This is a genomic window from Burkholderia thailandensis E264 (assembly GCF_000012365.1).
Lineage (GTDB): Bacteria > Pseudomonadota > Gammaproteobacteria > Burkholderiales > Burkholderiaceae > Burkholderia > Burkholderia thailandensis.
In genome coordinates this window covers 3,080,683-3,196,025 of the sequence record NC_007651.1, presented here as the reverse complement: position 1 = coordinate 3,196,025, position 115,343 = coordinate 3,080,683, and the positions used below count along the sequence as shown (strand labels likewise).

90 protein-coding genes, 2 tRNA genes and 4 pseudogenes (2 of these 96 only partly in view) are annotated in these 115,343 nt (G+C 62.5%); 66 read left to right on the top strand and 30 right to left on the bottom strand.

All coding sequences use genetic code 11. The annotated features are described in order from the left end of the window. The 3 genes from carB to BTH_RS26375 form a co-directional block, all read left to right on the top strand. A protein-coding gene (gene carB / locus BTH_RS26385; RefSeq protein WP_009891914.1) for a carbamoyl-phosphate synthase large subunit crosses the window boundary here: on the top strand, positions 1-2,837 show its 3' portion. Its footprint begins 418 nt before the window's first position; only the last 2,837 of its 3,255 coding nucleotides appear in the window; its start codon lies off the left edge, out of view; its stop codon occupies positions 2,835-2,837. A gap of 118 nt (positions 2,838-2,955) precedes the next feature. Continuing rightward, positions 2,956-3,432 carry a transcription elongation factor GreA gene (gene greA / locus BTH_RS26380; RefSeq protein ID WP_009891912.1) on the top strand — a complete coding sequence of 159 codons (477 nt, stop codon included), beginning with the start codon at positions 2,956-2,958 and terminating at the stop codon, positions 3,430-3,432. Further along, positions 3,432-3,935 (top strand): DUF4149 domain-containing protein, encoded by a 504-nt coding sequence (locus tag BTH_RS26375; protein ID WP_009891911.1) that lies wholly within the window; start codon positions 3,432-3,434, stop codon positions 3,933-3,935. The genes greA and BTH_RS26375 overlap by 1 nt, the downstream gene beginning before the upstream one ends. 80 nt (positions 3,936-4,015) lie before the next feature. On the opposite strand, the gene BTH_RS26370 is transcribed toward BTH_RS26375, so the two are convergent. Beyond that, positions 4,016-4,561, bottom strand: coding sequence for a YhbY family RNA-binding protein (locus BTH_RS26370; protein ID WP_009891910.1), 546 nt, complete (start codon positions 4,559-4,561; stop codon positions 4,016-4,018). A gap of 193 nt (positions 4,562-4,754) precedes the next feature. Between BTH_RS26370 and BTH_RS26365 the strand changes: the two genes are divergently transcribed. The 11 genes from BTH_RS26365 to phoR all read left to right on the top strand — a co-directional run bounded on the left by BTH_RS26365 (position 4,755) and on the right by phoR (position 16,995). Then, a complete protein-coding gene (locus BTH_RS26365; RefSeq protein ID WP_009891909.1) occupies positions 4,755-5,417 on the top strand; it encodes an RlmE family RNA methyltransferase in 663 nt (220 codons plus the stop codon). A 167-nt stretch (positions 5,418-5,584) separates the two neighbouring features. Beyond that, positions 5,585-7,471 carry an ATP-dependent zinc metalloprotease FtsH gene (gene ftsH, locus BTH_RS26360; RefSeq protein ID WP_009891908.1) on the top strand — a complete coding sequence of 629 codons (1,887 nt, stop codon included), beginning with the start codon at positions 5,585-5,587 and terminating at the stop codon, positions 7,469-7,471. Between the two features lie 112 nt (positions 7,472-7,583). Continuing rightward, positions 7,584-8,474 carry a dihydropteroate synthase gene (folP, locus tag BTH_RS26355; RefSeq protein ID WP_009891907.1) on the top strand — a complete coding sequence of 297 codons (891 nt, stop codon included), beginning with the start codon at positions 7,584-7,586 and terminating at the stop codon, positions 8,472-8,474. A 25-nt stretch (positions 8,475-8,499) separates the two neighbouring features. After that, positions 8,500-9,858, top strand: a complete 1,359-nt coding sequence (gene glmM, locus BTH_RS26350; protein WP_009891906.1) for a phosphoglucosamine mutase — start codon at positions 8,500-8,502, stop codon at positions 9,856-9,858. A 426-nt stretch (positions 9,859-10,284) separates the two neighbouring features. Further along, on the top strand, positions 10,285-11,313 hold the full coding sequence (gene pstS / locus BTH_RS26345; RefSeq protein ID WP_009891905.1) for a phosphate ABC transporter substrate-binding protein PstS: 1,029 nt from the start codon (positions 10,285-10,287) through the stop codon (positions 11,311-11,313). Positions 11,314-11,419: 106 nt separating this feature from the next. Continuing rightward, entirely contained in the window at positions 11,420-12,406 is a 987-nt protein-coding gene (pstC, locus tag BTH_RS26340) for a phosphate ABC transporter permease PstC (RefSeq protein ID WP_011402485.1), read from the top strand. Beyond that, on the top strand, positions 12,403-13,296 hold the full coding sequence (gene pstA / locus BTH_RS26335) for a phosphate ABC transporter permease PstA (RefSeq protein ID WP_009891903.1): 894 nt from the start codon (positions 12,403-12,405) through the stop codon (positions 13,294-13,296). The genes pstC and pstA overlap by 4 nt, the downstream gene beginning before the upstream one ends. A gap of 15 nt (positions 13,297-13,311) precedes the next feature. Next, positions 13,312-14,160: a phosphate ABC transporter ATP-binding protein PstB gene (gene pstB / locus BTH_RS26330; protein ID WP_009891901.1), complete on the top strand. Its 849-nt coding sequence runs from the start codon at positions 13,312-13,314 to the stop codon at positions 14,158-14,160. A gap of 20 nt (positions 14,161-14,180) precedes the next feature. Further along, the gene (gene phoU, locus BTH_RS26325; protein ID WP_009891899.1) at positions 14,181-14,885 is read left to right on the top strand and encodes a phosphate signaling complex protein PhoU; all 705 of its coding nucleotides are present in this window, start codon (positions 14,181-14,183) and stop codon (positions 14,883-14,885) included. A 28-nt stretch (positions 14,886-14,913) separates the two neighbouring features. Continuing rightward, complete coding sequence (gene phoB / locus BTH_RS26320) at positions 14,914-15,615, top strand: phosphate regulon transcriptional regulator PhoB (RefSeq protein WP_004192125.1); 702 nt, start codon at positions 14,914-14,916, stop codon at positions 15,613-15,615. A gap of 69 nt (positions 15,616-15,684) precedes the next feature. Further along, positions 15,685-16,995, top strand: coding sequence for a phosphate regulon sensor histidine kinase PhoR (gene phoR, locus BTH_RS26315; RefSeq protein WP_009891892.1), 1,311 nt, complete (start codon positions 15,685-15,687; stop codon positions 16,993-16,995). Between the two features lie 107 nt (positions 16,996-17,102). On the opposite strand, the gene ppk1 is transcribed toward phoR, so the two are convergent. Then, positions 17,103-19,163, bottom strand: a complete 2,061-nt coding sequence (gene ppk1 / locus BTH_RS26310) for a polyphosphate kinase 1 (RefSeq protein WP_009891890.1) — start codon at positions 19,161-19,163, stop codon at positions 17,103-17,105. A 275-nt stretch (positions 19,164-19,438) separates the two neighbouring features. Between ppk1 and ppx the strand changes: the two genes are divergently transcribed. After that, entirely contained in the window at positions 19,439-20,953 is a 1,515-nt protein-coding gene (gene ppx / locus BTH_RS26305; protein WP_009891888.1) for an exopolyphosphatase, read from the top strand. 286 nt (positions 20,954-21,239) lie between these two features. Here ppx and BTH_RS26300 read toward each other — a convergent pair whose 3' ends face one another. Beyond that, the gene (locus tag BTH_RS26300) at positions 21,240-21,683 is read right to left on the bottom strand and encodes a hypothetical protein (protein ID WP_009891886.1); all 444 of its coding nucleotides are present in this window, start codon (positions 21,681-21,683) and stop codon (positions 21,240-21,242) included. Positions 21,684-22,355: 672 nt separating this feature from the next. Here BTH_RS26300 and BTH_RS26295 point away from each other — a divergent pair. Both BTH_RS26295 and BTH_RS26290 read left to right on the top strand, forming a co-directional pair. Continuing rightward, entirely contained in the window at positions 22,356-23,429 is a 1,074-nt protein-coding gene (locus tag BTH_RS26295) for a phosphatase PAP2 family protein (protein ID WP_011402481.1), read from the top strand. Between the two features lie 126 nt (positions 23,430-23,555). After that, entirely contained in the window at positions 23,556-24,125 is a 570-nt protein-coding gene (locus BTH_RS26290) for a hypothetical protein (RefSeq protein WP_009891882.1), read from the top strand. Positions 24,126-24,481: 356 nt separating this feature from the next. Here the strand turns inward: BTH_RS26290 and BTH_RS35785 are convergent. Next, a pseudogene (locus BTH_RS35785) lies at positions 24,482-24,740 on the bottom strand (hypothetical protein). Between the two features lie 243 nt (positions 24,741-24,983). After that, positions 24,984-25,060: transfer RNA gene (locus BTH_RS26285), tRNA-Pro, on the bottom strand. A 164-nt stretch (positions 25,061-25,224) separates the two neighbouring features. Here BTH_RS26285 and sixA point away from each other — a divergent pair. Both sixA and BTH_RS26275 read left to right on the top strand, forming a co-directional pair. Then, positions 25,225-25,683, top strand: a complete 459-nt coding sequence (gene sixA / locus BTH_RS26280) for a phosphohistidine phosphatase SixA (protein ID WP_009891880.1) — start codon at positions 25,225-25,227, stop codon at positions 25,681-25,683. 151 nt (positions 25,684-25,834) lie between these two features. Beyond that, a complete protein-coding gene (locus BTH_RS26275) occupies positions 25,835-26,653 on the top strand; it encodes a GNAT family N-acetyltransferase (RefSeq protein WP_009891874.1) in 819 nt (272 codons plus the stop codon). 338 nt (positions 26,654-26,991) lie between these two features. Here the strand turns inward: BTH_RS26275 and BTH_RS26270 are convergent, their stop codons facing one another. Then, the gene (locus BTH_RS26270; protein WP_004191316.1) at positions 26,992-27,162 is read right to left on the bottom strand and encodes a hypothetical protein; all 171 of its coding nucleotides are present in this window, start codon (positions 27,160-27,162) and stop codon (positions 26,992-26,994) included. 168 nt (positions 27,163-27,330) lie between these two features. Between BTH_RS26270 and BTH_RS26265 the strand changes: the two genes are divergently transcribed. Continuing rightward, complete coding sequence (locus BTH_RS26265) at positions 27,331-27,519, top strand: hypothetical protein (protein ID WP_009891870.1); 189 nt, start codon at positions 27,331-27,333, stop codon at positions 27,517-27,519. 224 nt (positions 27,520-27,743) lie between these two features. Here BTH_RS26265 and BTH_RS26260 read toward each other — a convergent pair whose 3' ends face one another. The 5 genes from BTH_RS26260 to BTH_RS26240 all read right to left on the bottom strand — a co-directional run bounded on the left by BTH_RS26260 (position 27,744) and on the right by BTH_RS26240 (position 33,529). Continuing rightward, positions 27,744-29,135: an MATE family efflux transporter gene (locus BTH_RS26260; RefSeq protein WP_009891868.1), complete on the bottom strand. Its 1,392-nt coding sequence runs from the start codon at positions 29,133-29,135 to the stop codon at positions 27,744-27,746. 7 nt (positions 29,136-29,142) lie between these two features. After that, entirely contained in the window at positions 29,143-29,460 is a 318-nt protein-coding gene (locus BTH_RS26255; RefSeq protein ID WP_009891867.1) for a DUF2288 domain-containing protein, read from the bottom strand. Between the two features lie 265 nt (positions 29,461-29,725). Then, the gene (locus BTH_RS26250; RefSeq protein WP_009891866.1) at positions 29,726-31,351 is read right to left on the bottom strand and encodes an acyl-CoA synthetase; all 1,626 of its coding nucleotides are present in this window, start codon (positions 31,349-31,351) and stop codon (positions 29,726-29,728) included. Between the two features lie 348 nt (positions 31,352-31,699). Next, positions 31,700-32,401 carry a peptidoglycan DD-metalloendopeptidase family protein gene (locus BTH_RS26245; protein WP_009891864.1) on the bottom strand — a complete coding sequence of 234 codons (702 nt, stop codon included), beginning with the start codon at positions 32,399-32,401 and terminating at the stop codon, positions 31,700-31,702. A 219-nt stretch (positions 32,402-32,620) separates the two neighbouring features. Then, positions 32,621-33,529, bottom strand: a complete 909-nt coding sequence (locus BTH_RS26240) for an aldose 1-epimerase (RefSeq protein WP_009891863.1) — start codon at positions 33,527-33,529, stop codon at positions 32,621-32,623. A gap of 211 nt (positions 33,530-33,740) precedes the next feature. Here BTH_RS26240 and BTH_RS35385 point away from each other — a divergent pair, with 211 nt between their 5' ends. The 5 genes from BTH_RS35385 to BTH_RS26220 all read left to right on the top strand — a co-directional run bounded on the left by BTH_RS35385 (position 33,741) and on the right by BTH_RS26220 (position 37,319). After that, the gene (locus tag BTH_RS35385; RefSeq protein ID WP_080511537.1) at positions 33,741-33,866 is read left to right on the top strand and encodes a UDP pyrophosphate phosphatase; all 126 of its coding nucleotides are present in this window, start codon (positions 33,741-33,743) and stop codon (positions 33,864-33,866) included. A 245-nt stretch (positions 33,867-34,111) separates the two neighbouring features. Continuing rightward, entirely contained in the window at positions 34,112-34,942 is an 831-nt protein-coding gene (locus BTH_RS26230; RefSeq protein ID WP_009905986.1) for an undecaprenyl-diphosphate phosphatase, read from the top strand. Between the two features lie 170 nt (positions 34,943-35,112). Next, positions 35,113-35,189: transfer RNA gene (locus BTH_RS26225), tRNA-Arg, on the top strand. A 343-nt stretch (positions 35,190-35,532) separates the two neighbouring features. Next, a complete protein-coding gene (locus BTH_RS34035) occupies positions 35,533-36,036 on the top strand; it encodes a hypothetical protein (protein WP_127446439.1) in 504 nt (167 codons plus the stop codon). 23 nt (positions 36,037-36,059) lie between these two features. Next, complete coding sequence (locus BTH_RS26220; protein WP_009891862.1) at positions 36,060-37,319, top strand: IS256 family transposase; 1,260 nt, start codon at positions 36,060-36,062, stop codon at positions 37,317-37,319. Between the two features lie 13 nt (positions 37,320-37,332). On the opposite strand, the gene BTH_RS26215 is transcribed toward BTH_RS26220, so the two are convergent. Together BTH_RS26215 and BTH_RS26210 are read right to left on the bottom strand one after the other, a co-directional pair. Continuing rightward, positions 37,333-37,797: a ParB N-terminal domain-containing protein gene (locus BTH_RS26215; RefSeq protein WP_045592491.1), complete on the bottom strand. Its 465-nt coding sequence runs from the start codon at positions 37,795-37,797 to the stop codon at positions 37,333-37,335. Next, the gene (locus BTH_RS26210) at positions 37,775-39,361 is read right to left on the bottom strand and encodes a recombinase family protein (RefSeq protein ID WP_011402474.1); all 1,587 of its coding nucleotides are present in this window, start codon (positions 39,359-39,361) and stop codon (positions 37,775-37,777) included. The genes BTH_RS26215 and BTH_RS26210 overlap by 23 nt, the downstream gene beginning before the upstream one ends. Positions 39,362-39,670: 309 nt before the next feature. Here BTH_RS26210 and BTH_RS26200 point away from each other — a divergent pair. The 11 genes from BTH_RS26200 (at position 39,671) to tnpC (ending at position 54,063) form a co-directional block, all read left to right on the top strand. Beyond that, positions 39,671-40,881, top strand: a protein-coding gene (locus BTH_RS26200; protein WP_085952878.1) for an IS3-like element ISButh2 family transposase whose coding sequence is annotated in 2 segments (ribosomal slippage) — positions 39,671-39,986 and positions 39,986-40,881 — 1,212 coding nt in all. Because the reading frame shifts where the segments join, the coding sequence is not laid out codon by codon here. A gap of 59 nt (positions 40,882-40,940) precedes the next feature. Continuing rightward, positions 40,941-41,156 carry a hypothetical protein gene (locus BTH_RS34830; protein ID WP_193759247.1) on the top strand — a complete coding sequence of 72 codons (216 nt, stop codon included), beginning with the start codon at positions 40,941-40,943 and terminating at the stop codon, positions 41,154-41,156. A gap of 552 nt (positions 41,157-41,708) precedes the next feature. Next, on the top strand, positions 41,709-43,265 hold the full coding sequence (locus BTH_RS26195) for a type I restriction-modification system subunit M (protein WP_009891859.1): 1,557 nt from the start codon (positions 41,709-41,711) through the stop codon (positions 43,263-43,265). Continuing rightward, a complete protein-coding gene (locus tag BTH_RS26190) occupies positions 43,255-44,547 on the top strand; it encodes a restriction endonuclease subunit S (protein ID WP_025404080.1) in 1,293 nt (430 codons plus the stop codon). The genes BTH_RS26195 and BTH_RS26190 overlap by 11 nt, the downstream gene beginning before the upstream one ends. 53 nt (positions 44,548-44,600) lie before the next feature. Beyond that, positions 44,601-45,290, top strand: a complete 690-nt coding sequence (locus BTH_RS26185; protein ID WP_227739558.1) for an abortive infection family protein — start codon at positions 44,601-44,603, stop codon at positions 45,288-45,290. Continuing rightward, entirely contained in the window at positions 45,290-48,445 is a 3,156-nt protein-coding gene (locus tag BTH_RS26180; RefSeq protein WP_009891856.1) for a type I restriction endonuclease subunit R, read from the top strand. Before BTH_RS26185 ends, BTH_RS26180 begins: the two co-directional genes overlap by 1 nt. 155 nt (positions 48,446-48,600) lie before the next feature. After that, positions 48,601-50,583: an ATP-binding protein gene (locus BTH_RS26175; RefSeq protein WP_009891853.1), complete on the top strand. Its 1,983-nt coding sequence runs from the start codon at positions 48,601-48,603 to the stop codon at positions 50,581-50,583. Between the two features lie 132 nt (positions 50,584-50,715). Further along, positions 50,716-51,351, top strand: a complete 636-nt coding sequence (locus BTH_RS26170; protein ID WP_011402471.1) for a GIY-YIG nuclease family protein — start codon at positions 50,716-50,718, stop codon at positions 51,349-51,351. A 359-nt stretch (positions 51,352-51,710) separates the two neighbouring features. Next, positions 51,711-52,118, top strand: coding sequence for an IS66-like element accessory protein TnpA (gene tnpA / locus BTH_RS26165; RefSeq protein ID WP_009888727.1), 408 nt, complete (start codon positions 51,711-51,713; stop codon positions 52,116-52,118). Continuing rightward, complete coding sequence (gene tnpB, locus BTH_RS26160) at positions 52,115-52,462, top strand: IS66 family insertion sequence element accessory protein TnpB (protein WP_011402470.1); 348 nt, start codon at positions 52,115-52,117, stop codon at positions 52,460-52,462. The genes tnpA and tnpB overlap by 4 nt, the downstream gene beginning before the upstream one ends. A 29-nt stretch (positions 52,463-52,491) precedes the next feature. Beyond that, positions 52,492-54,063, top strand: a complete 1,572-nt coding sequence (tnpC, locus tag BTH_RS26155) for an IS66 family transposase (protein ID WP_009889500.1) — start codon at positions 52,492-52,494, stop codon at positions 54,061-54,063. A 39-nt stretch (positions 54,064-54,102) separates the two neighbouring features. Here tnpC and BTH_RS26150 read toward each other — a convergent pair whose 3' ends face one another. Next, entirely contained in the window at positions 54,103-54,939 is an 837-nt protein-coding gene (locus BTH_RS26150; protein WP_009891850.1) for a toxin-antitoxin system YwqK family antitoxin, read from the bottom strand. Between the two features lie 129 nt (positions 54,940-55,068). Between BTH_RS26150 and BTH_RS26145 the strand changes: the two genes are divergently transcribed. Continuing rightward, on the top strand, positions 55,069-55,416 hold the full coding sequence (locus BTH_RS26145) for a helix-turn-helix domain-containing protein (RefSeq protein ID WP_011402469.1): 348 nt from the start codon (positions 55,069-55,071) through the stop codon (positions 55,414-55,416). Between the two features lie 78 nt (positions 55,417-55,494). Here the strand turns inward: BTH_RS26145 and BTH_RS26140 are convergent, their stop codons facing one another. Continuing rightward, on the bottom strand, positions 55,495-56,286 hold the full coding sequence (locus BTH_RS26140) for a methyltransferase domain-containing protein (RefSeq protein ID WP_227739559.1): 792 nt from the start codon (positions 56,284-56,286) through the stop codon (positions 55,495-55,497). Between the two features lie 9 nt (positions 56,287-56,295). Further along, positions 56,296-56,694 (bottom strand): hypothetical protein, encoded by a 399-nt coding sequence (locus BTH_RS26135; protein ID WP_009891844.1) that lies wholly within the window; start codon positions 56,692-56,694, stop codon positions 56,296-56,298. A 65-nt stretch (positions 56,695-56,759) separates the two neighbouring features. Between BTH_RS26135 and BTH_RS26130 the strand changes: the two genes are divergently transcribed. Then, positions 56,760-57,017 (top strand): helix-turn-helix domain-containing protein, encoded by a 258-nt coding sequence (locus BTH_RS26130; RefSeq protein ID WP_009891843.1) that lies wholly within the window; start codon positions 56,760-56,762, stop codon positions 57,015-57,017. 3 nt (positions 57,018-57,020) lie between these two features. Here the strand turns inward: BTH_RS26130 and BTH_RS26125 are convergent, their stop codons facing one another. The 9 genes from BTH_RS26125 to BTH_RS35375 form a co-directional block, all read right to left on the bottom strand. After that, positions 57,021-57,320, bottom strand: a complete 300-nt coding sequence (locus BTH_RS26125) for a hypothetical protein (protein ID WP_009891839.1) — start codon at positions 57,318-57,320, stop codon at positions 57,021-57,023. 101 nt (positions 57,321-57,421) lie between these two features. Beyond that, positions 57,422-58,231 carry a DUF4942 domain-containing protein gene (locus tag BTH_RS26120; RefSeq protein ID WP_009891835.1) on the bottom strand — a complete coding sequence of 270 codons (810 nt, stop codon included), beginning with the start codon at positions 58,229-58,231 and terminating at the stop codon, positions 57,422-57,424. Between the two features lie 55 nt (positions 58,232-58,286). Next, positions 58,287-59,372: a hypothetical protein gene (locus tag BTH_RS26115; protein ID WP_009891833.1), complete on the bottom strand. Its 1,086-nt coding sequence runs from the start codon at positions 59,370-59,372 to the stop codon at positions 58,287-58,289. Then, on the bottom strand, positions 59,369-60,283 hold the full coding sequence (locus tag BTH_RS26110) for a hypothetical protein (protein WP_009891830.1): 915 nt from the start codon (positions 60,281-60,283) through the stop codon (positions 59,369-59,371). The genes BTH_RS26115 and BTH_RS26110 overlap by 4 nt, the downstream gene beginning before the upstream one ends. Before the next feature lie 68 nt (positions 60,284-60,351). Next, positions 60,352-60,567 carry a hypothetical protein gene (locus BTH_RS26105; protein ID WP_009891828.1) on the bottom strand — a complete coding sequence of 72 codons (216 nt, stop codon included), beginning with the start codon at positions 60,565-60,567 and terminating at the stop codon, positions 60,352-60,354. Positions 60,568-60,578: 11 nt separating this feature from the next. Then, entirely contained in the window at positions 60,579-61,574 is a 996-nt protein-coding gene (locus tag BTH_RS26100) for a YqaJ viral recombinase family protein (RefSeq protein WP_011402467.1), read from the bottom strand. 69 nt (positions 61,575-61,643) lie between these two features. Beyond that, entirely contained in the window at positions 61,644-61,844 is a 201-nt protein-coding gene (locus BTH_RS26095) for a hypothetical protein (RefSeq protein WP_009891822.1), read from the bottom strand. Then, positions 61,841-62,809 carry a DUF932 domain-containing protein gene (locus tag BTH_RS26090; RefSeq protein WP_009891820.1) on the bottom strand — a complete coding sequence of 323 codons (969 nt, stop codon included), beginning with the start codon at positions 62,807-62,809 and terminating at the stop codon, positions 61,841-61,843. Before BTH_RS26090 ends, BTH_RS26095 begins: the two co-directional genes overlap by 4 nt. Positions 62,810-62,912: 103 nt before the next feature. Beyond that, complete coding sequence (locus tag BTH_RS35375; protein WP_227739560.1) at positions 62,913-63,653, bottom strand: hypothetical protein; 741 nt, start codon at positions 63,651-63,653, stop codon at positions 62,913-62,915. 414 nt (positions 63,654-64,067) lie between these two features. On the opposite strand from BTH_RS35375, the gene bcpA reads away from it, so the two are divergent. The 7 genes from bcpA (at position 64,068) to BTH_RS26060 (ending at position 81,669) form a co-directional block, all read left to right on the top strand. Further along, positions 64,068-73,511 (top strand): contact-dependent inhibition toxin BcpA, encoded by a 9,444-nt coding sequence (gene bcpA, locus BTH_RS26080; RefSeq protein ID WP_011402465.1) that lies wholly within the window; start codon positions 64,068-64,070, stop codon positions 73,509-73,511. Beyond that, the gene (gene bcpI, locus BTH_RS34685) at positions 73,508-74,320 is read left to right on the top strand and encodes a contact-dependent inhibition immunity protein BcpI (protein WP_011402464.1); all 813 of its coding nucleotides are present in this window, start codon (positions 73,508-73,510) and stop codon (positions 74,318-74,320) included. The genes bcpA and bcpI overlap by 4 nt, the downstream gene beginning before the upstream one ends. A gap of 27 nt (positions 74,321-74,347) precedes the next feature. Further along, positions 74,348-74,572: a CDI system lipoprotein BcpO gene (gene bcpO / locus BTH_RS32280; RefSeq protein ID WP_165981570.1), complete on the top strand. Its 225-nt coding sequence runs from the start codon at positions 74,348-74,350 to the stop codon at positions 74,570-74,572. Between the two features lie 24 nt (positions 74,573-74,596). Beyond that, positions 74,597-76,333, top strand: coding sequence for a ShlB/FhaC/HecB family hemolysin secretion/activation protein (locus BTH_RS26075; RefSeq protein ID WP_011402463.1), 1,737 nt, complete (start codon positions 74,597-74,599; stop codon positions 76,331-76,333). Positions 76,334-76,757: 424 nt separating this feature from the next. Then, positions 76,758-79,112 (top strand): AAA family ATPase, encoded by a 2,355-nt coding sequence (locus BTH_RS26070; protein WP_009891812.1) that lies wholly within the window; start codon positions 76,758-76,760, stop codon positions 79,110-79,112. Beyond that, positions 79,109-81,028 carry a UvrD-helicase domain-containing protein gene (locus tag BTH_RS26065; RefSeq protein ID WP_009891810.1) on the top strand — a complete coding sequence of 640 codons (1,920 nt, stop codon included), beginning with the start codon at positions 79,109-79,111 and terminating at the stop codon, positions 81,026-81,028. The genes BTH_RS26070 and BTH_RS26065 overlap by 4 nt, the downstream gene beginning before the upstream one ends. Positions 81,029-81,060: 32 nt before the next feature. Further along, a complete protein-coding gene (locus tag BTH_RS26060) occupies positions 81,061-81,669 on the top strand; it encodes a GNAT family N-acetyltransferase (protein WP_227739561.1) in 609 nt (202 codons plus the stop codon). A gap of 274 nt (positions 81,670-81,943) precedes the next feature. Here BTH_RS26060 and BTH_RS32275 read toward each other — a convergent pair whose 3' ends face one another. Next, positions 81,944-83,383, bottom strand: coding sequence for a tyrosine-type recombinase/integrase (locus tag BTH_RS32275; RefSeq protein ID WP_009891805.1), 1,440 nt, complete (start codon positions 83,381-83,383; stop codon positions 81,944-81,946). 1,043 nt (positions 83,384-84,426) lie between these two features. Between BTH_RS32275 and BTH_RS26050 the strand changes: the two genes are divergently transcribed. The 3 genes from BTH_RS26050 to BTH_RS32270 all read left to right on the top strand — a co-directional run bounded on the left by BTH_RS26050 (position 84,427) and on the right by BTH_RS32270 (position 87,403). Beyond that, positions 84,427-85,332 carry a LysR substrate-binding domain-containing protein gene (locus tag BTH_RS26050; RefSeq protein ID WP_011402462.1) on the top strand — a complete coding sequence of 302 codons (906 nt, stop codon included), beginning with the start codon at positions 84,427-84,429 and terminating at the stop codon, positions 85,330-85,332. Positions 85,333-85,464: 132 nt separating this feature from the next. Then, a complete protein-coding gene (locus BTH_RS26045; protein WP_009891801.1) occupies positions 85,465-86,751 on the top strand; it encodes an MFS transporter in 1,287 nt (428 codons plus the stop codon). A 316-nt stretch (positions 86,752-87,067) separates the two neighbouring features. Beyond that, entirely contained in the window at positions 87,068-87,403 is a 336-nt protein-coding gene (locus tag BTH_RS32270; RefSeq protein ID WP_009891799.1) for an H-NS family nucleoid-associated regulatory protein, read from the top strand. A gap of 303 nt (positions 87,404-87,706) precedes the next feature. On the opposite strand, the gene BTH_RS26040 is transcribed toward BTH_RS32270, so the two are convergent. Both BTH_RS26040 and BTH_RS26035 read right to left on the bottom strand, forming a co-directional pair. Beyond that, positions 87,707-89,185 carry an extracellular catalytic domain type 1 short-chain-length polyhydroxyalkanoate depolymerase gene (locus BTH_RS26040; protein WP_009891798.1) on the bottom strand — a complete coding sequence of 493 codons (1,479 nt, stop codon included), beginning with the start codon at positions 89,183-89,185 and terminating at the stop codon, positions 87,707-87,709. Positions 89,186-89,946: 761 nt separating this feature from the next. Continuing rightward, on the bottom strand, positions 89,947-90,165 hold the full coding sequence (locus BTH_RS26035) for a hypothetical protein (RefSeq protein WP_009910381.1): 219 nt from the start codon (positions 90,163-90,165) through the stop codon (positions 89,947-89,949). 141 nt (positions 90,166-90,306) lie between these two features. On the opposite strand from BTH_RS26035, the gene BTH_RS35920 reads away from it, so the two are divergent. The 3 genes and pseudogenes from BTH_RS35920 to tssF all read left to right on the top strand — a co-directional run bounded on the left by BTH_RS35920 (position 90,307) and on the right by tssF (position 93,508). Beyond that, positions 90,307-90,567, top strand: a complete 261-nt coding sequence (locus BTH_RS35920) for a hypothetical protein (RefSeq protein WP_025369439.1) — start codon at positions 90,307-90,309, stop codon at positions 90,565-90,567. A 197-nt stretch (positions 90,568-90,764) separates the two neighbouring features. Continuing rightward, positions 90,765-90,956 (top strand): annotated as a pseudogene (locus tag BTH_RS35915) (transposase); the annotation flags it as partial. Positions 90,957-91,657: 701 nt separating this feature from the next. After that, the gene (gene tssF, locus BTH_RS26025) at positions 91,658-93,508 is read left to right on the top strand and encodes a type VI secretion system baseplate subunit TssF (protein WP_009891794.1); all 1,851 of its coding nucleotides are present in this window, start codon (positions 91,658-91,660) and stop codon (positions 93,506-93,508) included. A gap of 28 nt (positions 93,509-93,536) precedes the next feature. On the opposite strand, the gene BTH_RS26020 is transcribed toward tssF, so the two are convergent. Next, entirely contained in the window at positions 93,537-94,964 is a 1,428-nt protein-coding gene (locus BTH_RS26020; protein ID WP_009891792.1) for a hypothetical protein, read from the bottom strand. A gap of 23 nt (positions 94,965-94,987) precedes the next feature. Then, on the bottom strand, positions 94,988-95,254 hold the full coding sequence (locus BTH_RS26015) for a PAAR domain-containing protein (protein WP_009891791.1): 267 nt from the start codon (positions 95,252-95,254) through the stop codon (positions 94,988-94,990). Positions 95,255-95,779: 525 nt separating this feature from the next. On the opposite strand from BTH_RS26015, the gene BTH_RS26010 reads away from it, so the two are divergent. The 15 genes and pseudogenes from BTH_RS26010 to BTH_RS25945 form a co-directional block, all read left to right on the top strand. Next, positions 95,780-98,578: a type VI secretion system Vgr family protein gene (locus BTH_RS26010; protein ID WP_009891789.1), complete on the top strand. Its 2,799-nt coding sequence runs from the start codon at positions 95,780-95,782 to the stop codon at positions 98,576-98,578. Between the two features lie 2 nt (positions 98,579-98,580). Further along, positions 98,581-99,414 (top strand): DUF4123 domain-containing protein, encoded by an 834-nt coding sequence (locus BTH_RS26005; RefSeq protein WP_009891787.1) that lies wholly within the window; start codon positions 98,581-98,583, stop codon positions 99,412-99,414. A gap of 136 nt (positions 99,415-99,550) precedes the next feature. After that, positions 99,551-100,108, top strand: coding sequence for a DUF3304 domain-containing protein (locus BTH_RS26000; RefSeq protein WP_025404082.1), 558 nt, complete (start codon positions 99,551-99,553; stop codon positions 100,106-100,108). A gap of 17 nt (positions 100,109-100,125) precedes the next feature. After that, positions 100,126-100,704, top strand: a complete 579-nt coding sequence (locus BTH_RS25995) for a DUF3304 domain-containing protein (protein WP_009909777.1) — start codon at positions 100,126-100,128, stop codon at positions 100,702-100,704. Beyond that, entirely contained in the window at positions 100,701-103,109 is a 2,409-nt protein-coding gene (locus BTH_RS25990) for a T6SS phospholipase effector Tle1-like catalytic domain-containing protein (protein ID WP_011402457.1), read from the top strand. The genes BTH_RS25995 and BTH_RS25990 overlap by 4 nt, the downstream gene beginning before the upstream one ends. Positions 103,110-103,236: 127 nt before the next feature. Next, positions 103,237-103,794, top strand: coding sequence for a DUF3304 domain-containing protein (locus BTH_RS25985; RefSeq protein ID WP_025404083.1), 558 nt, complete (start codon positions 103,237-103,239; stop codon positions 103,792-103,794). Then, positions 103,791-104,390, top strand: a complete 600-nt coding sequence (locus BTH_RS32265; RefSeq protein ID WP_011402455.1) for a DUF3304 domain-containing protein — start codon at positions 103,791-103,793, stop codon at positions 104,388-104,390. Before BTH_RS25985 ends, BTH_RS32265 begins: the two co-directional genes overlap by 4 nt. After that, a complete protein-coding gene (locus BTH_RS32260) occupies positions 104,387-106,789 on the top strand; it encodes a T6SS phospholipase effector Tle1-like catalytic domain-containing protein (RefSeq protein ID WP_011402454.1) in 2,403 nt (800 codons plus the stop codon). Before BTH_RS32265 ends, BTH_RS32260 begins: the two co-directional genes overlap by 4 nt. Before the next feature lie 108 nt (positions 106,790-106,897). Next, complete coding sequence (locus BTH_RS25975) at positions 106,898-110,233, top strand: type VI secretion system Vgr family protein (RefSeq protein ID WP_009891777.1); 3,336 nt, start codon at positions 106,898-106,900, stop codon at positions 110,231-110,233. After that, positions 110,211-110,702, top strand: a complete 492-nt coding sequence (locus BTH_RS35370) for a hypothetical protein (RefSeq protein ID WP_009909766.1) — start codon at positions 110,211-110,213, stop codon at positions 110,700-110,702. Before BTH_RS25975 ends, BTH_RS35370 begins: the two co-directional genes overlap by 23 nt. Positions 110,703-110,706: 4 nt before the next feature. Continuing rightward, positions 110,707-110,893: pseudogene (locus tag BTH_RS35780) on the top strand (hypothetical protein); the annotation flags it as partial. 376 nt (positions 110,894-111,269) lie between these two features. Continuing rightward, a pseudogene (locus BTH_RS25960) lies at positions 111,270-111,517 on the top strand (paar motif family protein). A 17-nt stretch (positions 111,518-111,534) separates the two neighbouring features. After that, positions 111,535-111,840, top strand: a complete 306-nt coding sequence (locus BTH_RS25955) for a hypothetical protein (RefSeq protein WP_011402452.1) — start codon at positions 111,535-111,537, stop codon at positions 111,838-111,840. Between the two features lie 12 nt (positions 111,841-111,852). Further along, on the top strand, positions 111,853-114,681 hold the full coding sequence (locus tag BTH_RS25950) for a type VI secretion system Vgr family protein (protein ID WP_009891770.1): 2,829 nt from the start codon (positions 111,853-111,855) through the stop codon (positions 114,679-114,681). 3 nt (positions 114,682-114,684) lie between these two features. Then, positions 114,685-115,343, top strand: partial view of a hypothetical protein gene (locus BTH_RS25945; protein ID WP_009891763.1) — the 5' portion only. It continues 358 nt past the right edge of the window; 659 of the gene's 1,017 nt are visible here — the first part of the coding sequence; it begins with the start codon at positions 114,685-114,687; its stop codon lies beyond the right edge, outside the window.

The following is a 115,343-nucleotide window of genomic DNA, read 5'->3' as shown; positions in this document are numbered from 1 at the left end:
GTCTCGGTTCCGCGAAGTCGGGCATCGCGCATTCGTTGGAAGAGGCGCACAAGGTGCACGGCGAGATCATGGCGGCCACGGGCGGCAGCGGCTACCCGGTCGTGATCCGTCCGTCGTTCACGCTCGGCGGCTCGGGCGGCGGCATCGCGTACAACCGCGAGGAATTCGAGGAGATCTGCAAGCGCGGCCTCGACCTGTCGCCGACGCGCGAGCTGCTGATCGAGGAATCGCTGCTCGGCTGGAAGGAGTACGAGATGGAAGTCGTGCGCGACCGCGCCGACAACTGCATCATCGTCTGCTCGATCGAGAACCTCGACCCGATGGGCGTGCACACGGGCGACTCGATCACGGTCGCCCCGGCGCAGACGCTCACCGACAAGGAATACCAGATCCTGCGTAACGCGTCGCTCGCGGTGCTGCGCGAGATCGGCGTCGACACGGGCGGCTCGAACGTGCAGTTCTCGATCAACCCGAAGGACGGCCGCATGGTCGTGATCGAGATGAACCCGCGCGTGTCGCGTTCGTCGGCGCTCGCGTCGAAGGCGACGGGCTTTCCGATCGCGAAGGTCGCGGCGAAGCTCGCGGTCGGCTACACGCTCGACGAGCTGAAGAACGAGATCACGGGCGGTGCGACGCCCGCGTCGTTCGAGCCGACGATCGATTACGTCGTCACGAAGATCCCGCGCTTCGCGTTCGAGAAGTTCCGCGAGGCCGATTCGCGGCTGACGACGCAGATGAAGTCGGTCGGCGAAGTGATGGCGATCGGCCGGACGTTCCAGGAGTCGTTCCAGAAGGCGCTGCGGGGCCTCGAAGTCGGCGTCGACGGTCTCGACGAGAAGACGACGAGCCGCGACGAGATCGTCCGCGAGATCGGCGAGCCGGGCCCGGACCGGATCTGGTACGTTGGCGACGCGTTTCGCATCGGCATGTCGCGCGAGCAGATCTTTGAGGAAACCGCGATCGATCCGTGGTTCCTCGCGCAGATCGAGCAGATCGTGCTGAAGGAGAAGGCGCTCGCCGGCCGCACGCTCGCGAGCTTGACGAAGGACGAGCTGCATTATCTGAAGCAGAGCGGCTTCTCCGACCGGCGCCTCGCGAAGCTGCTCGGCGCGACGCCCGCCGACGTGCGCGCGCGCCGCCTCGCGCTGAACGTGCGCCCGGTCTACAAGCGCGTCGATACCTGCGCGGCCGAGTTTGCGACGAAGACGGCCTACATGTACTCGACTTACGAGGACGAGTGTGAGGCGCAGCCGACGACGAACAAGAAGATCATGGTGCTCGGCGGGGGGCCGAACCGGATCGGCCAGGGCATCGAGTTCGATTACTGCTGCGTGCACGCCGCGCTCGCGATGCGCGAGGACGGCTACGAGACGATCATGGTCAACTGCAACCCGGAAACGGTGTCGACCGACTATGACACGTCCGATCGCCTGTACTTCGAGCCGCTCACGCTCGAGGACGTGCTTGAGATCGTCGACAAGGAGAAGCCCGTCGGCGTGATCGTCCAGTACGGCGGCCAGACGCCGCTGAAGCTCGCGCTCGATCTCGAGGCGCACGGCGTGCCGATCATCGGCACGTCGCCGGACATGATCGACGCGGCCGAAGATCGCGAGCGCTTCCAGAAGCTCTTGCAGGATCTCGGCCTGCGCCAGCCGCCGAACCGCACCGCGCGCGCCGAGGACGAAGCGCTCGCGCTCGCCGACGAGATCGGCTATCCGCTCGTCGTGCGTCCGTCGTACGTGCTGGGCGGCCGCGCGATGGAGATCGTCCACGAGCCGCGCGACCTTGAGCGCTACATGCGCGAGGCGGTGAAGGTGTCGAACGATTCGCCGGTGCTGCTCGACCGCTTCCTGAACGACGCGATCGAATGCGATGTCGACTGCATCTGCGACGGCGACGCCGTGTTTATCGGCGGCGTGATGGAGCACATCGAGCAGGCGGGCGTTCACTCGGGCGACTCGGCATGCTCGCTGCCGCCGTACTCGCTGTCGAAGGAGACGGTTGCCGAGTTGAAGCGCCAGACGGGCGCGATGGCGAAGGCGCTGAACGTGGTCGGCCTGATGAACGTGCAGTTCGCGATCCAGCAGGTGCCGCAGCAGGACGGCTCGAAGGAAGACGTCATCTACGTGCTCGAAGTGAACCCGCGTGCGTCGCGCACGGTGCCGTACGTGTCGAAGGCGACGAGCCTGCCGCTCGCGAAGATCGCCGCACGCGCGATGGTCGGCCAGACGCTCGCGCAGCAGGGCGTGACGAAGGAAGTCGAGCCGCCGTACTTCAGCGTGAAGGAAGCGGTGTTCCCGTTCATCAAGTTCCCGACCGTCGACCCGGTGCTCGGGCCCGAGATGCGTTCGACGGGCGAGGTGATGGGCGTCGGCCGGACCTTCGGCGAGGCGCTCTTCAAGTCGCAGCTCGCGGCCGGCTCTCGCCTGCCGGAGTCGGGCACGGTGCTGCTCACGGTGATGGACGCGGACAAGCCGAAGGCCGTCGAGGTCGCGAAGATGTTGCACGATCTCGGCTATCCGCTCGTCGCGACGCGCGGCACGGCCGCCGCGATCGAGGCGGCGGGCGTGCCGGTGAAGGTCGTGAACAAGGTGAAGGACGGCCGTCCGCACATCGTCGACATGATCAAGAACGGCGAGATCGCGCTCGTGTTCACGACGGTCGACGAGACGCGCGCGGCGATCGCCGATTCGCGTTCGATCCGGATGAGCGCGCAGGCGCACAAGGTCACGTATTACACGACGATGTCCGGCGCACGCGCGGCGGTGGAGGGGCTTCGGTACCTGAAGGACTTGGAAGTCTATGATTTACAAGGTCTGCACGCTCGCCTAAACTAAGCCTCCAGTTACCTGTCCAAGCAACACGTGCCGCGATTAAGCGGCGTTTCCGATGTTTCGGAAATGCGCTTAATCGCGGTGATTTTTTTTATGGCCGTTTTTAGCTATTGAGTCGTTTATGAGCACCATTCCGTTGACGAAGCGTGGCGCAGATCAACTGCGCGATGAACTGCAGCGCCTGAAATCCGTCGAGCGGCCGGCCGTCATCAACGCGATCGCCGAAGCGCGCGCGCAGGGCGACTTGTCCGAGAACGCCGAATACGACGCCGCGAAGGAAAAGCAGGGTTTTATCGAGGGCCGCATCGCGGAAATCGAATCGAAGCTGTCGGCCGCGCAGATCATCGATCCGACGGCAGTCGACGCCGACGGCCGCGTGGTGTTCGCCGCGACGGTCGAGCTCGAGGATCTCGAGACGGGCGACACGGTGAAGTACCAGATCGTCGGCGACGACGAAGCCGATCTCGATCACGGTCTGATTTCGGTCAGCTCGCCGATCGCGCGCGCGCTGATCGGCAAGTCCGAAGGCGACGTCGCGGCGGTTCAGGCGCCCAGCGGCGTGCGCGAGTACGAGATCATTTCGGTGCTGTACATCTGATGGCCGGTTCCGCGGCGCCGCACCGGCTGTTTCGCCTGTTGGCGACGGTTTGGGTCGGCAGCCTGCTGACGATCGGCTACGCGGTCGCGCCGGTGCTGTTCGCGACGCTCGAGCGTGCGACGGCGGGCTCCGTCGCCGCGCGCCTGTTCGGCATCGAGGCGACGATCGGCGCGGTGTGCGGCGTGCTGCTGATCGGCCTGTCGAATCTGCTCGTGCGGCGCGGCCATGACGCGTACCGGCGGCTGCGCTGGCTGCTCGCGGCGATGCTCGGCTGCGTGCTCGTCGGTTACTTCGCGTTGCAGCCGTTCATGAACGCGTTGCGGGTCGCGGCGCTCGAGGCGGGAGCGGACGTCGGCCATTCCGCGTATGCGGGGCGCTTCGCGTTGCTGCACGGCATATCGAGTTTCTTCTATCTCGTCGAGAGCCTGGTCGGCATCGCGCTGATCTGGCAGCTGCCGGGAGACGGCGGCGCGAACCCGCTCGACGGCGAGCGGCGCGCCTGAGCCTGTGCACGCGGCCGGCGCGCCTCGTGCGCGGGCCCGTCGACCGGCCGATCAGGCCGTGCGACGCGTCCGATAAGCGATTACTTCTCGTTCTGGTGCTGACGCTTCGCGCTCGACTGGCGTTTCTTCGCGCGCTTCACGTTGCCGCCCGCCGTCACGCGCTCGTTGCCGAGCACGCGCACTTTCTGCGGCTTCGGGCGGCGCACGGCGGGCGCGTTCGGCGATTGTTTGACCACCTTGACGACGCGCGGCGCACGGCCTTTCGCGACCTCGGGTTGCGCGGCGCCCGCGCGGGCCGCTTCGCGCGCGCTGGGCACGCCGCGGCGGCCGCGCTGCGGCGCCGCTTCGGCCTGCTCGGGCTTCCAGATCACGAGCAGCTTGCCGATGTGCTGGATCGGCGCCGCGTTCAGGCGGTCGCAGATTTCGTCATAGATCGCGACGCGCTCGTCGCGCTCGTCGCCGAACACGCGAATCTTGATCAGTTGGTGCGCGGCGAGGTGAACCTCGATCTCGGCGAGCACGGCGTCGGTCAGCCCTTCGGCGCCGATCAGCACGACGGGCTTGAGCGCATGGGCTTCGGAACGCAGCGCGGAGCGCTCGGCGGGGGAAAGCGAAAGGGCGGGCATCGGAATGAGGAATTCGAATCAAATTGACGGCGGGCAAGCCGGGACGAGCGACGAAGCTTTTCCGCGGCGGCGCGCCGAAACCACGTAAAATCGCGGCTTGGGCCCGTCGGGGCCGTAAGCCGCGCCAATAAGACCCGCATTATCCGCCAAAAGCGCGGCTTCACGAAGCAATCGGCAGCAATCTCTTCATCGCATGGCAAAGAACCGCTTTAACCAATCCTGGTTGCACGACCACATCAACGACCCGTACGTCAAAATGGCGCAGCGGGAAGGGTATCGCGCGCGCGCCGCGTACAAGCTGAAGGAAATCGACGAGCAGGACAAGCTGATCCGTCCGGGCCAGGTGATCGTCGATCTGGGCGCGGCGCCGGGGAGCTGGAGCCAGTACGCGCGCAACAAGCTCGCGCAGGGCCGGCGGCGCGACGCGGTGCGCGAAGGCGGCATCGACGGCACGATCATCGCGCTCGACATGTTGCCGATGGAGCCCATCGCCGACGTCCATTTCATCCAGGGTGACTTCCGCGAGGAGACGGTGCTGCACCAATTGGAGGAGGTCCTCGCCGGGCGCTCGGTCGACCTTGTAATTTCCGACATGGCCCCCAACCTGTCCGGCGTGGCGGTCGCGGACGCGGCGCGGATCGAGCATGTCTGCGATCTGGCGCTCGAATTCGCGCAAAATCATCTGAAACCGGATGGCGCTCTTTTGGTGAAGTGCTTCCACGGCAGCGGCTACAGCCAGATTGTCGAGAAATTCAAGCACCAATTTAAAACGGTGGCGCCGCGCAAGCCAAAAGCTTCCCGCGACAAATCGTCCGAAACATTTATTTTGGGTCGGCATCTGAAGCTGCCGCGCTGAAGGTGGCATCGCGCGGCAGGATGCGCCGGAGCCCTTGCCAGCCGTGCCGCGCGCCTATCGGCGCGGTAGCGAATCCTTATGGCGAGGGGCTGCGGACTGGATTAGAATGCCTGAGGAGCGCCGCAAGGCAAATGTAGGCGCTCGTCTATGAGTGAAGGAGTGGTGCTTTGAACAACAATATGTTTTCGAAGGCAGCAGTGTGGCTGGTGATCGCACTGGTGCTGTTTACGGTGTTCAAGCAGTTCGACAAGCCCCGCGTCCAGGAAGGCGTCTCCTATTCGCAGTTCATGGATGACGCGAAGAACGGCAAGATCAAGAACGTCGTCGTGCAGGGGCGCAACCTCACCGTCACTCCCGCGGATGGTCAGAAGTATCAGATCGTGTCGCCGGGCGACATCTGGATGGTCGGCGATCTGATGAAGTACGGCGTGCAGGTCAGCGGCAAGGCCGACGACGAGCCGAACGCGCTCGTCTCCGCGCTCTACTATCTCGGTCCCACGCTGCTCATCATCGTGTTCTGGTTCTACATGATGAGACAGATGCAGGGGGGCGGTAAGGGCGGCGCATTCTCGTTCGGCAAATCCCGCGCGCGGCTGATCGACGAGAACAACAACGCGGTCAACTTCTCCGACGTCGCCGGTTGCGACGAAGCGAAGGAGGAAGTGTCCGAGCTCGTCGATTTCCTCCGCGATCCGCAGAAATTCCAGAAGCTCGGCGGCCGCATTCCGCGCGGCGTGCTGCTCGTCGGGCCCCCGGGCACCGGTAAGACGCTCCTCGCGCGCGCGATCGCAGGCGAGGCGAAGGTGCCGTTCTTCAGCATTTCCGGCTCGGACTTCGTCGAAATGTTCGTCGGCGTCGGCGCGGCCCGCGTGCGCGACATGTTCGAGCAGGCGAAAAAGCATGCGCCTTGCATCGTGTTCATCGACGAAATCGACGCGGTCGGCCGTCATCGCGGCGCCGGCATGGGCGGCGGCAACGACGAGCGCGAGCAGACGCTGAACCAGATGCTCGTCGAGATGGACGGCTTCGAGGCGAATTCGGGCGTGATCGTGATCGCCGCGACGAACCGCTCCGACGTGCTCGACAAGGCGCTCCTGCGCCCCGGCCGTTTCGACCGTCAGGTCTACGTCGGCCTGCCGGACATCCGCGGCCGCGAGCAGATCATGCGCGTGCACCTGCGCAAGGTGCCGATCGCGAACGACGTCGATGCGGCGGTCATCGCGCGCGGCACGCCGGGCTTCTCGGGCGCCGATCTCGCGAACCTCGTCAACGAGGCGGCGCTCTTCGCCGCGCGCCGCGGCAAGCGGATCGTCGAGATGCAGGACTTCGAGGACGCGAAGGACAAGATCTTCATGGGGCCGGAGCGCAAGTCGGCGGTGATTCGCGAGGAAGCGAAGCGCGCGACCGCTTACCACGAGTCGGGGCACGCGGTGATCGCGAAGCTGCTGCCGAAGGCCGATCCGGTTCACAAGGTGACGATCATCCCGCGCGGCCGCGCTCTCGGCGTGACGTGGCAGTTGCCCGAGCACGACAACGAGACGTATTCGAAGGACTACCTGCTCGACCGCCTCGCGATTCTGTTCGGCGGCCGGGTGGCCGAAGAGCTGTTCCTGAATCTCGTGAGCACCGGCGCGTCGGACGACTTCAACAAGGCGACGCAGACCGCGCGCGCGATGGTGGCTCGCTTCGGGATGACCGATGCGCTCGGGCCGATGGTGTACGTCGACGACGAGAACGACGGCGGACCGTTCGGGCGCGGGTTCACGCGCACGATCTCGGAGGCGACGCAGCAGAAGGTCGACGCGGAAATCCGCCGCGTGCTCGACGAGCAATACGGACTTGCTCGCCGTCTGCTCGAAGAGAACCGCGACAAGGTCGAGGCGATGACGGCCGCGCTGATGGAATGGGAAACGATCGACGCCGATCAGATCAACGACATCATGGAAGGGCGTCCGCCGCGTTCGCCGAAGAGCGCGCCGCCGGCCGGCGATCCTTCGTCGGGCGGTTCGTCCGGCGCCGAAGTCAAGCCGGGCAACGCCACCGCGCCGGCATAAACGATTGCGGCTTTCGTTCACGGGCTGGTGTGGCTGTCACACCGGCCCGTTTTGCTTTCTTGTCAGACGCTTTTCATCGCTTCCCATCGCGTTCGATCCGACGCTTCAGCTCGTGTCCAGTCCCGATCCCGTTTTTTCCATTCCCGAACCGCTGCAGTGCGGCCGCTTCACGCTGACCTTCGAGCGGCCCCTCGTGATGGGCATCCTCAACGTCACCCCCGATTCGTTTTCGGACGGCGGACGTTACGTCGCCCGAGACGCCGCGCTCGCGCAGGCGGAGCGGATGCTTGCCGAGGGCGCCGACATCATCGACATCGGCGGCGAATCGACGCGTCCCGGCGCGCCGCCCGTGCCGCTCGACGAGGAACTCGAGCGGGTGATTCCGCTCGTCGAAGCGCTGCGCGGCATGAGCGTGCCGCTGTCGATCGACACGTACAAGCCCGCCGTGATGCGCGCGTCGCTCGCGGCCGGCGCCGATCTGATCAACGACATCTGGGGCCTGCGGCAGCCGGGCGCGATCGACGCGGTGCGCGACAGCGCGTGCGGCCTCTGCGTGATGCACATGCTCGGCGAGCCGCGGACGATGCAGGTGCACGAGCCCGACTATCGCGACGTGGTCGCCGACGTGCGCGCGTTTCTCGCCGAGCGCGTCGACGCGCTCGTGCAGGCCGGCATCGATGCCCGGCGTATCAGCGTCGATCCGGGGTTCGGTTTCGGCAAGGCGGTGATAGAACACAACTATGCGCTGCTCGCTCATTTGCCACGGACGGCGCCCGCGCGGCCCGGCGGACGGGCGTATCCGATTCTCGCCGGCATGTCGCGCAAGTCGATGCTGGGCGCGCTGATCGGCAAGCCCGCGCCCGAGCGCGTCGCGGCGAGCGTCGCCGCGGCGGTTTGCGCGCTCGAGCGGGGCGCGGCGATCGTGCGCGTGCATGACGTCGCCGCGACCGTCGACGCACTGAAAGTATGGAGCGCCGTGCGCGATGCCGCGCGGCGAGCATAAGTCGAAACCAGGAGGAAGGTTCTACATGGGACGTCGTTATTTCGGCACGGACGGCATTCGCGGCAAGGTCGGCGACGCGCCGATCACCCCCGATTTCGTGTTGCGGCTCGGTTACGCGGCGGGCAAGGTGCTCGCGAGCGCGCCTGGCCGCGCGGCGTCGGGCGCGCGGCCGACGGTGCTGATCGGCAAGGACACGCGCGTGTCGGGCTACATGCTCGAAGCCGCACTTGAAGCAGGTTTTTCCGCGGCGGGCGTCGACGTGATGCTCGCGGGCCCGATGCCGACGCCGGGCGTCGCGTATCTGACGCGCGCGCTGCGGCTGTCGGCGGGCGTCGTGATCAGCGCGTCGCACAATCCGTATCACGACAACGGCATCAAGTTCTTCTCGGCCGACGGCAACAAACTGCCGGACGAAACCGAAGCCGAGATCGAGGCGTGGCTCGACAAGTCGCTCGATTGCGCGCCGTCGGATGGGCTCGGTAAGGCGCGGCGTCTCGACGACGCGGCCGGCCGCTACATCGAGTTCTGCAAGAGCACGTTCCCGGCTGCGTTCGACCTGCGCGGGATGAAGCTTGTCGTCGATTGCGCGCACGGCGCCGCGTATCAGGTCGCGCCGCATGTATTTCACGAACTTGGCGCGGATGTGATCCCGATCGGCGTGGCGCCGAACGGCTTCAACATCAACGACGGCGTCGGCGCGACGGCGCCCGACGCGCTGATGCGCGCGGTGCGCGCGAACCATGCCGATCTGGGCATTGCCCTCGACGGCGATGCGGATCGCCTGCTCGTCGTCGACCATACTGGGCGGCTGTATAACGGCGATGAGTTGCTGTACGTGCTCGTCAAGGATCGCATTGCAACTAACGGCCAGGTTGAGGGGGCGGTGGGCACGCTGATGACGAATCTCGCCGTCGAAGTCGCGCTGAAAGACGCGGGCGTGCAGTTCGTGCGGGCGGCGGTTGGCGATCGCTACGTGCTCGAGCAGTTGCGCGAGCGCGGCTGGCAACTCGGCGCCGAGGGCTCGGGCCACATTCTGTCGCTCGATCGGCATTCGACGGGCGACGGGATCGTCTCGGCGCTGCTCGTGCTCGCCGCGCTCAAGCGCAGCGGCAAGACGCTCGCGCAGATGCTCGAAGGCGTCACGCTGTTCCCGCAGAAGCTGATCAACGTGCGGATGAAGCCTGGCGCCGACTGGAAGGGCAGTGATGCGATCCGCCGCGCGATCGGTTCGGCCGAGCAGGCGCTTGCCGGCAGCGGCCGCGTGCTGATCCGCGCGTCGGGGACGGAACCCGTGTTGCGGGTGATGGTCGAGGCGCGGCACGCGGCGGATGCGAACCATCATGCGGAGGCGATTGCCGACGCGGTCAAGCAGGCGACGGCGTAAGCGCGGCGCGCTCGCGCCGAGCCCGAATCGGCCGGACAGGCCGGGTCGGAGTCGGCGTCGGACTCATCCCGCCCTCATATCGCGGGGCCGCCGATCCGTCCCGGATCGCGGCCCTGCGGCAATCTCGCGCCGCGTCCGAAATTTGTCGGACTAAATAGAAAGACACAAAATCAGGCGGGCGCCGGTCGCGGCGACGCGGCCCGTCCGCGGCCGCTCGCCAACTTCGGCTTTTCCTTCGCGTGAATTTTTTCCTACGCTCTACAGGCGGGCCGCTCGAACCCGCCGGCAGCCGCGACAGACGGCGCTGTCGCCTTTCAATCGGGTCATGCTGCTGTCATACAAGGTTCATTGACTGTCACATTACTGTCATGAGTAGCCCCTAATCTTCGCGGTGCCGTAGTCATCCGCTCACACACTGGAGGTCTCATGAAATTGATGCAAACCGCGTTCGCCGGTCTCGCCGGCGCGCTTTTCGCGGTCGCCGCACACGCCGACATCACCGGCGCGGGCAGCACCTTCGCCATGCCGATTTACACGAAATGGGCAGCCGACTATCAGCAGTCGGGCGGCGCGAAGGTCAACTATCAGGGCATCGGCTCGTCGGGCGGCCTGAAGCAGATCATCGCGAAGACGGTCGATTTCGCCGGCTCGGATGCGCCTCTGAAGGATGACGAACTCGCGAAGGAAGGCCTGTTCCAGTTCCCGACGGTGGTGGGCGGCGTCGTGCCCGTCGTCAACGTCCCGGGCGTGAAGGCGGGCGAACTGACGCTGTCGGGCGAGGTCCTCGGCGACATCTATCTCGGCAAGATCAAGAAGTGGAACGATCCGGCGATCGCCGCGCTGAACCCGAAGGTCAAGCTGCCGGATACGGACATCGCGGTCGTGCGCCGCGCGGACGGCTCGGGCACGAGCTTCATCTGGACGAACTACCTGTCGAAGGTCAACAACGAGTGGAAGTCGAAGGTCGGCGAAGGCACGACCGTCAACTGGCCGACGGGCACGGGCGGCAAGGGCAACGACGGCGTCGCGGCCTTCGTGCAGCGCCTGCCGGGCGCGATCGGCTACGTCGAGTGGGCGTACGCGAAGAAGAACAACATGATCTACACCGCGCTGAAGAACTCGACGGGCGCCGTGGTCGAGCCGAAGACCGAGACGTTCAAGGCCGCCGCCGCCGGCGCGAACTGGTCGAAGTCGTTCTACCAGATCCTGACGAACCAGCCGGGCAAGGAAGCGTGGCCGGTCGTCGGCGCGACGTTCGTGCTGCTGCACGCGAAGCAGGACAAGCCGGCGCAAGGCACGGCAACGCTGAAGTTCTTCGACTGGGCGTTCAAGAACGGCGCGAAGGCGGCGGACGATCTGGATTACATCTCGCTGCCGGCATCGGTCGAGACGGAAATCCGCAACCAGTGGAAGGTGAAGGTGACGGACGCGGCCGGCAAGGCGGTCGCGGAGTAAGCTTGACGGTAACGTCATAGCGGTTCGCCGCCCGGCCGCACGGCAGGGCGGCGTGTGCGGTACAGGCGGGCGGCGCAAGCCGTCCGTCATTGAAAAACAGGCTCCCATGTCTGACATCCCTTTCGCGTCGACACGATCCGGCGACCAGCCGCCCATGCGCGCGCCGAGCCGTTACGGCGACATCGTGTTCGGCGGCCTCACGCGCCTTGCGGCCATCGTGACGCTACTCCTCCTCGGTGGCATCATCGTGTCGCTCGTCATCGCGTCGATGCCGACCATCGAAAAGTTCGGCCTCTCGTTCCTGTGGCACGCCGAATGGGATCCCAACTCCGATTCGTATGGCGCGCTCGTGCCGATCTACGGGACCATCGTCACGTCGATCATCGCGCTCGTCATCGCGGTGCCCGTGAGCTTTGGCATCGCGCTCTTTCTCACCGAGCTGTCGCCTGTCTGGCTGCGCCGGCCGCTTGGCATCGCGATCGAGCTGCTCGCCGCGATCCCGTCGATCGTCTACGGGATGTGGGGGCTTCTCGTGTTCGCGCCGATCTTCGCGACGTACTTCCAGAAGCCCATCGGCGCGCTGCTGGGACCGATTCCGGTCATCGGCGCGCTGTTCCAGGGGCCGCCGATCGGCATCGGCATCCTGTCCGCCGGCGTGATTCTCGCGATCATGATCATCCCGTACATCGCATCGGTGATGCGTGACGTGTTCGAGGTGACGCCCGTGCTGCTGAAGGAATCCGCATACGGCATCGGCTGCACCACGTGGGAAGTGATGTGGAAGATCGTGCTGCCCTACACGAAGACGGGCGTGATCGGCGGCGTGATGCTCGGCCTCGGCCGCGCGCTCGGCGAGACGATGGCCGTCACGTTCGTGATCGGCAATACGAACCTGCTCGACAACGTGTCGCTGTACTCGCCCGGCAACAGCATCACGTCGGCGCTCGCGAACGAATTCGCGGAAGCGGCGCCCGGGCTGCATACGTCGGCGCTGATGGAGCTCGGCCTCATCCTGTTCGTGATCACGTTCATCGTGCTCGCGATCTCGAAGCTGATGCTGCAGCGCCTCGAACGCGGGGAGGGCCGCAAATGAGCGCGCCGATCGTCAACATGCCGGGTCCGGACGGAGCGGTGCTCGACGCGATGCGCGCGCGCTTGCAGCGCCGCCGCAAGGTGACCAACGTGATCGCGCTGACCGCGTCGCTCGCCGCGATGGCGTTCGGCCTGCTCTGGCTCGTCTGGATTCTCTACACGACGCTGCATCTCGGGATCGGCGGGCTGTCGCTCACGCTCTTCACCGAATCGACGCCGCCGCCGGACACGGCGGGCGGCGGGCTCGCGAACGCGATCGTCGGCAGCCTGCTGCTTGTCGCGCTCGCGACGTTCATCGGCACGCCGATCGGCATTCTCGCGGGCGTCTACCTCGCCGAGTACGGCCAGAAGAGCTGGCTCGCGAGCGTGATGCGCTTCATCAACGACATCCTGCTGTCCGCGCCGTCGATCGTCGTCGGTCTGTTCGTGTACGCGCTCGTCGTCGCGAAATCCGGCCACTTCAGCGGCTGGGCCGGCGTGATCGCGCTCGCGCTGTTGCAGATCCCGATCGTGATCCGCACGACCGAGAACATGCTGAAGCTCGTGCCGAATGCGCTGCGCGAGGCCGCGTTCGCGCTCGGCACGCCGAAGTGGCGGATGATCCTGAAGATCACGCTGCGCGCGTCGGTGGGCGGGATCGTCACGGGCGTGCTGCTCGCGGTCGCGCGGATCGCGGGCGAAACCGCGCCGCTGCTCTTCACCGCGCTGTCGAACCAGTTTTTCTCGGTCGACATGAGCCAGCCGATGGCGAACCTGCCCGTCACGATCTTCAAGTTCGCGATGAGCCCGTTCGCGCAATGGCAGTCGCTCGCGTGGGCGGGCGTGTTTCTGATTACGCTCGGGGTGCTGGGACTCAATATCCTCGCGCGCTCGGTCTTCTCGAAAAAGTAACGGCGGAGCAATCCGATGAACATGGCAGAAAGCCACCTCGATCCTTCGAAACTCGCCACGGGGCCGGCCGGCGCCGGCGCGGCGACGGGGCAGCGTCCGCTCGCGCCGCTGAACGCGAAGATCGAAGTCAAGAACCTGAATTTCTTCTACAACCAGTTTCACGCGCTGAAGAACATCAACCTGAGCATTCCCGAAGGGAAGGTGACGGCGTTCATCGGCCCGTCGGGCTGCGGCAAGTCCACGCTTTTGCGCACGTTCAACAAGATGTACGCGCTCTACCCGGAGCAGCGCGCGGAAGGCGAGATCGTGATGGACGGCGAGAACCTGCTGCAGTCGAAGCTCGACATCTCGCTCTTGCGCGCGCGCATCGGCATGGTATTCCAGAAGCCGACGCCGTTCCCGATGTCGATCTACGACAACATCGCGTTCGGCGTGAAGATGTTCGAGCGGCTCACGCGCTCGGAGATGGACGACCGCGTCGAATGGGCGCTCACGAAGGCGGCGCTCTGGAACGAAGTGAAGGACAAGCTGAGCCAGAGCGGCTATGGCCTGTCGGGCGGGCAGCAGCAGCGCCTTTGCATCGCGCGCGGCATCGCGATCCGGCCTGAAGTGCTGCTCCTCGACGAGCCGTGCTCGGCGCTCGATCCGATCTCGACGGGCCGCATCGAAGAGCTGATCGCGGAGTTGAAGAGCGACTACACGGTCGTCATCGTCACGCACAACATGCAGCAGGCGGCGCGCTGCTCGGACTACACCGCGTACATGTATCTCGGTGAGCTGATCGAGTTCGGCGAAACGGAGAAGATCTTCATCAAGCCGGCGCGCAAGGAAACGGAAGATTACATCACGGGCCGCTTCGGCTGACCGGATGACGGAGGGCAACAATGTCGGATAAACATCTGTCGAGCCAGTTCGACGCCGATCTCAACGCGGTGTCGTCGAAGGTGCTCGAAATGGGCGGCCTCGTCGAGGCGCAGATCACCGAAGCGATGCACGCGCTGAACGAGTTCGACCGTGCCGCGGCCGAGCGCGTGATCGAAGCGGAGGATCGCCTCAATCACATGGAAGTCGAGATCGACGAGGAGTGCGGCAACATCATCGCGCGCCGGCAGCCGGCCGCGCGCGACCTGCGCCTGCTGATGTCGATCTCGAAGACGATCACGAACCTCGAGCGCGCGGGCGACGAGGCCGAGAAGATCGCGAAGCGCGTGCGCCGTCTCGTCGACGAGCCGGCCGCGCGCGGCGTGAACATCGCCGAGATCAAGGTGTCGGGCGACATGGCGGTCACGATCCTGCGCCGCGCGCTCGATGCGTTCGCGCGCCTCGACACGGTCGCCGCCGCGCAGATCGTCAAGGACGACAAGGAGATCGACCAGGAATTCCGGGCGTTCGTGCGCAAGCTCGTGTCGTACATGCAGGAAGATCCGCGAACGATTTCGGTCGGCCTCGATTATCTGTTCATCGCGAAGGCGATCGAGCGGATCGGCGATCACGCGAAGAACATCGCCGAATTCATCATTTACATCGTGAAGGGCACCGACGTGCGGCACCAGCCGCGCGACATGCTCGATCGCGAAGCCAACAGCTAACTGCCGACAAGGACGGAACGAGGTGCCGATGCCCAGCAACATTCTCGTCATCGAAGATGAACCCGCGATTTCCGAATTGATTTCGGTGAACCTTCAGCATGCGGGGCATTGTCCGATTCGCGCATACAACGCGGAGCAGGCGCAGAGCCTGATCAGCGACGTGCTGCCCGATCTGGTGCTGCTCGACTGGATGTTGCCGGGCAAGTCGGGCATCGCGTTCGCGCGCGACCTGCGCAACAACGAGCGCACGAAGCACATCCCGATCATCATGCTGACCGCGCGCGGCGACGAGCAGGACAAGGTGCTCGGCCTCGAGATCGGCGCGGACGACTACGTGACGAAGCCGTTCTCGCCGAAGGAGCTGATGGCGCGGATCAAGGCGGTGTTGCGCCGGCGCGCGCCGCAGCTGACGGAGGACGTCGTGTCGATCAACGGGCTGCGGCTCGACCCGGCGACGCATCGCGTCGCGGCGCAATCCGACGGCAGCGAGATCAAGCTCGATCTCGGTCCGACCGAGTTTCGCCTGCTGCATTTCTTCATGACCCATCCGGAGCGCGTCCACAGCCGCACGCAACTGCTCGACCAGGTCTGGGGCGATCACGTGTTCGTCGAGGAGCGCACGGTCGACGTGCACATCAAGCGGCTGCGCGCCGCGCTCAAGCCCGCCGGCTGCGATGCTATGATCGAAACCGTGCGCGGCAGCGGCTACCGGCTCGCGAAACACGCGTAACGGTTGCGCGGCGCGAAGGGTCAGCGCCGCCGCGTGACATCGTTTTCCTCTTTCGTCGGGCGCCGAATCATGAACATCATCTGGGCGCGCTTTCTGGTGTCGCTCGTCCTGCTCGCGCTCGTGAGCGGAATCATCGGCGCAATCGCGGGCCCAGTGCCGGGCCTCGTCTTCGCGCTCGCGATGCTCGTCGTGCAGGGTTTCGTCAGCACCTTCCACACGCAGCGCCTCTGGCGCCTGCTCGATGCGCCCGTCTACGGCGAAGTGCCGAGCGCGCCGGGCATCTGGGGCGAGATCTACTACCGGCTGCACAAGCTCGCGAAGCAGTGGCACGCGCAGGTTCGGCAGGTCGAGCAGCAGCATTCGCGTTTCATTCAGGCGATCCAGGCGTCGCCGAACGGCGTCGCGATGCTCGACGACCGCGATCAGATCGAGTGGTGCAACGCGATCGCGGAAGTGCACTTCGGGCTCGACGCGAAGCGCGACCTGCGCCAGCACATCACGCATCTCGTGCGCCATCCGGATTTCGTCCGCTACCTGAACGGCCAGCATTACGACGAGACGCTCGTGATGCGCGGCATGGGCGGCAACCGGCAGAACGTGCTCGCCGTGCAGGTGTTTCCGTACGGGGAGAATCGCAAGCTGCTGCTCACGCAGGACATCACCGAGCTCGAGCGCACCGATGCGATGCGGCGCGACTTCGTCGCGAACGTCTCGCATGAGCTGAAGACGCCGCTCACCGTGCTGTCGGGCTTTCTCGAGACGATGCGCGAGCTGCCGCTGTCGGACGACGAGCGCGCTCGCTATCTCGAGCTGATGGAGCAGCAGGCGTCGCGGATGCGGCACATCGTCACCGATCTGCTCGTGCTCGCGAAGCTCGAAGGCGAGAGCAAGCCGCCCGCCGATCGGGCGGTCGACATGCGCACGGTGCTCGATCATCTGAAGGACGATGCGCAGACGCTGTCGAACGGCCATCACGAGATCACGTTCAAGGTTGACGAGACGCTCGCGGTGACGGGCGCGCAGACCGAGATTTTCAGCGCGCTCGGCAACCTCGTGACGAATGCGATCCGCTATACGCCTGACGGCGGGACGATTCGCGTCGAATGGCGGCGCGACGGCGCGCAGGCTGTGTTTTCGGTCACCGACAGCGGCCTCGGCATCCCGGCCGCCGATCTGCCGCGGCTCACCGAGCGTTTCTATCGCGTCGATCGCAGCCGCTCGCGCGACACGGGCGGCACGGGGCTCGGGCTCGCGATCGTCAAGCACGTGCTGCAACGGCACGACGCGCAACTGTCGATCCAGAGCGAGGAAGGGCGAGGCAGCACGTTCAGCGCGCGCTTTCCCGCGCATCGGACGATCAGCCGGCGACACGCGGCGTGATGTGAGGCGCGCGCGGCGCCGGGGATCGCCGCGCTTCTCCGTCGAGGTTTTTCGATTCGGCGGCGCACGCGCGTCGCGTTGCCGCGTCGAACGGGCGCCGCCGTCCGTCAGCAGAATTTCGCGAGGAGCCCGAGCTGCGCGTTGCGCGGCGCCTTGCCCGCGCGGCGTCGGCGATAGTGGCCGTCGCTCTGCATGAGCCACGCGGATTGATTGTCCCCGAGGAACACCGACAACCCTTCGGCGATCACGCGGCGCTTGAGCTTGCGATCGCGCACCGGGAACGCGACCTCGACGCGCCGGAACAGATTGCGATCCATCCAGTCGGCGCTCGACAGATAAACACGCTCTTCGCCGTCCGCGTGGAAGTAATAGATCCGGTGGTGCTCGAGAAAGCGCCCGACGATCGAACGCACCGTGATGTTCTCCGACAGCCCCGGTACGCCGGGTTGCAGCGCGCACACGCCGCGCACGATCAGGTCGATCTTCACGCCGGCTTGCGACGCTTCGTAGAGCTCGGCGATCACGGTCGGCTCGAGCAGCGCATTCATCTTCGCGACGATCCGAGCACGCTTGCCGGCGCGCGCGTTTCCGGCCTCCGCGCGGATGTGCTCGATCAGCCGCGGATGCAGCGTGAACGGCGATTGCCACATCTCGTGCAGCTTCAGTTCGCCGCCGATGCCCGTCAGCTGCTGGAACACATGATGCACGTCCTCGCAGATCGTGGGCTCGGACGTCATCAATCCGAAGTCGGTGTAAAGGCGCGCGGTGCGCGGATGATAGTTGCCGGTGCCGAGGTGCGCGTAGCGGCGCAGCACCGATTTGCCGCCTTGCGTCGCGCGGCGCACGATCAGCATCATCTTCGCGTGGCACTTGTGGCCGACGACGCCATATACCACGTGCGCGCCCACCGATTCGAGCTGCGCGGCCCAGTTGATGTTCGTCTCCTCGTCGAAGCGCGCGAGCAGCTCGACGACGACCGTCACTTCCTTGCCGTTGCGCGCGGCTTCCATCAGCGCGTCCATCAGCGGCGAATCGGTGCCGGTGCGGTAGATCGTCTGCTTGATCGCGACGACGCTCGGGTCCTGCGCGGCCTGCTGCAGCAGCTCGAGCACCGGCTGGAAGCTCTCGTATGGGTGGTGCAGCAGGATGTCGCCGCGATCGATCGCGTCGAACATGGACGGCGCGTTCGCGATCGCGGGCGGGATCGCCGGCAGGAACGGCGTGAACTTGAGCTCGGGCAGGTCGACGAGATCCGGCAACTGCATCAGCCGCACGAGATTGACGGGGCCGTCGACGCGGTAGCAGTCCTTCTCGGTCAGGCCGCTTTCGTCGAGCAGGCGCCGCACGAGATGCGGCGGCGTGTCGGCCGATACCTCGAGCCGCACCGCATTGCCGAGATGGCGCGCGGGCAGTTCGCCCTGCAGCGCGACGCGCAGGTTCGTGATTTCGTCTTCGTCGACGAAGAGCTCGCTGTTGCGCGTGATGCGAAACTGGTTGCAGCTCTTGACGACGAGCTTCGGAAACAGCTCGCCGACGAAGCGCTGCATCAGCGAGCTGAGCAGCACGAACCCGTGCTGAAAACCCGACAGCTCCTGCGGCATGCGCACGAGGCGCGGCAGCGCGCGCGGCGCCTGCACGATGCCCATCACCGCCTGGCGGCCGAACGCGTCGCGGCCTTCGAGCTCGACCACGAAGTTCAGGCTCTTGTTCAGCACGCGCGGGAACGGATGCGCGGGATCGAGGCCGATCGGCGTGAGCACGGGCAGCAGCTCGTCGAAGAAGTAGCGGCGCGCCCATTCGATCTGCGCGTCGCTCCACGTCTCGGTGCCGTGAAAATAGATGCCTTCCTGTTCGAGCGCGGGCAGGATCGTTTCGTGCAGCATCGTGTACTGCCGGTGCACGAGCCGCTGGGCGCGCTCGACGACGAGGCCGTACACGTGCTGCAGCGACATGCCGTCCGGCGCGAGCGCGCCGGGATTGTCGCGCATCTGCTCCTGGAGGCCGGCCATCCGGACTTCGAAGAATTCGTCGAGGTTGCTGCTCGTGATGCAGATGAAGCGCAGGCGCTCGAGGAGGGGCACGTGCGGATCGGCGGCTTGGGCGAGCACGCGCTCGTTGAAGCCCAGGATGCCGAGTTCGCGATTCAGGAGCGGATAACGGAGAGACATCGGCAGAGAATACGGAAGGTCAGGCGCAGACTCGAAAGGTCGCTCGGAAATTCTCACGGTGCGATGACGTGCTGATGACAGTTTGATGTTTGTCGGCCAATCATACGCTCGAAAACCTGGGATTTCATAAAAGCGTCCTCTAGATACAATGAAAGCCGGTGTCGGCCGGCGCGCGACCGACACCGGAAGGCGCGCAGCGCTTAAAATGGCGCCTTTGATCTTTTCGGTGCGCGCAGTGTCGCCTGCGCGCGCCAGGCGAGAACGGAGCCCCCTCGATGGTTACATCCCCGCATCTACTGGCTGCCGTCGATCTCGGCTCGAACAGCTTCCGGCTCATCGTCGGGCGCGTCGAGGAGACGCCCGCGGGCAGCCAGATCTACCCCGTCGACGCGCTGCGCGAGCCCGTGCGGCTCGCGGCGGGCCTGTCCCGCGACAAGATGCTCGATCGCGCGTCGCAGGAGCGCGGCTGGGAAGCGCTCAAGCGCTTCGGCGAGCGGCTGCGCGATTTCCACCCGGATCACGTGCGCGCGGTCGCGACCAACACGCTGCGGGTCGCGAAGAACGCCGGCGAGTTTCTCGCCGAGGCGGAGGCGGCGCTCGGTTTTCCGATCGAGGTGATCGCGGGCCGCGAGGAGGCGCGCCTCATCTACGCGGGCGCCGCGCACTCGGTGCCGGCGAGCGCCGGCAAGCGGCTCGTCGTCGACATTGGCGGCGGCTCGACCGAGTTCATCATCGGCCAGCATTACACGCCGCTCGTGATGGAGAGCCTTTACATCGGCTGCGTGAGCCATAGCCGCGCGTTCTTTCCGGCCGGCAACGTCGACGAATACACGATGCGCCAGGCCGAGCTCGCTGCGAAGCGCGAGATCCAGATCATCTCCGGCGAATACAAGAAGGCGGGGTGGGATCAGGCGATCGGCTCGTCCGGCACGGCGCGCGCGCTCGCGGAGCTCGTCGAGGCGAACGGCTTCAACGACGCGGGCGTGTCGCACGGAATCTCGCGCGGCGGCCTCGAGCGCCTGAAGCGCGCGCTCATCAAGGCCGAGAACGTGAACCGGCTGAAGCTCGTCGCGCTGAAGCCCGATCGCGTGCCGGTGCTCGCGGGCGGGCTGTCGATCATGCTCGCGGTGTTCGAGGAACTCGGCATCGACTACGTCGACACGACGGACGGCGCGCTGCGCCTGGGCGTGCTGTACGACCTGCTCGGCCGCACGCAGCACGAGGACATGCGCGCGGTGACGGTCGACGGCTTCACGCGCCGCTACGGCGTCGATCGCGCGCAGGCGGCGCGCATCGGCGCGCTCGCCGCGCGCTTCTACGACCAGCTCGACGAGCCCGAAGGCGAGGATCGCGATGAAAGCCGCACGTTCCTCGGCTGGGCGGCCGCGCTGCACGAGATCGGGCTGTCGATTTCGCACAGTGCGTACCACAAGCATTCGGCGTACATCGCGAGCAACGCCGACATGCCGGGCTTCTCGCGCACCGACCAGGCGCGGCTCGCCGCGCTCGTGCTCGGGCACGCGGGCAAGCTCGGCAAGTTGTCGCAGTCGCGAGAAGTCGAGTGGCCGCTGTTGTTCTGCCTGCGCCTCGCCGCGCTGCTGTGCCGGCGCCGCAACGACGCCGGCTTGCCCGACATTGACGTCGCGCAGATGAAAAAGGGCGGCTACGAAGTGCACCTGCCGAGCGCATGGGTTCAGCAGAATCCGCTCACCGACTACAACCTCAGTCAGGAGGCTGCCGAGTGGGAGAAGGTCGGCATTCCGTATCGTGTCGTCTATACCGGCGCGTGATCCGGTTGCGGTGCGGCGGCGCGTCTGCCCCCGGGCGGCGGGGTGCGCCGGTTCGTGACCGCCGCCGCGCGGCGGGCGTTTCCGGGCGCTCCAGCGGAGGGCTCGTGTCGAGTGCCGGCGGGCTGTCGCGGCTTCGCCTAGCGCGCGGGGCCGGTGCGCGACGTGCGCAAGCCGAGGCGTCCGTAGCGCCGGCGGCGCGGTGCCGGGCCCGGCAAGCCCTTGCGGCGAGACGGCCCGCGCGTCGGCCTGTCGGGCGCCGCAGGCAGGCCGTCGTAAGTCGGCGCGCTTACGGCGACGTGCACACGATCGCCGTCAGAAACGGAAACGCGTTCTTGACGACCGCCCGGCTGCCTGCCTCGCGCACCTTTGCCTCCACCGCTTGCTCCGAGCCCCGGACGACGACGCCATACGCCCAGTCGCCGATCGGCTCACCGTCGCCATGCGTGAAGAGCGGGTCGTTTGCCTGATAGCCGAGCACGACGTAGACCGGGAAGCCATAGGCGGTCAGCGTGCGATTCGTGCGGAACGCATTCATCGAGTTCGCTTCGACGTGCATCGGTTGCGAGCGGATCGCGCCGCTTGCGGCGAGCGGCGCGACGAACGCGTGGCCCGTCGACGAGCAATCGAGCGCGGCGTCGAGCGCCTGTGAATCGGCGTACGCGGACGATGCGATCGCAAGTGTCGCGATCGGGATCAGCAGTCGGGCAATCGAGCGGAGTGAGTTGTTCATGCGGTGGCGCTCGCCGGATGGGCGGCGGGTTGTCGACGGCCCTGGGCGGGCGGTTTGGTCGAAGTTGGGCGGGAAAGGCGCGACGCGGCGTGCGCAGCCCTCTCGAATGGCTTTTTCTTTCGAACCTGACGGATCGGCCGCGGCTTGCCGGCGCGGGTTGCCCGATGATAGCGAAAACGCCCGGCACGCGCAGGCGGATCGGCGCGGACCCTTCGGGCACGCGTGTCCGGAGCAGGAGACGCAGGGGCGGCGTCGACTGGAGAGGTCGCGACGGCGCTTGCGCTTGCGCGGGCCCGTGTCCGCGGACATCATGCCCGTTCGGGACGTGCCCGTTCGGGACGTGCCCGTTCGGGACGTGCCCGTTCGGGACGTGCCCGTTCGGGACGTGCCCGTTCGGGACGTGCCCGTTCGGGACGTGCCCGTTCGGGACGTGCCCGTTCGGGACGTGCCCGTTCGGGACGTGCGCGTCGGCGACATGCGCGTCGGCGACATGCGCGTTCGAGACATGCCCGTTCGCGATGATCGACCCGCATGCGGCCGACGATCTATGATGAGCGCTGCGCTCGCCCGGATGGTGGCTTTCCGCCGGCTTCGGGCTCGCCGCGCGCGGCGGTTGCCGGAACCATGCCGGGAGCCGCCGCGCGCGACTATCCGCCCGATGAAAGTGAATTCATGATGCGTCGCACCGACCTGGCCCGCTTCGACGATTCGCGCCGCCGCGCGCTCGCGCTGCGCCGCTATGGCGTCGGCGCGGCGTTGTGCGCGGTGCTGGCGCTCGTCGACGCCGTGTGGCTGCGCGCGGACGGCTACGCGTTGCGAGGGGCCGGCGTCGCCTTGGCCGCACGGGCGATTGCCGTCTGCGCGGCGTTCGCGCTCGTGTTGGACGGCATCGCACGCGTGCCGCGCTACTCGGAAGTCGCAGCGCGTTTTCGTTATCGTGAAGCCGCCCGCACGTTCGCGTGGCTCGCGCTCCTTGCCGCATTCGTCGCGGCGGCCGGCATCCTGTCCTACCTGTGCGTGACATTGAGGCCGCCGCTGATCGACGACGCGCTGATCCGTCTCGATGGCCATCTCGGCTTCGACTGGCCCGCCGTCTATGACCGGATTCGCGCGCATCCCGCGCTGCAGCGCGCGCTCGCGTTCGCGTATGACAGCGCGCAGTGGCAGTTGATCGGGATACCGATCTGGCTGGGCTTGACGAGGCGCGACGACGACCTGTCGGAGTTCGTCACGCTCTTCATGCTGACGAGCATGATGGTGCTGCTGATTTCGACGCCGTTTCCGGCGGCGAGCGCGTTCCTGCATTTCCGGGTGTCCGATCCCGTCGCGCTGTCGGCCGTGAGCGATTTCGTGCGATTGCGCGACGGGACGTTGCGCGTGATCGATCTGGCCGCGCTGCAGGGCATGGTGTCGCTGCCTTCGTTTCACACGGTGCTCGGCGTGCTGTTCGCGTATGCGCTGCGGCGCGTGCGCGTCGTCGCGCCGTTCGCGCTGCTCTTCAACGGCTGGATGATTGTGTCGACGCCGACGCAGGGCGGCCATTATCTCGTCGATGTGCTGGCCGGCTTGCTCGTCGCGTTCGCGGCGATTTTCGCGCTTCGCTATGCGGCCGACGCGCGCGCGAGTTCGAACGCGGCCTTGTTCCGCGGCCTGCGGCGGCCGTCGATGGCCGGATCGGCGACGGATGGCGATTCGTCGCTTGCCCGACGCATCGCCCGCGCATCGCGGTCGCGCGGCGACGCATGAGCCATCCGGCGGGCCTCGGGATTCCATTGCGTTTGCCGGTTTCGCTTGCTATCACAGATGGCAGCGGGCGATCTCATTGCGCGACGTTCGTCCGCCGTCTACGAACAACGACCAGGAGGACGCGGTATGGCCAGCCCGATTGCCCGCAAGATCATGATCATCCGGCATGCGGAGAAACCGGCCGGCGACGGCGCGCCATACGGCGTGAACGCAAAGGGCGAGCAGGACGTCGAGGCGCTCACCGTGTTCGGTTGGCAACGCGCGGGCGCGCTCGCGGTGTTGTTCGCGCCGAGCCGTGGCCCGCTGCAGCACGCCGATCTCGCGACGCCCGGCTGGCTGTTCGCCGCGGCGGTTGCGAAGCATGCGAAGAGCAAGCGTCCGATCGACACGATCACGCCGCTCGCGCACAAGCTCGGGCTCGCGATCAGTGATGCCTACACGAAGGGGCAGGAAAAGAACTTGGCTCAGGCGGCCGTCGCGAGCAACGGGTGCGTGCTGATCGCGTGGCAGCACGAGGACATTCCGGCGATCGCCGGCGCGCTTCCGCTCGGCAAGCAGACGGTGCCGCAGAAATGGCCCGACGATCGCTTCGACGTCGTCTGGGTGTTCGATCTCGATGACGCGAGCGGCACGTATCGGTTCCGCCAGGTGCCGCAGATGTTGTTGAAGGGGGATCGGAGCAGCGTGATCGATTGACCGGCGAGGGCGCACGGCGTGTCGTTTCATGCTCGATCGACGCCGTCCGCCGATCGAATCACGCGCCGCCGGAGAAGACGGGGGGAGTCGCCGCTTCGGGAGAACGATCGAGTCTCGTCACTGAACCACTGGAAACGACGGAGGCACGATGTCCGCCGTAAAACGGCCAGCATTGCGCCTGGTTTGCGAACTCGCGGTGATGACACATGCACCGGCTCGGCGACGACAAGCGCTTGGTCGGGATCTCGCCGGCCGTGGCTGCGGCGCTCGCGTCACGCATTGCCGGCGATAAGGCTGCCGGGCGCTACGTGGCGCGAGTTGCTCTCGTCATTCGTCCGTGAGCTACAGCCGGCGCTTCACATCGGCGCGTCGGCGCGTTCTTGACGCGGGTTCCTCGCCTCGAGTCGATCGACGCGGACTAGAAGTTCGCTCATCTGGCGTTCTAGCGTGCGGTCCTCGCCAAGGCGCACCCGAATCGTATTGAGCCGGAGTCGCCAATATGCGGGATCGCATACCACTGTGTTACTGGCGAATTCCTTTCTCGTTTTCTCGAGGAGTCCGATCGCTGCCTCGATATGCGCGCAATTCATGCGCTGCATAACCATGCCAACTCATTCTCGTGTCCCTCCTTCGTGCTCGCCTCGATTCAATGTTGGCGCGTTGCATTGCGAGAGAAATTGATTTGACTCAGAGACTGGCGACGGGAGAGGCGCGAACGGGTCTGCCGTTGGGCACGGGCGCAAAAAATTCCGCGTGGTCGCGGGCTTCATCGCGCCCGACGCGGCGCCTTGATTGGGCGCCGGCCGGACCCTTTCCATAAAGGGGCCGCAGTGGAACCCTCTTTATATCTTTGTATAGTGGTCGGAGCGATAGGATTCGAACCTACGACCCTCTGATCCCAAATCAGATGCGCTACCAGGCTGCGCTACGCTCCGAGGAATCGGCGATTGTATCGCTCTTGCCCAAATCGGGTCAATCTCCGCGTGCAATCGTTCACGTGTGCGTGCAGACTGCGCAACCATGGCGGATGTGCGGTGTCTCGCTCGCCGGGCCGCGAAACCGCAGCGTGCGGCTTCGCTCATTTTGGAGACGTCTCGTGATGAACCTGATTCTCTGGCGACATGCCGAAGCCGAAGACTACGCGAGCACCGATCTCGCGCGCCAGTTGACCGCGCGCGGCCGCAAGGACGCGCAGGCCGTCGCGAAGTGGCTGCGCGCGCGCATCGAGCGCCATGCGACGGTGCTTGCGAGCCCCGCCGCGCGCACCGTGCAGACGGCCGAGGCGCTGACCGATCACTACCGAACCGCGAACGCGCTTGCCCCCGGCTGCGACGTCGGGGACGTGCTCGCCGCGGCCGGTTGGCCGGACGGGATCGCATCGACGGTCGTCGTCGTCGGGCATCAGCCGACGCTCGGCAGCGTGGCCGCATATCTGCTCGCCGGCTCCGACGAGAGCTGGAGCATCAGGAAGGGCGGGCTGCTGTGGTTTTCGAGCCGCACGCGCGAAGGCAATGGGCAGACCGTGCTGCGCGCGGCCATTTCGCCCGATCTGGTTTGATTGGGGCGCAATCAAACGCCATTCCCCGCTTTCTGCTAAAGTCAAATCGGCGACACGTCACCGAATGGACACCGTTTTGCCACGTAAGCGTCACGGCCGGTTACTACATTGGCGGGCATGTCGTCTCCTTCCTTACGACCAGGAAAGCCTAATGCGAGAACTGCCGACGCCTACGCTCCCACTTGCCTCGCTACCCCTTGACCTGCCGCGCCGCCGGCTGCCGCGTGCGGCCGAGACGGTCACCGCCGAGTTCCGCCTGCGCGCCGCATGGGCGCGCACCGAAGACGAGCTGCGCGAAGCGCAGCGGCTGCGCCACAGCGTGTTCGCCGAGGAAATGGGCGCGCACGTGAGCGGCCCGGCTGGGCTCGATGTCGATCCGTTCGACCCTTACTGCGATCACTTGCTTGTGCGCGATCTCGACACGCTGAAGGTCGTCGGCACCTATCGCGTGCTGCCGCCGCATCAGGCGGCGCGTGTCGGCCGCCTGTACGCGGAAGGCGAGTTCGACTTGTCGCGTCTCACGCACCTGCGCTCGAAGATGGTCGAGGTCGGCCGCTCGTGCGTGCATCGCGATTATCGCAGCGGCGCCGTCATCATGGCGCTGTGGGGTGGCCTCGGCACCTACATGCTGCAAAACGGCTACGAGACGATGCTCGGCTGCGCGAGCGTTTCGATGGCCGACGGCGGCCACTACGCGGCGAATCTCTATCAATCGCTCGGCGACGCACTGACGGCGCCGGAATACCGGGCGTTCCCGCACACGCCGTTGCCCGTCGACGAGTTGCAGACCGGCGTGAAGGTCGCGCCGCCGCCGCTCATCAAGGGCTACCTGCGGCTCGGCGCGAAGATCTGCGGCGCACCCGCGTGGGACCCCGACTTCAATTGCGCGGACTTCCTGACGCTGTTCCGCCTGTCGGACATCAACGCCCGCTACGCGCGCCACTTCCTGAGCGATCCGCTGCCGCGCTGACGCGGCCGGGCGCGAACGGAACGATCGGTCCGCGCGGCGTGACGGCACGGCGATATTGCGTCGCCGTGCCGTTTTTCATCGGCAATCGAATCGTTCAGTGAATCGAAGCGGCGGCGCATGCTGCCGCGTCGTGGATTTCGTATGCACCGCGCGATTCGCGACGCGCTGCGGTCGCGCACATTCCGGCGCGCAAACGGCGTCTGTCCCGCAGGCCGCAGGCCGGCATCAGCGGTGATCCCGAGCGGGCGTGTCCGCGCCCGACGCAGGCGCGCCGTGCGTTCTCGCGCGCGGCGGCGCGCTCGTCATCCGTGAGGCGGCGGAAGCGGGGCGCTCGGGCGTCAGTGCTTGCGCCGCCAGTCGAGCAAGTGATGCTCGGCCATCCAGTGATGGATCATGCCTTCACCGTTGTGCGCGCGCTTGTACTCGCGCGATTCGTACACCGACAAGCTGACGAGCACCAGCAGCCCGATACCCAGGCCGATCAGGCCTGCAATCGATTCGGCATCCATGGCAGTCCTCCTTTCAAACGGACGTAGCGCCACGTCTACATAGTAGGACATGCCGACGCGGACGCGAAGCCGCGCGTCGGCGTCATCGCGCGCCGATTTACAGTAGACTCGCCGGGCGCTATCCGGTGAGAACCGGGGCGCGATCGACCGATCATCTCGAGGAATTCCATGATTCGCATTGTCATCGCCGCGCTCGTGGCGGCTGCGCTCGCCGGCTGCGCGAGCGATCCCAGGGGCCGCCGCGGCACGCCGCCGCAAGATCCGCCCGACTATCAGGGCGTGCCGACCGACATGACGCCGCCGTCGATGCTCGGCGAGCCCGGCGCGGGCGGAGGCATTGCGACGCCTGCGAAATGACCGCGATCGAGGCGGCATACGTGGCGGCGGATGGAAAGCGCGTGATGAGCATGTTGGCCTTCAGCCGGACGATTGATACGCGTCCGCGTCCGAGCGAGCCGCGTGGGCGACGCGATCTGGCCGCCGGCGCTTGCATGCCGGGCTGACGGCGATCGACGACCGGCGGCCGCCGATGCGCGACGCGGATGGGCGTCGTCTTTACCGTGGCCGGCGCGATGTGCGCGTCAGCCGGCGGCGCGCGCCGGCGCCGCCGCGTCTTGCGCGATGGCTTGCTCGAGCGCCGGCAGCCGGCGTGCAAGCGTCGCGCCGCGTGCGGCCATGAACACGAGCAATGCGATCCAGAGCCCGTGATTGCCGAACGGGCCGACCAGCGCGAGCGTTGCGGCGACGAACAGCGCGAACGATGTCGCCATCGCTCGCATCAGTGCGCGCGTGTGCGTCGCGCCGATGAACACGCCGTCGAGCATGAAGCCCCAGACGGAAATGACCGGCGAGAGCGCGGCCCACGGAAGATAGCGTTCTGCTACGCCGCGCACGGACGATTGATCGGTGAGCTGCGCGACGATCCAACTGCCGGCGCCCCAATAGGCGAGCGCGAACGCGAGCGCGCCGATTCCCGCCCACAAGAACGTCGTGCGCAGCGCTTGCCGGAATGCATCGCGATTTCGCGCGCCGGCCGCGGCGCCGACGAGCGCCTCGGCAGCATGCGCGAAGCCGTCGAGCGCATATGCCATGAAAGTCTGGAAATTGAGGAGCAGCGCGTTGGCTGCGAGCGTTGCGTCGCCTTGCCGCGCACCGAGATGCGCGAACCAGCCGAACGCCGACAGCAGGCACAGCGTGCGGATGAAGATATCGCGATTGAGGGCGACGAGACGCGCGAGCGCCGCGCGATCGAAGAGTTCGGCGCGACCGATCTTCGCGAGGCCGCGCGGGTTCAGCCAGCGCAGCAGCAGCAAGCTGAGCGCGAAGCCCGTGATGTCGGCGGTCGCGGTCGCGGCGCCGATGCCGGCGACACCCCAGTCGAAGCGGTACACGTAGAGCAGCACGGCGCCGATGTTGACGACGTTGACGAACACCTGGATCACGAGCGCTAGACGCACGCGCTGCATGCCGAGCAGATAGCCGAGCACGACATAGTTCGCGAGCGCGAACGGCGCGGCCCAGATTCGTGCGTGAGCGTATTCGAGCGCGGTTGCGCGCACTGCATCGCTACCGCCGAGCGCGGCGAACGCGATGCCGACGAGCGGTGTCTGCAGCGCGAGCACCGCCGCGCCGAGCGCGAACGCCAGCAGGAGCGCGCGCAGCACGTTGATGCGGATTCCCGCGAGGTCATTCGCGCCGAATGCCTGCGCGACGAGCCCGGTCGTTCCCATCCGCAGGAAGCCGAAGCCCCAGTACACGAAACTGAAGAAGAGGCCGCCGAGCGCGACACCGCCGAGATATTGCGGGCCGTTCAGGTGGCCGGCGACGGCCGTGTCGACTGCGCCGAGAATCGGTTGCGTGAGGTTCGCGGCGATGATCGGCAGCGCGAGGCCGAGGACGCGCCGATGCCGGTTCCCGGCAGGTCGCGGCTCGGGGTCTTCGCCCGCGTGCGCGGAAGTGGAGGAGGCGGACATCGCGGCGTTATGCGCGTTCCTGCACGCACACCCACGGCGACACGACGACTGCCCAGAGCTCCGGATCGCGCGTTGCATAATCCTGCGCGGTGCTGGCCTGCATCCGCTCGACGTGGCCCGCGGACAACCAGCGCGTGACCTGTTCCTTGTCGTCACTTGCGATCGCTTCGGCAACGCTCACGAGATCGAGATCGCGCGCGACCGACAGCAGCTTGCCTTGCGCGAAAAAACGCTCGAGATCGCACCAGTCGATCTTCGCGGTTTCGCCGAGCAGGTTCAGATAGAGCGGGCTGTGCGACTCGGAGGATGGGGTGTTCGAAGACATGGAGTGACGTGACGGAACGACAGTGAGCGCAACTATAAACCATTCGCGCGGCCGGCGAGACTCGGCCGTTCGGACGAGTTTCGCGACGGACGGCGGCATGCGACGATCGGGGCGTGCGTGTGTCGACGCGGCGTTCGAACGGCAGGCGCGGGTGCCGCCGCGCTATTTGCACGGCGGCCGCGATGCCGGTGTCGCGCATAAGCGCAGAGCGGCCCGGCTGCTTCGCTCATGCGGCAACGCGACGATGCGCGGCGCATCGCGCGCGTCAAGCGTCGCGCAGCGCGCGGCGGATGATCTTGCCCGTCGCGGTCATCGGCAGGTTGTCGACGAATGCGACCGCGCGCGGATATTCGTGTGCGGCGAGCCGTGTCTTCACGTGCGCCTGCAACTCGCGTGCGAGCGCGTCGTTTGCTTCGTAGCCGGCGTTCAGCACGACGAACGCCTTGACGATCTCGGTGCGGGTCGCGTCGGGCACGCCGACGACAGCCGCCATTCGTACGGCCGGGTGCTTGAGTAGACAGTCCTCGATCGGACTCGGGCCGATCCGGTAGCCGGCGCTCGTGATCACGTCGTCGTCGCGGCCGACAAAGCGAACGAAGCCGTCGGCGTCGGCGACGCCGACGTCGCCCGTCAGCAGAAAGCCGCCGGCGAATTTCTCGCGAGTTGCATCAGGCTTGCGCCAATAGCCGATGAACATCACGGGGTCGGGCGCACGTACGCCGATGTTGCCCTCGGCGCCGGGCGGCAGCACGTTGCCTGCATCGTCGACGATCGCGACGCGATGTCCGGGCACGGCCTTGCCGATCGTGCCCGCGCGCGGCTCGAACAGCGCGCCGCACGACGACAACACGACGTTGCATTCGGTCTGGCCGTAGAACTCGTTGATCGTCACGCCGAACGCATCGCGGCCCCATGCGACGAGTTCGGCGCCGAGCGACTCGCCGCCGCTCGCCACCGATTCGAGCGCGAGCGCGTAGTGCCCGCGAGGCTGCGTGACGGCCGCGCGCATCAGCTTCAGTGCGGTCGGCGGCAAGAACGTGTGCGTGACGCCGTGCCGCGCGAGCAGCTCGAACGCGGCTGCTCCGTCGAATTTCTCGAAGCGTCGCGCGAGCACCGGCACGCCGTGATGCAGCGACGGCAGCAGGACGTCGAGGAGCCCGCCGATCCACGCCCAGTCGGCGGGCGTCCAGAACAGGCGCGCACGCGCGGGAAACAGGTTTTGCGACATCTCGACGCCCGGCAGATGGCCGAGCAGCACCCGGTGCGCGTGCAGCGCGCCCTTGGGTTTGCCCGTCGTGCCGGACGTGTAGATGATGAGCGCGGGATCGTCGGCCGATGTGTCCGCCGGCTGAAACGTGTCCGATTCGGCCGCGAGCGCCGCATCGAATGCGAGCACGCCGGGCTCGGCGAGATCGGGCGCGCCGTCGACGCAGTAGATCGTCGCGAGTGACGGCAGCGATGCGTGCAGCGGCGCGATCTTCTCGTAGCCGGCGCGATCGGTGACGACTGCGACGGCGCCGCTGTCGCCGAGGCGGAATTCGAGCGCGTCCGCGCCGAACAGCGTGAAGAGAGGGACTGCGATCGCGCCTAGCTTGTAGGCGGCCAGATGGGCGATCGCCGTTTCCGGGCATTGCGCGAGCAGGATGCCGATCCGGTCGCCGCGCTTCACGCCCGCGCGTGCGAAGCTGTTCGCGAGTCGATTAGAGCCGCTCCTCAACTCGTCGAACGTGTAGCGTGTAATGAAGCCGTCCGCATGCTCGTGAATCAGTGCGACGCGGCCGCTGCCGTCGGCCCACTTGTCGCATGCGTCGACGCCGATGTTGTAGCGCGCGGGAACGCGCCATGCGAAGCGGTCGACGAGCTCGGCGTAATCGGCGGCATGGGGCAGCATCGTGCGTCTCCGGTCGTTTTTTCGTGTGCCGTTTCGATGCACAGTACACCGAATCGCCGGGCGCGCGCTCGCCCGTTAGGGTCGATCCTAGACGGCACGTTCATGCACAAACCACAAATGCTGCGTATGATCGTTTTACCAACGATAGATACGACCATGAACCTGCTTCTGATAGCTACGGGGCTCAGCGTCATAGGGATCGGCGCGCTGGTGGCGTTCGCGCGCCACGTCGATCCGCTGTCCGGCCGTCTGCACGGCCGGCTGCGCAAACGCTGATCGCATTCCTGATCCGTTCGCCCGGCACGCGCCGGACTGCGTACGTCGCGCCGTCGTGCGCGCTGCGCCGCGTCAGCGCGACGGCAGGTAGCGGGCGGGATCGATCGAGCGGCCGCCGTAGCGCAGCTCGAAGTGCAGCGCGACGCGATCGTTGTCGGTATCACCCATCTCCGCGATCTTCTGCCCCTGCGCGACCGTCTGGCCTTCCTTCGCGAGCAGCGTGCGGTTGTGCGCGTACGTCGTCAGAAAATCGGCGTTGTGCTTGATGATCAGCAGATTGCCATAGCCGCGCAGGCCGTTGCCCGCATAGACGACCGTGCCGGCCGCCGCCGCGAGGACGGGCGTGCCTGCGGTGTTCGCGATGTCGATGCCCTTCGATTTCGCTCCGTCGAACGAGCGGATCACGTTGCCGGCGGCGGGCCAGACGAGTGAGATGCTCGACGCGGGCTTCACGGAAGGCGCGGACGATGTGGCGGGCGACGAGGGCGCCGGGCGACTCGGGCTACGCGATGCGCTCGTCGTGCCCGGCGTCGACGCGGAGCCGGGCGGCGGCGCGATGCGCAGTACTTGACCGACTTCGATCGCGTCGGGATTCGTGATCTGGTTCCAGCGGACGATGTTCGCGACCGACTGGCGGTTCGATCGCGCGATCTTGGAGAGCGTGTCGCCGCGCTCGACCCGGTAGAAGCCGGGACCGACGGGCGTCGAGCCGCACGCGGCGAGCAGCGCGGCAAGCGATGCGACGACGAGTCGTCTCGTTGTTTTCAGAAACATTGAACCTCGCAAGGCGCCGCCGCGACGGTGCGCGGCGGCGGATACAAAAACGTCTAATTTTAACGGGTTCGGTACGGGCCTCGCCGTTTCGGGCCAGCATCGGCGTCGGAAGGGCTTGCGTGGAAGGATGCGTGCGGGTGAGGCGGGGCGGCGCGGCAGACGCTCGCGAGGGGAGCCGCGCCGCATCGTGCGGGCGCGCGCCGACGCCGGCCGGGCGCGTCAGGCGAGCGGCGTCACGCGAATGCGCAGCGCGGCGGTTTCCGTCGCGCCGGGCGCGACATGCCGCAGGCCAAGGCCGTTGTGAATCGCGTCAGGCAGGCCGAGCCATGGCTCGATGCAATAGAAGTTCGATCCGGGTGCTTCGGTCCAGGTCGTCACCGCGTACCACGGCACCGAGCCCGGACGGTTCAGGTCGATCTCGATCGCGTGCCGGCGGCCGGGCATCAGCACGCGCACCGGCTCGGCGGGAATGCCGTCTAGGCAGTGGAAGCGGTCGAGGATGGCCGGATCGTCGAGCGTATAGCGCGATGATCCGGGTTCGGGGGCGCTGATCGAGCCGTCGTCGAGCTGGCGGCGCCGCCGAGTCGGCGGCAACTCGAGCACGGTCGACGCACGCTCGGCGTGCGGCAGCGCGAAATAGAAATGATGGCCCGGGTAGTGCGGCAGCGGTGCGTCGCCGAGATTGGTCGTGGAGAGCGCGACGTCGAGCGTGCGCTCGTCGACGAGCCGGTAGCGTGCGGCGAAGCGGAATTCGAATGGGTAGCCGGCATGCGTGCGCTCGCTGCCGTGTAGCGACAGCGTGACGCCGCGACCGTCGGCGTCCGCTTGCGAGTCGAACGGCAGATCGCGCGCGAAGCCGTGCATCGGCAGTTCGCGCACGACACCCGCGCCGTCGCGCCAGAAACCGATCCGCCCGTCCACTCGATGCCGGCCGAGAAACGGGAACAGTAGCGGATTGCCGCCGCGGATCTTCGCGGGATTGGACCAGTCTGCGGCATCGGGCCAGAAGACGATGCTCGCGTCGCCGATACTCCATGACAGCAGCCGGCCGCCCGCTTCGGGCGCGATGCGTGCGAGCGATGCGCCGTCGGTGAGTTCGAGGATGTCCTGATTCTGGAAAGAGGGCATGGTGGCAGGCGTCGAGGTTTTCCAAGGTAGGTCGCCAAGGATAGCGGAATCGCCGCGCCGCGGGGCGCGCGCATCGGTGCGGCAGGCGACCGGGCGTGCGGCCGGCGCAAGCTCGTCGTGAGCACGGGCGGGCGCCGAGTGCATGGCGCACATGCGGGAAACCGAGAATGTCAAAAACAGCAAGCTGTAAGGATAATGACCCGGACCGGTCATGTTGATCGTGCCGGATCTGTCCCAACAAGGAGCGAGCATGGATCTTGCAACTGCGATGGCCCTCACGCTGTTCGGCATGTTCACGGGCAGCACCGTGTTGTTCTTCTACAAAGTCGGCCGCTGATTCGGCCGCCTTTCGTTCCGAAAGCGCTGTCTCAGTGCGTGGCGGTTTGCTTTCTATTTACTTTCGTTCGCATTAAAAGTGTATCTGGCTGTTAGCCAGGTACCCGATTCGCGCCAAACGCCTTGGCGCGGTCATTCTCGCTCGGCATAATCGGGGCGCGGTTTTTTCGGGCGGCGCGGCAATCTGCGCGACGCCGTTCCCGTCGATTCTCCTCGCTTAACCCTCTCCGATAAAAGGACCGACGCGTGAGCCTCTGGTTTCTGGTATTTCTGAGCGTCCTGCAGGGCGTCACCGAACTCTTTCCCGTCAGCAGCCTCGGGCATACGCTCCTCGTGCCCGCGTTGTTCGGCATGCATATCGACAAGCACGCGCCGCAACTGCTGCCGTTCCTCGTCGCGTTGCACCTCGGCACCGCGTTCGCGCTGCTGTGGTATTTCCGCGAGCGCTGGATTGCGTTGATCGCCGGCTTCTTCGCCTCGCTGAACGGGCGCAAGAACGACGAGGGCCATTTGATGTGGGCGCTCATCATCGGCACGATTCCGGCGGGGCTCGTCGGGCTGTTGCTCGAGAAGCGCATCGAACGCGTGTTTCACGATTTGAGGATTGTCGCGGTTGCGTTGATCGTCAACGGTATCCTGCTGTGGCTCGGCGATCGCATCCAGCGGGCGCGCGCGCATCGGCCTCCCGAAAAGCTGACGTTCAAGCAGGCGTTTTTCGTTGGCCTCGCGCAGGTGGGCGCACTGATTCCGGGTTTTTCGCGCAGCGGCCTGACGATGATCGCCGGCAACGCGGCCGGGCTCACTGCGGAAAAGGCGGCGGAGTTCTCGTTCCTGCTCGGCACGCCGATCATTTTCGCGGCGGGGCTGCTCGAATTGCCGAAACTGTTCCACGCGCCCGACCAGCTTGCCGACGCGCTGCTGGGCGGTGTGCTGACGGCGATCGCCGCGTATCTGAGCGTGCGTTTTCTGATGCGCTATTTCGAAGGGCGCGGGCGGCTCGCGTCGTTCGGCCTGTACTGCGCGCTCGCGGGGCTGTTCTGCCTCGGCTGGTTCATGTTCCACGCGCAGCCGGTTTGATCTGCCGCCATTGGCATTTCCGATCGCTTCCGCGAAGCGATCGGGTATAATTGCCGGCTCGGTTTTTGCCGGGTGCGTTGCGGGGCATTTTTCATGGCTGTCCGTGGTCTGCGACAGCCCGCCGCGACAATGAGCGCGGCGTTTGCCGCGATCTTCTCCTTCCTTTGCGACCGCCCTTAGCTCAGTCGGATAGAGCAACGGCCTTCTAAGCCGTAGGTCACACGTTCGAATCGTGTAGGGCGGGCCAATGAAATCAGTACATTGGCTGAAATTTTCGAATTTCCCATCCTCTGTTGGCATGCTCGTGTAGGCGACGTGTAGGTATTTGTGGTCAACCTGGATCGCAACCAATCCATGTGAACCGGCTGCTCTCACGTACAGGCGCTTGCAATGCCGAGCGCGGTTGCGCGACAAGATCGAGGCGTGGATGCTGGAGCAGGCGGGTATCGAGTTCCATGTGACCGAGACTCTGGCTGTAGGCGGGCGGTAGCTGAACGTAGCTCGTCTCATTGTTGGTTTGGCACACGTAAAATCCGTGGGTGACGGTGCCGACCCGGCGCCGTCAGTTATTCCAATGCGACGACGGGGCCATGACAGATACAAAATCGCAACAAGAACGCATTGCTGCCGCTAGAGCAGAGGCAGGTGAGCGGAAGAGGATGGGGGAGCAAGAGTCTTTCTATCGCAATTTTCTGTCTTTATCCGAAACGATACAGATGGTTGCCAACTGCATCCAAATTTCGGATGACGAGCTCGACCTGGTTGTACTGCCGGACAGCGAGCTGGGGGATGTTGCCGCTTTTGAGGCAAGGGTTGCTGCAACTTCTCTCAAACAGCTATTTCGAACCTCGCGAGCAGCCGACATACTTGGCTTGAACATTGCCAACACACCGGCAGGTCACCGCTTGCGCTGGTTCGACGTGACGACTGGACGAGGGGAAACCTATTGGCAGAGCGCTGCGGCGCGCGACGAAGGGCTGGCGCTTTTGGCTGACATGGCGAAATGGGAGTCCTCGGCTCGCGAAGCGCAACGTCGCCAAGCCATGTTCAATAGTTCACGCGAGCCTATCCGAATGTTTGTGTGTGAGGCATAAACTGATGGCCAAGGAGCCACTTTATGCCACGCAAACGCAAGGAAGAAGTGACGATTGAACCGGGCAAGGGCTTGAACCTGGACCCGGAACTGATCAAGCAACTGGTACCCGGAACGCTGGATCGGGCAACGATCAACGAGCAGCTCGCCGCGCTCAAGAAAGCAATCTTCGAACGCGCGCTGGGCGGCGAACTGACCCACCACCTCGGCTACGAGAAGGGCGATGCCAAGCCGGCAGGCCGCACGAACCACCGCAACGGCACCAGCCGCAAGCGCATCACGACCGACGACGACCTGCTCGACGTCGAGATTCCGCGCGACCGAGAAGGCACCTTCGATCCGGTGCTGATCGCCAAGGGCGAGCGACGCTTCACCGGCTTTGACGACAAGATCATCGCGATGTACGCACGCGGCATGAGCGTGCGGGAGATTCAGGGTTTCCTGCTGGAGATGTACGGCATCGAGGTGTCGCCGGACTTCATCAGTACGGTGACCGATGCCGTGATCGACGAAGTGCGCGAATGGCAGCAGCGGCCGCTCGAGCCGATGTACCCGGTCGTGTTCTTCGACGCCTTGCGAGTCAAGATCCGCGACGAAGGCGTGGTCCGCAACAAGGCGATCTACCTGGCGCTGGGCGTGCGCCGCGACGGCACACGCGACGTGTTGGGCCTTTGGATCGAGCAGACCGAGGGGGCCAAGTTCTGGCTGCGGGTGGTGAACGACCTTAAGCTGCGCGGCGTGCAGGATATCCTGATCGCCGTGGTCGACGGCCTGAAGGGCTTCCCGGAAGCGATCAACACGGTGTTCCCGGAAACGACGGTCCAGACCTGCATCGTGCATCTGATCCGGAACTCACTGGACTTCGCCAGCTGGAAAGACAGGAAATCGGTCGCAGCGGCGCTCAAGGAGGTCTATCGGGCACCGTCGGCCGAAGCGGCCGCCGTGGCGCTGGAAGCGTTCGATACGAGCCCGTGGGGTACGAAATACCCTCCGATTGCCGCGCTCTGGCGCCGAGCCTGGGATCAGGTGATTCCGTTCTACGCCTTCGCGCCTGACATCCGGAAAATTGTATATACGACCAACGCGATCGAGTCGCTGCACATGCAGCTTCGGAAGATCATCAAGGCGCGCGGCCACTTCCCGTCGGACGAGGCCGCGCTCAAACTGATCTGGCTGGCGCTGCGCAACGTCGTTGCCAAGTGGACCGGCTCCCGGCACGATTGGAAGAGTGCCATGACTCAGTTCGCACTGCTTTACCCGGAACGATTCAACATTGGAGTCTGAATCTCAACCCGCCTCACACACGAAATTCCGGATACCCCCAATCGGCGTCGAGATTGATTTTTCGGGCAATCTGCTCTGCGCTGTATCCTTTGGCGCGCAGCACTTGGATGCCGCTCAGCAGTTCTTCGGTCGTATGCCGCCGGCGTGCGATGTTCTCGGTCAATGAAATCAGGAATCGATCAACTTCCGGCGCATCGAAAATGCAGCACGGAATCATGGTCTCTCCCAAATGCTTCAGGGCTTCAAGGCGTCCCTGCCCGCATAGAACCTCGTACCAGTCGCCCTCCTTGTCTTTCCCGCCAAGCGCCACGCTGATTGGCCGCTTCAACCCGACCACGGCGATGTTCTCCACCAGTTGCGAAAAAAATAGGGGATTGCGTGTGCGCGGATTGAGTACGCGCAGCCGGTCAGCCGGAATTAGCAATATCTTCTCCGACGACGAAGGCGGCCCAGGTTTAGAATCTTGGTTGCCATTCATGACTGCCTCCACGTAGCGGCACTCGGCGGCCGAGATAGACGAGCATCGATAGGTCGTCGTAGCGGTAAGCGTCGAAGCCCTGTTCGTTGTAGTCGCCGAGGCGCAGCTGTTCTGACCAGACGTCGATGGCTGGAAGCAGGTAGTAGTCTCGGATCGACTGCGCGTCGGGGGCCATACGTACGGCGATCGTGATGTCGGGCTTCAGCGCGGTATCGAACCGTACAAGCCAGCGATTGGTGCCAGCATTGGTCGTGCGACATCGGCACAGGGCAAGCGAAACTGTGAATTCACCGTTGACCCGCAGCAGATCGGTTGTCGAGTTCCGATCTATTCGCGCTCCAGCGGCTGTCATGGCGTTCATTGCATCCGAAACGATGCTCGGATGCAGTTCGCGCAGACGGCGGTTAATTTCGAGGTAACGGTAGTCCCGATCCGGGGTATAGCCAATTAAGGTATATGTACGGATCAGGCTGCCGAAACGACCGGCGAACGCGCTGCTCGAAGGGCAGTCCGTTGTCTCGTCGATCACAATGCCGGATAGGTAGCCGTGTCGCAACAGTACCCGGCGTAACGCAGCCAGCATTTCTTCGTCGGTGAGCCGGTAAGAGCGTGCGAGGATAATCTGGCGCGCAGCATTGAAGATCAGCCGGTCGACAATGGGATCGAATGCGTCTGCTGCTCGTGCCCAGGCAGCCGGTGGATTTCTGACCCGTTCTTCCTTGAGCTTGAAGGACGTGCGATTCCAGACATTGTCACCGACGTATTTGTCATTGATCAGAATCTGGTGAACCGTGCCACGTGTCCAAGCGGTTCCACGATCCGTGAGTCTGCCCTCGCGATTGAGCAAGGCCGCGATTTCTGATTCGGTCAGCCCATCTTCCACGAATGCCTTGTATATCCAGCGCACAGTATCAGTTTCTTCGACCGGGCCGGGTACCAGGATCACGCGGTCGGTCTGGATTGACTTGTGCTCGCCAGGTTTCAGTTCAGCCTTCCGAGCACCGGTATGGTCGATCAGCATGCGGCGCAGACCATAGCCGGCCGGACCACCTTGCCTCACGCCAAGCTGAATGAGTCGCATTTGGCCGGCATGCACCTTAACGCTCAGTTCGCGGCTGTACTCACCGGCCATCGTGCGCTTCACATTTTTGATGATGCTGGATACGGCGCTGCCGTCATTCTCGAACTGCTCTGCACAGTACAACACTCGGACGCCGGCCTGCTTGCAGCGAATTTCATAGCTCGCGCTCTCGTCGGGATCCTGGAATCGGCCCCATCGGCTCACGTCGTACACGAGGACGACGGAATAGTCTGCCTGCCCTGATTCCACATCACGCAGTAATGCTTTCAACTGATCACGGCCTTCGAGTCGCAGCCCACTTTTCCCTTCATCGGCGTAAATTTTGACGATTTCAAGATTCCGTGCAGCGGCGAACGCGAAGATTACGTCCCGTTGGTTTTCAGTCGAATACTGCTGGTGTTCAGTGGACATGCGCACATAGGCCGCGGCACGTTCCGTGCCGTCGCTATTTTCCGCTCGATTTTTTCGTGCCCGCCGAATCACCGTATTCCCCACCGAAATGGAAGTCGCAGCCGTTTAATTTCTGCTATTTCGTCGTAGTCACATTGCGATCACAGCCAATATACTTTCGGAGATCGGAAATATGTTGCGGGAAACACGCAAGAAGTTGCCGATTGAACCAGGTCGAGGACTCACTGCTCGTGAATACGCAGTCGCGGTCGAGGTAGCGCTGAAACGAGAGATCGGAACGTCTCGGCTGGAACGGCCCCCTGAATCTCCGGACACAGTCTCCCGCTTAAACTAACGGGTAGGCATAGGACTGTGTTTTTGACTAACACCAGGCAGGAAGTGATGGAAGTGTTGACGGGCCCGGAGCGTCGGCGGCGCTGGACGGCGGAACAGAAGCTGGCGATGGTTCGCGAGAGTTTGGAGCCGGGGACGTCGGTTTCGATGGTCGCGCGCCAGCACGGCGTGAACCCGAACCAGCTGTTCCACTGGCGCAAGCTGTACCAGGACGGGAGCCTGTCAGCAGTCAAGGCTGGCGAGGAAGTAGTTCCGGCATCGGAGCTGGCCGACGCGCTCAAGCAGATTCGCGAGCTGCAACGGATGCTCGGCAAAAAGACCATGGAGAACGAGATTCTCCGGGAAGCAGTCGAGTACGGCCGAGCAAAAAAATGGATAGCGCACTCGCCCTTGCTGCCGGAGGACGGCCAGTGAAACTGGTTTGTGAAGTTCTCGGCGTGTCGCGCTCGAACGTATCGGCACGACTGTCGCGCCCGGCGACGTGGCGCGATGGCCGTCAATCGAGACAGGCCGACGATGCGAGCGTGGTCGAGGAAATCCGCCGTGTCGTCGGCGATTTGCCCAGCTATGGCTATCGCCGGGTTTGGGGCACGTTGCGCAACGAGCGTGTTGCCGTTGGGCTGGTGCCGTTCAATGCCAAGCGCATCTATCGCGTCATGCGTACGCACGGGCTACTGATGCAGCGCCGACCGATTCCACCTCGGCCGCAACGTCGCCATGACGGCAAGGTGGCTGTCGGTCGCAGCAATCAGCGATGGTGCTCCGACGGCTTCGAGTTTCGCTGCGACAACGGCGAGCCGCTGCGCGTAACGTTCGCGCTGGACTGCTGTGACCGCGAGGCGATGAGTTGGGCGGCCACGACGGCAGGCCATAGCGGCGACATCGTGCGCGACGTGATGCTGGCTGCGGTGGAAAATCGTTTCGGCAATGCGTTGCATACGCCATCCGAAATCGAGTGGTTGAGCGACAACGGTTCGGGCTACACGGCCGACGACACGCGCCGGTTTGCGATGGACATAGGCCTGAAGCCGTTGACCACGCCGGTGTGCAGCCCGCAAAGTAACGGCATGGCTGAGAGCTTCGTGAAAACCATGAAGCGCGATTACGTCGCCTTCATGCCGAAGCCGGACGCGGCGACCGCTGCACACAATCTGGCCATCGCGTTCGAGCATTACAACGAGAAGCATCCCCATAGCGCGCTGAAATACCGCTCGCCTCGCGAGTTCCGGCGCTCGATGGATTCAGCAACCTTAGTGTGAAGCTGTGTCCGGGATTACAGGGTCAATTCCATCGGCATGCTGTCAAGACGCTTGCTCGCATGACACATGCGAGCGAACGCACGGTTCAGAACTGGCTATCGGGTGTGCGTGGACCGAATGGCGTGCATCTGATTCTGCTGGCGCAAAATTTTGCGTCGATCCGTTCGACCATCATGTTTCTCGCAGGTCAAGGGATGCAGCAGGCTGCTGATCTGGAAGCCGTGATTCAGTTACTGCTTGATGCGATTGCGAAGTTGAACGGCCACGTAGGATAGGTAGCCGCTTTTTTCGGCCTTGAGCCAATCGCAGATTTCCAAAACGAAACTTGACTAACGTAACAGCTGCAAGGGTTGGTGCGGTAAGAAAGGAGATTGTTCCGATCGTTGCAACGTTGCTCTGCTGGATCACACCCAGGATGGAGTGGACGTTCATGCCGGTTCCCGAAAGATCTACCGGAGCAAAATGTTACAGATTGGAGAAGGGGAGCGGCGAATCGGCACCTGCCAGTGCGACTTGATTCGGCACTTTCGTTACAATTGCCCGAAGTACCTCAGAGGCATGTCAAACGCAGGCGGCAACCGGCGAAAATCTGGGCTGGTTGACGCCGCGTCGGGCCACGCGGCAGCAGTCGACGAGGTTGAGGTAAAGACACAATTGGCCGGCTAGAGAAATCGTGCACGAACAGCGTGTGGCGATCTCAGGGGCAACGGTGGCGCTGAGTACGTTGCGTTCGGAAGGGAGGCACATGCCGTAGCTTGCGGCCGAACGGATGCTGGTCGCGCCCCACATCGCGTAACTGAACAACGATTGAAGAACTGGAACCCAATATGGCCAGTAGTGAAAACACAAAAAATGGCAACGGTGGCACTCTCGGCTTCGAGGCCGAGCTATTCAAAGCCGCCGATAAGTTGCGCGGCAACATGGAGCCGTCCGACTACAAGCACGTCGCGCTCGGGCTCATTTTCCTGAAGTACATTTCCGACGCCTTCGAAGCTAGGCACAAGGCGCTGTTGGCTGAGGATGTCCGGGCCGCCGAGGACAAAGATGAATACCTCGCGGACAACGTGTTCTGGGTACCGAAGGAGGCGCGCTGGTCGCATCTGCAGGCCAACGCTAAGCTGCCCGCCATCGGCACCTTGATCGATGACGCGATGCGCGCCATCGAGAAGGATAACGAATCCCTTAAGGGCGTACTGCCCAAGGACTACGCTCGCCCCGCGCTCAACAAGGTGATGCTGGGCGAGTTGATTGACCTGATCTCCGGTATTGCGCTAAACGAAGAAGGTGATCGCTCGAAGGACATCCTTGGGCGCGTGTACGAGTACTTTCTCGGCCAGTTCGCCGGAGCCGAAGGCAAGCGTGGTGGTGAGTTCTATACGCCACGCTCCGTGGTGCGCGTGTTGGTCGAAATGCTTGAGCCTTACTCGGGCCGCGTGTATGACCCGTGCTGCGGCTCAGGCGGGATGTTCGTGCAGTCGGAAAAGTTCGTGCACGAGCACGGCGGCCGTATAGGTGACATTGCGATTTACGGGCAGGAGTCGAACTACACCACCTGGCGGCTGGCCAAAATGAATCTGGCTGTTCGGGGCATCGACTCCGACATCCGCTGGAACAATGAGGGCAGCTTCCACAAGGACGAACTGCGCGACCTCAAGGCCGACTATGTCCTCGCCAACCCGCCGTTCAACATCTCGGACTGGGGCGGCGACCGCCTGCGTGAAGACGTGCGCTGGAAGTTCGGCGCACCCCCCGTGGGTAACGCCAATTACGCCTGGCTGCAGCACATCTTCCATCACCTCGCGCCCAACGGCACGGCTGGGGTGGTGCTCGCTAACGGCTCGATGTCGTCAAACCAATCCGGTGAAGGCGAGATTCGCAGGGCCATGATCGAGGCGGATGCGGTCGATTGCATGGTGGCACTGCCTGGTCAGCTGTTCTACTCGACTCAAATCCCAGCCTGCCTTTGGTTCCTCGCTCGAAATAAAAATCCGGGTGGTGGGCTTCGCGATCGGCGTGGCCAAGTGCTCTTCATTGATGCGCGTAAGCTTGGCGTGTTGATTGATCGCACACGGCGCGAACTCAACGACGATGACATCAAGAGAATCGCCGATTCCTACCATGCATGGCGTGGTGAGAAAGAAGCCGGCGAATACGCAGACGTGCTGGGTTTCTGCAAATCCGCTAGCTTGGACGAGATTCGTAAGCATGGCCATGTGCTGACGCCTGGGCGTTATGTCGGTGCAGAGGCACAGGCGGATGACGGCGAGCCGTTCGACGAAGTGATGCGAAGGCTTTCGGCGCAATGGCGTGCACAGCAGTTAGAGGGGCAACGTGTAGATGATGCCATCGAAAGAAATCTGAGGGAGCTTGGGTATGGCCAGTGAGTGGCAAGAAACGACGATAGGTGATGCCTTTGAAGTTAATCCCTCGCGTTTGATTAAACGGGGAGGTGTGGCGCCCTTCATTCCAATGGACGCTTTGCCTGTTCACGCAAGGTCCGTTGAGCGAATTGAAACTCGTGAATTCACTGGATCAGGCACGCGTTTTCAGAACGGCGACACCTTGATCGCGCGTATAACTCCATGCCTTGAGAATGGCAAGACGGCTTATATCTCCGAGCTTCCGGAAGGTGTCGTGGCTCACGGGTCTACGGAATATATCGTGCTCAGTGGAAAGGTAAATCAGAGTGACAGCTTGTTTGGCTATTACCTCGTCCGATCTCCCGATTTTCGACGTCATGCGATCGGTCACATGGAAGGTACGTCGGGAAGGCAGCGTGTCCCTTCATCCGCAGTAGAGAGATACTCCACCCGTTTGCCCCCGCTTGCTGAACAGCGCGCCATTGCCAAGATCCTTGGCAGCTTGGACGACAAGATTGAACTCAACCGCGAGAGGAGTGAGACTCTGGAGGCAATGGGCCGCGCCTTGTTCAAGGACTGGTTCGTCGATTTTGGTCCCGTGCGCGCGAAGCAGGAAGGCCGTAGTCCTTATCTGCCGCGCGAAATTTGGGACTTGTTCCCAGAACGGCTGGACACCAACGAATTGCCGGAAGGCTGGAAGCTTTTGAAGGCGAGCGAACTCATTGAGTTTAATCCTACCGAGTCCTTGCGTAAGGGCGAAGTCGCGCCTTACCTCGACATGGCTTCGCTCCCAACTCAAGGAAGCTGGCCTGATCCCTATGTCATGCGCCCTTTCGGGAGTGGCATGCGCTTCCGCAATGGCGACACGTTGTTGGCGCGAATTACACCTTGTCTGGAGAACGGAAAAACAGCATTTATTCAATGTCTTCCCGATGACGTCGTCGGTTGGGGATCGACGGAATACATTGTGATGCGGCCAAAGGGGCCTGTGCCTGCGGCGTTTGCTTACTTGTTAGCAAGGAATGATGCCTTCCGAGAACATGCTATCCGGAGCATGACTGGTACGTCCGGACGCCAGCGCGCTCAGGGCGACGCGGTTGCCGCCTACCAGCTTGCTGCCCCGTTGTGGGACGACAAATTGTGGGCCGTGCTTGCGAGCATTGTTTCGTTGTTGTTCGATGGAATCAGATCCAATTCCGAGACGTCGGTAAATCTTGCAAAAATGCGCGATAACTTGCTTCCCATGTTGATCGCCGGCGCGCTTCGGGTGAAGAACGCCGAGCGAATCCTTGGAGCCGCGACGTGAGTATGGACTGGTGTCCCGGTATTCGCGAGGCCTGCACGCATTGGCGTGGTGCAATGATGCTTCAGCACACATTCGCAGCGCTACAAGCGAGTTTAGAAAGTGGAAGCGATGCGTCTATTGACGCCGCGAAGGGAATAGTGGAGTGTGTTTGTCGGGTAATTGTCGATGAGCTCGACGATCGAAAGTCACCACTAAAGCCACAAAAAGATGATGCACCTATAACTGAATGGGTTTCAATTGCAACCCGGGTCTTAAAGCTTGGCGACATCCGGCATAGAAAATTTGCTGATTTGATCAAGCATCATAACGGGTTGGCAGATTCCCTCCGTGTGCTTAGAAATGACGGCGGACCATTGAGCCATGGGAAAGATGGGTTTATCCAAGTCTTGACTGTCTATCACCGCCGTGCGGCAGTGTTGGCGGCGGACGCGGTTGTGGCCTTCCTGCACCAATCCTATTTGAACGCACAACTTGACCCGCTCAGCTCTCGTGAGCCATGGGAGCGATTCGCGGCGGATAACGCGCTAATCGACGAGCATATCGGCTTGGCTGTGGATGCCGAAGATGACGATTCTCCGACCTTGCGCTTTCTGCTGCCGGCGGGCGATGATCTGCCGCTTAAAATCGAGGTCAGCCGACTACTGTACCAATTGGATCGGGATGCCTACGTCGAAGCGCTGAATGCTGCACGCGGGGCAGCGGCTACAGTCGGGGAGCCAATCGAACAACAAGGAGAGCAGTAATGGCATTTCTGTCGGAGGCCGCTGTAGAGCAAGCGCTACTTGATCAGCTGCGCGCGCTCGACTACAGCATCGAACGTGAGGAGGACATCGGCCCCGATGGACACCGCCCGGAACGCGAGAGTCACGATGGGGTTGTGCTCAAGAAGCGATTCGAGGACGCTGTTGCTCGTCTCAACCCCGGTCTCCCATTGGAGGCCCGGCAAGACGCCGCGCGCCGTGTGATGCAGTCCGAATTGCCATCGCTGCTCGAGGAAAACCGCCGCATCCACAAGCTGATGATCGAAGGGGTGGACGTTGAGTACTACGCCGACGACGGCACTCTGACGGCGGGTAAGGTCGCGCTCATCAACTTCGAACAACCGGAGCAGAACGACTGGCTGGCCGTGAGCCAATTTGTAGTCGTTGCTGGGCATTACAACCGACGTCCCGATGTTGTCGTGTTCGTGAACGGGCTACCGCTCGGCGTGGTCGAGTTAAAGGCACCTGGAAGTGGCAATGCGACCTTGGTCGGGGCTTTCAACCAATTGCAGACCTACAAGAAGCAGATTCCGGCGCTCTTCAATACCAACGCACTGCTGGTGACGTCGGATGGCATTACGGCACGAGTGGGGTCGCTGTCGGCAGACCTCGAGCGCTTCATGCCATGGCGCACCACCGACGGTACGGACGTCGCACCAAAAGGTGCGCCGGAGCTCTCGACGCTGATCGAGGGCGTGTTCGAGCATCGCCGCCTCCTGGATCTGCTCTGTCATTTCACGGCTTTCGGTGAAACCGGTTCTGGGCTGGCTAAGGTCATTGCGGGCTATCACCAGTTCCACGCGGTGCGACATGCGGTCAACAGTACGGTGGCGGCCTCCTCTCCGGAGGGCAACAAACGAGTCGGCGTGATCTGGCACACGCAAGGTTCCGGAAAAAGCCTGCTGATGGCGTTTTACGCCGGGCAACTCGTCAAACACCCGGCAATGGCCAACCCGACGCTAGTGGTGCTGACCGACCGGAACGATCTTGATGACCAGCTGTTCTCAACGTTTTCGATGTGCCGCGACTTGATCCGGCAGACGCCGGTGCAGGCCGAAAGTCGCGAAGATCTGCAGAAGGTCTTGAGCCGAGCGTCGGGCGGCGTGATTTTTACTACCTTGCAGAAGTTTGGCGAGCTCGCTGAGCCGCTCACCACACGACGTAACGTGGTCGTCATTGCGGATGAAGCGCACCGCAGTCAATACGGCTTCAAGGCCAAGGTGGACACAAAGACCGGCGAAATTTCCTATGGCTTCGCCAAGTACATGCGGGACGCTCTGCCGAACGCATCCTTCATCGGCTTTACAGGCACGCCCATAGAGGCGGACGACGTTAACACCCCGGCGGTATTCGGCAACTACATCGATGTTTACGACATCAGTCGCGCGGTCGAAGACGGTGCGACTGTGCCGATCTACTACGAGTCTCGGCTGGCACGCATTGAACTCGATGAGGACGAGAAGCCAAAGATCGACGCCGAGGTTGAAGATTTGACCGAGGAAGATTCCGAGGCAGACCAAGAGCGTTTTAAGAAGAAGTGGTCAACGGTCGAAACCCTGGTCGGCAGCGACAAGCGTCTGGCGCTGGTGGCCAAGGACATGGTCGCCCACTTCGACGATCGTGTGGCTGCCCTCGATGGCAAAGCGATGGTGGTGTGTATGAGTCGCCGCATTTGCGTAAAGTTGTACGACGAGATTGTCAAGCTGCGCCCGGACTGGCACAGCGCCGATGACAACGCTGGTGCGATCAAGATCGTGATGACGGGCGCGGCGAGCGATCCGCAAGAGTGGCAGCAGCACATTGGCAACAAGGCACGGCGCGACCAGCTGGCCAAGCGTGCCCGTGATCCGAAAGACCCGCTCAAACTGGTGATCGTGCGGGATATGTGGCTGACCGGTTTTGACGCACCGTGTATGCACACGATGTACGTGGACAAGCCGATGCATGGGCACGGCTTGATGCAGGCGATAGCACGCGTGAACCGGGTGTTCCGCGACAAGCCAGCCGGACTGATCGTGGACTACATCGGCATTGCGCAAAACCTGAAGTCGGCCCTGCAGCAGTACTCGAAGAACGATCAGGACAACACCGGCGTCGACGAGGCGCAAGCCATCGCGGTGATGATGGAGAAGTACGAGGTCGTCCGGGACATGTATCACGGCTTCGACTACGCCTCGGCGCTGACCGGGACACCACAGGAGCGTCTGGCGATGATGGCGGGAGCGATCGAGTGGCTTCTCGACTTGCAGCAGAGGCTGGCAGCGAAGGAGAAAACAGAGGGTGGCAAAAAGAACGCTCATCGCCGCTATCAAGATGCAGTGCTCGCGCTGTCCAAGGCGTACTCACTGGCATCGGCATCCGACGAGGCCCGCGAAATTCGGGAGGAAGTTGGCTTCTTCCAGGCTATTCGAGCCGCGTTGGTCAAGAGCGCGACGGGCTCAGGTGTCACCGAGCAAGAGCGCGAGTTGGCCATCCAACAGATCGTGAGCCGCGCAGTGGTCTCGACCGAGATCGTCGACATCCTGGCCGCAGCGGGAATCAAGAGCCCGGACATCTCCATCCTGTCCGACGAGTTTCTCGCGGAGGTTCAGCGGATGGAGCGAAAGAATCTCGCTCTGGAGGCGTTGCGCAAGTTGATCAATGACGGCATCCGCTCGCGGAGCAAAGCTAACGTCGTACAGACCAGGGCATTCTCAGAGCGCTTGGAAGACGCAGTGGCGCGCTATCATGCCAATGCGATCACGACGGCCGAAGTGCTGCAGGAGCTGATCAAATTGGCCAAGGACATCCGGGCTGCCCGTAAGCGGGGCGAGGAGTCAGGGCTATCTGACGAAGAGATCGCTTTCTATGATGCTCTGGCCGAGAATGACAGTGCAGTGCAGATGATGGGCGACGACAAGCTTCGGTTGATCGCTCACGAGCTCTTGGTGAGCCTTAGAGAAAACGTGTCAGTGGATTGGGCTCATCGCGAGTCAGCGCGAGCGCGGATGCGGGTGTTGGTGAAGCGGATTTTGCGAAAATATGGCTATCCTCCTGACTTGCAGTATTCCGCCGTGCAGACGGTACTACAACAGGCCGAGGCGCTGTCGTCAGGGTGGGTGTTTTCGCGTGGCGGGGCGACATCACATGGTGACTGACGTGTGTATAGGAGCCACCGGCAATACAAGCGGGCGTGGTTCAGATCTTGATATTGTCGGCGTACTTTCGTAAACGTCTACGGTTAGTGAAATGGGCTTTCGCCGCCCCCGCGGCGCCATAGGGGCGAAGTCATGAAAATTTGCAAAAGGTCACCATGACAACAAATATCGACCTCTCCGGTACCACGGAAATCGGCAACGAGGGTATTAAGAAACATTTCAAGAGCATCGAGCCTTGGCAGCCATTGTTCGAACTCGTCTGGAACGGATTCGATGCCAAGGCCGATCTAGTGGAAGTGGACGTTCGGCTCAACAGTCTGAGCGCCTTGGCAACTGTGCGTATTCTGGATGACGGCGACGGTATCGATCCGACAACTCTGAAGCACACGTTTGGCCGATTTAACGACTCCCACAAGCGTGAGGACGCAGCGCAGCATGGTGCGCACGGCCGCGGTCGGCTCTCCTTTCATCGTATTTGCCGCTTCGCGACTTGGCACACCAAGTCCGCCTATGGGCAGGCGCGAATCGCCATCGACGCCATGACGATTAAGGACTACCGCGCCCAGTTTGTGTCCGACGAGACGCAATGCTCGGCCTTGCGCGAGCAAGCGAAAGGCACTTTGGTCGAGTTGTCGGAATTCTCGTGTCAGCTCCCTGGGGCTGATGAGCTACGCGCGAAGTTCGCGGTTGAATTCGGGTGGTTTCTTGCCCTGCACCCGTCGAAGACGCTGAAGTTGAATGGTGGGCTAATCCCTGTCCCGAGCAACGAAATTACCCAGCAGATCCTTACCCCTGGTAAGTATGCATTTGACGTGCAGGTGATCCGCTGGGACGAGAGACCTAGTTCGGAGAAGTCGTACACATATCTGTTGGATTCCGCTGGCAGAATCGTTTACAAACAGCTTAGCGCACTCAACAATAAGGCTGGTTTCTTTACCAGTATTTATATCAGTTCTCCATGGGCAGATACGTTTGCTCATGATGAGAATTTATTTCAACCTGATGCGCATACGCCCAATGCCGCAGAGTGGAAGAAGCTTTTGCGCCAGGTCGGCGATTTGGCGCAAACCGTGTACGACCAATTTCTTCGGAAGAAGGCGGCAGTAGAAGTCGAAAAATACGTTGACGATGGTTTGTTTCCGACATATGTGGAATTGCCTCCAGACGAGCGATCATGGCGCTTTGACAATACGAAGCAACTGATCACGTCGATATACGTTGCAGATCCTTCGGTGTTCAATGCGGCTAGCAAGAAGCAACGAAAAATCATTATCCGCCTTCTGGATCGGCTGGCGGTTTCCAACGAGAATGACTCTCTATTTGATGTGCTCAACAGCGTACTCGACCTAGAAGAAGGGGCAATTAAGTCACTCGCGGATCAACTCAAACAGACAACGCTGGAAAATATCATTGCGACCATTGAGATCTTGCAGCGTCGTCAGACCGCAGCCTCGAAGCTTCGCGCGTTAATGAACGATCATTATCGGGACGTCCTTGAAACACCGGATCTGCAGAAGATCATCGAGAACAACACATGGTTGTTTGGACCCGGTTATGAGACGCTTGGAGCTGAGGAAGATACGTTTACGAAGATCGCTAAGGATCTACGCAACAAGATTCCGCAGATCGATAACATTGGTGCGGACGATGTAGACGATGAGCAAGCCGACATCGCGGGCGCGCGACGTCAAACAGACCTATTTCTTGCGCGTCGCGTGCCCACGATCGCACCAAACGGGCAGCAGATTTATCGCTGCGTGATCATTGAGATTAAGCGGCCGGGCATTTCGCTTAACGTAAAGCACTTGCGCCAGCTTGATGACTACGCGAACATCATCAAGAAGCATCCTGAGTTCGGAAGTGAGAAGATGCACTTCGAATTGATCTTGATCGGCAGGAAAATTTCATCGACTGATACCGAGATTCCGAGTCGCCTGCGCGGGCAAATTGCCCGAGGGGAACTCGGGCTCGTCAGTGATGACCCTCGCATGAAGCGCTACGTGCTGAATTGGTATACCCTCCTTGATTCGTTTGAACTCGCTAATGCGTTTCTTTTGGAGCAGCTAAAGCTCAGGCGTGACTTGTTTAACCAGTCAACGAAGGACCAGCTCGTTGACGATTTGCAAGCAACAACCTAGGTGTGCGTTTCCTCGATGCGTTATTCACATGTGAGCTGCATCGCGCGTGAGTGATAACTTGGCCGCCGTTTTCAAGCTCTGTTAGTTAGGTGCTGGCCTACTGGCAACTCTGTAAAAGAACTAAGGATCAACGTGCCGCAGATTGTCTATATCCTTACCAATGAAGCTATGCCGGGTCTGATCAAGATTGGAATGACTGCCGATAGCGTCGAAGCCCGAATTTCCCAACTGAGTGCCCATTCAGGCGTACCGTTGCCTTTCGAGTGCTACTTTGCGGCTGAAGTGCCTGACCACGTAAAGCTCGAGAAAATTCTGCACCAACTCTTCGGAGATGTTCGTCTGAATCCGAAGCGTGAGTTTTTCAAGCTGGACCCCGAAAAGGCGGTTCTAGCTATCAGTATAGGAGATTTCAAAGAGATTGCGCTCGGCGTCGCAGAGATCGATAAAGACGAGCAGCAGGCCCTCGACAAAGTCAAGGCACGTCGTTCGAAACTCAATCTGGACGCGATCGGCATCAAGTCAGGTGATGTCTTGACATTTTCACGTGACGAGTCTGTCACGGGCATCGTAGTGGACGGCGGAAAGCTACTGTTTGACGGCGAAGTCATGAGCCTTTCGGCGGCTGCCTTGAAGGCCCTTCATGCCATGGGCTATAAGACGCCGGCTGCAAGCGGGCCAGGCTACTGGATGTTCGACGGCGAGTTGTTGGGCGAACGTCGCCTCAGGCTCGAAGCGGAAAAGTACGGTGATGGTGCGACCCTGACCTAACTTTTACCCTCGATCTGATTCGATTGATGGGCGCACGGTCGACAATGATTGGCGGTCGGGGAAGCCGGAAGAGCATGCTGTGAATCGGCCTTGTTTGACATCCGAGTAACCGTAGCGACCGTTACGCCGTCGAGCGTGATTTCAAGTGCGGGCATCTTCGTTATCGACTCGGTGGCTCGTTCCCTACGAGAGCTTGGCGTATCCGTTGTGCCGGGCTATCGTAGTGCAGTGGCTTGCATGGTACGTCCGCGAGTTTCATCGAGAGACGGTGCAAAGTAAGCGAGTCGCCGGTACCGTCTCGACGGTGTGAATGAATGTTGCCAGAGTAGACCCCACCACGGCGAGTAGCGGGGACCACAGTGTCAACAGAAGCACCGAAGAGAACTTCACGCAAAGGCATTCCTAATCACCCCGTCGAATTTCGACGGAAACTCGCCAAGCTGGCCTGCGAACCGGGCGTATCCGTAGCGCGGCTGGCGATGGAACACGGGGTGAACACGAACTTGTTATTCAAATGGCGTCGCGCGTTGCGTGCCGGCGAATACGATTCTGTGGGATTTTTGCCGGTCACATTGGAAGCGCCAGCGCCACAGATCGAGCGACCGACTGCGACCGTGGCGCCGACGCCGGTGATCGGCGCTGCCGCGATGGGCGCCATAGAGATCAACGTCGGTAACACTCGTGTGCGGATCGAGGGCTCGCCCAACGAGGGCACGTTGCGGCTGGTGCTGCGCATGTTGCGCAACACACCGGAATCGGCAGCATGATCGGGCTGCCCAGCCGCACAAAGGTCTGGCTGGCCGCGGGTGTGACTGATATGCGTTCAGGCTTCAACGGCTTGGCCGCGAAGGTCCAGACCGTATTGGAACGCGATCCCTTCAGCGGTCACGTGTTCGTGTTCCGAGGCAAGCGCGGCGATCTGGTCAAAGTGCTGTGGTGGAGCGGCGACGGCATGTGTCTTCTGATGAAACGCCTGGAACGGGGCCGATTCGTTTGGCCACGCGCCGACGGTGGCGTTGTCTGCCTGAGCCAAGCCCAACTGTCGATGCTGCTCGAAGGTATCGACTGGCGCCAGCCGATACGAACGACCGAGCCGACATCGGCGTTGTAAACCCGTCGGCCGCCGCGTAAACTGCCGGCATGACCGCGGCCAACGCCTATCCGGACGACATCGAAGCGCTCAAAGCCATGCTGCTCGAGCGCGATGCTCGCATTGGGCATCTCGAGGACGTAGTCGAATCGCACAAGGCGGCGAACGCCACCGCCAAGGCAGAGATCGAGCATCTGAAGCTGCTGATTGCGAAGCTGCGCCGCATGCAGTTCGGTCGCAAGTCGGAGAAGCTCGATCGTCAGATCGAACAACTCGAACTGCGTCTGGAAGAACTCGAAGCGGACGAAGGCGCGGCTCCGATCGAAATCCCGAAGACACCTCGTACCGCGCCGGAACAGTCGCCTCGCAAGCCGCTGCCCGAGCATCTGCCACGTGAAGAGCAAACGCACTTGCCGCAATCGACCGAGACGTGCTCGGAATGCGGCGGCAAGCTCAAGCTGCTAGGCGAAGACGTCTCCGAACAACTTGAATATGTACCTGCGAGCTTCCGCGTAATCCGTCATGTGCGGCCCAAGTTCGCCTGCGCGTGCTGCGATCACATCGCGCAAGCAGCAGCGCCGAGTCGTCCCATCGAGCGCGGCCTGGCGGGCCCTGGACTACTCGCGCACGTGCTGGTCTCGAAGTTCGCAGACCACATCCCGCTGTATCGGCAGTCGGTCATGTATGCGCGTGAAGGCGTCGAACTCGACCGCTCGTTGCTCGCGAAGTGGGTCGGCCACGGCGCGACGCTTTTACAACCACTGGTCGATGCATTACGCCGTCATGTGATGACCGGGACGAAGCTGCATGCCGACGACACGCCGGTCCCAGTGCTCGAACCGGGCAACGGCAAGACGAAGACTGGCCGCTTGTGGGTCTATGTGCGTGACGATCGATCGTCAGCCGATATGACGCCGCCAGCGGTGTGGTTCGCTTACACGCCGGATCGCAAAGGCATCCATCCGCAACAACATCTCGAGACGTTCAGCGGCACGCTGCAAGCGGACGCCTATGGCGGCTACCAGGCTATCTACGAGACCGGACGCGTGAGGGAAGCTGCCTGCTGGGCGCATGCCCGACGCCAGTTCTATGAGCTACACGCTGCGCGCCCGAACGCATTGAATACCGAAGCGCTCGAGCGTATCGGTGCGTTGTACAAGATCGAAGACGCGATACGCGGCAAACCGCCCGACGAGCGTCGTGCGTATCGAGAAGCACATGCCCGACCGCTTCTCAGTCAGCTTCACGCCTGGCTCACCGCCACGCTGGAGACACTCTCAAAGAAATCCGATACGAGTCGGGCGATTCTCTATGCGCTGAACCGATGGGAAGCGCTCACACGCTATTGCGACGACGGCCAACTCGAGATCGATAACCTGCCGGTCGAGCGAGCGTTGCGTGGAGTGGCCATCGGGAGGCGGAATTACCTGTTCGCCGGTGCCGACTCCGGCGGCGAGCGCGCTGCCGCGATCTATAGCCTCATCGGAACGGCGAAGCTCAACGGCATCGATCCCGAGGCGTATCTGCGCTTCGTCCTTGCCCGCATTGCTGATCACGCAATCAATCGTGTCGATCAGCTCATGCCGTGGGCCATAGCTGATCAACTCCGCGACGACAGCTGACATCAAGATCCCGTCGTCAAGACGGCGCTGCCGACACGCTTACCAGCTACCGAAGCTCGATCCGTCTGCACCTACCTCAACGTTATTGGAGTAGGTCTTGTCGGCAATGAGTGTTCCGTCGATACCCCATTCCTTGTATGCGCCGTTCAACAGGCCATTGGTGTAGGTCGCTTTGATCGTGACTTGCTTGCCGTCGGGCGAGTAGTGGACCACCTCGCCTTCATATTTGCCGTCGACGAACGTAGCTCGTTTCACGAGTGCGCCAGTGTTGGCGTCGAACGCCTCTTCAACGCCGGATGCGACACCGTTGCTCCACGGAAAGGTGTGAATGAGCTTGTGGTTGGTCCAGCTGTAGATCTTTTGTGTTCCGTCGGGGCGGCCGTTACGGAACGTGACTTCCATCAGCACACCGTTGCCTTGTCCGCCTGAAAGGGCGAATGACCCGTCCAGCGAGCCGTGCTTAAACGACGTGTCGATGCGTACAACGTCGGATTGTGGTGTCTTGCAGATCGCCCTGCCGTCGGGGAGTCCGTCGCTGATTTGGACGTCGCACAAAGCCTCGAATAGCAGTGCTGCGGCGCCCGATGTTCCAAGGAAAGACTGTGCGTTGCGTTCGGCAGCAGGCAGGCTGTCGGCAAGTGCGATGCTGGCGAGTTTGCCAGTCAACTGAAATCCAGCCTGGTCGATCAACAGCGCCTGGTCTGGCACATTCGTCAATTTTCCTGAAAACGGCTCGTTCGCGTTGCCTAAATAGACCTTGCCATTCACCATTTGGGCATTGCGGTAATCCAGCACGTCGTTTTTGCAACCGCCCAACGCGAGGGCCGCAATCAGACTGGAAAGAATCAGCGAGTAGCGGTAGTTCGGTACTTTCATGTGGATGGTCCTGTTCTTATGTGGAAGCGGAATCGGTTGAGTGTCAACTCAAAGCGATGAATCTCAACCCTGTAAGTCCTTCATGTCAAGAAGTCGATGCCCAACCATCTAGGTGGAATGGGAGCGGACATGCGGGATACGGAAGAAACGCGGCTCGCTCGGCGGGTCGGCAAGGCGATTGCTCGGCGTCGGGAGGAGAGCCAACTGACGCAGGAGGACGTAGCTGAGCAGCTCGGGGTCGGGAATGAAGCGATTTCGCGCATTGAGCGCGGCATCGTCATGCCGACGGTTGCTCGTTTGGTCCAACTGGCTAAGGTGTTTCAGTGCAATGTCGCCGACCTGTTGACGGAAGCCAGCCATCGGCCCGACGATCAGGCTCGGCATCTCAGCCAGTTGCTTACGAAGCTGAGCCCGCAAGATCGAGAAACCTTGGTATCGATCGTCGAAACGCTCGCAGCTCGACTGGCACACAAATAAAAAAACCGACCGGAGAACCGGCCGGCGAAACGGTTCTGGCGATCCGAGGGTGATGTTTGCCAGAACCCAGGCACCGAACTACGACGTCTTTTCGGCCAGCACGGTCAGGTGCGTCCGGTTCGAGATGCAGTGAGCGGACACGACCTTGAAGTCCTGGTCCGTCATGAATCGCCTCATGGCCGTCACGGAGAAGTACCAGAGGTGGCCGGGCGGGCCGAAGTGCTTCCAGTTCTGCCTGCGGCGGACAGCGGAGAAATGCGTGACGCACGGCACGACGAAGTACACGCGGCCAGCAGGCGCAAGCACGCGCCGTACTTCGGACATGAACTCGCCCAGATGCTGAACATGTTCGAGTACATGGAAACCGACGATGAACTCGAATCGGTTGTCCGGATAGTGCTGGTCGAACAGGCTGCCTTGCGCCACATCAATTCCGTTTGCGCTCATGTAGGCCATCGGCCCGGTCGCATAGTCGATGCCTCGCAGCTCGAATCGCCGCGTCTGCTTGAGCGCCATCAATAGGTGCCCTTCGCCATATCCGATCTCCAGCAGCTTGCGCCGACCCGCTGCGCACCGAACAAGGTTGCGGGCATGCCACCAGTTCTCAACCGATTTCGAGAAGCGCTTCGATAGCCGCTTCCGGGAGACCGGCACGAATTCGTTGACATCGCCGTAGTAGCCGGAATAGAACGCGGCGAGCGTCCCATCTGACGGTACGTTACGGACGTAGACGAACCGGCATTCCGGGCAGCGATCGATGTAGTAACCGTCCCGCTCGAAATATGGCATCGGCAGACTGCCACATACAGGGCAAGCCAGATTGAGGTAAGCATCCCCGCGGTGATGAACGTCTTTGGTCGTTTGCAACATCGTTTTTCCTTATAAGGGGCGGCTGAGGTCGTTGCCGGTCACCCGCGATGGAGCGGGAGTGATCTGCTGCGCCTCGACAGGCGGTTCTGCATGCAGGACCGCAGCGCACGCTCGGTAAATCACCGGACCGACCACGCCGACGTTTGCGAGAGCGATTAGCCGCTCCCGACGGACTTGATCGGGAACGGTCCGGTCGCCGATGAGTACCCAAACCGCGTCAATCAACGCTTGCCGTGCTGCGCTCCGCCGGCTCAGATAGATCGCCCCCGCAATGGGACCGAGACATACGGACGTAACGCCCCATCCGATCGGTGGCAAGCCGACGCGGCGGGCGCCGAGCCGGCGCATGTCGAAGACGACGGCCAGTGCAGTGACGACGCCGCCTCCCAGCCAAATCAGTTGAAACATGTAAGCCTCCCGAATATACCGTATACGGATACAGAATATTCGAAATGCGTATCTAGAATCTCTTCATGACCCATCCAATCCACGATCCCCGCTATCAGCGGATCGCGACGCTGCTCGCCGAGCTGCGCAAACAGCGTGGCTTGTTACAGCAGGACGTCGCCGACCGGCTCGGGCGCCCACAAGCCTTCGTCTCGAAGGTGGAAAGCGGCGCTCGCCGTGTGGATGTCGTGGAATTGCTCGATTTCCTGAGGGTGCTGGACGCGGATCCGCACACCTTCATCGACGCGCTGCTGAACCCGCCGATCTCGTCCCTGCCGCGATGACGCCTAGTAGTCGCCAGGCAGCAAAAACGTCGTCGATGAGCGATCCCATTCGGTGATGACCCAGACGGTGTGTCCGCCGGGCAGGACGTAGCTGGACAGCAGGCGTAGCCCGGCATCGATCGACAACTCGTTTTGCTGGCGATCGGACTCAGAGAGGTCGCCCCAGTCGCCGCGGATGTGGCGGATCAACAGGTCGATGATCGACACGTGCGCGTCGGCGATGACTTCCAGTGCAGCGGGCGTCGCGAAGATCCGGCCGAGCTTGAAGCGCGGACCGGCGTGTTGTGTGGAAGGCAGATTCACGAAAGACTCCGGGTAACGGGCGAGTACAGGCCTCCGGATGAGCCGGATACCGAATTCGCTGAATGGATGAGGAAAGACGAGACGCAGGACGCGTCCCGGAACTACCGGGCTTCGGATGCCAGGTCGTGCGGGTAATGCTTCGCGAGAATCAGGTTCATTCTGTCGACTAGATCAGCACGTTTGAACGTCAGATGCCCGTTGCCGTTCTTGAACCAACGCAGGTGAAAATAGCCGTGCTCGGCCTCTGTCTTCCGTTGGCTCTGCGCGTCCGAGATGAGCGACGACATGCCATGCCGATGATCCGGCTCCGGTTTGCCATCAAGCACGCTGAACACCCTCGTCAGATCGTCCAGCTCGTTCGTGACGTGATAATTCGAGCTACCTTGCGAGAGTAGATACCGGACGATGATGCGTTTGCCGAACTTGAAAGGCTGATTGGTCTTGTAGTCCCACGAAAGCCGCTTGAAGCACTGGAGCACGCCACGTTCGAACATGTCGCCGCGTGCGCCGTAGAGTTGCGCGAAGGTCGCCTCGATGTTGGCGGCGGTCAGTTCGGGCACGTCGCCTTCGGCAATCTGGTTGCTCCACTCTTCGCGGGCTTTCGCGTCCATGAAGGTGCGCAAGCCCGACTCTGACAGCAGGTAATCCCAGCCGCGTATGTCAATGAGGCGCACGATGGCGGCTTCTGCCTCGTCGCGCTTCGCATATTCTCCGGTCACGGTCGGTCGGCCACGACAGCCGTAGCTTTCGTCGAGCACGAGTCGAGGGAATCCGAGATGCGCCGCCTTGGCGAGCGCTTGGGCTTCGCCGAGCAGGTCGAGCGCGGCGCGCACGCGTTCGACGACGGCGACGCGCTGGTTGGCGAGGTTGGTAATGCTGATGCTCTTGACGAGATCGGTGACGGTATCCATGAACCTTCCCTGTGGCGGATGGCGGAAAGAAAAAGCCGGGCGCGAGGCCCGGCCGTTATGCCGCTGTGGCGAGTTCGGCGAGTTGGCGTCGCAGGCGGGTGGCGCGGGATTGGGAGCAGCCCAGGTGACGTCGTATGTCGGCGACGGTTGGTCGGACGAGACCGGCTTCGACATCTCGAATGAGTCGCGACAGGTGGTCGTCGATGGGAACGGTGGCCGGTAACAACTCGATCGGGTCGTCGCGCGGCGCGTGACTGCTGGTTGTGCTGTCGTGACGAGGAGTCACGGAATTGCGACTAACGGTCTCGTCGTCGTGACTCGCTGTGACTGGAGTGACGGGCTGCTGAGTCGCGTCAGTCACGTCCGTGATCGGTATGACTTCCGGCTGAGTCACGTCGGCCGTCATCGTGACTGCTGACGGCGCGATGCCGGTTACGACTGAGGCCGGCTTCGGTAACGGCGACCGAAGCGTGACGACCCACAACAGGCACGCGACGCCTTCGAGGACTGCGGCGAACATCAATCCCGACAGCAGGTCGGCGCGGGCAGTCGTGACCCCGAGTAACGCGGCAAGTCGTGACGTGACCGGATCGGCGAGTAACGAGTCTTGACGCGCCACGACCCGATCCGTCGCCGCTTGCTGGCGCCGTACCTCATCGGCCTCGGCGTTCAGTGCAGCGACCTTGGCGGTAAGCGTCTCACGACGACTTTCCAGCGTGATGCAGTTTCCGGCGCAGTAACGGGCGTTCGCCGCGGCGAGCTGCGCCGTCACGGCGGCGCGCTCCGCCATGACGACGGTGAGGCTGCGAGCGGGTGAGGGAGCAGGGATCGCCTGCACCGTCGACGCACGTTGCTCTCCGGCATGCTGTTGGGCGAATGCGAAAAACACCGCGTGGCCGTAACACGCCATCACCAGAGACGTGCCCCATAACAGGCTACCTACGCCCCGAATGACGAACGGCATCTCGCGGATCAGTGCGGGCAAGAGGTGCGCGCTCGTGACGAGCACCGTGCCGATGGCGATCCAAATGAGCCGTTCCGGTAACGTTCCGCCGCGTTGCCAGCCGGCGAGCACCGACAGGCAGAGTGCGGTGGTGGTTGCGCCGATCGCCAGGGCGAATGCCCAGCGACGCGTGCTCATGCGGCTTTGCCGCCGAGCAGCACGGCCTTGCGTTCAAGCTTGTCGCGCAGTGTCGGCGATGGCGATCTGGTCGTTTCGTCGGTGTGGCCGTCACCAGTATCGGGGCTGGTCGTACCCGGATAGAATTCTTCGGCCACGGCCGCTTGTTCGTCCGGACTGTCTTCGAACGCGCCGTTGGCGAACCCTGCGCGCGCTGCGGCATCGAGCGCAGCCTGATCGAAGCCGGCGGCCCGGCGGCGCGTGTCCAGTTCCTTCGCTTCGATCAACGCCTGTTCGAGCTTGCTGCCGGACCGAACTCCCAGATCGACGTAGTAGATTGCCGACCGAAAACTCTGCGTGGTCGACTTCCCGCGTAGCTTCAGTTCCAGTGGCAGGCAAGAGAGCAGGTCGCCGGACACCGCACGGAAGTAATGCAGGCGTGCAGCCAGCGTCCGGATGCTGTTGTAGGACGTCGTGCGCAGGATGAACGAGCCCATCTCGTCGTCGTCCCCGATGATCACATTCAGCCGACCGTAGGGCTTGCAATTGCCCTGACGACCGAATGCGCAGCCATCAGGCGACGGGCAGGGGAGGGTTTCGATACTGGCGTTCGTCACACGCCGACACGATTCGCCGTTACCGACACAGACAGGCCGACCGTTATCGCGATCGAACAGCGAGTATTCCGCCCGCAGGTTCAGATCGGGATCGTTGAACAGCACACGAATAGGAATTGCGCGCAGCTTGCCGGCCGTTGCCTTGCGCAGTGTTTCGTTCAGCGGGTGCAGCATCCATTCGCCGCGCTGCTGGACCTGCGTCGTTAACGTGAACTGGTCGTCCTTCTCGGGAACGCGCTTGCCGTTCTTCTCGACAATGCGTCCGATCGAGATGCGACCTATGACTGGTGGAGTGATACTCAGCCCTTTCAACATCAGACTTCTCCTGTATACGTAAACTGAAGGGAATGAAGCGGGAGGGGAAACCGCGCGTGCCGTACCGCCTATCGAGCGAAATGGGCTTCGAGCTTCGTGTGGATTTCCAGGGCGACGCCCTGCCAGGCGCGAGCACTGACCATTGGGTTGACTTGCAACTGATCGAGTGATGTTGTTGCAACGCGCTCCGCGTGCTGGCTGAGCGCATCCATCACGAACGCTTGCGCGAGCGCGCCGTATCGCGAGAACGTCATGATCTCTGTGAGACATTCGAGGTTGGTCATGGGGATTGGAATCAGGTGGAAACGAGAAAACGCCGGGAACCCGGTTTCGAGATGGCGTACTGCGTTTCGAACTCGGGGTGATCGGCCAGCAATCGCGCCAGATCGACGCCAGACGAATCCTTGCTGCGCTTGAACGACACGGCGCCGGTCTGGAATACGGCCCGGTTTGCGTCACCCATCGCCTGCTGGATTGTTTGCTTGAACTGCGCTTCGAGCTGCTGGCGCGTCTCGATCTCGGCACGTACGGCAACCAGATCGGCGAACACGGCCGACATGCGATGGTCATCGCTGAAGTCGACCGTTTCGCCATTTCCCGGATAGAGGTGCCGCAGCGCGCGGTCGGCCGACTCCGTTCCGTCGGCGGACGGAGGCGTATCGGCCTCCACATATCGCCAGAACCGTGCTTCCAGTTCGACGAGCCGACCGATCAATGCATCGTCCCGGTCGATCCGATGCACTTCGAGCGCCTGACCACAGAGCAGCACGGCGACGTGCGCCGCCGTCTTGCCGGTTACCGCCAATTGATGCTGGACCTGGATCTGCACGTACTCCGGTACGCCTTCTCGCCAGAGCCGCGCACCGAACTCGCCAGCCGTCTTGCATTCGAGAATCTGTACGTCCGGAACGCCGACGATCTCGCGATCAATGTTCGCCAACATGAAAGGGATCGAGGGATGTCGCAGCACGGCGTTCACGCGTCGAACCCGGTTGCCGGTCTGCTTCGTGTACGACGCCGCAACGATCGGCTCCAGTAGCGTTCCCCAATACGTCGGCGACGTCGTATCGTCCGGATCGGGACGAGGAAGGCCGTCGGCACGTCCGGTCTTGTCGAGCCATAACTCAAGGGCGCTCATGTAGGGGTTGAGGCCGACCGCAGCGGCGGCATCCGATCCGCCGATGCCGGTTCTGCGCACGGCGAGCCAGTCGTCGCGGCTCAGCTCCTGTGTCTTAACGAGCTTCAGTGCGGGCTTACGTGCACGAGGTGGTTCAGGATGAGGTGTCGTCATGGTTTGCTCCGAAAACAAAAAAGCCCGGCAGAGCGAATCTGGCCGGGCGGAGGTGAGGGGATACGCAGGCTATTCGGAACCGATACGGCGAAGGGCGTCCTGCAATGCGTCGTGCGCGAATGTCACGAGCTTGCCGTTTCCGAGGTGGACAGTCGTACCCTGAGGTTTGATTTGCAGGATCGTGGCGTAACGGCCGCCGAACCGTAACCCCGCTCCACGCGGGATCTGAATTCGCATGTCGACGGCCAGAGGCGGCATGGCCTTGGTCATGCGACAAGTTTCATCGCCTCGTCCCAGGCGCGTTGCTTGAGCGTTGCTCCGGCGCCGAACCATGCTGCGTCGAGGCGGTGATCGTCGGTGCGTGCACGCCGGTGGTGATCGACGTATTCCGTCACCGAATTCAGCAATCCCCATGCGGTACCCGACGCGGATGCAAGATCCGCACCCTTGCCGCGACCGGCGTAGAGCTGGCCCACCGCCCTGATCGCGCGTTCGTTGACGGCGACCGTTTCGCGATCCGGGAGATTGGCTGTCGAGTAGGTCAGCACGCGGCGCAGGAACGCTTCGGCCGCCGAGTCCGTCACCTTGCGTTCGGACAACGCTTTGGTGCGGGCCACAAAGGCGTCCCATGTGGAAACGGCGATGCCGAGCTGGCGCTTCACGACGGCTGCATCAAACTGCGATCGATGCGAGACTTTGATCGCGCCGGCGTTGTTTCCCAAGGCGATTTGCAGCGTGTTGTTGCAGACTACTCGGATCGACGTGAGCTGCGCCGTCGTCGCGAGCGTGCCGTCGCATGCCGTGGCGAGCAGCAGGTAGCCATTTACCTCGTCTTTGCCTTTAAGCATGCCGGACTGACCGGTGCGGGCGAGCGCCCAGAGCTTGCGGCCCTCCTTGAGCACACCCGCGGTCTCGAGCTGGAAACCACCGATCTCCGTCAGGTCTCGATAAAACTCCAAAATCTCTTCGGGCTGCACGACCTGATAGCGAGCCGAAACGACGGACAACGGTGCTTTGGTGTCCGACCGGTACAAGACCTTCTGTTCGGGAAACGCGTGAATCGAGCCGAGGCTGCGATTGCCAGTGGCGACGAAGCGCACTTCGGCTTCTTCGATTCGCCAGTCCATGCCGGCGGCACGTTTCCAGACTTCGAGCGGTTGTTTCGGAGCGAGCTTGTTGCCGAGGCCGTGCCAGGGCTCGGCACCAGTAAACGCCATAGATTGAACGAGATGCATGAGGAAACTCTCCTATTCAAAAATCACAGTGCATAAAGCCCAGCTGAAGCCGGACGAAAAATGGGGATAGTGGAAAGAAAGGAGGGAGGGGGAGGCGAGCCGTTCAGCTCTGCGCGGCACTGAATGCGTGACCGCACGCGAGGCAGTGGTGATTGTCCAAAACGTTGTCATCGATTGCCGCGCCGACAGCGGACCCGGCTGCGCAGCCCGCAGCGCTGCCGACGAGTCCTGCGATCACAGCGCCCGCGAGTCCGCCGAAGACCGTACCAAGTGGTCCGGCGATCGAGCCCACGACGGCGCCTGTCTCAGCGCCCGCGAGCGCGGCGGCCATGCCACCCGTCGCCCCTGCAACGCTGCCGATCGTGCTGCCAGCCTTGCGGGCGCGATTGCGTGTGTCGATGCGCGATGACAGGCAACGCGGACAGCGAATCGTCGGCCCGGATGACGACGCAGTGGCAGGCTTGGGCGGCGCCGGCTTGTCCGGTTCACCCATCAACGATTCGATCACGTCGTGCAGATCGTGGCGTGCGTCGGTCGCTTGGGGCGCATGGGCGGGCTCTTCACGCCGACCGAACGGCGGATAGCCATTGACCGATTCGGCGTTGGCTTCATGCGCGGCGTGAAGTGCGCGGTCGGGATACGGCGCGAACGCCTCCCATTCGTCGAATTCATCGACGTCGACGGAACGCGGGTCGGCAGCGTTGCGAGTCGGCGGGGGCGCAACAGCTGCGTGTCGGCGTGCCGGCCGGTCCTTGGTAGCGAGCCAATAGAAACCCACCGCGAACATGGCGACGAGAGCGAGGCCCAGCCCGATCAGCACAAAGGTAGGGGGATCAGAGATCACGGAAACTCCTGAGCGAAGTGCGCCGATGCGGAAATGCATCGACGGAGCGGCCGTAGCTGGCTGTACTCAGGAAGGTGATATGTGGTTGAAAGAAAGTAAATTCCTCGTCGAGTGCCGATTCGACCTCGCAATTCTGTCAGGGATGTTTTTGAGATGATGCGTGAGGTAAGATTCGCGCGGATTGCGATTAAAAATACCTTCGATATTTGCGGTCGATAGAGTATGTCGTTATCCAAAATATCGAGATAGTCGGACTGGTGTGGCAGTAATCGAGCAATGGAGTTGTTTCGTCCGTCGCATCTCGGCAACGATTGACACTCTTTGACGCTGCCTTTCCACGGTTTCAATTAGATTCCATGCGATGTTCGAGGCCGTGAGGGCGGATCGAACGAAAATCGCGAGTAGACCAAGGTTATGAATAAAAACCATTATCGGCTGGTGTTCAGCCGCGTGCACGGAATGTTGGTCGCAGTGGAAGAAACGGCCAGCTCAGCGGGGAAAGCAAGCGCAGGTGAAACGCGGCGTACCCTCGATCGCAGCGGTGTGCATGTAGTGACGCGGTTTGCGTTACGTTTTGCGGCATTTGCTGCGCTGATTGCCGCGGGCGCGATGCCGATGTGGGTGCACGCACAAATCGTCGGAGCGGGGCCGAATGCACCATCGGTAATCCAGACGCCCAACGGCCTGCCGCAAGTGAATATCAACAAGCCGGGTGGCGCCGGCGTTTCGCTGAACACCTACAACCAGTTTGACGTGTCGCATGCCGGCGCCATCCTGAACAACTCGCCGACGATCGTCAACACGCAACAAGCGGGCTATATCAACGGCAACCCGAACCTGAGTGCGGGGCAGGCGGCGCGCATCATCGTCAACCAGGTCAACAGCACGGCGGCCAGCCAGATTAAAGGGTACGTCGAGATAGCGGGAAGCCGTGCGGAGATTGTGCTGGCCAACCCTGCCGGTATCGTCGTGGACGGTGGCGGGTTCATCAATACCTCTCGCGCAGTCCTGACAACTGGCGTGCCGCAGTTTGGCGCGGACGGATCGTTGACGGGCTTCAACGTCAATCGTGGTCTCGTGACAGTGCAAGGTGCGGGCCTCGATACCTCGAATGTTGATCAGACTGACATCATTGCCCGCGCTGTACATGCCAATGCCGCGATCTATGCGAAGAATCTCAATGTAATTGGCGGTACGAACCAGGTTAATCACGACACGCTTGCTGTGACGCAGATCGCCGGTGACGGTCCTGCGCCGGCTGTCGCGATTGACGTAGCTCAGTTAGGTGGCATGTATGCCAATAGGGTGTTTTTGGTTGGCAACTCCGCAGGCGTGGGTGTCGCGAACGCCGGGACGATCGCGGCGCAGGCAGGCGACCTGACGCTGCAGTCGAACGGCCGGCTCGTCCTGACGGGTAAGACCACGGCGAGCGGCAATATGGCGCTGTCGGCCGCGGGTGGTATCCAGAACAGCGGCACCACGTATGCGCAGCAGTCGTTGTCGGCCAGCACAAGTGCCGATCTCACGAACAGCGGCACGCTCGCGGCGCAGCAGAATACAGCGGTCAACGCGGGCAGCGTCAACTCGACCGGCACGCTCGGCGCCGGCGTGAACAACGACGGTACCGTAACGCACAGCGGCGACCTGAACCTGACGGCGTCGGGCCAACTGACCGCCACCGGCCAGAATGTCGCGGGCGGCAACGCATCGCTGACGGGCGGCAGCGTGAATCTCGCCGGCAGCCAGACGGCAGCGAATGGCAATCTGTCGCTGAACGCGACAGCCGGCGACGTGAACCTCTCGAACGCGATGACGAGCGCGCAAGGCGCCATTCAGGCGAAGGCAGCGAGCACCGTGATCAACGATCACGGCAGCCTGTCGAGCGGAGGCAGTACGACACTGACCGGTGGCAGTCTGTCGAACCAGAGTGGCAAGGTGTCATCGCAGGGGCCGTTGTCGGTCAACGTCGCCGGCCAGATCGCCAACCAGTCCGGCGAACTGGTATCCGAGAGCACGGCGGACGTGCATGGCGGCGCCATCGCGAACAACCAGGGCACCCTTCAAAGCGCGGCCGGCATGACGGTGGCCGGTGCGTCGCTGGACAACACGGCGGGCCGAATTACGTCGCTCAACGGCGATGGCCTGTCGGTGACGACGAGTGGCCAGTTGACCAACGTCGCAGGGACGACCGCGAACGGCGCGCAAGGCGGTGTGATCGGCGGCAATGGCGATGTGTCGGTCCAAGGCGCAAACGTTGTCAATCGCGGCGCGATCACATCCAACACGAATCTGCGGGTATCGGGCCAGTCGGTCGACAACGGCAGCGGCACGCTGCAGGCTGCGCAAAAGGTGGCTGTCGATGCGGGCGCGCGCTTGATCAACAACGGCGGCTCGATCGTCGGTCAGACGGCCGCGCTGACGGGCACGACCCTCGACAATAGCGCAGGCGTTGTGCAGGCCGATCAGGTGTCGTTGAACGCGACCGACCTCGTGAACCACGGCGGTACGATCACGCAGACCGGTGCCGGCGCGATGAGCGTGAACGTGTCGGGCACGCTCGAGAACTCAAATGGCGGCACGCTGCAAACCAACAGTACCGATCTGACACTCGCGCCTGCCGCGCTCGTCAACGATGGCGGCACGATCACGCATGCGGGCAACGGCACGCTGACGCTCGGCGGAGGTACGGGGTCGGTGTCGAACGTGGGCGGTTCGATCGCCAGCAACGGGCGCGTCGTCGCACAAACCGGAGCGCTGAACAACACGGCGGGCTCGATCAACGCGCAGAACGGACTGGCGGCAACCGTCGGCGGCACGCTCAACAACGCAAACGGCAAGCTGTTGTCGAACACGGATCTGAGCGTCACCAGCGGTACGCTGTCGAACGACGGCGGCCAGATCGGCGCCAGCGCGAACGCGACGATCCGCACCGGCTCGATGACGAACCAGGGCGGATCGATCGTTGCACCGAACCTGTCGGTTACCGCCGATTCGACGCTCGACAACAGTGGCGGCAAGCTCGAAGCCAATCAGCTTGCGCTGACGGCAACGAACCTCGTGAACCACGGCGGCACGATCACGCAGTATGGATCGTCAGCGATGGGGATGAACGTCAGCGGCACACTCGACAACTCGGCCGCCGGGGTGATCCAGACCAACGCCGCGGATCTGACGCTGGCGCCAGCCGAGCTGAATAACGCAGGCGGCACCATTACGCATGCCGGCACCGGCACGCTGACTATTGCGCCGGGCAATGGAGCCAGCGCGCTGAACAACGCGTCGGGCACCATCGTGACGAAGGGACAAGCCATCGTCAACGCGGCCGCCTGGAACAACGCGAGCGGTATTCTCGCCGCGCAGCGAGGCATCAACGCGACCATCACAGGCGACGTGAACAACACACAGGGCCTGCTGAGATCGGACGCGTCGCTGTCGTTGAAGAACGGCGGCGCTCTGTCAAATCGAGGCGGCCACATCCAGGCGGGGCAATTGGTTGCGGGCGACAGCAGCACGCTCGCCATTGAATCGACCTCGATCGACAACGCTGACGGCGCCATTGTCGACCTCGGTGCGGGCAAGATGACGGTGCAAGGCGGCAGCCAGATCGCCAACAGCCACGCCAGCGGCGTCGCGGGCATGGGCGCGATTACCGGCAACGGCGATGTGACGGTCAGCGCCGCGTCAATCAGCAACACGCAGAGCGGTCAGCTCAGCGGTGCATCGCTTCATGTTCAGGGCAACACCTTGGACAACAGCGGCGGCACGATCGGCAACGTCACGAACTCGAACGGCGACGTGGACGTCAAGACGATCGGCGCGATCACGAATACAAATGGCCAGATCAGCTCGACGCACGACCTGTCGGTCGCGGCGGCCACGCTGCAGGGCGGCGGCACATACAGCGCGACGCATGATGCCAACGTGAACCTGCAGGGCGATTACACGGCGGCATCCGATACGCAGTTCAACGTCGGTCACGATCTTGCCTTCACGCTGCCCGGCACCTTCACGAACAACGCGAACCTGCAATCGGTCAACAACCTGAGCGTCAACGCCGGCAACATCGTCAACGTGGGCGCTTTGACGGCCGGCGGCTTGCTGCACACGCAATCGACCAACCTGATCAATACCGGCGCGCTCGTGGGCGCCAGCGCCTCGCTCAACGCGACGAACACGATCTCGAACCTCGGGCCGACCGCGCTGATCGGTGCATCCGACAGCAACGGCACGCTGGAGATCCTCGCGCACGACATCGAAAACCGCGACGACACGACTGCGACAGATTCGATGGCGACGACCGCTATCTTCGGCATGGGCAAGGTCGTGCTGGGCGGCGGCAAGGACGCGAGCGGCAACTACACGAACGCCGCGCTGGTCAACAATGTGTCTGCCCTGATCCAGTCCGAAGGCGACATGGAACTGCATGCGGACAAGATAACGAGCACGCGGCGAGTGATGAAGACGTCGACCAGCGCGATCGATCCGTCGCTGCTCGGCCAGTTCGGCATTCCGATCAGCGGCCGCACGGGCCAGGTCGGCGTGAAGGATCCGGACAGCATCGGCGGCGTCTACACCGAGCCGCCTCACGGCGGGCAGTGGAACAGTACGTATCAGTTCACGACCTACTATGCGGACAGCGCGACGGCGACGACCGTAACGGACATCAGCCCGGCTGCCCAGATCGTGTCGGGCGGCAAGATCGATGCGTCGTCGGTCGGCACGCTGCAAAACTACTGGAGCAACATCGCGGCGGTCGGCGACATCAAGATGCCGGCCCGCTACGACGCGGACGGCTGGGCGGCGTCCGGTCAGAACCTGCCGGGCGTGTCAGTCTCCTACTCGGGCCAGTATCACTACAACAACTACGACAACACCGAACACGACTGGCAATTGCCGTTCGGCAACGCGCCGTTCGTGACCGGCCGCCCGGGCGGCTATACGCAGGCGGCGCCGGCATCGATCAAGGATTACAAGTTGCCAGGCTACTTTTCGACGATGAGCTCGAACGGTACGATTTCGGGCACGGGCGTCAGCGTCAGCAACACGGCGGGCAACGCATCGATTCCGTCGCTCGGCTTGCTGCCGGGTCAGTCGGTGCCGGGTCTCACCCCCACCAACTTGAGCGGTAACGCGAGCGGTGCAAAATCGGGTGCGTCGGCCGTGCATGGCGGTCAGTCGGCGCCGGTCGATCCGATCATCGCCAGTGCGACGGCGCTGAACGTGCTGAACAACCTCACGATTCCGCAGGGCGGGCTCTACCGGCCGACTACCGCCCCGAATGCGAGCTACGTGATCGAAACGAATCCGGCGTTCACGAACCAGAAGAATTTCATTTCGAGCGACTACTTCTTCGGTCAGCTCGGCGTCGACTTCACGCACATCCCGAAGCGTCTCGGTGACGGTTTCTACGAGCAGCAACTCGTGCGAAACGAAGTCACGTCGTTGACCGGCAAGGCGGTACTCGGGCCGTATGCCGACCTGGAGACGATGTATCAGTCGCTGATGGCGGCCGGCGCGGATCTGTCGAAGTCGCTCGATCTGCCGATAGGCGCGAGCCTGTCGGCCGATCAGGTGTCGAAGCTGACCAGCAACGTGGTCATGATGGAAACGCGGGTGGTCGACGGTCAGTCGGTGCTCGTGCCGGTCGTATATCTCGCGAAGGCCAGCCAGCAGAATATCGATGGCCCGTTGATCAGTGCGACGAATGTCGATTTCCAGAATGCACAGTCGTTCACGAACAGCGGCACGATCAAGGCGGACAACACGCTGGCGATCCAGGGCAAGCAGATCGACAACGCATTCGGCGCGCTGCAAAGCGGTGGGCTGATGTCGCTGAAGACCGAGAACAACGTCGACCTGACGTCGGCGAACGTGAAAGCCGGCAGTTTGCAGCTGGACGCCGGAAAGGATCTGATTCTCGACACGGCGACGAAGACGAACACGCGTGTGAGCCGCGACGGCGCGACGAGCGTGGTGACCACGCTCGGGCCGACCGCCAAACTTGACGTTGCGGGCGATGCGTCGATCACGACGGGCGGCAACTTCCAGCAGAACGCGGGCAACCTGTCGGTCGGCGGCAATCTCGGCATGAACGTTGGCGGCAACTGGGATCTCGGCGCGGTGCAGACGGGCGAGCACAAGATCGTGCAGCGGGCGAACGGCGTGTCGAATACCGACATCAACAAGGTCACCGGCAGCTCGGTGACGGTCGGTGGACAGTCGAGCATCGGCGTCGGCGGAGACCTGACGGCCAAGGGCGCGCAGATCGACCTTGGCCAGGGCGGGACAATCGCGGCCAAGGGCAACGTGACGCTCGGCGCGGCGAGCGCGACATCGACGGTGAACAGCAACAGTTCGGGCAGCGACAGTCACGGCAGCTATGCGGAGACGCTGCACACGTCCGATCAGGCGCTCACAGGCACGACGTTCAAGGGTGGCGATACCGTCACATTGGCGTCTGGCAAGGATCTCACGATCAGCGGCAGCACGGTCAGCCTGGATAAAGGCAATGCGAACCTGATGGCGAGCGGCGATGTGAATATCGGCGCGGCAACCGAAACGCATGTGCTGAACTCGCACGAAACGCACAGCCACAGCAATGTCGTGAGCGGCGTGCAGGTTGCAAGCGGCATCGACCAGACGGCGACCTATAGCCAGGGCAGCACGGTGTCGGCCGACGGCGTCAACATCGTCAGCAACCGCGACATCAACGTGGCGGGTAGCAACGTCGTTGGCACGAACGACGTGACGTTGCAGGCGACGCGCAACGTCAACATCACGACCTCGCAAGACACGACTCAATCGTCCAGCTATTTCGACAAGAAGGAATCGGGTCTGCTCACGAATGGTGGTTTGTCAGTGACGGTGGGTTCGCGCTCGGCCGCCCAGCAAGACCAAAGCAGCTCGGTGACGAATAAGGGGAGTGTGATCGGGTCATCGCAGGGCAATGTCACGATCCAGGCCGGCAAGGATGCCACGATTACCGGTAGCACGATTGTGGCGGGCCAGGATGTCGGAATCGCCGCTCAAAACGTGACGGTAAATGCTGCGTACGACACCTACAAGGACGCGCAGTCGCAGCAGTTTAGCCAGTCGGGTTTGAGTGTCGGATTGGGCGGCGGCCTGGTCGGACTCGGACAGTCGATGGCAGGCGCCGTCCGCCAAGGCCAGCAGTCGGGCGATTCGCGCCTCGCCGCAGTACAGGCCGTGGCGGCTGCCGAACAGGCTTACCAGAACCGCGGCGGGATCAAGGACGCGGCCAATGCCCTGTCGAACGGGAACGTGAGCGAAGCTGCCAAGGGCGTTCAGGTACAGTTCAGCATCGGGTCGAGCCATAGCAGCAGCAATGCGACGACATCGATCTCGAGCGCGAAAGGTTCGTCGATCATAGGCAACGGCAACGTCTCCATCACCGCGACGGGCACACCGGACGCAAACGGAAACGCTCAGGCGGGCACCGGAAACATTGCGATGACCGGAGCGTCAGTGCTCGGCAAGAACGTCGCGCTCGACGCCAACAACGCGATCACGCTGCAAAGCGCGCAGAGCACCGAACAGAGTACGAGCTCGAACAGTTCGACCGGCTGGAATGCAGGCGTGGCGATCGGCGTGGGCAAGAATACGGGGATCAGCGTCTTCGCGAATGGCTCGAACTCGCACGGACAGGGCAACGGCGATAGCGTCACGCAAACCAACACGACGGTGGCGGCCGGCAACACGCTGACGATGAAGTCGGGTGGTGACACGACGTTGTCGGGCGCCAAGGTTTCAGGCGACAAGGTCAAGGTCGATGTCGGCGGCGACCTGACGATGACGAGCCTTCAGGATACGTCGAACTACAGCAGCAACCAGCACAACACGGGCGTCAGCGGCAGCTTTACGTTCGGCTATGGTGGCGGCGTCGACGCATCGATCGGCCACACCAGCATCGACGCGAATTATGCGTCGGTGAACCAGCAAACCGGCATCGTGGCTGGCAAGGAAGGGTTTGATGTCAACGTGGCGGGCCATACGCAGCTCAACGGCGCACAGATCGCGAGCGCGGCGCCGGCAGACAGCAATACGCTGACGACCGGCAGCCTCGGATTTACCGACATCCAGAACAAGATGTCGTATTCGGGATCGTCGGAAGGTTTTTCGACGTCGGGCGGCCCGAGCTTTGCACAGACGGGTGATAGCGCGAGCGGTGTCACGCGCGCCGCGGTGAGCCCGGCGAAGATCGTCGTCAAATCGGATGAGCAGAACGGCACGGACAGCACGGCCGGGCTGTCGCGCGACACGGCGAACGCGAACCAGACGGTGGAGAACACATTCAACCTGCAGAAGGTCCAGAACAATATGGCCTTTGCGCAGGCGTTCGGCAAGGTGGCGACGTTCGCGGTGGCGGAAGCGGCGACTCAGCTGGAAAACAGCAGCCCGCAGATGAAGGCATTGTTCGGCGAAGGCGGTGCAGGTCGCGACGCGCTGCACGCCGCAGTGGCGGCGATCGGGGCAGCGCTGTCGGGTGGCAACATCGGCGGAGCGGTCGCGGGTTCACTGGCCGGTGATGTGCTGCAGTCCCTGGCGCAGCCGATCATCGATCAGACGGTGAGCCAGTTGCCGCTGAGCGCGCAAGCCGCCGCGCGGAATGCGTTGAACGAGATCGTGGCGACGGCCGGCGGTGCGGCGGCTGGCGCTGTCGCGGGTGGAGGTTCATCCGGTGCGCTGGCCGGTGCGGGCTCGGCTGTCAACAACGAGCTTTACAATCGACAGCTTCACGTAGAAGAGGTGAAGGTTGTCGAGCAGCTCGCAAAGGAAAAGGCGCAGGCGGTATGCCGCGGCGATTCAAGCTGCGTGGCGAAGGCAACGACCTACTGGACCGACATGCTCGAGCGCGCGGCGAAGGGAATGGTCGACGACACGGCGAACAAGGAGAACATGGCCTATCTCCAGACGCTGATCCAGACGGCGAACAATCCGACCAGCGAAGGCGCGATGGGGGGCCTCAGCTCCTACCTGACGAACCTTCAGACGGCGCAAGACATGTTGTCGCAGTATATGGGCAAGCCGATTCTGGTACGCGGTTCGCCTATCATCTCCGACGGTTCGGCGCAGACGTATTTCAGTGCGACACCCGAGCAACGTTCCAATCAAAGCCTGAATGCCATATTGGGCTCGCTGCCTGGCTCGATCGTGCCGGGTGCAAGCCAGCGCGATCAGAGTCGAGTGGATTCCTTCGCCACGCAAAACGGCTCCGTGAAACCCGATTACACGATCGAGGAAACGGTCATCGGCGGTATCCTTACAAACAAGATCGCGTCGACGGCTGCACGCGTGGGCGAGTCGATTGATGTTTGGTTGGCGGGACCTGTGAATCCGACAGGCAAAGGATTCATCAGCACCGGCAAGGTGACGATGGAGAGCATGCCGGTGAAATTGAATACCGCGGAACAAGGCGTGCTGTCACAACTCGACCAGCTGCCGTCGAAGGATTTGCAGGGCCAGGCCCGTGAATATGTGGCGAATAACTACTTCGTGCGGAATGGTTTTACCCCGCTTGACGGGAAGTGCGGCGCCAACTGCTTTGACGGAGTCTACGTTAAAGGAAATACTGTCTACGTTAACGAGGTCAAGCCTCTTAATGAATCTGGATCGATCAGTTTGAATCCTCCAAACAGCGCCACGGGACTTCCGGGGCAGCAGACGGATAACTGGGTCGCATATTCGGTTCAAAGACTGAAAGATACGGGTGACCCCCAACTTATTAAGACGGCCGAAGTTGTCGAGCAAGCGTTTAGAAATGGAAATCTCGTCAAAACGGTTTCTGGGGTCAACTCTAATGGGATGGTGGTTGTCAAGGTGCCAAGGAATACGCCATGAATCGTCGAGCCGAAATTGATAAATTGACTAACCTTGTCAATGTCAACAAGGAAATGATCCCCGAGCTGGTCCATGACCTGATCTATCGGAGGTCGAAAGTTCGTCTTGGCACGGTTTACGATGGACTAGCCAGCCGCGCAAGAGCGCAGGCAGTTTTAGATTACTTTGGCGCAAATAATATTGCTGCGAGCAAACAGAATTTTTATCTGTCGTCGAAATTGTCTATAGCGAGTTGTGGTCTGGATGGCGGCGCTAGCTTCACCAACGGACTCGAGCTACTATGCGCAATCTTATCTGACAATCAGAGCGTTATCGAGACGGCGGCGAAGATTGAAACCTCGGCGCTATTGGATGGAAGATGTGATCCGAAGTCAACGGCAGCCTTCCAATACAGATTCCAGCTCGCAATCTTGGGTAAGGATCAGGAGTTGGAAGCCCTGATCGAGAACGTGCGCAAAAATGGAACCAAAGCCGATCGACAGGCTATTTCAAATGGTGAGTATTTTTTCTCATTGCTTCTGGCGCGCGATGCTGCGGGGTTAAGGGCGTTGATTGAAAAGCGGCACGCAAACGTCAAATGCGTTTGGCCGGATTTGGAGAATTTCATCTCATACCTTGGAACGCTTGAGACAAAAATTTGCTGGCGTCGTGGTCTCCCAATTGAAATCGATCATCCGCTAGTGCCAATGGAGTTGATGCCGGTCAAGCCTCTTGATCGCTACGATGACGTCTACGACTTTCTGAAGCCGGGGTGGGTGCCCCCTCCGCAGGGACTGATCGGCCGGGTTTCCCGGTGGTTCAAGGCATGATCAGTCGACGTCGCTGACATTGAGGCAATGATGAAGAAATCCAAATGGCCCGTGGTCCTGGCGTTTGGCATGTCGGCGCTTCTCGCTGCATGCGAGACCGTGCCACCTGATGCACCCCCGCGTCCTCCGCCGAGGCCAGAAATGGAGCCCGTGTTGCCGTCGTGGTCGAGCACGATCTGGATCATGGGCTTTTGGAAATGGAGCGGTACCGAATGGGTTTGGATTCCGGGGCATTTAGCACCCAAGCCATAAAATCGAACGAACAAGACCACATTTATGACAATCCGTACCCCGGTCGTGCTGCTGTCGGCCGCATGGCTGATTCCAATGGCCGTGTCGGCGCAAGAAGCTCCTCGCCCGATCATTTCGGGCAACGACCAGCAAATCCGACAGCAGGAAGAAGCGCGCGAGCGCGAACGGACCGTCACAGCGCCCGGGGTGCGTTCGAGCGTAACGGCGAGCGCAGGGTATCCAGCGCTGCCATCCGAAACGCCGTGCTTTCGCATTGACCGTTTTGGGCTCGACGTACCCGATGCGCTGCCTACCTCGCTGAAATCGCAAGGCGCGTCGGCGTTGCCCATGGATCGCTTCGCCTTCGCGCGTGAATGGCTTGAGCACTATGCTGGCCAGTGCATCGGAAAACAGGGCCTCGACATCCTCGTCAAGGGTCTGTCGCAAGCGATCCTAGCGCGCGGGTACGTCACGACGCGTGTACTACTTCCTGAACAGGATCTGTCGACCGGTATCCTCAAGTTTTCGCTGATCCCGGGTGTGGTCCGCCACGTGCGCTTCGCCGACGAGAAACTGCGCGGCACGTGGAAGACCGCATTTCCAACGGGCGACGGCGAACTGCTGAACCTGCGCGATCTCGAACAGGGCCTCGAGCAAATGAAACGCGTGTCGAGCCAGGACGTTTCGATGCAAATCGTTCCGGGCGAGCTTCCCGGCGAAAGCGATGTCGTACTCGACGTGAAGCGAGGCAAACCGTGGACCGTCGTCGCGTCCGTCGACAACTCCGGCACGCGTGCGACTGGCAAGCTGCAAGGCAATCTGTCGCTCGGCATCGACAATCCGCTCGGCCTGAACGACGTCTTCAACATCGGCGTCAGCCAGGATCTGGAGTTTGGGGACAAGCGCCTCGGCTCGCACGGCTGGAACGGTTTCTATTCGATTCCGTGGGGTTACTGGACGGCCACGCTGTCCGCTTACACGAACACGTACTACCAGCAGATTGCTGGCGTGAATCAGACATTCGTCGCGAGCGGCAATTCAAAGACGGTCGATTTCAAGCTGGCCCGCGTGCTGTCGCGTAGTCAGAATGATGTGTTCGGTGGGTACGTTCGCCTGTCGCGTCGTTTCGGGCAAAGCTTTATCGAAGACACCGAAATCTCGCAGCAACGCCGCAATAACACGATGATCGAACTCGGCCTGACCGATCGCCACTACTTCGGCGGCGCGCAGTTCGATGGCTCACTTGCATATCGTCAAGGCGTCGGTGGATTGGGCGCTCAGGACGATACGTTGGCGGCGGGTGGTGGGCCGACCTATCGTTTCAAGATGGCGGTGCTCGATGCGAACCTGTCGGTGCCGTTCGCGATCGGCAAGCAGCCATTCCGCTATGTCGGCACATTCCACGGCCAGTACACCGGAAACACGCTGTACTACATCGACGACTTGACGATTGGCAGTCGGTATACAGTACGCGGTTTCGACGGCGAGACGATGCTGGCGGCGGCACGTGGCTTTTACTGGCGCAACGAGCTACAGGCGCCGATTGGGCAGATGGGGCAGGCGCTCTATGCGGGGCTCGATTATGGCCGCGTATGGGGGCCGCAGCCGATCGCACTCGTCGGCACGCAACTGGCGGGTGCTGTGATCGGCGTGAAGGGGAGTGTCGGCACGCGATTCGGCTCCTATGCGTACGATCTCTTCGCGGGTACGCCTGTCTACAAGCCGTCAGGTTTTCCGACGGCACGTGTGACGCTCGGTTTTCAGGTGACCGCTCAGTTCTGAAGACAATGAGCCAAGGTACTTCTCCGACACGTATACATCGCAAGCCCGATGTTGCATATGCTCGTCTGGTCGAGGCTGCCGCTGAACGGGGGCGTACGCTTCTGACGCTCGAATGGCGCGGGGTGAAGCGGTACTATGAATTCCGCCGCGAATCGGGCCATGACTTCACTCGCGTAGGCGCGGTCGCGATGCGAGGCACGATAACCTGCTACGCAGCCTCAAGTGTGTTGCATCGACGGGTTGAATCCGCAACTGGATGTAGTCGCTCGATTCTTGGCTTCAAATGTTCGCTGGGTTCGATACGAGACGTTGACCTGTGGCGAGAACCGCAACTGAACTGATTCCGAGGCCTCGCCCCCAGCTATCAGTTGCGTCATGCTTCGGTTAACGTTACAAAAATTACATGCAGAGGGGATGGTGCGAAATGCATATCGAATTCGTCGAGATCGCGAATTTCAGGAAGCTCTTGTCGGCCCGCGTGGATCTGTCGCTCAAGACAACGCTGTTCGTCGGCGCGAACAACAGCGGCAAGACGTCAGCTATGTTGGCCCTACGGCGCTTCCTAACGCCTCGTCGCTGTCCGTTTGACATCCACGACTTCACGTTGTGCCACTTGCCAGCGCTCGTGGACATTGGCGAAACGTGGCTTCAGGCGAACCTGGAGGGTGTCGCGACTGACCTCACCCTGGATCCCTGGGTGCAAGCGCTGCCGGCCTTGGATCTGTGGCTGCAGGTCAAGGAGGACGAGGTCCACCGGGTCCGAGATTTGGTCCCGCTCATGGACTGGACCGGCGGGCGGCTGGGAGTGCGACTGCGCTACGAGCCCAAAGACATGAAGGCGCTGTTTAAAGAGTTCATTACCGCGGTCACCGAAGCCAATGCCATGCGCGCAGCAGCTGCGGCTGCCGTAGCTGCCAAGGCTGCCGGCGCGGCGCCCTCACCCAAGTTGACAGTCTGGCCCGAAACCTTGGTCGACTTCCTCTCCAAGCGGCTAACCTCGATGTTCACGATCCGGGCTTATCCGCTGGATCCAGCGCTACTTGCCAACCCTGAAAAGCTTCGGGCCTTGCCGCAGTCGCTTCCGGCATCGGCATTGCCGATCGAGGGCGATCCTCTCAGTGGCCTGATTAAGGTGCATGACATCCCTGCGCAACGCGGCTTTGGCGAGATCCAGAATGGGGGCGAAGACGAAGGCGAGCTTCAAACCTCGGCGGGTGGTACACGACTCTCTGAACAACTCAGAAGCTACTACGCCAAGCATCTGGATCCAGCAAAGGGGCCGGATCCCACGGACCTAGAGGCCTTGCAAGCCATGGAGGCGGCTGAGGATGCATTTGACCTGAAGCTGATGGAAAGCTTCAATGAATGCTTTACCGAGGTGGCGGGCCTGGGCTATCCGGGGGTCAGTGACCCGCGTCCGCGCGTATCGACACGCTTGCGTGCGATCGACGGATTGAACCACAGCGCGGCGGTCAATTTCGAGGTCGATGTGGTTCCGGATGCGGGCGCGGTTACGCCCATCCTGCTGTTGCCGGAGGGCAGCAACGGGCTGGGTTACCAGAACCTCATTTCGATGATCTTCCGGCTGATGAGCTTTCGCGATGCCTGGATGCGCGTCGGCAAAGCGTCAAAGAGTTCCGAGGCTGCGAGCATTGAACCACTTCACCTGGTTCTCGTGGAGGAGCCTGAAGCTCACTTGCATGCGCAGGTGCAGCAAGTCTTTATCAAGAAGGCGTACGAGGTGCTGCGTAGGCGCCCAGAGCTGGGGGAAAGCGACGCACTGCGTACGCAACTTATCGTCAGCACGCATTCGAGTCACGTTGCGCATGAGACGCCCTTTGCAAGCCTGCGGTATTTCCGCAGACTGCCTGCTGGTATGGTGGCCAAGGTGCCGGTGTCGACGGTGGTCAACCTGTCGCAGGTCTTCGGGGAGGGCACGGAGACCGAGCGCTTCGTCACCCGATATTTGCGTGCACAGCACGCCGACCTGTTCTTTGCCGACGCAGCGATCCTCGTCGAGGGACCGGCTGAGCGCATGCTCATCCCCAACTTCATTCGGGCCCACTACAAGGTGCTGCATCAGAGCTACGTCACCTTGCTGGAGATTGGTGGTAGCCACGCCCATCGTCTGCGCCCGCTGATCGATCATCTGGGCTTACTGACGCTGATCGTCACCGACCTGGACAGTCTGACAGCGACGGGGGGCTCGTCAGTTCAACCCGCTTTGGGCGCAGGCCAGAAAACCAACAACGCCACTCTAAAGACCTGGGTGCCAGCTCTGGACGACGTCGACGCCCTTGTCAGTGCGACGCAGGCGGCCAAGACGATCACGGATGCTGGCGACACGCTGTTCGCAGTGCGCGCGGCCTACCAAACACCTGTTGAGGTCACGATGCCGGGCTCCACCGCCAAGGAGACCGCCTACCCCTACACCTTTGAGGACGCTCTCGTGTTCGAGAACGTGACCTTCTTCGCTGCGTTTGCCGGCCCGGGATTGAACGCCAAGTTCCGAGCAGCCATCGCCAAGGGTGGCGGTGCAACCGCGGTTGGTGCCAGCATGTACACCGCGCTCAAAGATGGCAAGAAGGCCGAATTCGCTCTCGATGTCTTGATGGCGGATGACTTCAACAAACTGAATGTGCCGCAGTACATCGCCGAGGGTCTGGAGTGGCTGCTGAAACAGATGGAGAAGAAGCAGGTGGAAATCTTGACGACGGCGCCGGCCACGGCCGTTTCAGTTGCTACCGCCGCGAGTCCTGGGCCGGGAGCGAAGCCATGACGGTCGCCGACGATCAATTCGATGCCGAGGCCGACGCAACGATCATCGCATGTCTTGACCTGAGCAAGCCCAGAAGCTTTTTCCTGTACGCAGGTGCTGGATCAGGGAAGACGCGATCACTGGTCAGCGCCGTCAGAAAGACGATCGATGGCGAGCACGGGCGGCAACTTACCCTGACCGGCAAGAAGGTTGGTGTCATCACCTACACCAACGCCGCTTGCGACGAAATCAAGCAACGCCTTGAATTCGATTCTCGCGTTGAGGTCATGACGATCCATGCCTTCTCATGGTCGCTGATCGAGGGCTTCAACGCCGACATCCGTCAGTGGGTCGCCAAGAACCTTGAAGAGGAGATTGCAGAGCTTGAGGAGCAGCACAAGAAGGGGCGCCCCAACACGAAAGCGGGCGTTGAACGGCTTCGATCCATGGAGAGCAAACGTCGCCGCCTGGCGCGTCTGGATTCCGTCGTTAAGTTCATCTACAGCCCGACCAGCGACAACCGAACACGCGACTCTCTGAACCACTCGGAGGTTATCGCCATGACGGCGGCCTTCCTGACCAGCAAACCTGGACTGCGGCGGATGTTGGTCAGCAGGTGTCCGGTCTTGCTCATTGATGAAAGCCAGGACACGAACAAGGCGCTCATGGACGCCTTCCTGCATCTTGAGGAAGAGTTCCATGGTCGGTTCAGCCTCGGGCTTTTCGGGGACTTGATGCAGCGCATCTACTCGGACGGAAAAGAGCGGCTTGACAAGGCCATCCCGGCCAGGTGGGCTATGCCTCGCAAGCGGATGAACCACCGGTGCCCATCCCGCGTCGTCGAGGTTATCAACAGCATCCGCCGCGATGTCGATGGCGAGGAACAGGTCCCCCGCAGCGACGCTGAAAAGGGTGTGGTCCGGGTCTTCATCGCGCCCCAAGCGGGCGCCGACCCCTTCGCCATTGAAGCGGCCGTACGCCAGCGTATGGCGACGATTGCTGGTGACCCGGCCTGGCAGAACTCTGACACGGTGAAGACGCTCGCCCTTGAGCACCTGATGTCTGCCAGGCGATTCGGTTTCGCGGAATTCTTCGAGCCGCTTTGGGCGATCGACAACCTCCGGACGAGCCTGCTTCAAGGCGCCGGAGCAGGTCTTGGGTTCTTCATCAGGGACGTGTTGCCGCTGGTCAATGCACTTCGTGCCAACGACCGCTTCGCGGCTACTGCGATCGTCAAGGCGTCGTCGCCCCTTCTGGATCGCGCAGCGCTTCAAGAGGCTGGATCGAATCAGGTCGCGCAGCTCGGTAAGGCTAAGGCGGCGTGCGACGGGCTTCTTGCGCTGATCACGGAACAGCCTGAGATCAATGCTCAGGCAGTGCTCGAGTTTGTTGCGCAGACGGGTCTGTTTTCCATCCCGGACACGCTTGCTCCCTTCGTTTCCGGTGACGCCAAGGCGGTAGCGGCCGAGGACAACGCAGGGCAGGGCGATCAGATGGAGCGCACCGAGGACGGAGAAGCCGAAGACACCAGTCCTGAGCTGAGCGCATGGAGCAAAGCCCTTGAGGCGCCACTGAGCCAGATCGAGCGTTACGACTTGTACGCGCGAGGACAGTCGCAATTCGCGACGCATCAGGGCGTCAAGGGGCTTGAGTTCCCGCGCGTATTGGTCGTGATCAATGACGACGAGGCGCGAGGTTTTCTTTTTGCCTACGACAAATTCTTCGGTACCAAGGAGAAGTCAAAGGCGGACCTTGAAAACGAAGCCGCCGGCCGAGAGACCGGTTCGGACCGCACTCGCCGCTTGTTCTATGTGACCTGCAGCCGGGCAGAGAAGAGCTTGGCCATCGTCTACTACTCGCCGGATCCAGCGCTGGCTCGCAGTGCGATCCTACAGTACGGATGGTTCGTACAAGACGAGGTCGAACTGATCAACTGAATCGACGCAGCCCGAGATTACCAGCGCCCCGAATGCCTCTGCATGAAGTTCGCCATCCGACCAGTTGTCGGCGATGGCGAGAGGCAGCAATCGGCCAGTTTAAGACATTCGACACACGTTCCCGTTTTGTCGACAATAGTCAACCGAAAACCGATCCCGGAGGAAGCGGCATGCATGTGCGCAAGTTTCAAGTCGGCGACGAGGCGGCTCTGTTCAGAGTCTACTACTCTGCCATCCATCAGATCGCGTGTAGAGACTATTCTCCGTCCCAGATCGAGGCATGGGCGCCTGCTGATTTGGATAACAGCATTTGGGAGAAGCGAATAAGGGGAATCAATCCGTTTGTCATAGAGGCGGACGGAGCGCTCATCGGCTACGCAGACTTGCAAGAGAACGGTTACATCGATCATTTCTTTGTGTCGGGCGATCATCCCCGTCAGGGTGTGGGGCGTCTCCTCATGGAAACTATTCACGATTATGCCCAGCGTCAAAGCATGAAAGTGCTCACGTCAGATGTGAGTCGCACTGCGCAGCCGTTTTTTGAACACTTTGGATTCGAAGTGCTGGAGCAACGATCGCCGACAATCCGGGGCGTCGTTGTGCCGAATGCCTTGATGCGGAAAACCTTTGCAGCACGCTAAATGTAACCAGTAGAAGTGTGCGCGGCAGGTACTGGGCTACCGCTGTGCGAAATTGCTGGCCGGAGGATCGCGATTCGGCGTTGCTGAGAGGCCGCTTTCGGGAATCGCAACTGTCAGCTATGGGTCGGTAACGGCCCGTCCATAAAAGTGCGGGCGTGGGTTTCAGCGTAGCTTTGTGAGCCCGCCCTTGTCAGATAAGGCGCAGGTACTGCTGCATCATCGGGCTTTGTGCAGCGTCCCGCTGTAAGCCGTGTTGTGTAATAGCCGGCGGCTATCAACTTCCCGACGCCGTCTTTGCCTCTCCATCGCTCGCGTAAGTCTCGGCAACAGGCGTAAGGAGATGGTCAAGGCCGGCTTGCTGCAGCATCCACGATTCAATTTTATCGTGCCACATGCGCAAAAGATCGAGCGGCCGACGTCGATAGTGTTTCTCGGCCAGCGCAGACGGCTTGTGGCCTTGGATCTGCGCAACAACGCCGACAGGGACTTCAACCCATTCCGAAAGCGTACCGAACGACCGGCGCAGTCCATGCAATGTAAGGTGAGGCAGGCCGGCAGCTTCGATTGCACTATTGTGGGCCTTTCTGGGCTCGGCGATCTTTCCGTCCTCTGATCTGTTGCTGGTGAACACCCATTCAGAGGGGGACCATGACTTTCCTTTTTCGGTGAGGCTGGCCAATTGCCGTCTGTTCGGCGGTATCTCGTTCATCTGCTTGAGATTTGTCAGGAGGCTCGCAAGATATGGCGTAAGTGGGATAGTGCGGCCGCCGGTCCCCTCGATCTTGTCGTTCATGGTCAGACTGCGCCAGCGGAAGTCCACGTCCTTCCAACGCAATGCGGCGAGTTCTTCGCGGCGAGCTCCGGTAAGCAGGAGGCCCTGTAAGTATGCGCTGATAACTGGATTGTCAATCTGACGTACGGCCGTGAACCACACAAGCAGTTGTTCTCGTTGTAGACAATCACTTTTGGCCTTGGTGCGTGGTACGGCTGCGCGCACGGCGCGAGCGGCATACGCATTTGGTGCAATAGACCCTGAATATTCCGGTTTGTCTTCGCACCACCGAATGAATGCACGCAGTTTGCGGTAACTCTGTTCAGTGTTCGTTGGTCGCTTTTCTGCTTCGGCTTCAAGCCACATAGCCACTCGCTCGGCATTGAGATCCGTCAGCTTGAGCGGCATTAATGTCGCCAGCGGCCCAGGAATCGTTGTCCCACGTCCGCGCTTCCAGGGTAGGCCGCCTGCTTGTGCGAGCTTTTCGTGATCGTAGTAGTGTCGACCACTCCATTTGCTACGGTGTGCGTCCAGGTAGGCTGCCCATGCTTCCGATACAGTCGCGTTTTGCCTGAGCGCGTCGAGTTTGCGCGCTTCATGTTCAGCGCGCTGTTCCGCTCTTTCTTCGCGAGGATCAATGCCGCGATCCATCAGCGCTTTGAGTCGAGCCGCTTCCTGTCTTGCACCGAGGCGTTCGATCGTCTTCCCGGTCGCCGCGTCGGTCGTGGCGTGTCGCTCCAGCGGCCATGCGTTGGGCGAGCCGATGGTGATCCGAACGGTCTTGCCAAACAAACGGCCCTCGAATACGTAGGACTTCACGCCCGATGCCGTCACGCGAAGGCCGAGTCCTTGCTGCTTCTTGTCCCAATAGATCGTCTGTTGTCGCCCTGGCGTGCACTCGTAACCGGTGACCCGTTCGATCGTGAAATTTTCCTTTGTCACTTGTAGCCCCCGTTTGCAACGCCGTGTAGGCGTGGTGTAGGGGAATTCTAGGGATGTCAGTCAATCCGAGTCAACATCGTGGTACGGCGTCGGACTGAAATGTGATTAAATATCAAGAGGATACGGGTGTGTTGGGAAGTCGATCAATATCGATCTAAACAATAGACTGCGGCCTTCTAAGCCGTAGGTCACACGTTCGAATCGTGTAGGGCGGGCCAGTCAAATCAGGCGCTTTCGTGAGCGCCTCTCGTGTTCCGATTCGCTCCGTTGGTCATATCGCCAAGATGTAACCAAGTCGGTCAACGTGCTATCTGCGCGGTTCCGCTAGTTGTGATGTGCGCGGCGCAGTCCGGGGTCGTCGAGCGTAGTAGCCGGAGCATTGGGCTTTCCGCTCGGAAAGCGTATCTCCACGCTGCGTATTGATGCGTCGGTTTCCCGGTTGGCCGAGGGCCATTTCGCCTGACGGCGGTGTGCGTAAACGCTCCCTGATTTTGCGACAAGTCGGGCTTTCATTCCAATAAACTAAAAGAGAATCTATTCGGATAGATTTTTTGAAGAGGCATTTGGCGAATTTGCCGCTTGAAAAGCGATGTCGCCATATTGATAATTTCGATACCACAATAGTTTCATGTCCGGATATTGTGGTCGATAGTATTCCGTTTTGTGGCGTTCCTGCGTGTTACCGGTATATTGGGCGTGGTTTTCAATGCATTGATCAGTATTCTGAAATGCCGGCGTAGCGTGTGATTTCCGGTGGTTCGTGACGATAGGCTTGAAGGATTCTTGATTTTTCGAAACTGTATCGATAGCGTGCCGTGCATTGTCCGGGAACGCGTAACTCGACTGTTTCGTTCGCATGCGACATGCCGAGTTTGGAGGGGCATATCATTCGTTGTGACGGTAACAGGGGGCTATTTTGAGGAAAGCTTCGTTTACATGATTTTTCGATTGAATGACGCTTTCGATTAATGAAAAATGTGCCGCCAAGCGTTTGTATGCGCTTGTGATCCCCAGTCGGTGGATCAGAGCCATATGGAGCGAGTATGAAAATTCACCCGATTCCTCCCCTGCAATGCCTTGTGTTCTTTGATGCTGCAGCTCGGCACGGTAACTTCACGCGTGCAGCCGAAGAACTGAACGTGACGCAAGGCGCGGTCAGCAAACAGGTTGTCAAGCTGGAAAGTTATCTTGGTATGCAGCTGTTTGTGCGAGATGCAAAGGCGCTTCATTTGACACGTGCCGGGCAGACATATGCCGGTCGGATCCACGATATGCTCACTGGCTGCGCGGAGGCCACCGCGCTTGTCATGAAGGAGCCTTCACCCCATAGCATCACGATCGCGTGTGCGTCGGGCACGGCCGGCATGTTTTTGACACCCATCATCGCCGATTTCAGTCACGAGTATCCCAATGTCGCAATTCGGATCTTGGTTCGAGAAGGCGTTTTCAATCTGAACCCCGCGGAATTCGACATTGGTGTGTATTACATTCGCGATGTCCCGCCTCCTGGCATGAGCGGAATCCGTATCATCGAAGAGGAGGTGCAAGCCTATTGTGCGCCCAGCTACCTGGGACGCCGGCGCGTATCGCCGCACGAATTGACGAACGTGACATTACTCGTGGCAGAGGAGCAGCAGCGCCAATGGATGAGCTGGCGGGACTGGTTCCACCTATGCGATAGCGAGATCGCATACAAGCCCTCGCGCACGATTACAGCCAATAGCTATCCGGTATTGCTGCAGCTTGCATTGCGAGGTCACGGTGTCCTTCTCGGATGGAACCAAATGATCACGCCCTTGGTTGAACGCTCTGATTTGGTGCTTGCATCGGATGCGAGCGCGAGCTTCGGCGGCGCGTATCAGCTCGTTTGGCCCGATGATCGGCGCGATACGGCGGCTGTGACGCATTTTCGGGAGTGGTTGCTGAAGCGGGTGCCGTGGAAGGGGTGACCGGGTATTCCAGAAACTCAGTCTCGCCAGAAAAAAATTCAGAGTAAGCGGTCGAGAAAAAACCGTACCATTGGCTACGCCGTTGATCGTTGCCAGTGGCGCCAGAACATCAAAATCCGAGGGCACAAGAATATGGAAACCGTCGCTGGCTTGCGCGAGGGTAAGCGGAGCTTCGCCGTACAGGAGAGGACAAAGGCAGTCGTCGCCGTGATCATAGGAAATGGATTCGAGTGGTTCGATTTTATTTCCTATGGCTTCTTTTCCGTCATCATTGCAAAAATATTCTTTCCAACTTCGGATGACAATCTGTCTCTGCTGCTGTCTGTCTCCACGATTGGTGTCGGATTTTTTATGCGGCCGGTGGGCGGTATTGTCTTGGGAGGGATGGCGGATAAAATCGGGCGTCGTGCAACCTTGGTCATCACGATTACGTTGATGACCATCGGCACATCCCTGATTGCTTTTGCACCAACCTATAAGGATGCCGGTATTTTCGCGCCATTGATGATCGTATGTGCGCGCCTGTTGCAAGGGTTTTCCGCCGGAGGTGAAATGGGCGGCGCCACAGGATTTCTAAGAGACAATGTGCCCGCCGAACGGCTGGGCTATTACACCAGTTGGATTCAGGCAAGCATCGGATTCGCGATTATTCTGGCATCGGTTCTTGCGGTTGTGCTTGTCAAGGTTCTGAGCGCCGAGCAGGTGGAGTCATGGGGGTGGCGCATACCGTTCTTGATTGGCTTGTGTCTCGGGCCGCTCGGGATCTATATCCGCAATCAAGTGCATGAACCCGCGGAGGAGAATGTTCAAATCCGAGAGCGGACGCCGGTGCTCGAGATTGTGCGTCGGTGGAAGAGCGAAACGCTGATAGGATTTGGCCTTGTAATATTTTGGACCGTTTGCTCATATGTTCTGCTCTTCTATATCCCCACGTACGCGTCAAAGGTCTTGCATTTGCCGGCGTCGACAGGGTTTATTGCCGTTCTCGTTGGTGCGTCGATTGTTCTCTTTGTGACGCCGGTTTTCGGTTATCTATCCGATCGCTACGGGCGGCGTCGATTTCTCATGGGGGCGCTTGCTGTGGCTGTCATGGTTGCGTATCCCATGTTCAGACTCTTGAATGTGAGCCCTGGTTTGCATTCTCTGCTGCTATTTCAGGTTGTTTTCGGACTTGTTATTGCATGCTATGAAGGGCCAATCCTCGCTGCATTGAGTGATGCGTTTCCGCGTAAAATAGTCTCCACGGGAATTTCAATTTCGTACAATCTCGCCGTCATTACGTTCGGTGGATTTTCGGCGGCCATTCTTACTTGGGCGATTGCGGCAACACAAAATAATCTTGCTCCCGCGTTTTATGTGATGGGCACGGCAGTCCTCAGTTTTTTTGCGGCGGCATGCTGGTCTCCGCGCAAGGAGTGAAGCGGTAATGGAGGCGGGTGTCTCGTTGGTGTCATGGTTGTATCGATGAGTTTATTTGATCTGATGAATTGAGGGGTGGTGAAAGCTTGGTTTGGAATGCGGGCGCTCACGGTGACCCATATTTTCCATCTGCGAAGAAGACGTGGTGGCCCTCGGTGCAGATGGTTTTGCTGTGTGCTGCTCGTCAAAGCTGTCGTGCAGTGCTCAGCCTTTTTATTCTGAGTAAATAAATGTGGAATGTGAGTTGTATTTAGTGGAATTGGTTTCTATTCAAAATTGGCATTTTTTGATGTGAATTTATTTAGGCAATGCTAAGATGAGCGAACTGAATCCTGAAACCTTTCAAGAGCTCCGAGCTAGATTGAAGTCGGTTGCGGAGGCGGCCGAGATCGCGCGAAAAAGGGAGGCGGCGGACGCGATCAAGGTGATACGAAAAACCGTTCTTCAGTATGGAATTTCCGCAGAGGACATCTTTGGTCGAGCAAGGCCGAACGGAGGTCGTGGGAAACGTCGTGGTCCGGCCGCTCCAAAGTACTGCAACCCGGAAACCGGCGCGACGTGGAGTGGCAGGGGGAGGCCGCCTCAGTGGATCGCGGGAAGGAATCGAGATCGGTTTCTGATCGCCGGGCGGCGTGAAGGCGGCGCGCGATGATCGGTCGCTCGAAGAGGTTTCGGTGGAGTTCATGCGGGTGATCACTGAGATAGGTCATCGTTTTCTCGCTTATGCCTTATCCCGCCTCGAGTGCATTAGACGCGGCTGTATGGCTGTGCCCATATGCGACAGATGGTTTTTAATACCGTCAGATGACCTTAGGCGATTGCTCGATAGCAATCGCTATTTTTCGACGGGGCCATTCGATCTGGTCTTGTCGTATCACGCTTACGCAAAATCACACCACCCCGTCGATCGACCTGGGCGAATCATGCCCGCGCAGGTACATCACGTGCACCGCATTCACGGACAATTGCCGATGATGTAATAGCCGGCCTTCGTTTCCGCCAGCGTATTCACATAAAACACGTTGTCGAACCCCATGTTCTGGTTCGAGCCGGCCGCGTAGGCGATACCGAATGAATCGTATGCACGGCCGGCCTGCACGTGCGCATAATTCGTGGCCGTCGTCTCGGTGCAGGCGAAACTCGATTGTGTTGTCGCCGATACAGGTGAGGACTGCGCACTCTCGCCCGCGCTCGGATCGACCTCGGTGACCGTATAGGAATAGGTCGTGCTGGCGATCAGGCCGGAATCGATGTAGGCCGTCGACGTCGACGCCCCGACCTTGTCGCCGTTTCGATAGACGTTGTAGCTGCTCGCGTCGGCGACCGGGTTCCAGGACAGCGACACGCTCGTCTGCGTCGCGGCCGTGACGGTCAGCCCTGTCGGCGCAGTGCCGGACTGCGTCGGCGCGGCGCTTGCGCGTAAGTTGTTTCTGACCCAGTAGTCCATCACGAAGGCCGGATAGTTGATGTGCGTCGCGTCCACGTAATGGGTGTTGTTGCCGCCCGCGCCGGCAGGCCAGGCATGGGCCATGCCGGAAACCACGATCTCGTGCGTGCGCACTTTGCCGTTGCTGTCCGTATAAGGCGTGTTCGTGCCTCCGCCGGGAATGGAAACTGTGGCCCCCCGCGCAAACGTGCCTCCATAGATGAGCCGAAAGGCGGCGGTGTCGAGCGGACCATACGCCTGGGCCACGGTATAGTCCGACGTGCCCCATACGGCGCCGGCGATCTGAGTCGAGAACTTGCCCGCGTTCGAGCCCGCCCACGCCCTGCACTGGTTGGCCGCCGTTTGCGCCGTGTAGCCGATCGGGACGTATCCGATTTGTAGCGTGGTCGTGCCGGGCGGCGGCCCGGCGTTGATGCCGATGCCGGCGAAGACGTCCGGCGCGATGCAGCCGAGCACCATCGTCATGCCGCCACCGGAAGACAGGCCCGCCACGTACACCTGGTTCGGATCGATCGCATACTGCGCGTCGCCGACGAAACGACCGATGAGATCGAGCAATACGCCGACATGGCCGCTCGTGCGATTCGGCGACGTGTTCGCATAGTCCCAGCAATGGTTGCTATAGACGTTTCCGGTCGCGTTGGGCGCCAGAATGATCGCGCCATATCGATCGGCGACGTTCTTCCAGTTGAAGCCCGCGCCTTGCGAATTGTCGATGACGTCGCCGGCTGCGCTCTGTTGGCAGCCGTGAAGCACGAGCACGAGCGCACGCTTGCCGTTGGGCGTCGTCGGCTGGGTTGCGGGCCAATAGAAGTAGCCGGTCAGATTGCCGCCGTTGACCGTGTCCGCGGCCCACGTTTGCTGGCTGCTCCATGCGCCCGGTCCGGCGGCGACGTCGGCGCGTGCAGGATGGGTCGCGAGCGCGGCCGCGCATATCGCGATCAGTCCGGTGATCCCTTGCCATGTGAGTCTTGCGTTCCTGGTCATGCTGGCTCTCCTAGAATGGGGAATGGTGTCGATACCCACGGCCTTTTTGCTTCCCAGTCCTGCCTTTTCATGCAACGGCTTCGCTTATCTGTCGCGCTTCGAATTTATCGGTCATGACAATGGAGAATTCAGAAATACAGCACGTGGCGTGGCATCAGTCAATTCAAGGTTTACCTTGGAGATCTATTAAAAATTCCCGATTTACGTGATGCCATTCGGCAGAGTGAGCAGGATGGGGGGCAGAAAAATACGTGCCGGATATTGGCGCATTCGGCTGCGGCGGCATTTCTGCACGTTTCCTTTCGAGCGCGGGATGCCGGGCGCTCCAAAACGGAATGTCGCCAACACTGTCGGTTTCCCGTACGGTCGTGCGCCTGCGGGATTTCGCGGTACTGCCGTTCGCGGATATTCCATCGATGGGGCTTGCGTCGGCGCCAGGGGCGCATGCTGCCGCAATCGCCTGCAGGGGCGCTCTTCATCGGTTTCGCGGGCGACATTTCGTGGTCACGATCTGGATGCGGCGGTTTCCCGATCTGCTGGACGATTGGCCGCGTTGCAATCGAAATGCCGAATCAATTCCCCCGACTTGGAGCCGATGACGCGGACCTCGCCACGGCCGAGCGACGTCATTCGTCCGCGCTTTTGAAATCCGGACGAATTCATTTTGAGAGATTCATTCGCGGATAATTCACTTTTATTGAATTGCTCTTGACTTGATTGGGTTTTAGGGGAGGCGCTACCGATTGCGCGATGCGGATGCATCAATCCGTCACGATGATCTGCGCGGCGGACGCGTTGATCTGAAATTGATCGACTCGGCGTGCGCGGACATCGAGCAACAAGCGATCCAGGGCTTCGATCGCGGCATGATCGGCCGGCGTCTGTTTGTGGGAGGGATGCCCGATCTTGTCCACTGCGGTTTGATGAGCCTTGAGCAGGAATTCCAGGGCTTCCGTTCGGGTCATGAAAATACGATCCATGGTGAGTCACCTCGAGTGTGTTTGTAGCGATAGGGAGCCGGCAGATGGCGTCTGCTGCAATCACGGGCCAGCGTTCATCGCCCGGCATGCTCGAGCCTGGCCCGGCGGCTGTTGAAGCAAGTGTAGCGCTCGAGTGGCTCGATGAGCGAAAGCGCCGCGAGACGCGGCCGGTCCGCGGGCGCGACCATACGCCGCTATGACGCTGCTGATGCGCGAGCGATCTGGATGGCGGTGCCGCAGCCGGGCAAGCCGGTGTCAGCGAAGGCAGAAACACGGCAGGCGGCGCTGGGGTTGCGCCGGATGCGGGAACCACGGGTGAAGTTCCGCACGATGCAGGCCAACAGTCTGCACGGCTTGCTGACCGAATGCGGTGAAGTGGAGGCCACGGGGGGCGCTGAATAAAGCGATCCGCGGCGTACTCGAGCGGCCGGTTGAATCCGCCTCGTCTGCCGACGATCTTGATCGAAACGCCGCGCGAGCAGTGCGGCAGGTTGAAGAATCCGGGTAAGCAAATAGCCGAAATTGAATGGCATCTGCAGGCTGAGCTGAAAGAGGACAAGGCATGCAAGGCGATCGCTGCGATACCGTGCGTTCGTCTGCTGACGGCGACTGCGGCAGTCGCAACGATGGGAGACGCGAATGTATTCAGGTCCGGGCGTGAGTTCGCGGCTTGGATCGGGTTGGTTCCGAGGCAGATAGGTTCGGGCGGTAAGGTGCGATTGCCGGGGATCGGCAAGAGAGGTGATACGCATCTGCGCAAGCTATTGATCCACGGAGCGCGCAGTGTGCTGTTCCGCTCGAAGGCGCACCATGCGAGCCGCAGCCCTCGGGCGGCGCGCATAGCGCGAGCGTCGGCGCGACGCTTGGTAACGGAAGCGACTCTCGTCGCTTCATCGAGTGCAAGTCCCACTGCATGTGACGTACGGCGACACGCGCGGCCCGCAATGGGGCGACGTTTGCCGGGCGAGCCAAGGCGATCGACGGCGTTTGCGGCCGCGCTGTCCGCTATCGCGCGCGGGTTGGGTTTTGCATCGGCGGCCGCCTGTCGTCAGCAGTCGTCGCGGCGGTCAGCGCGATCGCGGTGCTTCGCGCGGCGCGACCGGTGATGCGCGGATACGCGAAACAAAGGCGGCAGACGGGGCGGAAGCGAGAAGAGGGCGGGCGTTTCGTTGCGCGAGTGTCCCGCTGAAGGAAGGAGCGCTGTCGGGTCGTGCGTGGTCGCACAGTCTCGCGCCACCTTTGCCGTGGCGCGCGAAGGCCTCGATCGTCGCGGCTTGGCCGGCTGGCCGACGCGCGGGGCACCGCGTGGACTGCATCCGCATGTTCCGGTAAAGTGGGCCGTCGCCTCCGCCCCGGCTGATTGTCCGCGCAACGTTCGTCCATTCGGGAGCCGTGCATCGGCTCCGGCGGTTCGCGCGCTCACCCCACGCGCGGTCCGTCGTGGTGTCGGCAACGGCCGGCCGGCGTGCGACGGCACTTTCGAGAACCGCTGATGGATGAACTCCTCTCATACTACGAACGGGAACTGGCATTCCTGCGCCGCCATGTGCGCGATTTCGCCGAGCGCTATCCGAAGATCGCGAGCCGCATGCAGCTCGCGAGCGGCGCCGACGGCAGCAGCGAGGACCCTCAGGTCGAGCGGTTGTTCCAGTCGTTCGCGCTGACGGGCGCACGCGCGTCGCGGCATATCGACGACGACTACTCGGAATTCACGAGGGCATTCGTCGAGGTGCTGTATCCGCATTATCTGCGGGCGTTCCCGTCGTGCTCGATCGCGTCGTTCGACATCGACGCGAGCCGCGCCGCGCAGATGTCGGCGGCCGTCGTCGTGCCGCGCGGCACGCAGCTCTACAGCCGGCCCGTGAGGGGCGCGAAGCTGTTTTTCCGCACCGCGTACGACGTGACGCTATCGCCGCTGCAGTTGACGGCCGCGCGCTTTTACGCGATGCCGCAGGCGCCGCGTTCGTTCCGGCTGCCGCCGAACGCGAGCGCGCAACTCTCGCTTTCGTTCGCGATTCGCTCGCCGCACGCGAGCGCTGCCGAGCTGAAGCTCGACTCCGTTCGACTGTACGCGCGCGGCGAACCGCTGATGAGCGCCGCGCTGCGCGACGCGCTGGCGATTCACGGGCTGCGCGCCTATGTCGAGCCGGAGCACGGCGGGCGCTGGGTGGCGCTCGATCGCGTGCCGTTCGCGGCCGTCGGCGTGTCGCGCGAGGATAGCCTGATTCCTTGCCCGGAGAACGTGCATCCCGCGTATCCGCTGCTCACCGAGTATTTCGCGTTTCCCGAGAAATTCGGCTTCTTCGATTGCGATCTGCGCGAGGCCGGGCGTCTCGGCGGGCGGCGCTTCACGCTCCATCTGCTGTTGAAGGACATCCCGGCCGAGTCCGCGAAGGCGGGCGTGCTCGAAGCACTGAGCGCCGAGCATGTGCAGTTGGGGTGCACGCCGGTGGTCAATCTGTTCGAGACGACGGGCAAGCTCGGCCAGCAGCCGGGCGCGGCGTCCGGCGCGCACATGTATCCGCTCGTCGTCGACAAGCAGAATGCATACGCGTACGAAGTCTATTCGGTCGACGCGGTGGCGCAGGTTCAGGACACGCCGCAAGGCGAGCGCGTCACGACGTTCCCGTCGCTCCATTCTCTGTACCACGGCGGGCACGCGACGCGGGCGTCGCTGTACTGGCGCATGCAGCGCGATGCGCTGGTCGCGAGAAGCGAGCCGGGGCACGAACTGTCGCTCGGCTTTGTCGACGCCGCGCTCGATCCTGTCGCGGCGCCGGCCGGCCTCGACTTCAAGCTCACGTGCAGCAACCGCGATTTGCCGGAGCAATTGCCGCATGGCGCGCCGGGCGGCGATCTGATGATGGAGGGCGGCACGCTCGCGAGCCGGATCAGCCTGTTGCAGCGGCCGACGCGGCCGCTTCGCTTGCGCGAGGATCGTGGCGCGCTGTGGCGCCTCGTGTCGCAGTTGTCGTTGAATTCGCTGCTGCTCGCGGGCGGCGCCGGCGCCGTGCGCGACATGCTCAAGCTGCACGACGTGCAGGAGTCTGCCGCGACCGTGCGCCAGATCGCGGGCATCGTTGACGTGTCGCAGAAGCCCGTGACCGCATGGGTGTCCGAAAAACCGTTCGCGAGCGTCGTGCGGGGGCTCGAGATTCGCATCACGATCGACGAAGACTGCTTCGCGGGCACGGGCGTCCACACGTTCGCGCAACTGATGGATTGCCTGTTGAGCCGGTACGTCGCGCCGAACGGGTTCACGCAGCTCGTGCTCGTGTCGAGCCGAACGGGCGACGCGCTGTGCACGTGCGCACGTCGAGCGGGCGGCGGATTCCTGATCTAGTCGAGGGCGACGCGCAACCGGCGCTCGCTCACGCCGCGGCGGCGGCCAGGTCGGGTGCCGCCGCGGATGCGATCGGCGCGGGCGTGACGAGCATGACGCCGCGCGCAACCGGGTCGCCGATCGATGCCGCGAACGTCGGCTGCTGTTCCTCGGTCGCGCGCCAGCCGGCAACCGCGATCGCGCCGAGCGCGAGCGCTGCGCCGCTTTCGCCGTTCGCGACGCCGAGGTGGCGGCAGCGTTCGCGTGCACCGTCGGGCCAGGTCCGCTCGGTGGCGGCTGCGATTTCGGTGCGGCTGCCGCCGCGCTGGTCCGCATCGCTCACGAGCCCGCAGCCGGACAGCGCGAGATCGGGTGGGGCCGTCTGCGTGCGCGCGTCGGCGAGCAGTTGCACCAGCGTATCGGCGGGCGACTTGGCCGCCGCGCCGTCGGGTGCGGCAGAGCGGCCCGCGACGAGCCGGTGAACGCGCGGCGCATCCTCGGCGTCGGCTGCTGCGGGATGCGCGAGCAGCAGCGCGCATGCGCCTTCGCCCGGGATATGGCCGTCCGGCCGATTGTGTCCGTAGAGCCTGCCGGTATTGTCAAGCGTGTGCACGGTCGCGTCGCTCAGCAACGAGTCACAGGCGAGCACGACATGATTCGCGTTCGACGGCTCGCGATGAAGCGATACGATCAGCTCGTCGACGACCGTCCAAGCCTGCACCGGGTCCGCGATCATCCGCGTCTGCACGCGTTCGATGCCGGGCATCCAGCGCTCGCGTGCAACGTGTGCGTCGAGCCATGCGGCCAGCGCGCCCGCCGCCGGCTGCCAGCGCTCGGGCAGCAGCAGATGCAGCTTGAGCGGCTCGGCGGAGCGGGCCGCGTTGCCCGTCGCCATCACCGCGTGACGCTCGAGCAGTTCGTCCAGGACATCCGCGGCGAGCAGCAGCGCGCGCGCATGCTCATCGTTCAGCGCGGCGTCGCTGCCGGGCGGCAGCAGGGCTTCGTCGAAATGGTCGACCGAGACCGACGCCACGCCGCTTGCGAACACGCCCGTGCCGTCCGCGCGTCGGAGCGCCGGATGCAGCCCGACGGCGGTTTCCTCGCGCGCGGCGTCGTCGATTTCGGTCGTCGTCGCGCCGGCCGGGAGCCGCACGCTGCTGTCGAGCAGTGCGAGTGTCCACGCGAGTGTCGCGGCTTCATCCACGGCTCGCGCGGCGCTCGCGTGCGGCGCCGAGGGCGCGGCGGCCGGCGCCGCGCCCTCGGCGCCGGCCGCCGCTTCACGCAGCCGGCCGACGGCCCGGCGCCCCCAGGCCAGGCCCGCGGACAGCAGCGCCGGCAGCGCGATGCCGTACGTCAGCAGCTCCGTTCCGCTCGGCGGGTGATACGTCGCTTTCCAATACGCGATCGTCGCGATCCACACGACGACGAAGATCGCGGCCACGAAAGCCGTCTTGCTCAACCACGCACGCTGCTTCATCCGATTCCCCGTCGATGCTTCGGTCACGCCGTGTCGCCGCCCGTGCTCGACTGGCTCGCGATCAGCACCGCGCCGCACGCGGTGCGGTAGCCGTCGCGCGCGACGCCTTCGTTGTCGATGATCATCGTGTCGTCGCCTTCGACGATGTGGTTCGGTCCGTGAATCGGGCACGAGACTCGGTCGTTGCGTCGAGCGATGCCCTTGCCGTGGATCGCGGACGTCGCGGCCGCGGTCGTGACGGTGCCGCCGTGGCTATGCTTGTCGCCAAGGACGATGAACGGGCGTGCCATGCTTGTGGTCTCCTTGCTGGACGCTCGACGGGCATGCGTCGAGCGGGGCGAATTCAGCCCGCGCTCGGCGCGGGCGGGGCCGATTTTACCGGCTAATCGCCATTCGAGACGATAGCGGAATTTGGCTGGCGGAATATATTACCTATCAAGAAATAATTGCTGATTCGAATCGCACGTCGGCCCGATTGCGGCGGGCCGAAATATTTTCATTTCGAGATAGCGTGCGGGTACGCGTTTTCGCTCCGGTTTCGTATGGGTGTCCTATAGCCTAGCGTCGCGCCGTAATTTAAAATAGTGCGCGATAAATAGGGGACCTATCGTCTGGCAACCTTGGCGCCGAGGCGTGTCCCGATGATTCGGCAAGCCGAATCGAAGAATCGCGCGCAATCGGGGTTTGGCTACGCTGCATTATCGTGATCGTTCGAGAGTGATGTCGCGCAGCTCAGTGGTTTTATTCGTCGTCCCGTTTTCGTCGCAACGAGCCGTATTCAAAAAATAGTCGAACCCTGAGAGAGCGGGATTCTCATGAGCGTGGTCACGCAATTCACGTCGCTTTTCAGCGCTGCCAATTGTCTCTATTCCCTCGATGGGGCGGGCGAAATCGCGTCGCTGCAGATCGAGCGCTGGGTGGGGCGCGAGACGCTCTCCGACAATTTCCAGTGGGACGTCTACGCGCTCGCGACCGATCCCGGTCTCGATCTCGACGCGATGCTCGGCCAGCGCGTGACGATTCGCACCGCACTCGCGGACGGCACGAGCGCGGTGCGCAGCGGGCTCGTGGCGCAAGCCGAGTGCATCGGCTACGACGCCGGCCTCGCGCGGTACTACCTGCAGCTCGTGCCGTGGCTCGCCGCGCTCGCGCACGGGCGCGACGAGCGCACGTTCGTGCGGCAGGGCATCGCGGACGTGCTCGGCGCGGTGTTCGCGCCGTACGGCGCGATCGCCCGCTGGCGCTTCACGGCGGACGCGAACCAGCGTATCGCGGAGCTCGGCGCGCGCGACTACCGCGTGCAGTACCGGACCCACACGCATGTCGATTTCGTTCGGCACGTGCTCGCCGAAGCGGGGCTCGGCTTTTGCTTCGTCGAAGACGCGGAAGCGCCCGCCGGCCACGCGATGCTGATCTTCGACGACAGCGCGCAACTGCCCGAGGACGACACGTCCGCGCGCATGGGCGGCGTGCCGCAGCGGCTGAGCGGCACGGCGACGGAGCCGGACGACGCGATCGTCGGCATCGGGCAGTCGCTGTCGCTCACCGCGGATCGCGTCACGCTGATCAGCAGCGATTACCGCGGCAATCAGTCGACGACTGCGACGGCGAGCCTCGGCAGCCCGGCCGGATCGCGCGAACTGTACGACGACGTCGGGCCGGAGGCGTTCGACAGCCTGCGCGAAGCCGACGACGCCGCGCGCCGGCACGCGGACGCGATCATTTCCGCGGCGCGCTTCTGGACGGGCTACAGCACGTTGCGCACCGCGCGCGTCGGCCGCGCGCTGCGCATCGCGGGCGCGACGTGGCGCATGCCGCGCGGCGGCGCGCAGGCGCCCGACGCGTTCGTGCTGACGCGCGTCGATCAAATCGGCGTCAACAATCTGCCCGCGACCGTGATGGAACGCATCGAGCGCGGCCTCGGCCCGCTGCCGCTCGTGAATCTCGATGCGCGCGTGCTCGCGCAGGCGAAGGCGGGTGGCTATGCGAACCGGTTCGATGCCGTGCCGCGCGACCAGGCATGGCGCCCGACGCTGGAAGACGGCACCGGGCAGCGGCTGAACCCCGTGCCGACGGCGCTCGGCGCGCAGACGGCGATCGTCGTCGGGCCGCAGGGCGAGTCGCGGCCGGGCTCGACGGGCCCGGTGCACACCGATGCGCAGGGCAGACTGCGGCTGCGCTATCACTGGCAGGCGGACGGCGACACGGGCACCTATCCGACGCGCGCGATGCAGCGGCTCGCGAGCCAGGGCCATGGGCTGCAGCAGACACAGCGAATCGGCCACGAAGTGCTCGTGCAGTTCGTCAACGGCCTCGTGCACCGGCCGATCGTGCTCGGCGGGCTGTTCAACGGCCGAGGCGAGGGCGGCGAAGCGCCGACGCCCGGCGGCGAAGCGGGGCAGCCGCTCGACGAATCGATTTACACGCAGGCCGCCGATCATGTGGCGAGCGCGCAAGGCAATCTCGCGGGCGGCCATAGCCCCGCATGGCACGGCGCGGGCGGCGGCGCGAAGCGCCACAATCATGCGGGCGCGCTGTCCGGCTTCAAGAGCCAGGGGTTCGACGGGCAGGGCTACAACCAACTCGTCGCGGACGATACCGATCGCATGGGCCGCATGCAGATGGCGACGACGCACGCGGCGACCCAGCTCAACATCGGCCACCTGCGCCATCAGGCCGACAACTATCTCGGCAGTTTTCGCGGGCAAGGCGTCGAGCTGCGCTCGGACGCGTACGGCGCGCTGCGCGGCGCGCGCGGCGTGCTGATCTCCAGCTATGCGCCGACGGGGCCGTCGCAGCCGGCGGGCGACGCGTCGGCGCTGCAGTCGCTGCTCGCGCAACAGGCGACGCTCGCGAAGCTCCTCGACAAATCGGCCGATACGCACAAGACCTTGCCGTTCGCCGCGCAGCGCGGCGCGGAGCAGGCCGGGCAGTCCTCGATGAACGGCGACGCCGCGCCGCTCGACGCGCTCAGGAAGAGCTTCGCGACGACGGTCGGCGCAGACGGCTACGCGCAGGCGTCTGCCGAGGCGTCGAGCCGCTCGGCGGGCAATGCGCTGCCGCATACGGGCGACGCGGTGCTCGGGATCGAGGCGAAGGGCGGCCACGGTCTGCTGGCGGGCCAGTCACTGCAATGGACGGTGGGCGAGACGCTGACCGTCGGCAGCGGCAGCGACACGAATCTCGCGGTCAGTCGGACGCTGCGCATTCACAGCGGACAGGGCATCGGCTGGCTCGCCGGCGCGAACGGCGTGCAAGGCGTCGGCATGAGCGTGATCGCCGGCAAGGACGATCTGACGCTGCAGGCGCAGCATGACGTGATGGCGCTGCGCGCGCGCGACGATCTGAAGGTCGCGTCGATCGGCGCGGATGTCGAGATCGCGGCGAAGCAGACCGTGCGCCTCGCGGTCAGCGGCGGCGCGCATCTGACGATCGAAGGCGGCAACGTCACGTTCGGCTGCCCGGGCTCGCTCGTCGTCCACGCGGCGCAGCACACGTTCGTCGGGCCGGATCAACTGGCCCCCGCGCTGCCGCAGTTTCCCGAGAAAGTGTGCGTCGAGTGCCTGAAGCACGCGATGCAATCGGGCAGCGCCCTCGCGGGCAAGGCGATCTGAGCATGGCGACCGAGATCTTCGACTGGATCGATCCGTATCCGGCGGACACGCTGCCGCGTCTGCGGCAAGTGCTGGATGCGGCTTCGACGAACGGGCGCTGGTATGCGCTCGTCGACATGGGTTTCTCGCCGTCGCTGCGTGAAGCGCTCGCGGCGCTGAATCCGGATGGTGCGGTGGTTGCGCTTTACGAAGGCGTGTACGACGGCGACGGACTGCTCGAGATTTCGCCGTGCGTGACGCCGTTGCCCGACGACGCGGCGCATCGCGCCGACGTGTGCGCCGGCCTGCTGCGCGAGACCGACGGACGGCCGATGCTGAGCGTGCTGCGCGCGGCGCATGGCCTCGATGCGCTCGTCGCGCATTTGCGCGGGCAAATGGAGGCGCGCGCCGGCGACGATGAGGCATTTCTCGTGCGGCTCGCGGATACGCGCTGCGTGCCGGCGTGGGTGGACGTGCTTGCGCCCGCGCAGCGCGATCGTTTTTTTGCGGGCATCGACGCGTGGTGGCTGTTCGATCGCGCGGCATCGCTAGTCGAGCTCGATGTTGTGCCCGCCGGCAACGGAATCGCGGCGGGCGACGACGACGGCGAACCGTATCGCCTCGACGGCGACCAGATCGCGGCGCTCAGGCAGGCGTCGAAGATCGACACGCTGCTTTTTCACGTGCGGCAGCGGCCGGAAAGCTTCGGACGACTGACGGCGACGCCTTCGCAGGCCTACGCATGCGTGAGCGAAGCGTGGGCGAAGGAGGGCGTGTCGCCGTCGGCAGGCGCGCGGGCGGCGCTCGATGCGCTCGAGGCGGCGGGATGGCTCGTGCCTGCCGAAGTGTCGGCTTAGGCGGGGCGGGCGGATCATGACGTGCGGCGAAAGGTGGGGATGGCGTGGGACGGTGCCGTCGTCCATGCGATCCCGGATTCCGCGTTTGACGCTGATCGTGCTTGGGCGTCGGACGATGGAAACGATTGTTCGGTCGATGTGCTTGCTTGCGCTGCCGGGCAGTGTTGCGGCGTGCTCGCGTGCGATGAGCGATGTGTCGTCGCGGGCGGGCGGGAAAGGCGCGGCGGTGTCGCAGGCGGGCGACGACACGATGAGTCTGAAGCTGAATGCGTTGAACTACACGGATGTGCCGATCGGCGTGTTTTACGTAGACGGTACGTGGGGCAGTACTGTTCCGTCGCGTATAGGTAGCGGTGGAGGGCAAATTATCTGCTGCGTGTCTCTGCCAAGTAAGTGGCATCCCGGCCTGACTGTAACGTTGCGGTGGCAAGACGACACGCTGTACAAGAAGGACCCGGACGCGATGGCGAGCCGGGTGGTTTCCGTCAAGAAGTGCGACCATTTCTCCGACGGATTTCTATGGGTGGTGTTGTTCCCGAATGACAGGATCAAGGTGTACGCATCGCAATGGATGCCCGGATTTCCGGGGTTCCCGGAAGGGCTGCAGGCGCCGGATAGCGCGTGTCCGGATCACTTCACGTTGCTGAGCGACGATCCGCGCTGTCCCCATCCCGATAAGAGAATCAAGTCATGAATTTGCGCGTTGGCCCGATGAAGACCTTTATTAGATTGACCATATTTCTGATTGTATTTCTGGCTGGTGCCGGTTGCTCGCGCGCAATAGATCGGGCGCCCGCTCCTCTCGCCACGGAAGGCGAAGAGGTCGCACAGTCGGAAGGCGACACGATGAGTCTGAACTTGAATGCGCTTAACTATACGGAGATTCCAATAGGGAAATTCTATGTCAATGGCACTTGGGGGGGGAATGTCAGATCCCGCATAGGAAGCGGTGGGATTGGCATCCTTTGTTGCGTTTCGCTGCCCAAAAAATGGCACCCCGGATTGAATATAACAGTCGAGTGGCGAGACGATGAGATGTATAAAAATGATCCAAATTCATTGGCAAGTCGAGCGGTTCCTGTCGAAAAATATGAATACTTCTCGGATGGATTCCTCTGGGTATTATTTTTCCCAGGCGGGAAAATTAAGGCCTATGCATCGAAATGGATGCCGGGATTTCCAGGGTTTCCAGAAGGACTGCAAGCGCCAAATGTGGCCTGCCCGGGACATTTCACCTTATTAAACAGTGATCCGCGATGCCCCGCGCCCGATAAAAGGATCAAACCATGAGCTACCGTTTCGCATCCGCTGACCGATTCGATGCTAATTTCGTTACGAAAGACGAGCAGGACGCGATTTTGCGGAGGTTGCGTGAAGATGATGCTATGACTTGTTGTAAGACATTGCATATCGGAATTTTCTTCGATGGTACGCGTAACAATGCTGATCGTGATAGGAGCGCGCGAAAGGAAAGCAATGTGGCACGGCTTCACGCCGCGTTCCCAATAGATCAATATCACCAAGCGATTTACGTTGCTGGAGTCGGTACGCCTTTTGTTGAGCAGATTGGTGATTTCGGTGTTGGCCTACAGGCGGCCGCAGGGGCTGCGGCAGGTTGGGCGGGGGAAGGGCGAATTAACTGGGCGCTACTTTGGATTCACGATATTTTGCATGCGTATGTTCACGGTCAGACGTTAACGGCGGCGTTAGGAAAGAGCCACGAGGGACTCGTAAAGTCGATGAGCCTCGATATGAATTTTAAGGGCATCAACCTTGGCGGAACGTCGCCTAAGCCGGGAAGCATCGGCGATATCAAATTGCGTGCCAATTCTGGTGTGGGGGCGCTCAAGCTGATTGCTGCCGAACAGAATGGTGTCGAGCTGACTTGGGATTTAGATTCGAATTGGGCGCAGCTCAAAAACGAGTTGGATTCGTCGAAGTGGAATGAGGCAGTGCAAGAATGGGACACCAAGCGCCGCAAGGTATTGCTCGATCGTCGTGCCCAGTTAAAAGAGCGTATCGGTGATCTGCTGGTCAAGGGAAAACCGAAGCTGCAACGCATTCGGCTATACGTATTCGGATTTTCGCGCGGCGCAGCGGAGGCTCGCACTTTCTCGAACTGGCTTGCTGACGCGCTCGATCCCGATTTCAGTTTGTGCGGAGTGCCGGTTTCATACGATTTTCTCGGCATTTTTGATACGGTCGCATCGGTCGGTATCGCCCAGAGCGCCGCCGCAACGTTATTCGATGGACATGGAGGATGGGGGCGCAAGGAGTTGATGGCCGTGCCGCATTATGTGCGGCGTTGCGTGCACATGGTGGCGGCACATGAACCTCGTGGATCATTTCCGCTCGATCTTATCGATTGTTCGATGGACGGTCGTGAGGAGATTGTCTACCCGGGTGTTCACTCGGACGTCGGCGGCGGCTATGGGCCGGGCGAACAGGGGCGCGGTCGGGACGATACCGACAAACTTTCGCAAGTCCCGCTGCTTGATATGTACCGGGAAGCGCGTAAGGCAGGGGTGCCGTTGGATATCAACGGGCCGGGTATCGGCGCGGACGTCAGCGCTTCATTTAAGATTTCAGCAGGACTAAAGCAAGCTTTCGCCGCCTACGTAAAAAAAAGTGAGAACTATTATTACGAGAAAGATCACGGCACGCCGGGCCTAATGCGTTGCCATTACGGCTTGTATCTTCGGTGGCGCAAGATGCGGCTCAAGGACATGCATGCACAGCCAAGCTTCAAGGCTGCGCAGGCAGGCTATCCGCAAGATGCAGCGGATGTGGGCAGTGCGAACGCGGAGTTGAAGGAGGAGTGGGACGATCTGCTGGAGGTCGAGAAGGCTGGTGGCCCGACAATCACCCGATATGTAAAGAAGTTTGTTACGAAATGGGCCGGCGAGAATCCGAAAACGGCCGCCGTCGTCTCCACGTCTCTACTTCCGGCCGCGGTCGCTGCTGAAGTTTTTGTTCCGGGCGTTAGCGCTGCGACGGTTCTATTTGGCGACAAAGTGGTGAAACTGGTACAAGCCCAACTCATGGAGAAGTGGGAGCAGTGGCAACAAGTTCGCAGCGACTGGAACATGGGGCCGCCTGAACCTGCGATCAGCACGCTCTACGACAACTACGTGCACGACTCCCGCGCATGGTTCAAGCCGCTCGGCGACGATGACGACGTGTGGAACCATAAGCAGATTCAGGAACTCAAGACCAAGCAAGCTGGCTTTGAACGCTCCCATGCGGCCTGGAAAAAGCGTGTCGAAATGGGCATGCCGAGCCCGTTGCAGGTTACACAGGCAATGGGCGTAGGTTCCACAGGATTGGGGCCCGTCGGCGGGCTTCCGCCCGAACCCGAACCCCGCTCCCCACTCACCGCCCAGCAAGCCGATTTGCTCAAGCGCTACGACGCCGCGATGCAGTCCGCGAAGCAGGCGCGCGCCGCGAAGGACCCGAACGCGCCGACGGACAGCGCCGTGCTCACCGATCCGAAAGTGACGGGCGGCCTCGCGTTGCAAACCAGCGGCCGCGAGTTCTATTTCCTGTGGGGCTTCCTGCGCTGGCGAACCGTGTTCGTGAACGGCGTGCGCTGGGACCAGCCGCGCGTGCCGACAGTGCAAGAGGAAATGGAGGGCATGCGCATGCAGATGCAACGCCAGGTCGACATGAAGGGCATCGGCGTACTGTTCCAATGAGCGAGTCATGACGTGCGGCGAAAGGTGGGGATGGCGTGGGACGGTGCCGTCGTCCATGCGATCCCGGATTCCGCGTTTGACGCTGATCGTGCTTGGGCGTCGGACGATGGAAACGATTGTTCGGTCGATGTGCTTGCTTGCGCTGCCGGGCAGTGTTGCGGCGTGCTCGCGTGCGATGAGCGATGTGTCGTCGCGGGCGGGCGGGAAAGGCGCGGCGGTGTCGCAGGCGGGCGACGACACGATGAGTCTGAAGCTGAATGCGTTGAACTACACGGATGTGCCGATCGGCGTGTTTTACGTAGACGGTACGTGGGGCAGTACTGTTCCGTCGCGTATAGGTAGCGGTGGAGGGCAAATTATCTGCTGCGTGTCTCTGCCAAGTAAGTGGCATCCCGGCCTGACTGTAACGTTGCGGTGGCAAGACGACACGCTGTACAAGAAGGACCCGGACGCGATGGCGAGCCGGGTGGTTTCCGTCGAGAAGTGCGACCATTTCTCCGACGGATTTCTATGGGTGGTGTTGTTCCCGAATGACAGGATCAAGGTGTACGCATCGCAATGGATGCCCGGTTTTCCTGGGTTCCCGGAAGGGCTGCAGGCGCCGGATAGCGTGTGTCCGGAGCATTTCACGCGGCTGAACGACGGCCCACGCTGCCCTCATCCCGATAAGAGAATCAAGTCATGAATTTGCATTTCGGCTCGATGAAGATTTTTATCAGACTGGCGGTATTTCTGATGGTGTTTCTTGTGAGCACAGGTTGTTCGCGCGCGATAGATCATTCGTCCGAGAATGCCATCGCGGGAAATGAGTCGGTTGCGCAGTCGGGCGACGACATGATGAGTTTGAAGCTGGATGCGCTCAATTATACGGACATACCTGTTGGAACTTTTTACGTTGATGGCGTATGGGGTGGTAACGTGTTTTCCCGGATCGGAAGTGGTGGCGGGGGCATCACCTGCTGTGTGTCTTTGCCAAAAAAGTGGCATCCGGGGCTTAGTGTCACGGTGGAGTGGCGTAACGACGAGATGTATAAGAAAAACCCGGAATCGGTGGCTAGTAGAACTGTGCCAGTGGAAAAATACGGCGAATTTACGGGCGGATACCTGTGGGTTCTGTTCTTCCCGGGTGAAGGAATCAAGGTATATGCAACACCGTGGCTTCCGGGGGCTGCAGACTTTCCCGAGGGGCTGCAAGCGCCAAGTGAGGCATGTCCAGGAGATTTTACCTTGCTGAACAGTGATTCACGATGCAAGAATCCTGACAAAAGGATCAAGCCATGAATTTTCGCTTTGCTCCGGCCGAACGCCCCGACATAGGCGTTGTGACGAAAGAAGAAAAGGACGCGATTCTTCGGCGGCTTCATGACGACGATGGTATGAGTTGTTGTAAAACTCTTCACATCGGAATTTTCTTCGACGGTACGCGTAACAACGCGGAAAGGGACAAGTCAGGGCATAAGCACAGTAACGTGGCTCGCCTTCGGGACGCGTTTCCTCAAGATCGATATCACAAGTCCATTTACGTCGCTGGGGTAGGGACACCTTTCTCAAGCGAAATCGGTGATTATGGTATCGGACTTCAAGCCGTGGCTGGCGCATCTGCCGGATGGGCTGGCGAAGGACGTATTAACTGGGCCTTATTGCAAATCCATAATGCAGTGCACGAATGTGCTTTCCGTGTTGGTCTTAGTACCGCGCTCGGGGTGGACGACAAGAATTTGGTGAAGTTGATGAGCCTAGACATGAACTTCAAGGGCATCGACCTGGGTGGAAATGCTCCCCAACCTGGTAGTACAGGTGACATTAAATCGCGATCGAGCCCTGGCATCGGTGCGCTCAAGTTGATCGCGGCCGAACAGTACGGCGCGGAGTTGACGTGGGACAAGGATACGAACTGGTCCCAGTTAAAGGATGATCTGGATTCGTCGAAATGGGCGGCGGCTGTGCGGGCGTGGGACGGTAGACGCCGCAAGATTTTGGGCGATCGTCGTGCGCAGTTGAAGGCGCGGGTCGGCGACATGCTTGTTAAGGGCAAGCCGAGAATCCAGCGCATTCGCCTTTATGTGTTTGGATTTTCGCGGGGTGCAGCGGAAGCTCGCACGTTTTCGAATTGGCTTGTCGATGCACTCGAATCCGATTTCAGCCTGTGTGGTGTTCCCGTCTCGTACGATTTCCTTGGAATTTTCGATACTGTCGCGTCAGTCGGCATTGCGCAGAGCGCCGCCGCGACACTTTTCGATGGGCACGGCGGTTGGGCGCGTAAGGAATTAATGGCGGTGCCGCACTATGTCCGCCGCTGCGTGCATATGGTCGCTGCGCATGAGCCGCGCGGCTCGTTTCCGCTCGATCTGATCGACTGTTCGTTGGAAGGGCGAGAGGAAATTGTGTATCCCGGCGTTCACTCAGATGTGGGGGGTGGTTACGGACCAGCCGAGCAGGGACGAGGACGAGGCGATGCCGATAAGTTGTCGCAAGTTCCACTCGTTGACATGTATAGAGCGGCACGTATCGCCGGCGTACCGCTCGATATACAAGGACCGGGCATCACGTCGGAAGCGGCCGATGTATTTAAGATCTCCGCTGGACTCAAGCAAGCCTTTACTGCCTATGTCAAGGCAAGTGAGGGCTACTATTACGCGAAGGAGCATGGGACAGCGGGTTTGATGCGAGCTCATTATGGTTTGTATCTGCGCTGGCGCAGGATGCGTCTCAAGGATATGAGCTTGCAGCCGAGTTTCAAGGCTGCGCAGGCGAATTGTCCGCAAGACGCTATGGATATCGACAGTGCGAATAAGGAATTAAGGGCGGAATGGGAAGATCTGCTGGAGATTGAAAAGGAGGGAGGCCCGAGTGTGGCCCATTATGCAAAGAAGTTTGGAGCGAAAGTGGCTCGAGACAATCCTAAAATTGTCGCATCCGTCTCGGCCGTTCTTTTGCCGGGGGTCATCGTCTTCAGTACTCGTCCTGAAGTTATTTACGGGGTGAGAAAGGCCGGTGATCGCGTGACAGAACTAGTCCGCGCCCAGCTTCAAGAAAAATGGGAGCAATGGCAGCAAGTCCGCAGCGACTGGAACATGGGCCCGCCCGAAGCGCCGATCAGCGCGCTGTACGACAACTACATGCACGACTCGCGAGCATGGTTCAAGCCGCTCGGCGATGACGACGACGTCTGGAACTACAAGCAGATCCAGGAGCTGAAGTCGAAGCAAGCGAGCTTCGAGCGCGAGCACGCCGCATGGAGAAAACGCGCCGAAACGGGCGCGCCGGGGCCGTGGCAGATCGCGCAGGCGATGAGTGCGGGGGCGTCCGGACTCGGGCCGATCGCAATGCAGCCCGAACCCGAACCCCGCTCCCCGCTCACCGCCCAGCAAGCCGATTTGCTCAAGCGCTACGACGCCGCGATGCAGTCCGCGAAGCAGGCGCGCGCCGCGAAGGACCCGAACGCGCCGACGGACAGCGCCGTGCTCACCGATCCGAAAGTGACGGGCGGCCTCGCGTTGCAAACCAGCGGCCGCGAGTTCTATTTCCTGTGGGGCTTCCTGCGCTGGCGAACCGTGTTCGTGAACGGCGTGCGCTGGGACCAGCCGCGCGTGCCGACAGTGCAGGAGGAAATGGAGGGCATGCGCATGCAGATGCAACGCCAGGTCGACATGAAGGGCATCGGCGTACTGTTCCAATGAGCGAGCACGCAAGCGCGGCCGGCGATCGCGCACCGGCCGAAGCACGCGCAATGACGCGCATCGAACGCGATCGCCGAGCGCGAGCGCACACGAGTACTGGGAACTGACATGGATTTAGTCGCCGCATTGACGGGCTATTCTCAAACCACCCGCCACATCCGGATCGACACTGCGATGCCGGGCGCGTTCGTGGTCGAACGTTTCCATGGGCGCGAGGGCGTCAACGAATCGTTCCGCTTCGAGATCGACGTGCTGTCGAGCGAGCCGTTTCTCGATCTGACGCCGCTCATCGGCCACGCGGCGCGGCTGCGTCTCGCGACGGGGGCGGGCGAACGGAGCTGGAACGGCTACGTGACGCACGCGGCCTACGCGGACAGCGACGGCGAGATCACTCGCTATCGCATCACGATGGAGTCGTGGCTCGCGCTGCTGCGCCTGCGCCGCAATTGCCTGTATTTCGTCGACGTCGACACGAAGGACATCTGCGAGCGTGTGTTCGGCGACTATCCGGAAGCGCGCCGGCGCTACGAGCTGACGGAGCCGTTGCGCAACTTCAGCCTGCGCGGCCAGTACCGGGAGACCGACGACGCGTTCGTGTTGCGCCAGCTTGCCGAAGCCGGCCTGTCGTTCAGGATCGAGCATGCGCAGGATGCAGGCAAGGAAGCGTCGGGCGATCACACGGTCGCCGTGTTCGATCGTCGCGCGGAATTTCCGCGCGGCAGCACGATCGCGTACAACCTGCAGGACGTCGGCGATCCGGACGGCGTGATCACGCAATTCTCCGAACGCCATCAGATGGTGCCGGACCGGGTCGTCGCGACGAGCTGGAAGGCGGACGAATTGCTCGCGCTCGCGGGGCACGCGCAGCAGCAGCCTGACGACAAGGCGCCCGTGCTGCCCGTGCGCGAAATCTACGACGGCCAGCGCGCGGGCCGCTTCGATACGATCGACGACGCGCAGCGCTTCGCCGAGCAGCGGCTCGACGCGCTGCGCCTGCCGAAGCGGGTCCACTATGGCGCGGGCTCGTCGCGCACGCTCGAGATCGGCAAGGTCCATACGCTCGCCGGTTATCTGGACGGTGCGATCACGTTCGTGCCGCTGTCAATCGAGCACGAGGCGGTCAACAATCTCGGCGCCGACATCGGCGCGCTGCTCGGGCGCGGCGAGCTCGACAAGGGGCTGTACCGCAACCGCTTCGTCGCGGTACCCGAGGGCACGCCGATCGTGCCGTTGCATCGCGATCGGCCGATCGTGCACGGCGTGCAGACCGCGATCGTCGTCGGCGAGCCCGGCAGCCGCGTCAGCAGCACGCGCGATCATCAGGTGCGCGTGCAGTTTCCGTGGATGCGCGGCGCAGCTCCGCTGCCCGGCGGCCTGACCGACACGGCGAGCCGCTCGAATCCGGCCGGGCACGCGCCGGGCGATCATCGCTCGGGCGTGCTCGTGCGCGTTGCCGAATCGTCGGCCGGGCCGAATTTCGGGCATGCGTTCACGCCGCGCGTCGGCGCGGAAGTGGTGATCGGCTTCGAGTCGGGCAACATCGACATGCCCGTCGTGCTCGGCCAGGTCTACGGCGGGCGCGTGCAGCCGCCGTTCGCGGCGGGCGAAGGCAGCGACGCGAACCATCCGGGCACGCTGACCGGCCTGCAGACACAAACGCTCGATGGCCAGTCCGGCAGCCGCTGGGTGATGGACGACGCTGCGGGACAACTGCGGCACGAACTGAGCAACTCGACCGCGAACAGCCGGCTCGCGCAGGGTTATCTGATCGATCAGCAGGGCTCGACGCGCGGCGCGTATCGCGGCGAAGGCTTCGAGCTTGCGACCCAGGGATGGGGCGTCGTGCGTGCGGGCGAAGGCGTGCTCGTATCGAGCACCGCGCGGCGGCTCGCGACGTCGACGCAGATGGATGTCGCGGAAAGCGTCGGACAACTGAAGCAGGCGGTGCGGACCGCGCAGGGCATGAGCGAATCCGCCGCCGCGGCGCATGCGGGCGGGTTGGCCGCCAATGCCGCGCAGGCGGATTTCCTGAAGGCGATCGATCCGGCGCAGGACGGCAAGTACACGGGCGCGGTCAACGGGCAGAGCGCGACGAAGTCGAGCGGCGCCCAGCGTGACGGCGGCGAGCCGGTCGAGCGCTTCGCCGCGCCGGCGGTGCTGATGGAGTCGCCGGAGAACATCGTGTTGACGACGCCGCACAGCGCCGTATCGTATGCGGCGCAGCACGTGCATTTGACCGCGCAGCGCGATGCGCACGTGGCGGCCGCCGCGACGGTCGCGGCCGCGTCAGGCGATGCGGTGAGCCTGTACGCCGCCGCGGGCGGCCTCAGGGCAATCGCGAGCGACGGGCCGGTGAGCGTCGAGGCGCATACGTCGGCGATGGAGATTCTCGCGGATCAGTCGGTGCGCATCACGTCGACCGACGATCGCATCGACGTGCTCGCGAAGGACGCAATCGTGCTGCAGCAGGGGCCGAACCGGATCACGCTGAAGGGCGGCGACATCACGGTCGAGACGCCGGGGCAGTTCCTCGTGAAGTCGGGCGCGCATCCGTTTCCGGGGCCGGCGGCGCAGAGCGTTTCGCTGCCGCCGCTGCCGGTTCCCGCGCCGCTCGCGCTGTTCGACGAACAGATTCGCTTCGTCAACGAAAACGGCGAGCCGCTCGGCAACGTCGCGTACAAGCTGAAGCTTGCCGATGGCTCGACCGTGTCGGGCGTGACCGACGACAACGGGAGAACCGAGCGCGTGTCGACGGACGGGCCGACGGCGATCCAGTCGGCGACGCTCACGCCGACGCAGGTCGTCGACTGCTGCGGGCGAACGTCGGATGTGCCGCCGCCGGCGGTGAAGGTCGACATCAAGGGCATCGGCACCAACGACACGCTGGTGGGCAGCTCGGAGAAATCGGTCACGGTCAAGGGTGAGAGCCGGCCGCTGACTGAAGGCGAGATCGAGATGGCGAAAACCGTGTTTCAGGACAGCATCGATTACAGCGCGGTGCGCGTGCACAAGGGCAGCTATTTCTGGTTCAACTTGCAGAGCAAGCATACGGCCGTGACGCCGAACAATACGATGTATTTCCGCGAAGAGGATTTCGTGGAGGACTTTTCGATTGTCAGCGAGGAGTATCCGAGGCGGGGTTGGTTCATGCACGAAATGACGCACGTTTGGCAACATCAACGAGGATATGCCGTACGCTGGCATGCGCTCACCGTGACGATTCGCGGCGAGAGCGCGTATCGGTACGAAATCGAGCCCGGGCAAGTCTTCAGCGACTTCAATATGGAGCAGCAAGGCAATCTTGTATCAGACTACTTTGCGCTCATTGTCGTGGACAATCGAGCTGAATTGATTCATGCGCAACCAGGAAGCAAGAATCAACTTCGCCAAGTGCTGGCCCCACTTCTACAGGATCCCAAGGATGCATCGAATCTTCCGAAATAGTGTGATTGGCGTATTGTGGTGCGGGTGTGTTGCGCAAGCGGGAGCGATGTCTCGAGGCCCGGTGCCTTTGGATGTCAAGCGCATCGATGGTAAGCCGGCGGCGTGTATTCCGACGAGCGACGAAGGGGAAGCCGAAATGCGGCTCGGTTTCATTGGCGTGAGTCGAGCCACGGGGCCAGTTAGTCCCGATGTCATTTATTGGCAAGTCGAAGTGTCGGACAACGTTCCACCCGTCTATCTTAAGCGTGGCGACTGCATTGTTTACGGTCAGTCGATTCCCGGGGCAACAGTGCTGACGCCGCCAAAGCGGTTCGATGTCGGCAAGTGGTACAACTTCGCGGTCATGCCAGGAGGGAAGGCCGAGGGCCCCATATATAGAGGAACGTTCTGCATATCCGGAAAGCAGGGCGAAAGCGGGCGCGTCGTACTGCGTTCTGAAAACAAGGACGCGTGCTCTAGCGGAAGATGACGGTGTGAGCAGAGGCCGGATATGCGCCTCACGACATGCGAAACGCTGCATGCCCCACACGTACGATGCGAACTCCGCGTTGCACGTGCGTGCATGTGTCAAAGCACGTGCGCGACCATGATGACGATGTGCGCGGATTCGCAGCGACGGACCGTCTTTTCATCGACGGAGTCTACAGAATCCGCACGGTAGAGACGTCGACAAGTGGTACAACTTTGCGCTCATCACGAGCAGTGAGAGCGGAACCTGGATATACAAGGGCGGTTTTTGCGTGCGCGAGAAGCCCGGCGGTGGGACGCGCGTGGCGTTGCTCAAGGAAGACAGCGATCCTTGCCCGCGGGGACGATGAATCGCTTGGATGATGAGACGCTAATTGTTGTGAGTATCGGCGCTGTCGAATTGCTGCCAAGTTTGCCAGCACTCGGCGTTAAGTACGATGTGCGTGCGCGGCCGAGCATGAGGGCGACGGATTCAAGCCAGCCGTGCGGTTCGAATTCGTCGGCGTCGCGTACTCGACCGGCGCGACGACGCAGGGCGAGAACTATAGAGAGGCGCGTGTGCCGGACGATGCGAAGCCTGTTTACCTGACGCGTGACGAGTGCATCGCCTACGGGCAGTCGATCGATGGAGCGGATGTGCTGACACCGCCGAAAGCGCTCGATGTCGGGATGGTTGACTACTTCGCGGTGATTCCGAGCGGTACCGCGCCGGGCGCGGTTTACGGCGTAAGCTATTGCGTCCTCCACCGCCCTACAGGACGCGTGCGTATCGCGTTGCCGTCGCAGAACGGCGGCCGCTGCGCGTCGTCCCGATGAAGGTATCGAGTATTTGCATGCTGAATGGACTATTGATGAATTTCGACACCGACATCTTTCGCTTCTCGCTGCGACCCACAACGTCTCGTGCGCCTGTGTTCGTGCATGCATCCGTGCGCGCGACGACAACGCGCGAATCCACCGCGGAAAACGAGCGCCAGGAACGGCGAGCGTTTCGGACCCGGCGCGCGCCGATAGTCGACAAATCGAGTTCGCTCCTGCGCATCGACGAACAACCCGCGCATCGAGCCGCAAGCGCTCGCCGCGCCGCGCCCCAACACCCGAACCCGCCCCGCGAAAGCATCGCGCGCCGGGCCTATTGAACGGAACGAGCCATGTCGATCCCAACTGACGTTCTGCAAGCACTCTTCGGCGGCTGGTCGCAACACGACCGCTTTCTCTGGATCACGACGCCGCTCGGCGCGAACGCGCTCGTCGCGGAAAGCCTGCATGGCTGGGAGGCACTCGATCAGGGGGGCTTTCGTTTTCAGCTCACCGCGCTCGCCGAGAATCCGTCGCTGCCGCTCGCGCAGTTGATCGGCGCGCCGATCCTGATCGAATGGCAGGCGCAGGAAGGGCGCGACGCGCGCCGGCCGTTCCACGGCCACGTGATCGCCGCCGAGCTCGTCGGCTACAACGGCGGCCTCGCACGCGTGCGGCTCGTCGTCGAGCCGTGGCTCACGCTGCTGCGGCAGCGCGTCGACAGCTACAACTATCTGAACGCGAGCGTCGTCGAGATCAGCGAACAGGTGTTCCGCCGTTACGCGCGCGGCGCGATCGCGCCCGCATGGCGATGGGCGCTCGCGGATGCGGCGAAGTACCCGAAGCGCAGCCTGACCGCGCAAGCCGGCGAATCCGATTTCGACTTCCTCGAGCGCCTCTGGGCGGAGGAAGGCATCTTCTACTGGTTCGAGCACGAAGGCGACGCGCGTGCGTCGAGCCTCGGCAAGCACACGCTCGTGCTCGCCGATTCGAATCAGCGCTTCGCGCCCGACGAACCCGAGCTCGTCGGCTTCCATCAGACGAGCGACGACGATCCGCAAGGCTGCATCCAGCACTTCATGCACGCGCGGCGCTGGCGGATCGGCAGCGTCGCGCGCGCGAGCTGGGATCACCGCAGCCTGTCGACGCGGCCGACGGGCGCGCGCGCGAACGGCGCGGTCGCGCCGGGCGAGGACCGCGACGTCGCCGGCCCGTACGCATACCAGACTGGCGCGATCGGAGACCGGCGCGCGCAGCAGCAACTCGATGCGCAGCGCGTGGCCGCGCTGCAGAGCGAAGGCCGCGGCACGCGCCGCGATCTGCGGCCTGGGCTGCGTTTTGCGATTGCGCATCATCCGACGCTCGGCGCATCGGATGCGTTCATCTGTCTGCGCGTCGAGCATTCGGCGCGCGCGAACGTCGATGCGACCGTGCGCAGCGCGATCGAACAGCGCCTCGGCGCGATTGCGTCGATCGCCGATGCCGCGCCGGCGCCGTATGGTCCCGCGAGCGCGCTGAATGCGGCGCTCGGCGCCGACACGCATCACGGCGGATCGCTGATGCAGGACGACGCTGTCTATCGCAATCGCTTCGTCGCGTTGCCCGCCGAGCAGGCGTATCGGCCGCTCGCCGCGTCCGGCCATGGCGCGCGCATGCACCCGGTCGCCGTGATGCCGGGGGCGCAGACGGCGATCGCCGTGGGCGCGGGCGATCCCGTTCACACCGACCGGGATCACCGGATTCGGATTCAGCATCACGCGCAGCGCGGCCGGAATGCCGCGAGCCGCGAAGATCATCCGCATGCGGCGAATGCGCCGGCGGACCGAGGCGCCGGCACGTGGACGCGCATGCTGACGCCCGTGGGCGGCGACAACTGGGGCGGCGTGAGCGTGCCGCGCGTCGGGCAGGAAGTGTGGACTGAATGGCTCGAAGGCCAGCCCGACCGGCCGGTTGCGGTGGCCGCGCTCTACAACGGCCGGGGCAATGCCGACGCGCAGCACAACGCGCAGGCGGGAGGCCCGAGCGGCAGTACCGGCAATGCGGCCGCATGGTTTGCCGGCAATACGCACGCGGCGGTGCTCACGGGCTTCAAGACGCAGGACATGAGCATGAGCCAGCAGGGCACGGGCGGCTATCGGCAATTCATGCTCGACGATACGGCCGGCCAGTCGAGCGCGCGTCTGTACACGACGGACCGCAACAGCGGGCTCACGCTCGGGCACATGAAGCAGACGCAGGACAACCAGCGCCAGGCCGATCGCGGCTATGGCGCGGAACTGGCGACGGATGGCGCCGGCGCACTGCGCGGCGGCGCGGGGCTCTTGATCAGCACGGCGCCCGGCGTGAGTCAGATGGATGCGAGCGCGCCGAGCCAGGTGCTCGCGCAGCATCGCCAGACGTTGCAAAGCCTCGCGGAGCTCGCGCAAAAGCAAGGCGCGGAGCCGGGCGGCGCGGTGCCTGAGGCGGCGAGCGGAGCGGGCGCGACGTCGACGGGGGCGGCGGCGGGCAAGCCTTTGCCTGCAGTCGACGGCATCGAGCAGAGCCGCGAAGCGATCGGCGCGACGCGAGAAGGAGGGGGCGGCGACACGGCGGGCGGCGGGAGCGGCAGCGCGGTCGCGTGGAGCAAGCCGCATCTCGTCGCGCACGGCGAGGCGGGGCTGGCCGCGATGTCGGCGAAGAGCCACGTGTGGGTGTCGGGTACCGAGACGGTGCTGAGCGCCGGACAGGACGTGCAATTGACGGCGAAGGGCAAGACGAGCGTCGTCGCGAATCACGGCGTCTCGCTGTATACGCAGGGCGCGGCGGGCGATGGGCGGCCGGTTGCCGGCCAGGGCATCGCGTTGCACGCGGCGTCCGGTTCGGTGAGCGTGCAGGCGCAGAACGCCGGCAAGCTGAGCGCGAGCGCGCAGAAGGCGGTGACGCTCGCGAGCGCGCAGGGCAGCGCGTCCGTGCAGGCGCAACAGCGCGTCCTGCTGAGCGCGGCGAAGGCGTATCTGAAGATGGAAGGCAACGACATCGTCGTCGGCGCGCCGGGGCGCGCGGATTTCAAGGCGGCGGCGCATCAGTTGACGGGGCCGAAGAGCGCGGGGGCGCAGAACGCGTTGGGCAAGGGTGCTTCGAAGGATTGTCCGCAGACGATGGGCGACATGATTTCGTCCAGCGCCGCATTCGCCGATCTATAAGCCATGGCCGATACATACCCGCTTTGGGAAGCGCAGCCGGGCAACGCGATTGCGGATGCCGAATCGGTTTCCCCTGTCGAGGTCCTGCTGGCCGAACTGCAGCAGCGGTGCGCAGCGCAAGGCGGCGCCACGCGTATCGTGGTGCTCATGGGGCCGGCGATATTGCATGAGGCCCGATCCGATGTATTGGGCGCACTGCATGCGGGTGGCGCTCATGCGAAGGTCGACGTTCAGCTGCGCCCCGGCCAGATCGATCGCGACTATTGGCCGTCGCTGATCGAGCTGGATTTCAAGCGCGGCCAGTCAGTCGATGCTTGTCGAATCGCGCTGCGCGCAGCCGTCGAAGATTGGCGGCCCGATTCGTTGATCGAAGGGCGGGGCCATCGTATCGGCGCGCTGCTGTTCAGTGGTGCGCCTTTGGCCGATATCGCGCGTCATATCGAAAACGTGGCGATTCAGCAGCGATCGGATCGTCCGGGGCAGAGGCTGCTGGGATTGGCGGATCCCGCGGCTTTCGAGGGCGTATGGCGCGTGTGCCGGGATGATCAACGCGCCCGTCTGCTGGGGCCAATTGCGCGATGGTGCACCGTGGATCGCTGGGGGAAGTTGACGGATCACGTCTGCGCCGCGGCGACCGCACTTGCCGCGACACACGCGCGTTT

Bases quoted from the DNA above. Each gene is read 5' to 3' on its own strand.
- BTH_RS26100 (WP_011402467.1), bottom strand. From the start codon at position 61,574: ATGACGACACCTCATCCTGAACCACCTCGTGCACGTAAGCCCGCACTG.
- BTH_RS26120 (WP_009891835.1), bottom strand. From the start codon at position 58,231: ATGGATACCGTCACCGATCTCGTCAAGAGCATCAGCATTACCAACCTC.
- BTH_RS26375 (WP_009891911.1), top strand. From the start codon at position 3,432: ATGGCCGGTTCCGCGGCGCCGCACCGGCTGTTTCGCCTGTTGGCGACG.
- BTH_RS26050 (WP_011402462.1), top strand. From the start codon at position 84,427: ATGAAAATTCACCCGATTCCTCCCCTGCAATGCCTTGTGTTCTTTGAT.
- BTH_RS25995 (WP_009909777.1), top strand. From the start codon at position 100,126: ATGAAGACCTTTATTAGATTGACCATATTTCTGATTGTATTTCTGGCT.
- pstB (WP_009891901.1), top strand. From the start codon at position 13,312: ATGAACATGGCAGAAAGCCACCTCGATCCTTCGAAACTCGCCACGGGG.
- BTH_RS26150 (WP_009891850.1), bottom strand. From the start codon at position 54,939: ATGAAAGTACCGAACTACCGCTACTCGCTGATTCTTTCCAGTCTGATT.
- BTH_RS26180 (WP_009891856.1), top strand. From the start codon at position 45,290: ATGGCATTTCTGTCGGAGGCCGCTGTAGAGCAAGCGCTACTTGATCAG.
- bcpO (WP_165981570.1), top strand. From the start codon at position 74,348: ATGATGAAGAAATCCAAATGGCCCGTGGTCCTGGCGTTTGGCATGTCG.
- BTH_RS26020 (WP_009891792.1), bottom strand. From the start codon at position 94,964: ATGAAGCAGCGTGCGTGGTTGAGCAAGACGGCTTTCGTGGCCGCGATC.
- BTH_RS26000 (WP_025404082.1), top strand. From the start codon at position 99,551: ATGTGCTTGCTTGCGCTGCCGGGCAGTGTTGCGGCGTGCTCGCGTGCG.
- BTH_RS25990 (WP_011402457.1), top strand. From the start codon at position 100,701: ATGAGCTACCGTTTCGCATCCGCTGACCGATTCGATGCTAATTTCGTT.
- BTH_RS26240 (WP_009891863.1), bottom strand. From the start codon at position 33,529: ATGCCCTCTTTCCAGAATCAGGACATCCTCGAACTCACCGACGGCGCA.
- BTH_RS32260 (WP_011402454.1), top strand. From the start codon at position 104,387: ATGAATTTTCGCTTTGCTCCGGCCGAACGCCCCGACATAGGCGTTGTG.
- BTH_RS26270 (WP_004191316.1), bottom strand. From the start codon at position 27,162: ATGGATGCCGAATCGATTGCAGGCCTGATCGGCCTGGGTATCGGGCTG.
- BTH_RS26140 (WP_227739559.1), bottom strand. From the start codon at position 56,286: ATGTTGCAAACGACCAAAGACGTTCATCACCGCGGGGATGCTTACCTC.
- ppk1 (WP_009891890.1), bottom strand. From the start codon at position 19,163: ATGTCTCTCCGTTATCCGCTCCTGAATCGCGAACTCGGCATCCTGGGC.
- BTH_RS26075 (WP_011402463.1), top strand. From the start codon at position 74,597: ATGACAATCCGTACCCCGGTCGTGCTGCTGTCGGCCGCATGGCTGATT.
- BTH_RS26275 (WP_009891874.1), top strand. From the start codon at position 25,835: ATGCGAGAACTGCCGACGCCTACGCTCCCACTTGCCTCGCTACCCCTT.
- BTH_RS25985 (WP_025404083.1), top strand. From the start codon at position 103,237: ATGTGCTTGCTTGCGCTGCCGGGCAGTGTTGCGGCGTGCTCGCGTGCG.
- BTH_RS35370 (WP_009909766.1), top strand. From the start codon at position 110,211: ATGCATCGAATCTTCCGAAATAGTGTGATTGGCGTATTGTGGTGCGGG.
- BTH_RS26090 (WP_009891820.1), bottom strand. From the start codon at position 62,809: ATGCATCTCGTTCAATCTATGGCGTTTACTGGTGCCGAGCCCTGGCAC.
- BTH_RS26250 (WP_009891866.1), bottom strand. From the start codon at position 31,351: ATGCTGCCCCATGCCGCCGATTACGCCGAGCTCGTCGACCGCTTCGCA.
- BTH_RS26215 (WP_045592491.1), bottom strand. From the start codon at position 37,797: ATGAATGGCAACCAAGATTCTAAACCTGGGCCGCCTTCGTCGTCGGAG.
- BTH_RS26265 (WP_009891870.1), top strand. From the start codon at position 27,331: ATGATTCGCATTGTCATCGCCGCGCTCGTGGCGGCTGCGCTCGCCGGC.
- BTH_RS26300 (WP_009891886.1), bottom strand. From the start codon at position 21,683: ATGAACAACTCACTCCGCTCGATTGCCCGACTGCTGATCCCGATCGCG.
- BTH_RS34035 (WP_127446439.1), top strand. From the start codon at position 35,533: ATGACAGATACAAAATCGCAACAAGAACGCATTGCTGCCGCTAGAGCA.
- BTH_RS25975 (WP_009891777.1), top strand. From the start codon at position 106,898: ATGGATTTAGTCGCCGCATTGACGGGCTATTCTCAAACCACCCGCCAC.
- BTH_RS26130 (WP_009891843.1), top strand. From the start codon at position 56,760: ATGACCCATCCAATCCACGATCCCCGCTATCAGCGGATCGCGACGCTG.
- BTH_RS26010 (WP_009891789.1), top strand. From the start codon at position 95,780: ATGAGCGTGGTCACGCAATTCACGTCGCTTTTCAGCGCTGCCAATTGT.
- BTH_RS26255 (WP_009891867.1), bottom strand. From the start codon at position 29,460: ATGTCTTCGAACACCCCATCCTCCGAGTCGCACAGCCCGCTCTATCTG.
- BTH_RS26190 (WP_025404080.1), top strand. From the start codon at position 43,255: ATGGCCAGTGAGTGGCAAGAAACGACGATAGGTGATGCCTTTGAAGTT.
- BTH_RS26365 (WP_009891909.1), top strand. From the start codon at position 4,755: ATGGCAAAGAACCGCTTTAACCAATCCTGGTTGCACGACCACATCAAC.
- greA (WP_009891912.1), top strand. From the start codon at position 2,956: ATGAGCACCATTCCGTTGACGAAGCGTGGCGCAGATCAACTGCGCGAT.
- pstS (WP_009891905.1), top strand. From the start codon at position 10,285: ATGAAATTGATGCAAACCGCGTTCGCCGGTCTCGCCGGCGCGCTTTTC.
- BTH_RS26145 (WP_011402469.1), top strand. From the start codon at position 55,069: ATGCGGGATACGGAAGAAACGCGGCTCGCTCGGCGGGTCGGCAAGGCG.
- BTH_RS26220 (WP_009891862.1), top strand. From the start codon at position 36,060: ATGCCACGCAAACGCAAGGAAGAAGTGACGATTGAACCGGGCAAGGGC.
- phoR (WP_009891892.1), top strand. From the start codon at position 15,685: ATGAACATCATCTGGGCGCGCTTTCTGGTGTCGCTCGTCCTGCTCGCG.
- BTH_RS26070 (WP_009891812.1), top strand. From the start codon at position 76,758: ATGCATATCGAATTCGTCGAGATCGCGAATTTCAGGAAGCTCTTGTCG.
- pstC (WP_011402485.1), top strand. From the start codon at position 11,420: ATGTCTGACATCCCTTTCGCGTCGACACGATCCGGCGACCAGCCGCCC.
- BTH_RS26195 (WP_009891859.1), top strand. From the start codon at position 41,709: ATGGCCAGTAGTGAAAACACAAAAAATGGCAACGGTGGCACTCTCGGC.
- tnpC (WP_009889500.1), top strand. From the start codon at position 52,492: ATGACCGCGGCCAACGCCTATCCGGACGACATCGAAGCGCTCAAAGCC.
- BTH_RS32265 (WP_011402455.1), top strand. From the start codon at position 103,791: ATGAATTTGCATTTCGGCTCGATGAAGATTTTTATCAGACTGGCGGTA.
- BTH_RS35920 (WP_025369439.1), top strand. From the start codon at position 90,307: ATGAGCGAAAGCGCCGCGAGACGCGGCCGGTCCGCGGGCGCGACCATA.
- BTH_RS26115 (WP_009891833.1), bottom strand. From the start codon at position 59,372: ATGAGCACGCGTCGCTGGGCATTCGCCCTGGCGATCGGCGCAACCACC.
- BTH_RS25955 (WP_011402452.1), top strand. From the start codon at position 111,535: ATGCTGAATGGACTATTGATGAATTTCGACACCGACATCTTTCGCTTC.
- BTH_RS26185 (WP_227739558.1), top strand. From the start codon at position 44,601: ATGATGCTTCAGCACACATTCGCAGCGCTACAAGCGAGTTTAGAAAGT.
- BTH_RS35385 (WP_080511537.1), top strand. From the start codon at position 33,741: ATGTTGATCGTGCCGGATCTGTCCCAACAAGGAGCGAGCATGGATCTT.
- BTH_RS26370 (WP_009891910.1), bottom strand. From the start codon at position 4,561: ATGCCCGCCCTTTCGCTTTCCCCCGCCGAGCGCTCCGCGCTGCGTTCC.
- BTH_RS34830 (WP_193759247.1), top strand. From the start codon at position 40,941: ATGACACATGCGAGCGAACGCACGGTTCAGAACTGGCTATCGGGTGTG.
- BTH_RS26295 (WP_011402481.1), top strand. From the start codon at position 22,356: ATGATGCGTCGCACCGACCTGGCCCGCTTCGACGATTCGCGCCGCCGC.
- BTH_RS26060 (WP_227739561.1), top strand. From the start codon at position 81,061: ATGCCTCTGCATGAAGTTCGCCATCCGACCAGTTGTCGGCGATGGCGA.
- phoU (WP_009891899.1), top strand. From the start codon at position 14,181: ATGTCGGATAAACATCTGTCGAGCCAGTTCGACGCCGATCTCAACGCG.
- BTH_RS26245 (WP_009891864.1), bottom strand. From the start codon at position 32,401: ATGTTTCTGAAAACAACGAGACGACTCGTCGTCGCATCGCTTGCCGCG.
- phoB (WP_004192125.1), top strand. From the start codon at position 14,914: ATGCCCAGCAACATTCTCGTCATCGAAGATGAACCCGCGATTTCCGAA.
- BTH_RS26290 (WP_009891882.1), top strand. From the start codon at position 23,556: ATGGCCAGCCCGATTGCCCGCAAGATCATGATCATCCGGCATGCGGAG.
- tnpB (WP_011402470.1), top strand. From the start codon at position 52,115: ATGATCGGGCTGCCCAGCCGCACAAAGGTCTGGCTGGCCGCGGGTGTG.
- tssF (WP_009891794.1), top strand. From the start codon at position 91,658: ATGGATGAACTCCTCTCATACTACGAACGGGAACTGGCATTCCTGCGC.
- ppx (WP_009891888.1), top strand. From the start codon at position 19,439: ATGGTTACATCCCCGCATCTACTGGCTGCCGTCGATCTCGGCTCGAAC.
- glmM (WP_009891906.1), top strand. From the start codon at position 8,500: ATGGGACGTCGTTATTTCGGCACGGACGGCATTCGCGGCAAGGTCGGC.
- BTH_RS26015 (WP_009891791.1), bottom strand. From the start codon at position 95,254: ATGGCACGCCCGTTCATCGTCCTTGGCGACAAGCATAGCCACGGCGGC.
- BTH_RS26040 (WP_009891798.1), bottom strand. From the start codon at position 89,185: ATGACCAGGAACGCAAGACTCACATGGCAAGGGATCACCGGACTGATC.
- BTH_RS26035 (WP_009910381.1), bottom strand. From the start codon at position 90,165: ATGGATCGTATTTTCATGACCCGAACGGAAGCCCTGGAATTCCTGCTC.
- BTH_RS26005 (WP_009891787.1), top strand. From the start codon at position 98,581: ATGGCGACCGAGATCTTCGACTGGATCGATCCGTATCCGGCGGACACG.
- sixA (WP_009891880.1), top strand. From the start codon at position 25,225: ATGAACCTGATTCTCTGGCGACATGCCGAAGCCGAAGACTACGCGAGC.
- BTH_RS26045 (WP_009891801.1), top strand. From the start codon at position 85,465: ATGGAAACCGTCGCTGGCTTGCGCGAGGGTAAGCGGAGCTTCGCCGTA.
- BTH_RS26260 (WP_009891868.1), bottom strand. From the start codon at position 29,135: ATGTCCGCCTCCTCCACTTCCGCGCACGCGGGCGAAGACCCCGAGCCG.
- BTH_RS25950 (WP_009891770.1), top strand. From the start codon at position 111,853: ATGTCGATCCCAACTGACGTTCTGCAAGCACTCTTCGGCGGCTGGTCG.
- bcpI (WP_011402464.1), top strand. From the start codon at position 73,508: ATGAATCGTCGAGCCGAAATTGATAAATTGACTAACCTTGTCAATGTC.
- BTH_RS26095 (WP_009891822.1), bottom strand. From the start codon at position 61,844: ATGACCAAGGCCATGCCGCCTCTGGCCGTCGACATGCGAATTCAGATC.
- BTH_RS32270 (WP_009891799.1), top strand. From the start codon at position 87,068: ATGAGCGAACTGAATCCTGAAACCTTTCAAGAGCTCCGAGCTAGATTG.
- pstA (WP_009891903.1), top strand. From the start codon at position 12,403: ATGAGCGCGCCGATCGTCAACATGCCGGGTCCGGACGGAGCGGTGCTC.
- BTH_RS26065 (WP_009891810.1), top strand. From the start codon at position 79,109: ATGACGGTCGCCGACGATCAATTCGATGCCGAGGCCGACGCAACGATC.
- bcpA (WP_011402465.1), top strand. From the start codon at position 64,068: ATGAATAAAAACCATTATCGGCTGGTGTTCAGCCGCGTGCACGGAATG.
- BTH_RS26105 (WP_009891828.1), bottom strand. From the start codon at position 60,567: ATGACCAACCTCGAATGTCTCACAGAGATCATGACGTTCTCGCGATAC.
- BTH_RS26135 (WP_009891844.1), bottom strand. From the start codon at position 56,694: ATGTTTCAACTGATTTGGCTGGGAGGCGGCGTCGTCACTGCACTGGCC.
- BTH_RS26175 (WP_009891853.1), top strand. From the start codon at position 48,601: ATGACAACAAATATCGACCTCTCCGGTACCACGGAAATCGGCAACGAG.
- BTH_RS26110 (WP_009891830.1), bottom strand. From the start codon at position 60,283: ATGTTGAAAGGGCTGAGTATCACTCCACCAGTCATAGGTCGCATCTCG.